At 61.2% G+C, this 115,343-nt stretch carries 93 protein-coding genes and 1 pseudogene (2 of these 94 cut by a window edge); 48 read left to right on the forward strand and 46 right to left on the reverse strand.

The window, feature by feature from the left end; translation table 11 throughout:
- A protein-coding gene (lldD, locus tag ACL2XM_RS12515; RefSeq protein WP_413733065.1) for an FMN-dependent L-lactate dehydrogenase LldD crosses the window boundary here: on the forward strand, positions 1-967 show its 3' portion. The gene continues 179 nt to the left of window position 1, outside the view; 967 of the gene's 1,146 nt are visible here — the last part of the coding sequence; its start codon lies off the left edge, out of view; its stop codon occupies positions 965-967.
- On the opposite strand, the gene ACL2XM_RS12520 is transcribed toward lldD, so the two are convergent.
- From ACL2XM_RS12520 to ACL2XM_RS12555, 8 genes are all read right to left on the reverse strand, one after another.
- Positions 957-1,757 (reverse strand): transporter substrate-binding domain-containing protein, encoded by an 801-nt coding sequence (locus tag ACL2XM_RS12520; protein WP_410015607.1) that lies wholly within the window; start codon positions 1,755-1,757, stop codon positions 957-959. The genes lldD and ACL2XM_RS12520 overlap by 11 nt on opposite strands.
- A gap of 39 nt (positions 1,758-1,796) precedes the next feature.
- The gene (locus ACL2XM_RS12525; protein WP_410015608.1) at positions 1,797-2,522 is read right to left on the reverse strand and encodes an amino acid ABC transporter ATP-binding protein; all 726 of its coding nucleotides are present in this window, start codon (positions 2,520-2,522) and stop codon (positions 1,797-1,799) included.
- An 18-nt stretch (positions 2,523-2,540) separates the two neighbouring features.
- Positions 2,541-3,227: an amino acid ABC transporter permease gene (locus ACL2XM_RS12530; protein ID WP_413722510.1), complete on the reverse strand. Its 687-nt coding sequence runs from the start codon at positions 3,225-3,227 to the stop codon at positions 2,541-2,543.
- Positions 3,228-3,237: 10 nt separating this feature from the next.
- Positions 3,238-3,915, reverse strand: coding sequence for an amino acid ABC transporter permease (locus ACL2XM_RS12535; RefSeq protein WP_410015610.1), 678 nt, complete (start codon positions 3,913-3,915; stop codon positions 3,238-3,240).
- 10 nt (positions 3,916-3,925) lie between these two features.
- The gene (locus ACL2XM_RS12540) at positions 3,926-4,840 is read right to left on the reverse strand and encodes an NAD(P)-dependent oxidoreductase (protein ID WP_413733068.1); all 915 of its coding nucleotides are present in this window, start codon (positions 4,838-4,840) and stop codon (positions 3,926-3,928) included.
- 19 nt (positions 4,841-4,859) lie between these two features.
- Positions 4,860-5,306 carry an RpiB/LacA/LacB family sugar-phosphate isomerase gene (locus ACL2XM_RS12545; protein ID WP_410015612.1) on the reverse strand — a complete coding sequence of 149 codons (447 nt, stop codon included), beginning with the start codon at positions 5,304-5,306 and terminating at the stop codon, positions 4,860-4,862.
- Positions 5,307-5,331: 25 nt separating this feature from the next.
- Complete coding sequence (locus ACL2XM_RS12550) at positions 5,332-6,081, reverse strand: FadR/GntR family transcriptional regulator (RefSeq protein WP_410015613.1); 750 nt, start codon at positions 6,079-6,081, stop codon at positions 5,332-5,334.
- A 188-nt stretch (positions 6,082-6,269) separates the two neighbouring features.
- Positions 6,270-6,569, reverse strand: a complete 300-nt coding sequence (locus tag ACL2XM_RS12555; protein ID WP_410015614.1) for an ArsR/SmtB family transcription factor — start codon at positions 6,567-6,569, stop codon at positions 6,270-6,272.
- 109 nt (positions 6,570-6,678) lie between these two features.
- On the opposite strand from ACL2XM_RS12555, the gene ACL2XM_RS12560 reads away from it, so the two are divergent.
- The 8 genes from ACL2XM_RS12560 (at position 6,679) to ACL2XM_RS12595 (ending at position 15,901) form a co-directional block, all read left to right on the forward strand.
- Positions 6,679-7,767 carry an NADH:flavin oxidoreductase/NADH oxidase gene (locus ACL2XM_RS12560; protein WP_413733070.1) on the forward strand — a complete coding sequence of 363 codons (1,089 nt, stop codon included), beginning with the start codon at positions 6,679-6,681 and terminating at the stop codon, positions 7,765-7,767.
- A 352-nt stretch (positions 7,768-8,119) separates the two neighbouring features.
- The gene (locus tag ACL2XM_RS12565) at positions 8,120-8,824 is read left to right on the forward strand and encodes a FadR/GntR family transcriptional regulator (RefSeq protein ID WP_413733071.1); all 705 of its coding nucleotides are present in this window, start codon (positions 8,120-8,122) and stop codon (positions 8,822-8,824) included.
- Complete coding sequence (locus ACL2XM_RS12570; RefSeq protein WP_413733222.1) at positions 8,821-9,834, forward strand: ABC transporter ATP-binding protein; 1,014 nt, start codon at positions 8,821-8,823, stop codon at positions 9,832-9,834. The genes ACL2XM_RS12565 and ACL2XM_RS12570 overlap by 4 nt, the downstream gene beginning before the upstream one ends.
- The gene (locus tag ACL2XM_RS12575) at positions 9,831-10,895 is read left to right on the forward strand and encodes an ABC transporter ATP-binding protein (RefSeq protein WP_413733072.1); all 1,065 of its coding nucleotides are present in this window, start codon (positions 9,831-9,833) and stop codon (positions 10,893-10,895) included. The genes ACL2XM_RS12570 and ACL2XM_RS12575 overlap by 4 nt, the downstream gene beginning before the upstream one ends.
- 22 nt (positions 10,896-10,917) lie before the next feature.
- Positions 10,918-12,435 (forward strand): ABC transporter substrate-binding protein, encoded by a 1,518-nt coding sequence (locus tag ACL2XM_RS12580; RefSeq protein WP_413733073.1) that lies wholly within the window; start codon positions 10,918-10,920, stop codon positions 12,433-12,435.
- Between the two features lie 24 nt (positions 12,436-12,459).
- The gene (locus ACL2XM_RS12585) at positions 12,460-13,404 is read left to right on the forward strand and encodes an ABC transporter permease (RefSeq protein ID WP_413728805.1); all 945 of its coding nucleotides are present in this window, start codon (positions 12,460-12,462) and stop codon (positions 13,402-13,404) included.
- A gap of 1 nt (position 13,405) precedes the next feature.
- Entirely contained in the window at positions 13,406-14,281 is an 876-nt protein-coding gene (locus ACL2XM_RS12590; protein ID WP_413733074.1) for an ABC transporter permease, read from the forward strand.
- 18 nt (positions 14,282-14,299) lie between these two features.
- Positions 14,300-15,901, forward strand: coding sequence for a gamma-glutamyltransferase family protein (locus ACL2XM_RS12595; protein WP_413733075.1), 1,602 nt, complete (start codon positions 14,300-14,302; stop codon positions 15,899-15,901).
- Between the two features lie 64 nt (positions 15,902-15,965).
- Here the strand turns inward: ACL2XM_RS12595 and ACL2XM_RS12600 are convergent, their stop codons facing one another.
- Positions 15,966-16,955, reverse strand: coding sequence for an aldo/keto reductase (locus ACL2XM_RS12600; RefSeq protein WP_413728622.1), 990 nt, complete (start codon positions 16,953-16,955; stop codon positions 15,966-15,968).
- Positions 16,956-17,321: 366 nt separating this feature from the next.
- On the opposite strand from ACL2XM_RS12600, the gene ACL2XM_RS12605 reads away from it, so the two are divergent.
- The 10 genes from ACL2XM_RS12605 to ACL2XM_RS12650 all read left to right on the forward strand — a co-directional run bounded on the left by ACL2XM_RS12605 (position 17,322) and on the right by ACL2XM_RS12650 (position 28,876).
- The gene (locus tag ACL2XM_RS12605; RefSeq protein ID WP_413728623.1) at positions 17,322-18,215 is read left to right on the forward strand and encodes a LysR substrate-binding domain-containing protein; all 894 of its coding nucleotides are present in this window, start codon (positions 17,322-17,324) and stop codon (positions 18,213-18,215) included.
- 246 nt (positions 18,216-18,461) lie between these two features.
- Positions 18,462-19,397, forward strand: a complete 936-nt coding sequence (locus ACL2XM_RS12610) for a LysR family transcriptional regulator (RefSeq protein WP_410015623.1) — start codon at positions 18,462-18,464, stop codon at positions 19,395-19,397.
- A 290-nt stretch (positions 19,398-19,687) separates the two neighbouring features.
- Complete coding sequence (locus ACL2XM_RS12615; protein ID WP_413728625.1) at positions 19,688-21,130, forward strand: amidohydrolase; 1,443 nt, start codon at positions 19,688-19,690, stop codon at positions 21,128-21,130.
- A gap of 80 nt (positions 21,131-21,210) precedes the next feature.
- Positions 21,211-22,821, forward strand: a complete 1,611-nt coding sequence (locus ACL2XM_RS12620; protein ID WP_410015625.1) for an ABC transporter substrate-binding protein — start codon at positions 21,211-21,213, stop codon at positions 22,819-22,821.
- Positions 22,822-22,859: 38 nt separating this feature from the next.
- Entirely contained in the window at positions 22,860-23,945 is a 1,086-nt protein-coding gene (locus tag ACL2XM_RS12625) for an ABC transporter permease (protein WP_410015626.1), read from the forward strand.
- Positions 23,942-24,877: an ABC transporter permease gene (locus ACL2XM_RS12630; protein WP_410015627.1), complete on the forward strand. Its 936-nt coding sequence runs from the start codon at positions 23,942-23,944 to the stop codon at positions 24,875-24,877. The genes ACL2XM_RS12625 and ACL2XM_RS12630 overlap by 4 nt, the downstream gene beginning before the upstream one ends.
- Positions 24,870-25,736, forward strand: a complete 867-nt coding sequence (locus tag ACL2XM_RS12635; protein ID WP_413733076.1) for an ABC transporter ATP-binding protein — start codon at positions 24,870-24,872, stop codon at positions 25,734-25,736. Before ACL2XM_RS12630 ends, ACL2XM_RS12635 begins: the two co-directional genes overlap by 8 nt.
- An 80-nt stretch (positions 25,737-25,816) precedes the next feature.
- On the forward strand, positions 25,817-26,554 hold the full coding sequence (locus ACL2XM_RS12640) for an ABC transporter ATP-binding protein (RefSeq protein ID WP_410016573.1): 738 nt from the start codon (positions 25,817-25,819) through the stop codon (positions 26,552-26,554).
- A gap of 19 nt (positions 26,555-26,573) precedes the next feature.
- A complete protein-coding gene (locus ACL2XM_RS12645) occupies positions 26,574-27,524 on the forward strand; it encodes a serine hydrolase domain-containing protein (RefSeq protein WP_413733077.1) in 951 nt (316 codons plus the stop codon).
- On the forward strand, positions 27,521-28,876 hold the full coding sequence (locus tag ACL2XM_RS12650) for an MmgE/PrpD family protein (RefSeq protein ID WP_410015630.1): 1,356 nt from the start codon (positions 27,521-27,523) through the stop codon (positions 28,874-28,876). Before ACL2XM_RS12645 ends, ACL2XM_RS12650 begins: the two co-directional genes overlap by 4 nt.
- 56 nt (positions 28,877-28,932) lie before the next feature.
- Here ACL2XM_RS12650 and amyA read toward each other — a convergent pair whose 3' ends face one another.
- The 5 genes from amyA to pqqU form a co-directional block, all read right to left on the reverse strand.
- The gene (gene amyA, locus ACL2XM_RS12655) at positions 28,933-30,414 is read right to left on the reverse strand and encodes an alpha-amylase (protein ID WP_410015631.1); all 1,482 of its coding nucleotides are present in this window, start codon (positions 30,412-30,414) and stop codon (positions 28,933-28,935) included.
- An 80-nt stretch (positions 30,415-30,494) separates the two neighbouring features.
- Positions 30,495-31,757, reverse strand: coding sequence for an MFS transporter (locus tag ACL2XM_RS12660; RefSeq protein ID WP_410015632.1), 1,263 nt, complete (start codon positions 31,755-31,757; stop codon positions 30,495-30,497).
- Between the two features lie 288 nt (positions 31,758-32,045).
- A complete protein-coding gene (locus tag ACL2XM_RS12665) occupies positions 32,046-33,638 on the reverse strand; it encodes a methyl-accepting chemotaxis protein (protein WP_413733078.1) in 1,593 nt (530 codons plus the stop codon).
- Positions 33,639-33,953: 315 nt separating this feature from the next.
- Positions 33,954-36,344, reverse strand: coding sequence for a glucose/quinate/shikimate family membrane-bound PQQ-dependent dehydrogenase (locus tag ACL2XM_RS12670; protein ID WP_413733079.1), 2,391 nt, complete (start codon positions 36,342-36,344; stop codon positions 33,954-33,956).
- 80 nt (positions 36,345-36,424) lie between these two features.
- Positions 36,425-38,611 carry a TonB-dependent receptor PqqU gene (gene pqqU, locus ACL2XM_RS12675; protein WP_413733080.1) on the reverse strand — a complete coding sequence of 729 codons (2,187 nt, stop codon included), beginning with the start codon at positions 38,609-38,611 and terminating at the stop codon, positions 36,425-36,427.
- 533 nt (positions 38,612-39,144) lie between these two features.
- Between pqqU and ACL2XM_RS12680 the strand changes: the two genes are divergently transcribed.
- The 9 genes from ACL2XM_RS12680 to ACL2XM_RS12720 all read left to right on the forward strand — a co-directional run bounded on the left by ACL2XM_RS12680 (position 39,145) and on the right by ACL2XM_RS12720 (position 48,561).
- Positions 39,145-40,389 carry an urea ABC transporter substrate-binding protein gene (locus ACL2XM_RS12680; RefSeq protein WP_410015636.1) on the forward strand — a complete coding sequence of 415 codons (1,245 nt, stop codon included), beginning with the start codon at positions 39,145-39,147 and terminating at the stop codon, positions 40,387-40,389.
- Between the two features lie 78 nt (positions 40,390-40,467).
- The gene (locus ACL2XM_RS12685) at positions 40,468-41,337 is read left to right on the forward strand and encodes an ABC transporter permease subunit (RefSeq protein ID WP_410015637.1); all 870 of its coding nucleotides are present in this window, start codon (positions 40,468-40,470) and stop codon (positions 41,335-41,337) included.
- Between the two features lie 78 nt (positions 41,338-41,415).
- Positions 41,416-42,411, forward strand: a complete 996-nt coding sequence (locus ACL2XM_RS12690; RefSeq protein WP_410016574.1) for an ABC transporter permease subunit — start codon at positions 41,416-41,418, stop codon at positions 42,409-42,411.
- On the forward strand, positions 42,401-43,150 hold the full coding sequence (locus ACL2XM_RS12695) for an ABC transporter ATP-binding protein (protein ID WP_410016575.1): 750 nt from the start codon (positions 42,401-42,403) through the stop codon (positions 43,148-43,150). Before ACL2XM_RS12690 ends, ACL2XM_RS12695 begins: the two co-directional genes overlap by 11 nt.
- The gene (locus ACL2XM_RS12700; RefSeq protein ID WP_410015638.1) at positions 43,147-43,866 is read left to right on the forward strand and encodes an ABC transporter ATP-binding protein; all 720 of its coding nucleotides are present in this window, start codon (positions 43,147-43,149) and stop codon (positions 43,864-43,866) included. The genes ACL2XM_RS12695 and ACL2XM_RS12700 overlap by 4 nt, the downstream gene beginning before the upstream one ends.
- A 49-nt stretch (positions 43,867-43,915) precedes the next feature.
- Complete coding sequence (locus ACL2XM_RS12705; protein ID WP_410015639.1) at positions 43,916-44,902, forward strand: acetamidase/formamidase family protein; 987 nt, start codon at positions 43,916-43,918, stop codon at positions 44,900-44,902.
- An 88-nt stretch (positions 44,903-44,990) separates the two neighbouring features.
- Positions 44,991-46,157 carry a transporter substrate-binding domain-containing protein gene (locus ACL2XM_RS12710; protein ID WP_410015640.1) on the forward strand — a complete coding sequence of 389 codons (1,167 nt, stop codon included), beginning with the start codon at positions 44,991-44,993 and terminating at the stop codon, positions 46,155-46,157.
- The gene (locus tag ACL2XM_RS12715; RefSeq protein WP_410015641.1) at positions 46,147-46,782 is read left to right on the forward strand and encodes an ANTAR domain-containing response regulator; all 636 of its coding nucleotides are present in this window, start codon (positions 46,147-46,149) and stop codon (positions 46,780-46,782) included. Before ACL2XM_RS12710 ends, ACL2XM_RS12715 begins: the two co-directional genes overlap by 11 nt.
- A gap of 45 nt (positions 46,783-46,827) precedes the next feature.
- On the forward strand, positions 46,828-48,561 hold the full coding sequence (locus tag ACL2XM_RS12720) for a nitrilase-related carbon-nitrogen hydrolase (RefSeq protein WP_410015642.1): 1,734 nt from the start codon (positions 46,828-46,830) through the stop codon (positions 48,559-48,561).
- Positions 48,562-48,610: 49 nt separating this feature from the next.
- Here the strand turns inward: ACL2XM_RS12720 and ACL2XM_RS12725 are convergent, their stop codons facing one another.
- Positions 48,611-49,567: an AraC family transcriptional regulator N-terminal domain-containing protein gene (locus tag ACL2XM_RS12725; RefSeq protein WP_410015643.1), complete on the reverse strand. Its 957-nt coding sequence runs from the start codon at positions 49,565-49,567 to the stop codon at positions 48,611-48,613.
- Between the two features lie 216 nt (positions 49,568-49,783).
- Between ACL2XM_RS12725 and ACL2XM_RS12730 the strand changes: the two genes are divergently transcribed.
- Positions 49,784-50,617 carry an oxidoreductase gene (locus ACL2XM_RS12730; protein WP_410015644.1) on the forward strand — a complete coding sequence of 278 codons (834 nt, stop codon included), beginning with the start codon at positions 49,784-49,786 and terminating at the stop codon, positions 50,615-50,617.
- 24 nt (positions 50,618-50,641) lie between these two features.
- On the opposite strand, the gene mltB is transcribed toward ACL2XM_RS12730, so the two are convergent.
- The gene (gene mltB, locus ACL2XM_RS12735; protein ID WP_413722493.1) at positions 50,642-51,748 is read right to left on the reverse strand and encodes a lytic murein transglycosylase B; all 1,107 of its coding nucleotides are present in this window, start codon (positions 51,746-51,748) and stop codon (positions 50,642-50,644) included.
- Positions 51,749-51,959: 211 nt separating this feature from the next.
- Here mltB and ACL2XM_RS12740 point away from each other — a divergent pair, with 211 nt between their 5' ends.
- On the forward strand, positions 51,960-53,423 hold the full coding sequence (locus ACL2XM_RS12740) for an AMP nucleosidase (protein WP_410015646.1): 1,464 nt from the start codon (positions 51,960-51,962) through the stop codon (positions 53,421-53,423).
- Between the two features lie 186 nt (positions 53,424-53,609).
- Positions 53,610-54,101, forward strand: a complete 492-nt coding sequence (locus tag ACL2XM_RS12745) for a DUF1456 family protein (protein WP_410015647.1) — start codon at positions 53,610-53,612, stop codon at positions 54,099-54,101.
- Positions 54,102-54,161: 60 nt separating this feature from the next.
- On the opposite strand, the gene ACL2XM_RS12750 is transcribed toward ACL2XM_RS12745, so the two are convergent.
- Both ACL2XM_RS12750 and rpiB read right to left on the reverse strand, forming a co-directional pair.
- A complete protein-coding gene (locus tag ACL2XM_RS12750; RefSeq protein ID WP_413723421.1) occupies positions 54,162-55,958 on the reverse strand; it encodes a thiamine pyrophosphate-requiring protein in 1,797 nt (598 codons plus the stop codon).
- A gap of 83 nt (positions 55,959-56,041) precedes the next feature.
- Positions 56,042-56,515, reverse strand: coding sequence for a ribose 5-phosphate isomerase B (rpiB, locus tag ACL2XM_RS12755; protein ID WP_410015648.1), 474 nt, complete (start codon positions 56,513-56,515; stop codon positions 56,042-56,044).
- Between the two features lie 337 nt (positions 56,516-56,852).
- Between rpiB and ACL2XM_RS12760 the strand changes: the two genes are divergently transcribed.
- Positions 56,853-57,953 (forward strand): NAD(P)/FAD-dependent oxidoreductase, encoded by a 1,101-nt coding sequence (locus ACL2XM_RS12760; protein WP_413722492.1) that lies wholly within the window; start codon positions 56,853-56,855, stop codon positions 57,951-57,953.
- A gap of 310 nt (positions 57,954-58,263) precedes the next feature.
- Positions 58,264-59,280 (forward strand): 3-dehydro-L-gulonate 2-dehydrogenase, encoded by a 1,017-nt coding sequence (gene yiaK / locus ACL2XM_RS12765; RefSeq protein WP_410015650.1) that lies wholly within the window; start codon positions 58,264-58,266, stop codon positions 59,278-59,280.
- A 117-nt stretch (positions 59,281-59,397) separates the two neighbouring features.
- Here yiaK and ACL2XM_RS12770 read toward each other — a convergent pair whose 3' ends face one another.
- The 5 genes from ACL2XM_RS12770 to ACL2XM_RS12790 form a co-directional block, all read right to left on the reverse strand.
- Positions 59,398-59,934, reverse strand: coding sequence for a macro domain-containing protein (locus ACL2XM_RS12770; protein ID WP_410015651.1), 537 nt, complete (start codon positions 59,932-59,934; stop codon positions 59,398-59,400).
- 144 nt (positions 59,935-60,078) lie between these two features.
- Entirely contained in the window at positions 60,079-60,945 is an 867-nt protein-coding gene (locus tag ACL2XM_RS12775; RefSeq protein ID WP_410015652.1) for a carbohydrate kinase family protein, read from the reverse strand.
- A gap of 1,662 nt (positions 60,946-62,607) precedes the next feature.
- The gene (hcr, locus tag ACL2XM_RS12780) at positions 62,608-63,597 is read right to left on the reverse strand and encodes an NADH oxidoreductase (RefSeq protein ID WP_413722489.1); all 990 of its coding nucleotides are present in this window, start codon (positions 63,595-63,597) and stop codon (positions 62,608-62,610) included.
- A gap of 23 nt (positions 63,598-63,620) precedes the next feature.
- On the reverse strand, positions 63,621-65,273 hold the full coding sequence (gene hcp / locus ACL2XM_RS12785) for a hydroxylamine reductase (protein ID WP_413733081.1): 1,653 nt from the start codon (positions 65,271-65,273) through the stop codon (positions 63,621-63,623).
- 195 nt (positions 65,274-65,468) lie between these two features.
- Positions 65,469-65,900 (reverse strand): Rrf2 family transcriptional regulator, encoded by a 432-nt coding sequence (locus tag ACL2XM_RS12790; RefSeq protein WP_410015655.1) that lies wholly within the window; start codon positions 65,898-65,900, stop codon positions 65,469-65,471.
- Between the two features lie 161 nt (positions 65,901-66,061).
- Here ACL2XM_RS12790 and ACL2XM_RS12795 point away from each other — a divergent pair, with 161 nt between their 5' ends.
- Complete coding sequence (locus tag ACL2XM_RS12795) at positions 66,062-66,628, forward strand: flavin reductase family protein (RefSeq protein WP_413733082.1); 567 nt, start codon at positions 66,062-66,064, stop codon at positions 66,626-66,628.
- 77 nt (positions 66,629-66,705) lie between these two features.
- Here ACL2XM_RS12795 and ACL2XM_RS12800 read toward each other — a convergent pair whose 3' ends face one another.
- The 9 genes from ACL2XM_RS12800 to ACL2XM_RS12840 all read right to left on the reverse strand — a co-directional run bounded on the left by ACL2XM_RS12800 (position 66,706) and on the right by ACL2XM_RS12840 (position 76,744).
- The gene (locus ACL2XM_RS12800; RefSeq protein WP_413733083.1) at positions 66,706-68,076 is read right to left on the reverse strand and encodes a hypothetical protein; all 1,371 of its coding nucleotides are present in this window, start codon (positions 68,074-68,076) and stop codon (positions 66,706-66,708) included.
- A gap of 32 nt (positions 68,077-68,108) precedes the next feature.
- A complete protein-coding gene (locus tag ACL2XM_RS12805) occupies positions 68,109-69,464 on the reverse strand; it encodes a gluconate:H+ symporter (RefSeq protein ID WP_413733085.1) in 1,356 nt (451 codons plus the stop codon).
- A gap of 129 nt (positions 69,465-69,593) precedes the next feature.
- Positions 69,594-70,364 (reverse strand): DeoR/GlpR family DNA-binding transcription regulator, encoded by a 771-nt coding sequence (locus ACL2XM_RS12810; RefSeq protein WP_410015659.1) that lies wholly within the window; start codon positions 70,362-70,364, stop codon positions 69,594-69,596.
- 14 nt (positions 70,365-70,378) lie between these two features.
- Positions 70,379-71,017 (reverse strand): aldolase, encoded by a 639-nt coding sequence (locus ACL2XM_RS12815; protein WP_413733086.1) that lies wholly within the window; start codon positions 71,015-71,017, stop codon positions 70,379-70,381.
- Entirely contained in the window at positions 71,014-72,273 is a 1,260-nt protein-coding gene (gene otnK / locus ACL2XM_RS12820; protein ID WP_413728637.1) for a 3-oxo-tetronate kinase, read from the reverse strand. The genes ACL2XM_RS12815 and otnK overlap by 4 nt, the downstream gene beginning before the upstream one ends.
- Positions 72,274-72,602: 329 nt before the next feature.
- Positions 72,603-73,562 (reverse strand): GTPase, encoded by a 960-nt coding sequence (yjiA, locus tag ACL2XM_RS12825; protein ID WP_413730654.1) that lies wholly within the window; start codon positions 73,560-73,562, stop codon positions 72,603-72,605.
- Between the two features lie 17 nt (positions 73,563-73,579).
- A complete protein-coding gene (locus tag ACL2XM_RS12830; protein ID WP_331120216.1) occupies positions 73,580-73,783 on the reverse strand; it encodes a YbdD/YjiX family protein in 204 nt (67 codons plus the stop codon).
- Positions 73,784-73,851: 68 nt separating this feature from the next.
- Positions 73,852-76,002, reverse strand: coding sequence for a carbon starvation CstA family protein (locus tag ACL2XM_RS12835; protein WP_410015663.1), 2,151 nt, complete (start codon positions 76,000-76,002; stop codon positions 73,852-73,854).
- A 169-nt stretch (positions 76,003-76,171) separates the two neighbouring features.
- Positions 76,172-76,744, reverse strand: coding sequence for a TetR/AcrR family transcriptional regulator (locus ACL2XM_RS12840; protein ID WP_410015664.1), 573 nt, complete (start codon positions 76,742-76,744; stop codon positions 76,172-76,174).
- Between the two features lie 160 nt (positions 76,745-76,904).
- Between ACL2XM_RS12840 and ACL2XM_RS12845 the strand changes: the two genes are divergently transcribed.
- Complete coding sequence (locus ACL2XM_RS12845) at positions 76,905-78,149, forward strand: MFS transporter (RefSeq protein WP_413733087.1); 1,245 nt, start codon at positions 76,905-76,907, stop codon at positions 78,147-78,149.
- 62 nt (positions 78,150-78,211) lie between these two features.
- Here ACL2XM_RS12845 and ACL2XM_RS12850 read toward each other — a convergent pair whose 3' ends face one another.
- Positions 78,212-79,090 carry an NAD(P)-dependent oxidoreductase gene (locus ACL2XM_RS12850; protein WP_413733088.1) on the reverse strand — a complete coding sequence of 293 codons (879 nt, stop codon included), beginning with the start codon at positions 79,088-79,090 and terminating at the stop codon, positions 78,212-78,214.
- Between the two features lie 315 nt (positions 79,091-79,405).
- On the opposite strand from ACL2XM_RS12850, the gene fdnG reads away from it, so the two are divergent.
- The 9 genes from fdnG (at position 79,406) to ACL2XM_RS12895 (ending at position 93,256) form a co-directional block, all read left to right on the forward strand.
- Positions 79,406-82,453, forward strand: a complete 3,048-nt coding sequence (gene fdnG / locus ACL2XM_RS12855; RefSeq protein WP_413722479.1) for a formate dehydrogenase-N subunit alpha — start codon at positions 79,406-79,408, stop codon at positions 82,451-82,453.
- Between the two features lie 10 nt (positions 82,454-82,463).
- On the forward strand, positions 82,464-83,375 hold the full coding sequence (fdxH, locus tag ACL2XM_RS12860; protein ID WP_410015668.1) for a formate dehydrogenase subunit beta: 912 nt from the start codon (positions 82,464-82,466) through the stop codon (positions 83,373-83,375).
- Positions 83,372-84,025: a formate dehydrogenase cytochrome b556 subunit gene (gene fdoI, locus ACL2XM_RS12865; protein WP_413722478.1), complete on the forward strand. Its 654-nt coding sequence runs from the start codon at positions 83,372-83,374 to the stop codon at positions 84,023-84,025. Before fdxH ends, fdoI begins: the two co-directional genes overlap by 4 nt.
- Positions 84,025-84,939, forward strand: a complete 915-nt coding sequence (gene fdhE, locus ACL2XM_RS12870) for a formate dehydrogenase accessory protein FdhE (protein WP_413733089.1) — start codon at positions 84,025-84,027, stop codon at positions 84,937-84,939. The genes fdoI and fdhE overlap by 1 nt, the downstream gene beginning before the upstream one ends.
- Positions 84,940-85,139: 200 nt before the next feature.
- A complete protein-coding gene (locus tag ACL2XM_RS12875) occupies positions 85,140-87,188 on the forward strand; it encodes an NAD(+) synthase (protein WP_413733090.1) in 2,049 nt (682 codons plus the stop codon).
- A gap of 286 nt (positions 87,189-87,474) precedes the next feature.
- Positions 87,475-88,752, forward strand: coding sequence for a citrate synthase (locus ACL2XM_RS12880; protein WP_413733092.1), 1,278 nt, complete (start codon positions 87,475-87,477; stop codon positions 88,750-88,752).
- Positions 88,736-90,916 carry an ATP-dependent helicase gene (locus tag ACL2XM_RS12885; protein WP_413733094.1) on the forward strand — a complete coding sequence of 727 codons (2,181 nt, stop codon included), beginning with the start codon at positions 88,736-88,738 and terminating at the stop codon, positions 90,914-90,916. Before ACL2XM_RS12880 ends, ACL2XM_RS12885 begins: the two co-directional genes overlap by 17 nt.
- Before the next feature lie 75 nt (positions 90,917-90,991).
- On the forward strand, positions 90,992-92,380 hold the full coding sequence (locus ACL2XM_RS12890; RefSeq protein WP_413733096.1) for a D-arabinono-1,4-lactone oxidase: 1,389 nt from the start codon (positions 90,992-90,994) through the stop codon (positions 92,378-92,380).
- A gap of 27 nt (positions 92,381-92,407) precedes the next feature.
- Positions 92,408-93,256 carry a glycosyltransferase family 8 protein gene (locus ACL2XM_RS12895; protein WP_413728648.1) on the forward strand — a complete coding sequence of 283 codons (849 nt, stop codon included), beginning with the start codon at positions 92,408-92,410 and terminating at the stop codon, positions 93,254-93,256.
- Here the strand turns inward: ACL2XM_RS12895 and ACL2XM_RS12900 are convergent.
- From ACL2XM_RS12900 to ACL2XM_RS12920, 5 genes are all read right to left on the reverse strand, one after another.
- Entirely contained in the window at positions 93,223-94,233 is a 1,011-nt protein-coding gene (locus ACL2XM_RS12900) for an ROK family protein (RefSeq protein WP_413733098.1), read from the reverse strand. The genes ACL2XM_RS12895 and ACL2XM_RS12900 overlap by 34 nt on opposite strands.
- Before the next feature lie 152 nt (positions 94,234-94,385).
- On the reverse strand, positions 94,386-95,213 hold the full coding sequence (locus tag ACL2XM_RS12905; protein ID WP_413730667.1) for an amino acid ABC transporter ATP-binding protein: 828 nt from the start codon (positions 95,211-95,213) through the stop codon (positions 94,386-94,388).
- A complete protein-coding gene (locus ACL2XM_RS12910; RefSeq protein WP_413722471.1) occupies positions 95,191-95,859 on the reverse strand; it encodes an amino acid ABC transporter permease in 669 nt (222 codons plus the stop codon). The genes ACL2XM_RS12905 and ACL2XM_RS12910 overlap by 23 nt, the downstream gene beginning before the upstream one ends.
- Positions 95,856-96,524, reverse strand: coding sequence for an amino acid ABC transporter permease (locus ACL2XM_RS12915; RefSeq protein ID WP_413733099.1), 669 nt, complete (start codon positions 96,522-96,524; stop codon positions 95,856-95,858). The genes ACL2XM_RS12910 and ACL2XM_RS12915 overlap by 4 nt, the downstream gene beginning before the upstream one ends.
- Before the next feature lie 13 nt (positions 96,525-96,537).
- A complete protein-coding gene (locus ACL2XM_RS12920; RefSeq protein WP_410015680.1) occupies positions 96,538-97,395 on the reverse strand; it encodes a transporter substrate-binding domain-containing protein in 858 nt (285 codons plus the stop codon).
- Between the two features lie 259 nt (positions 97,396-97,654).
- Between ACL2XM_RS12920 and ACL2XM_RS12925 the strand changes: the two genes are divergently transcribed.
- Complete coding sequence (locus ACL2XM_RS12925; RefSeq protein WP_413733101.1) at positions 97,655-98,839, forward strand: sugar transporter; 1,185 nt, start codon at positions 97,655-97,657, stop codon at positions 98,837-98,839.
- A gap of 208 nt (positions 98,840-99,047) precedes the next feature.
- Entirely contained in the window at positions 99,048-99,968 is a 921-nt protein-coding gene (gene srsR, locus ACL2XM_RS12930) for a LysR family transcriptional regulator SrsR (RefSeq protein WP_413730670.1), read from the forward strand.
- Here srsR and ACL2XM_RS12935 read toward each other — a convergent pair.
- The 6 genes from ACL2XM_RS12935 to ACL2XM_RS12960 all read right to left on the reverse strand — a co-directional run bounded on the left by ACL2XM_RS12935 (position 99,960) and on the right by ACL2XM_RS12960 (position 109,019).
- Positions 99,960-101,438 carry a succinate CoA transferase gene (locus ACL2XM_RS12935; protein ID WP_410015683.1) on the reverse strand — a complete coding sequence of 493 codons (1,479 nt, stop codon included), beginning with the start codon at positions 101,436-101,438 and terminating at the stop codon, positions 99,960-99,962. The genes srsR and ACL2XM_RS12935 overlap by 9 nt on opposite strands.
- A 34-nt stretch (positions 101,439-101,472) precedes the next feature.
- Positions 101,473-102,258 carry a methylmalonyl-CoA decarboxylase gene (gene scpB, locus ACL2XM_RS12940; protein WP_410015684.1) on the reverse strand — a complete coding sequence of 262 codons (786 nt, stop codon included), beginning with the start codon at positions 102,256-102,258 and terminating at the stop codon, positions 101,473-101,475.
- A gap of 12 nt (positions 102,259-102,270) precedes the next feature.
- On the reverse strand, positions 102,271-103,266 hold the full coding sequence (gene meaB, locus ACL2XM_RS12945) for a methylmalonyl Co-A mutase-associated GTPase MeaB (protein ID WP_413733223.1): 996 nt from the start codon (positions 103,264-103,266) through the stop codon (positions 102,271-102,273).
- The gene (scpA, locus tag ACL2XM_RS12950) at positions 103,259-105,403 is read right to left on the reverse strand and encodes a methylmalonyl-CoA mutase (RefSeq protein ID WP_413733102.1); all 2,145 of its coding nucleotides are present in this window, start codon (positions 105,401-105,403) and stop codon (positions 103,259-103,261) included. Before scpA ends, meaB begins: the two co-directional genes overlap by 8 nt.
- 2,175 nt (positions 105,404-107,578) lie before the next feature.
- A complete protein-coding gene (locus tag ACL2XM_RS12955) occupies positions 107,579-108,688 on the reverse strand; it encodes an S-(hydroxymethyl)glutathione dehydrogenase/class III alcohol dehydrogenase (protein WP_413733104.1) in 1,110 nt (369 codons plus the stop codon).
- 55 nt (positions 108,689-108,743) lie between these two features.
- Positions 108,744-109,019: a metal/formaldehyde-sensitive transcriptional repressor gene (locus tag ACL2XM_RS12960; RefSeq protein ID WP_410015687.1), complete on the reverse strand. Its 276-nt coding sequence runs from the start codon at positions 109,017-109,019 to the stop codon at positions 108,744-108,746.
- Between the two features lie 277 nt (positions 109,020-109,296).
- Between ACL2XM_RS12960 and ACL2XM_RS12965 the strand changes: the two genes are divergently transcribed.
- Entirely contained in the window at positions 109,297-110,703 is a 1,407-nt protein-coding gene (locus ACL2XM_RS12965) for an NAD-dependent succinate-semialdehyde dehydrogenase (protein ID WP_413733105.1), read from the forward strand.
- A 708-nt stretch (positions 110,704-111,411) separates the two neighbouring features.
- Positions 111,412-112,746 (forward strand): MFS transporter, encoded by a 1,335-nt coding sequence (locus ACL2XM_RS12970; protein ID WP_410015689.1) that lies wholly within the window; start codon positions 111,412-111,414, stop codon positions 112,744-112,746.
- 115 nt (positions 112,747-112,861) lie between these two features.
- On the opposite strand, the gene ACL2XM_RS12975 is transcribed toward ACL2XM_RS12970, so the two are convergent.
- Positions 112,862-115,006, reverse strand: coding sequence for a TonB-dependent siderophore receptor (locus ACL2XM_RS12975; protein WP_413730676.1), 2,145 nt, complete (start codon positions 115,004-115,006; stop codon positions 112,862-112,864).
- 309 nt (positions 115,007-115,315) lie between these two features.
- Positions 115,316-115,343 (reverse strand): annotated as a pseudogene (locus ACL2XM_RS12980) (helix-turn-helix transcriptional regulator) (its annotated part continues 218 nt past the right edge of the window); the annotation flags it as partial.

The raw sequence follows: 115,343 nt of genomic DNA on the forward strand, positions 1-115,343 counted from the left end.
GGAGACGACGCTGTTCGGCCAGCGGCTCGCCATGCCGGTCGCCCTCGCCCCGGTCGGACTTTGCGGCATGTATGCCCGGCGCGGCGAGGTCCAGGCCGCCAGGGCCGCCGCAAGCAAGGGCATCCCCTTTACGCTGTCCACCGTCTCGGTCGGCACCATCGAGGAGGTCTCTTCCGCCATAAAACAGCCGATGTGGTTCCAGCTCTATGTGCTCAAGGACCGCGGCTTTATGCGCAACGCGCTGGAGCGCGCCAAGGCCGCGGGTTGCTCGACGCTGGTGTTCACGGTGGACATGCCGGTTCCCGGCGCCCGCTACCGCGATGCCCACTCGGGCATGAGCGGGCCGAACGCGGCGCTGCGCCGCTATCTGCAGGCGATAACCCATCCCGCCTGGGCCTGGGATGTCGGGGTGCGCGGACGTCCCCACGTGCTCGGCAATATCTCCGCGTATGTGGGCAAACCCACCGGCCTGGAAGACTATATCGGCTGGCTGGCGAAAAACTTCGATCCGTCCATCTCCTGGAGCGACCTGGAATGGATCCGGGAATTCTGGCAGGGCCCCATGATCATCAAAGGCATACTTGACCCGGAGGATGCCCGGGACGCGGTACGCTTCGGCGCGGACGGCATCGTGGTGTCCAACCACGGAGGACGCCAGCTCGACGGCGTGCTCTCCTCCACCCGCGCGTTGCCCGCCATCGCCGACGCGGTCAAAGGCGATATCGCTATCCTCGCCGACAGCGGCATTCGCAACGGCCTCGACGTGGTGCGCATGATTGCGCTGGGCGCCGACACCGTGCTGCTGGGGCGCGCGTATATCTATGCCCTGGCAACGGCAGGGGAACAGGGGGTGGCCAACCTGCTCACGCTTATCGACAAGGAAATGCGCGTGGCCATGACCCTCACCGGCGCCCGCGCCATCGCCGAGATCACGCGCGAGTCGCTGGTCCGGCATTCTATCGATTAATGATTTCCGGCGGGATCGGCTCGCCATGGTATTTTTGATAAATAGCGTTCAGTTTGCCGTTTTTCAGATTGGCGGCAATCCACTCGTCCAGTTTGGCTTTCAGCTCCGGCTGCCCTTTCGGCACCCCGATCGCCAAATCGAACACCTGCAGGGTCATTTTCGGCTCAAACGCCAGCTTCGGGTTCTGTTTTTTTATCTGGTTAACCAAGGTGGCCGAAGTCGCCACCGCAAAAGCCTGCCCGCTCACCGCGGCAGTCACAAGCGTCGCGTCGTCGTCATAACGCTGCACGGTAAAACCCCGTTTTGCCGCTTCCGTACTCAGCTGCGTATCCTGGGTGGTACCGCGCGTCACGGTAATCGCTTTACCTTTCAGGTCGTCCCAGCCGCCGATTTTCGTCGCCGCGGGCGCGCCGATAACCGACCGCAATCCGGCATAAGCGCGTGTAAAATCGATTACCTGCGCCCGCTGCGGCGTTACCGACAGGGTTGATATGACGATATCCGCCTTACCCGTTTGCAGATTGGGGATCCGCGTCGGACCGGTGGTCTCGATAAACTGCAGTTTCAACCCCCAATCCTGCGCCAGCAACTGCGCGGTTTCCACATCCGACCCTATCGGCTTCAGGCTGGCGTCCAGCATCCCGGAAGGGGGAATGGACAAATCAGTCGCCACCCGTAGCGTGCCCCGCTCCTTGATCTCCTGCCAGGCGTTGGTCGCCGCCGCGGCGGGATTAAACGCCAGCCACAAAAACAGGGTGCCCAACAAAGCCAATCGTTTCATATATCGCATAGTTTTCTCCAGGGTTACCTGACGGGCCAACGCCGCCGGCTACAGCTCGTTGGCGATAAAATCCTGCAGCGCCGGGGTGGCGGGCTGTTTTAAAATGGCGGCGCCGCCGCTTTCATGCACGGCGCCCTGGTGCATAAACACCACTTTGTCGGCGATGCGCCGGGCAAAATTCATTTCGTGCGTCACCATGATCATGGTCATCCCGCTGCCCGCCAACCGTTCGATAACACGCAGCACTTCTCCGGTCAGCTTGGGATCGAGCGCGGAGGTCACCTCGTCGAACAGCATCACCTTCGGCTTCATGGCCAGCGAACGGGCGATGGCCGCGCGCTGCTGCTGTCCGCCGGAAAGCTGCTCCGGATAGCTATCCGCCTTATCAGCCAGACCCACCTGCTCCAGCACCGAATGCGCCAGGCGCCGCGCGTCGGCTTTCGATTGTTTTTTAACCGACATCGGCCCCAGCGTGATATTTTGCTCAATGGTGAGATGGGGAAACAGGTTATAACTCTGGAACACAATGCCGACATCCTGACGCAGCTTACGCAGGTCAAGATGGGGATCCTCGACGCGATGGCCGCACACCTCGATGCTGCCGCCGTTAATCTTCTCCAGCCGATCGATACAGCGCAGCGCGGTGCTTTTCCCCGACCCGCTGGCGCCAATCAACGCCACCACCTGCCCCCGATCCACGGAAAAAGACACATCGTTAAGCACCGGCACCGCGCCAAAGCTTTTTTGCACCTTATCAAGCACGATAATCGACATAATGATTTCCTTTAACGCTTAGGCCATTCTGGTCAGCGCCGCGTTTTGCCGCGCCGTTTTTTTAACCATGGCGCGGCGTTCAAGCCTGCGGCTTAATACCGACACCGGAAAACACAGGCAAAAATAGAGCAAAGAGACAATCAGATAGGTAATAAACGGCTCGAAGATCGAGTTATTGATAAGCTGACCGGCCCGCGCCAGCTCGACAAAACCCACCACCGACGCCAGGGACGTATTTTTGATGATCTGCACCGAAAATCCCACGGTGGGCGGCGTCGCCAGCCGCACGGCCTGCGGCAGTATCACCTTGAACAGGCGCTGGGCGCGGGACAGCGCCAGGCATTCCGCCGCTTCCCACTGCGCGCGCGGCACCGCCTGCAGGCAGCCGCGCCAGATTTCCCCCAGGTAAGCGCTGGCGTACAGGGTCAGCGACACCCCGGCGGCAAACAACGGGGAAATACTGAAACCCAGCGACGGCAGGCCGAAATAAATCATAAACATAATGATAAGCAGCGGCGTGCCCTGGATAAGCTGGACATAGGCGCTCACCAGAAAACGCACGCCGCGCAGCGGCGCGATACGCCCCAGGGCCACCAGGAAACCGACCAGGCCGCCGCCGCCGAAGGCCATCAGCGACAGGATCAGGGTCCAGAAGGCGCCCTGCAGCAGGAACTGGATATGCGCGGGATTAAGGGAAGAATTCATGTCTCGCTCCTCAAAGCGGGGTGCCAAGGCGGCGGCGGCGGGGAAAAGCCGCCAGCCCCACCAGCCAGAACGCAAATCGCATCAGGAACGACAGGGCCAGGTAAATACCGGCGACGACAAAAAAGGTTTCAAACGGCCGGTAGGTCTCCGACTGGATAAAATTGGCCGTGGCGGTCAGTTCCTCCGTCGAAATCTGCGACGTCACCGACGAGGCGAGCATCAACAGAATAAACTGGCTGGTCAGCGACGGATAAACCCGTTCTATCGCCGGACGCAGCGCCACATGCCAATATTGCTGCCAGGTGGATAACCCCAGCGTTTCCGCCGCTTCCCATTGCCCCGGATGGATGGACTCAAAGCCGGCGCGCATGATCTCCGCCGTATAGGCGCCGACGTTTATCGTCAGCGCGATCACCGAGACGGTGAACGCCGTAAACGAAAAACCCAGGCTGGACAACCCGAAATACACCAGGAAGATCTGCACCAGAAACGGCGTATTGCGAATGGCTTCGATATACACCCCCGCGATACGGGAACACCAGGCACACTCGGAACGGCGCGCCACCGCGCATAAGGTGCCTATCAGAAAACCGAAAACGGTGGTGATGACCGCCAGCTCGGCGGTGAGCAGCGCGCCGTCCCTCAGCATCTGCCATTGCGTGAATATCGCCGTGAAATCAAGCTTCATAACCCGCTACCTATTTTGTCGCCGCCGCCGTTTCCCGCCCGGTGATCCGGTCGTAAACCCTGAACAGCGCCTGGTTGCCGTTAGATCCCTCGCCGTGGGCCTGCGCGTCCTGGTATTGCGTCGCCACCAGCGCGGTGGCCGGCAGCGGCACCGGACGCTCTCGCGCCGCGTCCAGCACCAGACGCAAATCCTTCATCATCAAATCGATGCGAAAGCCGGCGGAGGTATCGCCCCCGATCATGGCCGTGCCCAGTTTGTCGAGCATCCAGGACGCCGCCGACCCCCCCAGCAGCACCTCGCGCATCTGGCCAAGATCGATACCATAGGCGCGCCCCAGCGCCAGCGCCTCGCAAATGGCCTGGATATTGATGGCGCATATCAGCTGGTTGCACAGTTTCACCGTTTGACCGGCGCCGGATTGCCCGACATGGTTAATGGTGGTGCCCATTGCCCGCAGAAAGGGTACGGCGCGGGCGAATCCCGCGGCGTCGCCGCCGACCATAATGCTCAGGGCGGCGTTTTTCGCCCCCGCCGGCCCGCCGGATACCGGCGCGTCCAGCATGATCACGCCCTGCGCCGCCAGCGCCCGGCTCATGGCGCGCGTCGCCTCCGGCGCGATAGTACTCATATCCACGTAGAGGCCGCCGCGCGGAGGGCACGCCAACAGTCCCCCGTCGCCCCGCACCACGTCTTCCACCTGCGGCGTGTCGGGCAGCATGGAGATCACGATATCGGCGTCGGCGGTGGCGTGCGCCATATCCCGCGCCGGCTGTACCCCATACGCCGCCAGCGCCGCAACGGCCGCCGGCAGCACATCATAGGCGCGCACGCTAAAGCCGGCCTGGGCGAGGTTACGCGCCATCTCGCGTCCCATGACGCCCAGGCCGAGGAAACCGACGTTGCCTTTTGGTGTTAAATCATTCATGTGATTGCCTCCCCCAGGATCAGTCCTGCTGTTCAAGACGGTTAAGTTTGTCGACCCGGCGGACAAAGTCCTCATCACGGACAAACCGGGCCTGCAAAAACGCGTCGACCAAATCGCGCGCCAGCCACGATCCGACGATTTGCGCGCCCATGCACATCACATTGACATCATCGTGCTCCACCCCCTGGTGCGCTGAATGGATGTCGTGGCACACGGCGGCGCGGATGCCGTTGATTTTGTTGGCGGCGATCACCGCGCCCACGCCGGTGCCGCACACCAGGAGGCCTCGGCGCCCGGCGTCCTGGCGCACCTTAGCGCACAAGGCATGGGCGATATCGGGAAAGTCGACCGGGTCGGGCGTGTGGCTGCCGATGTCGTCCACCTCATGGCCGGCGGCACGCAGCCAGTCGGCCAGTTCCAGCTTCAGCCGGAAGCCGGCGTGATCGCTGCCAATAACGATATTCATTCGGGTTTCCTTCTGCGGTCGTGGTTTAGTCGGTAAAAGGCGCCGCGCCTGCCATGCGGATGGTGGCGCGGCGGCGAAAGTCCGCGCCGATCTCGAAATGGCGGGCCAGCAGTTCGTCGGCGCGCGCTTCGTCGCGCCCGACGATGGCGGCAAAAATAAGCCGGTGGTGATCGATCAGGAACTCCTCGATGCCGTCCACCTGGATAATCTGTTCACGCCGGTCCAGGTGCGAACGCATCATCAGCGCGCTGATGGACTGGTAAATACTGATAAGCGTCGCCGAGCCGGACGCCAGCACGATAGCTTCATGAAAGTGGAAATCCGCCAGGCCGCCGACTTCCGGGGTATGGATAGTGTCGATGATGGCGCGCAGGCATTCGGCCAGCCGATCGTAATCCCCTTGCGTGGCCCGGCGGCATGCCAGGCGCACCGCCTGCCGTTCAATGGCAATACGCGCCTGCATCACGTCGTCAATCACATCCGCCTGATGGGCCAGTACAAAGGTGAAAAATTCACCCAGAATCGACACGCTGGGTTTTTTCACCACCGTGCCGATACCATGGCGGATCTCCACCGCGCCAATCATCGCCAGGGCGCGCAAGGCCTCGCGCAGCACCGGCCGGCTTACGCCGAGCCGGGCGGAAAGCTCACGCTCCGGCAGCAGGCAGTCCCCCGCCTTGAGCTCCCCCGACAGCAGTTGCTCGCGCAGAAATCCGACGACCCGATCGTAGCCGTTGCCGGTGTCCTGTTTCCCGTTCCCGCGTTTAATCGTCATCTGTCATTCATCAGCCTTAACCAGTGGTAATACCAATGGTAGATATGTTAATGAAAGATTAATGTGATGTTATTCACAGTTGCTTTTTGGTCAATAAGATGGCGATCACAGATTTGCCGCGAAAACGGAAAAGGGGAAATTCAGGCCGTGGTGCGGCGTATTAGGCGATATTGGCGAAGCGGGGGCGGTTAATGCTGCGCCAGGATCGTCGTCAGCAGGCCGGGGAAGCGGTCCTGCATATCATCGCTGCGCAGCGTATTGATGTGCGTGGTGCCGACATTATGGGTATAGACCAGCCCGGCATCGCGCAGCACGCGGAAATGATGGGAAACGCTGGATTTGGGGCGGCCGCCGTCCAGTTCGCCGCAGCTGGCCTCGCCCAACTGAGCCAGGCGGCGCACGATGTCCAGGCGCAACGGGTCGCTCAAGGCGTAAAGCACGCGTTCGAGAGCGAATTCATTTATCGACGGATGTTTAAAGGGGCGCATGGGGCGACTATAGCAAACGGCTTGTCAAAAAGCCATAATTCGAATATTATCGAATTACAGAATAAGGCTACAGTAAATCATCGCGCCAACAAATACAGGAACCCGAACCATGTCAGCACTCTTTCAACCCTTTAAACTCAAGGATGTTACGCTGCGCAACCGCATCGCGGTGCCGCCCATGTGCATGTATTCCGCCGATGAAGGCCTGATCAACGACTGGCACCAGGTCCATCTGGCCGCCCTCGCCCGCGGCGGCGCCGGGCTGGTGATCGTCGAGGCCACCGCGGTCTCCCCCGAGGGGCGTATCACCCCAGGCTGCGCCGGCATCTGGAACGATACCCTGGCCCAGGCCTTTGTGCCGGTGGTGCGGGCCATCAAAGCGGCGGGCGCGGTGCCCGGCATCCAGATCGGCCATGCCGGCCGCAAGGCCAGCGCTAACCGGCCCTGGGAGGGCGATGACCATATCGCCGAGAGCGACCCGCGCGGCTGGCAGACCATTGCGCCGTCCGCCATCGCTTTTGGCGCCAATTTGCCGAAAGTGCCCAAGGCCATGACGCTTGACGATATCGCCCGGGTGCGTGATGATTTCGTGGCCGCCGCCCGCCGGGCGCGCGACGCCGGATTCGAATGGCTGGAGCTGCATTTCGCCCACGGCTACCTGGCCCAGAGCTTCTTCTCGACCCATTCCAACCAGCGCGACGACCAGTACGGCGGCAGCGCCGTTAACCGCGGCCGTTTCCTGCTGGAAACCCTGGCGGCGGTACGCGAAGTCTGGCCGGAACATTTGCCGCTGACCGCCCGGTTCGGCGTGCTGGAGTTCGACGGGCGCGACGAGCAGACTCTGACTGAATCCATTGATCTGATCAAGCGCTTTAAACAGGCCGGCCTGGATATGCTCAGCGTCAGCATCGGGTTCTCCACCCCCGACGCCACTATTCCCTGGGGACCGGCTTTTATGGGCCCGATCGCCAAGCGGGTGCGCGGGGACGCGGATATCCCGGTCGCCTCCGCCTGGGGATTCGGTACGCCGGACCTGGCCGAAAAAGCCGTTCAGGACCAGCAATTGGATCTGGTCATGGTGGGCAAGGCCCATCTGGCCAATCCCCACTGGAGTTATTACGCCGCCCGTGAACTGAAGATTGAACGTCCCTCCTGGACGCTGCCCGCCCCCTACGCCCACTGGCTGGAAAGATACTGACGCCGGCGCTAACCGTCGTCCCGGCATCAGGGCGGCGGTTAGCCTGAGAGCGGCAATTCCTGATGCAGCGCGGTGCGTGGTGTGCCCACCCGTGGTGCATCCTCTCCCTCCATGGCGGTTGCCTTAATGATATCCCCGGCATTGACGGCCGGGCACTTCGCACGCCCGCAACAAATCCCCTGAAATTCCAGTCATCTGCAACGTTCGATTAAAAAAAGAGCGAACCAATAAAAAATTGGTTCGATTTGTGCTTGATGGTGATGAAAGGTAATGAGTGATGGCGTGCGTTCCGGCGGAACAGCGCGCCATCAGGGCGTTATCGACACGATTATGGCAAATCAGGGTGTGAGTCATGACAAAACAGCCGTCGTCCTTCTCCGCGCTGGAACAGCTGCGCGCGCTGATCCTGCTACACCCCGCGCCTGAGCTGCCGCTGCCCACTGAGCGGGAGCTGGCGCAACGCTATCAGGTCGGGCGCCGGGAGATCCGCCGCGCGCTGGACGTACTGGAGATGGAAGGCAGGGTGTGGCGCAAACAGGGCAAGGGCACCTTCCTGGGTCCCGATGCCCCATCGCAACCGCTGGTGCTGCAGGGCTTGCCGCGCCAATCGACGCTGCTGGAGGTGATGGAAGCCCGTCTGCAGCTGGAGCCGGGGCTGGCGCGCCTGGCCGCCATGCGCGCCACGCCGGAACAGCTGGCGCTGATGGCGCGCCTCCAGGAGCGGATGCAGGTGCTGGCAACCGATGACAGCGATCAGCACGAACTGTGGGACAGCGCCTTCCACCGGACGCTGGCCGAAGCAGCAGGCAACCGGCTGCTGCTCGGCCTGTTTGACGCGCTGGACGCCATACGCCGCGACGACAGCTGGCGCCATCAGCGCGAGAAGGCGCGCAACCCGGCGCGGCTGGACAACTATAACCGGCAGCACCAGCGCCTGATCCGCTATCTCCAGGCCCGCCGGCCCGAGGAGGCCGCCGCCGTCATGACCGAACATCTTCTGGCGCTGCAACAGGCGCTGATCACTGTCCTGTCCATCGACAAGGAGCCTCAAGCCTGATGACGATCCCCATATCCCCCGCGCCGCCGGTGCTGAATATCGCCCATCTGCGGGTGCGCTTCCACGGCTCGCCGGCCAGCGTGCTCGACGATATCTCGCTACATATCCAGCCGGGGGAGACCCTGGCGCTGGTGGGCGAATCCGGCTGCGGCAAAAGCGTCACCTCGCTGGCGTTAATGGGCTTATTGCCCGACAGCGCCCGTATCGACCAGGGGGAACTGTATTTTAACCAACACGACCTGCGCGCCCTGTCGCCGCGGCAATACGCCAACCTGCGCGGCAATCAGCTGGCCATGATTTTCCAGGAGCCGATGACGTCCCTTAATCCGGCGTTTACCCTGGGCGACCAATTGGCGGAGGCGGTGATGCGGCACCAGGGCGGCAGCTATCGCCAGGCCATGGCGCGCGCCGGGGAGATGCTGGCTTTGGTGCAGATTCCGGCGCCGGAGCTGCGCCTGAAGTCGTATCCGCACCAGCTTTCAGGCGGCATGCGCCAGCGGGTGATGATCGCCATGGCGCTGATCAACCGGCCGCAATTGCTGATTGCCGACGAACCCACCACCGCCCTGGATGTCACTATCCAGGCCGGTATCCTCAGCCTGCTTAACCAAATCAAGCAGGACACCGGCACCGCCATTTTACTGATTACCCACGATCTCGGCGTGGTGGCGGAAGTGGCGCAGCAGGTGGCGGTCATGTACGCCGGCCAAATTGTCGAAACCGGCAGCGTGGACGACATTTTCAGCGACCCGCAGCATCCCTACACCATCGGACTGATGGCCTCGATGCCCAGCCTGTCGGCCCGCATCGGCAAGTTGGCCACCATTCCGGGGTCGGTGCCCACCGCGGATGCCATGCCCGCCGGCTGCCGCTTCGCTACCCGCTGTCCGTTCGCCGACGAACGCTGCCACCGTTCCCGGCCCGATCTGCGTCCGGTCGCCGCAGGCCATGAGGCCGCGTGTTTTTACGCGCCGCTTGAACACCATTTCGCGCCGGGAGCCAGAGCATGAGCCAGCCGATCCTTGAAAGCGTGGCATTGACGAAAATTTTTCAGGGCCCTAAAGGCCTGTTTACCCGCCAGCGCCAGGTGCACGCGGTGGATCGGGTATCACTGAAGGTCTGGCCGGGCGAAACCCTGGCCATCGTCGGCGAATCCGGCTCCGGCAAATCCACCCTCGGCCGGCTGCTGCTGCGCCTGCTGACGGCCACCGAAGGGCGGGTTTTCTACCAGGGCAATGATATCGGCATGCTGCCCGCCGGGCAGTTGAACCAGCTGCGGCGCGAGCTGCAAATCATTTTCCAGGATCCGTTCGCCTCCCTCAATCCGCGCATGACGGTGGAGGAGATTGTCGGCGAGCCCATCTGGCTGCATGAGCGGATTTCCCGGGCGCAGCGGCGGGAACGGGTGGCCGAACTGCTGCGCATCGTCGGGCTGCCGGCCCTGTACGCCCGGCGCTTTCCCCATGAATTTTCCGGCGGGCAGCGCCAGCGCATCGGCATCGCCCGCGCCCTGGCGTCCAAACCCACGCTGCTGCTGGGGGATGAGCCGGTTTCCGCGCTGGACGTGTCGGTACAGGCGCAGGTGGTCAACCTGCTTGAGAGCCTGAAAGAACAGTTCGGCCTGACCCTGATCGTGGTGGCGCACGGACTGGCGGTGATCCGCCATATGAGCGATCGCGTCGCGGTGATGTACCTGGGGCAAATCGTCGAAATCGCCGCCGCCGATGATATTTTCGATCAACCGCTGCACCCCTATACCCGGGCGCTGATTGCTTCAGCGCCCCAGTTAACCCCAGGCGGCCGGCACCCCGGACCGCTGCTGACGGGGGATTTGCCCAACCCGTCGCAGCCGCCGTCGGGATGCCGTTTCCATACCCGTTGTCCCCACGTCAGGGACGTCTGCCGGCAGCATGAACCGCCGCTGGAACCCGCCGGCGATCGGCGCCAGGTGGCGTGTCACCGCTGGCGGGAACTGAACAGCGATCGCAGCGTTATCGTCATGGCGCCGCCGTCGGCGGCTTTCCTGCGGCGGCGCGCGCTGTTTGTCGACGCCGCGGCCCGTAAACCCTAACTGCCACAAGGAATCTATGCTCATGAACTCCCGTCACAAGCTTTATACCGCGCTGAGTGGTTTGGTGTTGCTTGGCGTCAGCGGCCAGCCGTATGCCGAAAGCATTTTACGTATCGGTCTGGGCAGCGACCCCGACATGCTCGATCCCCACCTGGCCCGGACCTATTATGGCCGATTTGTCTTCGCCGCCATGTGCGACCGGCTGGTGGATGTGGATGAAAAGCTGCAGGTGGTGCCCGGCCTCGCCACCGACTGGCAGTACAGCGATGACGGCAAAACCCTGACCATGAACCTGCGCCAGGGCGTGACGTTTCAGGATGGCGAAGCCTTTAACGCGCAGGCGGTGAAATTTAATATCGATCGTGCGCTGACCCTGCCGGGATCGCTGCGCAAAAGCGAACTGTCCTCGGTGGCGTCCGTCGAGGCCACCGGCCCCTATAGCGTGACGTTTCACCTGAAGAACGCCGACGCCGCGCTGCTCTCCCAGCTCACCGACCGGGCGGGCACCATGCTGGCGCCCCAGGCCGCCGCAAAGGAGAACTTCGCCGCGCACCCGGTATGCTCCGGTCCCTACCAGTTCGACAGCCGGGTGCAGCAGGACCGCATTGTGCTGACGCGCTATGGTAATTACTGGAATAAACAGGCCTACCACTTCGATAAAGTGATTTTTATGCCCATTCCCGACTCCTCGGTGCGCCTGGCCAACCTGCGCGCCGGCGATCTGGATCTGACCGAAGGCATTGCCGCCAGCGATGTGAAAACCGTCGAGGCCAATCCCAGACTCGCCCTGGCCAAGGTGACTGGGCTTGGGTATATGGGGCTGACCTTTAATATCGCCAACGGCAAGGCCAATCCCAGCGATCCGTTTGCCAAGGATGCGCGGGTACGCGAAGCGTTCTCCTTGTCTCTGGATCGCGACGCCATTAACCAGGTGGCCTTCGAGGGGCAATACACCCCGGCTAACCAGCCGTTCTCCACCGTCAGCCCTTACCATGTGGATTTGCCGGTGCCGGCGCGGGATGTGGAGAAAGCCAAATCCCTGCTGGCCGCCGCCGGGGTCGCCACGCCGGTGGAAACCACCCTCCTGGTGGCCAACAGACCGGATGCCCAGCAGGTGGGCCAGGTCATCCAGGCCATGGCCGGCGAAGCCGGGTTTAATGTCCATTTGCAAACCTCTGAATTCGCCACGCTGCTGGATCGCCAGCAGCGGGGAGATTTCCAGGTCAGCATGTCGGGCTGGTCCGGCCGTCCGGATCCGGACGGCAGCATCTATTCGTTTATCCACAGCAAAGGCAACCTGAACGACGGGCGCTACAGCAACCCGCAGGTGGACGATTGGCTGCAACAAGCCCGCGCCACCTCCGACCAGGCCAAACGCAAAGTCCTTTATAGCCAGGTGGTGGCGCAGTTGCAGCAGGATATGCCGCTGGCCTATCTGTATTTCGAGCCGCGCATTTTCGGCATGACGAAAAAAATAACGGGATTCAAACCCTATCCCGACGGGTTGATCCGCCTGGCGGGTATGCAACTGGCGCCGTAGCGCGTCGAGAATCCGGGAGCGATGATGTTAGAACTGATTGGCAAGCGCGTATTGCTGGCGATACCCACCCTGTTTTTGGTCAGTATTATGGTGTTTTCGCTGCAAAAACTGCTGCCGGGCGACCCGGTGGTGGCCATGGCCGGCGAAGAGCGCGACCCGGCGGTAATCGCCATGTTGCGCGCTAAATACCGCCTGGACGACCCCATTCCCGCCCAGTATTTTTACTGGCTGCGCGACGCGCTGCAGGGCAACCTGGGCATTTCGCTGCGCACCCAGGAACCGGTGACCACGCTTATCGCCAGCAAGCTGCCCGTGACCGTCGAACTGACGCTGCTGTCGATGATCATCGCCATGGCGCTCGGCATCACCACCGGTATTATCGCGGCGGTGCGCCGGGGAACCTGGGTGGATTACAGCGCCAACTTTATCGCCTTGTCCGGCATCTCCATCCCCAACTTCTGGCTGGGGGTGCTGCTGATCCTGCTGTTTTCCGTCAAGCTGCAGTGGCTGCCGGCCTCGGGGTTCGTGCCGCTGACCGAAGACCTGGCGCAAAACCTGCGCACCCTGCTGCTGCCGGCGTTGGTGCTCGGCACCGGGCTGGCGGCGACGCTGATGCGCCATACCCGGGCGGCGATGATCGCCGTGCTGAAAGCGGACTATATCCGCACCGCCAAGGCCAAGGGCCTGCTGCCCGGGCGGGTGATCCTCAAACACGCGCTGCGCAATGCGCTGGTGCCCATCGTCACTCTCACCACCCTGCTGTTTGGCGAGCTGCTTGGCGGCGCGGTGCTTACCGAGCAGGTCTTCACCATACCGGGATTCGGCAAGATGATTGTCGATTCGGTGTTCAACCGCGATTACGCGGTGGTGCAGGGGGTGGTGCTGGTGGTGGCGATGGCTTTCCTGCTGCTTAACCTGGTGGCCGACGTGCTATACGTGCTGATCAATCCGCGCATGAGAGGAGAATAATATGTCGCAGGTGCTCACCGGCGCGGCCGCGCCGGCTACGCCCAGGGCGGGCAGCCGGGCGATAAAGAAATTCATCGCCAATAAAAGCGCCGTGATCGGGGCGGCCATCGTGCTGATCTTTGTCATCATCGCCCTGCTGGCGCCGTGGCTGGCGCCCTTCGACCCGATCAAGGCCAACTTTCTGGCGGTGCGCAAACCGCCGTCGGCGCTCTACTGGCTCGGCACCGACGAACTGGGCCGCGATATTCTGTCCCGCCTTATCTGGGGCGCCCGCACTTCGCTGACGGCCGGCTGTATTTCAGTGATTATCGCCATATTTATCGGCGTGCCGCTGGGGCTGGTCGCCGGCTATTGGCAGGGAATATGGGATGGGATTATCTCGCGCGTTATCGAGGCGTTGCTGTCCTGTCCGTTTTTGATCCTGGCCATCGCGCTGGGGGCGTTTCTCGGCCCGAGCCTTATCAATGCGATGATCGCCATCGGCCTGTCGGTGATGCCGATTTTCGCCCGCCTGACGCGCGGGCAGGTGATGAGCATCCGCAACGAGGAGTATATCGAGGGCGCCCGGGCCATCGGCTTGCCCGACCGCTGGATCGTACTGCGTTATGTGCTGCCCAACGTGTTGTCGCCGATTATGGTGCAGGCGACGCTGGCCATCGCCTCGGCCATCATTACCGAAGCCAGCCTGTCGTTTTTGGGACTGGGGCAACAGCCGCCCTCTCCCTCCTGGGGCGCCATGCTCAATACCGCGAAAAATTACCTTGAACAAGCGCCATGGATGTCGATTTTTCCCGGACTGGCGATCTTTTTTACCGTCCAGGGTTTCAACCTGCTGGGTGACGGGCTGCGCGATGCGCTGGATCCGCGCGACAATTAACCAACACAGGATTACACGATGACATCACCACTGGATTTCCAGGTAGCCTACCCCTCCCTGCGGCCGCCGATGATGGGTCGCAACGCGGTCTGCGCCTCCCAGCCGCTGGCGGCCCAGGCGGGGTTGCGCATGCTGCTGCTGGGCGGCAACGCCGTGGACGCCGCCGTCGCCACCGCCATGGCCCTGACGGTGGTGGAACCCACCGGCTGCGGCATCGGCAGCGATGCGTTCGCCATCGTCTGGGACGGCAAACAACTGCATGGCTTAAACGCCTCCGGCCGTTCTCCCGCCGCCTGGAAATATGAAGATTACGCCCATCTGCCGGCCGTGCCGGAACTGGGCTGGGACGCGGTCACCCTACCCGGCGCGGTGTCCGGCTGGGTGGAACTCGCCCGCCGCTTCGGCTCCCTGCCGCTGACGACGCTGGCGCAGCCGGCGATTGATTATGCCCGCGACGGTTTTCCGGTATCGCCCCTGATCGGCGCATTATGGCAGCGCGGCGTCGAGCGCCTTGGCGATCAGCCGGGATTTATGGCGTGCTTTGCGCCCGGCGGACGCGCGCCGGCCATCGGCGAGCTATTCCGCAACCCGGCCCAGGCCAGGACATTGGAACTGATCGCGCAAACCGAGGGCGAGGCGTTTTATCGCGGCGAATTGGCGGCGAAAATTGCCGCTTTCGCCCGGCAGCATAACGCCGGCCTAACGCTTGAGGATCTGAACAATCACCGGCCGGAATGGGTCGAACCGCTGTCCCGTCCTTTTGCCGGCGGATCGGTGCATGAACTCCCGCCCAACGGCCAGGGCATCGCCACCCTGATAGCCCTGGGCATCCTGGAGCACTGCGGGATCGGCCGTTATCATCCCGACTCGGCGGCGGCGCTGCATCTGTCCATCGAGGCGATGAAGCTGGCGCTGGCCGACCTGGAACGTTATGTGGCCGATAGCGATCATATGGAATTCGAGGCCAGGCATTTATTAAGCGATGCATACCTGCAACAGCGCGCCGCGTTAATCGATCCCGAGCGGGCGGGGGATTTTGTCTTCGGCGCGCCGCGGCAAAACGGCACGGTCTATCTGTCCGCCGCCGATGCCGGCGGCATGATGGTATCCTTTATCCAGTCTAATTATATGGGGTTCGGGTCCGGCGTGGTGGTGCCGGACACCGGCATCAGCCTGCAAAACCGCGGCGCCAGTTTTGTGCTGGAGCCGGGACATCCCAACTGCCTCGCCGGCAACAAGCGCACCTTCCACACCATTATCCCGGCGTTTGCCCTGGACGGCGCCGGACAGCCGCTGATGTCGTTCGGCGTCATGGGGGGATCCATGCAGGCGCAGGGCCATGTCCAGATGGCGCTGCGCATCATGCAGCACCGGCAAAACCCGCAGGCGGCCATTGACGCGCCGCGCTGGCGGGTGGTGCAAGGACGCGAGGTGATGGTGGAACCGGCGCTTGACCGCAATGTTCTCGCCGCCCTGCGCGCCATGGGACACCAGATAAGCGTCGAGGACCCGATGCAGATCCACAGCTTCGGCGGCGCCCAGGCCATTATGCGCGACGCGCAGGGCGTGTATATCGCCGCCACTGAAAGCCGCAAGGACGGGCAGGCGCTGGTATATTAACCCACAGCCCGCCCCTCCGGCGGGGATGTCGACATTGCGCAGCCGTTGCGGCGCCGGCCCGCATTCAGCGACCGACGTTCTTTTGCATGTCGGCCGGATAACGCTCGCCCTGTACGTTGATATTGGCCACGGCGCTTTCGATGGCGCGCAAATCATCGGGGGTGAGAATCACCTCGACGGCGCCCAGGTTTTCCTCCAGGCGGTGCAGTTTTGTGGTGCCCGGGATGGGCACAATCCAGGGTTTGCGCGCCAGCAGCCAGGCGATGGCTATCTGCGCGCGCGTGGCCTGCTTGCCCGCCGCCAGCTCGCCGAGCACGTCCACCAGCGCCTGGTTGGCAGCACGCGCCTCGGGTGTAAAGCGTGGCACGATATTACGGAAGTCGTTGCTGTCGAAGGCGGTATCCTTGCTTATGGCGCCGGTGAGAAACCCCTTGCCGAGCGGGCTGAAGGGCACAAAACCGATGCCGAGCTCCTCAAGCGTCGGTAAAATCTCCTGCTCCGGCTCCCGCCACCATAAGGAGTACTCGCTTTGCAGGGCGGTAACCGGCTGGACCGCGTGCGCCCGGCGGATAGTCTGCGCGCCCGCCTCGGACAGGCCGAAATGCTTCACCTTGCCTTCCTGGATCAACTGTTTCACCGTGCCGGCGACATCCTCGATGGGGACGTCCGGATCGACGCGATGTTGGTAAAGCAGGTCAATCACCTCGGTCCGCAGGCGCTTTAGCGACGCCTCGACCACCTGCCGGATATGCTCCGGCCGGCTGTTGAGGTGCTGTTTGCCGTCCGGACTCGGCAGGTCGAAACCGAATTTGGTGGCAATCACCACCCGATGGCGAAACGGCGCCAGCGCTTCCCCCACCACGTCTTCATTGGTAAAGGGACCGTACACTTCCGCGGTATCGAAAAAGGTCACGCCGCGCTCAACCGCGGCGCGGATAAGCGCGATGGCCTCAGGCCGGTCTTTCGCCGGGCCATAGCCATGGCTCAGGCCCATGCAGCCCAGGCCCAGCGCCGAGACTTCCAGATTGCTGTTGCCGAGTTTTCTCTTTTGCATTTTTTACTCCTTAAAGTTCCTGGCTGGTCGGACGGAACAGGATTTCGTTAAGATCCCCGTCTGGCGGATGGCAAACGCCACGACGCTGGCGAACGAGACCGTGGGGATGGCGTGCTGTTCATGAAAAGCCCTGGTATAGGTTATTTTCAATACCTTAAGGCGGGGCGGCTTTGCGCCGGGTGATCTTCAATCGCCCGTTAACGTTAGCAGAAGGACGGTGGCGGGGTTAGCGGCGCGAAGGAAATGAGCTTATGAAATGGATTCATAAATGTTGTTGCAATCTCCCGGACTGAGGTCTGAACGCAGCCAGGCATATATGTATAGAATAAGGGCAATGCAAATGATGCGCACAACGCAGGCGGCGTAATGTTACGAGAAAACTTCAATGACCTCATTTCTTTCCTGGTGGTGGCAAAGGAACGCAGCTTCACAAAAGCGGCGGCGAAACTGGGGGTTTCCCAGTCGGCGCTAAGCCACGCCATGCGCAGCCTGGAAGAACGCCTGGGGCTCAGGCTGTTAACGCGCACCACGCGCAGCGTGGCGCCGACCGAAGCGGGCGAACGCTTGCTCCATTCGCTGGGTCCGCGCTTCGCCGACATCGAGAGCGAGCTGGATGCCCTGGGTGAAATGCGTGACCAGCCGGCGGGCAATATCAGGATAAGCGCCGGGGAACATGCGATGGATTATGTCCTGTGGCCGGTCCTGAAACGCTTCCTGGCGGGGTATCCGGATATCAATGTGGAAATTACCGTGGATAACAGCCTGACGGATATCGTCAGCGGGCGTTATGACGCCGGCATACGCCTGGGTGAACAGGTCGCCAAGGATATGGTCGCCGTGCGTATCGGGCCGATGATGCGAATGGCGGTGGTCGGCGCGGGCGCGTATTTGGACCGGTATGGCATACCGGCGACGCCGCAGGAATTACAGCATCACCGCTGCATTAATATGCGCCTGCCCACACTCGGGGGCAAATATGCCTGGGAATTTGAAAAAGCGGGCCATGAGCTCAAGGTCCGGGTCGACGGCCAGTTAACCTTTAACTGCCTGCGCCAGCGGATTGATGCCGCCATCGCGGGATTCGGTCTGGCATTCGTACCGGATGATACGGTGCAAGAACCCCTGGCGAGCGGACAGCTGATCCGGGTGCTGGAAGACTGGTGCCCCGCGTTCCCGGGATATTACCTGTATTATCCCAGCCGTAAACAGCATACCACCGCCTTTGCCCTGTTTATCGACGCGATACGCTTTCAGCAATAACCGCGCGCGCGCTGCCCCTTGACGGTGCAGCGCGCGACAACCCGTCCGCCGCCAAGCCGGGCCATGACAAGCATTACGCCGGCCTGTTCGCGTAATCCCCTGAAAAACAAAGACACTCATTCTTTTTTGCCGTTGGCGTGGATCTTGCTGCAGGTTAAGTCGCCATATGGCTTCTCAAGCAACGACCCGGGCGCAATGCGCTTTCTCCCATAGATAGGGTGATCATAACTAGCCAGGGGTTATCCGATGGAACTGAAATGGTTGGAAGATTTTCTCAGCGTTTCTCAGTGCTATAGCTTTACGCGGGCGGCTAATGAGAGAAACATTACCCAGTCCGCGCTAAGCCGCCGGATCAAGCAGCTCGAAGAGTGGCTCGGCGTGCCGCTGTTTGATCGCAAGGCCTACCCGATCCGCCTGACGGCCGAGGGGCAGGATTTTCTGCAAACCGCGGCGGAAATGGTGTTTTCCATGACCCGGCTACGCAACGATATCCGCGAGCGTCATATGCATAAGCACGCCATCGTGCATTTCGCCACGCTGAATACGTTGTCGCTGACGTTTTTTCCGTCCTGGATTAACGCCGTCGAACCCTCCCACCAATACGGCTATATCCGTTTATGCGATCAGCAACCTTCCTTCAGCGGCAATATCTCCCTCCTGCTCGACGGTGAAACCGATTTTTTGCTGACCTACGCGCACGACTCCGTGCCGTTGATGAAACAGTTGCAACGTTTTCCTTATCTCGAACTGGGCGAGGAACGGGCCATCGCCGTCTGCGCGCCGGACAGCGGCGGCAAGCCGCTTTATCCCATTGATGAGAGCCGGGCCGCCGACGGCGTCCCGGCGCCTATCCCCTATCTTAGCTATGGCAAACGCTCATTTTTCGCCCATGCGCTGAGCGCGCTGTTCGCCACGCGCCCGCTGCCGCTGAAGACCATTTATGAAAATTCAATCTCCAGCGGCCTGAAGGCCATGACGATTTCCGGCTGCGGCACCGCCTGGTTGCCGTCAAGTTTGATCGATGAAGAACTCGCCGCCGGTACCCTGATCCGCGCGGGCGACCGCAGTTGGGATATCCAGGCCGGCATTCGCCTTTACCGGCTGGAAAAATTCCGCAACATCCAGGCCGAGCGCCTGTGGAACCGGGCCGCCCTGCTGCACCGGACCCACGCGGCAGCCTGAGCCGCGCCCACGCGCCGGGCGGTTTAATCAGCCTGGTGATCCACTGTTTCCCTGCCTTTCAACGGCCGGGGCGGGCGATTATTTCCGTGATAAAAACACTATATATCAAATAAATAATTTCCCCTGACGCCACAAAACCATGCCGCGGCACGCTATGCAATTTTGGAATAGGCCAGTTGAAAGTCTCATTGGATCTTTGCCGCCGATATCCACATCCTGAACGGGTTCCCATTATTTTTCCGGCCCGACACATCAACAACAACCCCATCCACCGGCACGAGGATATTCAGGTGAATAACGCAACAGCGCAGCAGAAAGCATTGGTCTGGAACCTGGTCGATGTAAAGAAAAACCTGTTCACCGCCCTGAGCGATCGTATCTGGGGCATGCCTGAAATCGCCTATACCGAATACCGTTCGGTGGCCGAACATACCGACATGCTCAAGACCCAGGGTTTTCGCGTCACGGAAAATGTCGCCGGCATTCCCACCGCCGTCATGGGGGAAGCCGGCCAGGACGGTCCGATCATCGCCATACTGGGTGAATACGACGCGCTGCCGGGACTGAGCCAGGTCGCCGGCATCGCGCGTCCGGAACCGATTCCCGGCAACGGCCACGGCCATGGCTGCGGTCACAACCTGCTCGGCTCCGCCGCCATGCTCGCCGCTACGGCGATTAAGGACTGGCTGGCGCAAACCGGCGCGCCGGGCCGTGTACGTTACTATGGCTGCCCGGCGGAGGAAGGCGGCGCGGCAAAATCCTTTATGGCCCGCGCCGGCGCGTTTGACGACGTGGATATCGCCATTACCTGGCATCCGTCAGCCTTCAGCGAAGTGGCGCGCGCCGAATCCCTGGCCAATACCCGTATGGACTTTGTTTTCCACGGCCGCGCCTCCCATGCCGCCGCGTCGCCGCATCTGGGCCGCAGCGCGCTGGACGCGGTCGAACTGATGAACGTCGGCGTCAACTACCTGCGTGAACATGTGCCCTCTGATTCGCGCATTCACTACGCCATGCTCGACGCCGGCGGCATCGCGCCGAACGTGGTGCAGGCGCGCGCGGCGGTACGTTACGCTATCCGCTCCCGTGACGTCCATGCCATGTTCGCCCTTAATGAACGGGTGAAAAAAGTGGCGGCGGGCGCGGCGATGATGACCGAGACCACGGTGGATATCAGCATCATGAGCGCCGTCGCCAACCTGCTGGGCAACGAACCGCTGGAAGAAGCCATGCAGCACAATTTCGACCTGCTGGGTCCGCCCGCCTTCGACGATGCCGACAAAGCCTTTGCCGCCGACATCCAGGCCACCCTGTCCCCGGAGGATATACAGAGCGCCTATCGCCGCATCGGCATGAAAACACCGCCCCAGGCCGCCGCGCTGTGCGAATTTATCGTGCCCCTGGACGCGGCCGGCGAACTGATGCTCGGCTCCACCGACGTTGGCGACATCAGTTGGGTGCTGCCGACCGTACAGGCCCACGTCCCCACCTACGCCATCGGCACGCCGGGCCATTCTTGGCAACTGACCGCGCAGGGCATGATGCCCGCCGCGCATAAGGGGCTGGCCTACGCCGCCAAGGTGATGGCCGCCACCGCCATCGATACCCTGACCGATAAGGTCCTGCTGGCGCAGGCGAAAACCGCGCACTACGAACTCACCGCGCAAACGCCTTATGTCTGCCCTATTCCCGCCGACGTGCAACCGCCGCTGCAACCGCGCCCGGCCGAATGACGGTTTTTGTCTGTCCCGTCGCCGTCATGCCGCGGCGCATTTTCGGCGATTCGCCATTTCTCTTCACAGGAGCGGAATTTATGCGCACTACCCGCAGACGTACCCTGAACACCCTGATCGCGCTGACGCTGGGATACGCCCTGCCGCCCCCGGCGGCGCACGCGCAAACGCCGCCGGATTCACTGGTGATGGCATGGAATATCGATGCCATCAGTACCTTTGACCCGGCGCAGATCGGGGAGGTGGTCACCAATGAAATCATTAAGAACACCTGCGATACGCTGGTCGATTTCGACCCCAAAGATGAAGCCAACGTGATACCCCGCTTGGCGAAAAGCTGGGACATTGCGGCGGACCACAGGCAAATCACCTTCCATCTCAACAGCGGGCTGGCGTTTCCGTCAGGCAATAAAGCGACGGCGCGGGATGTCGCCTGGTCGCTGCAGCGGGTGGTGCTGCTGGGCTTCGGCAATTCAGCCACCCTGACCGAATTCGGCTTTAACAAAGACAACGTTACCCAGCGTATCACGGCACCGGACGACAATACGCTGGTGATGACCTTCGACCGGTCGTATCCGGCCAACCTGGTGCTGCAGGCGATTGCGGCCAATAACGTCTCCACCACTCTTGATCGCGCGCTGGTCGAGCAAAACGCCGTTAACGGCGATATGGGCAATAAATACCTGACCACCCATACCGCCTGCGTCGGTCCCTACCAGCTGATGCGCTGGAACGCCGGTGAAGGCGTCATGCTGCAGGCGAATAAGCCCTATTGGGGCGCCGCCCCCAAACTGCAGCGCATCCTGATCCGCCACGTGGCGGAAACCGGCACCCAGCGTTTGCTGCTGACCCAGGGCGACGTGGATATCGCGCGCGATCTTGCGCCGGACGATCTGCGTGATTTGGACCAGGGCGGCCAGGTGAACATCGATAAGGTGCTCAAGCCGCAGCTGTTTTTCTGGACCTTTAACAATGAGGATCCCATTTTCAAAAATCCCCAGGTGCGCCTGGCGATGCGTTACCTGATTGATTACCAGGGGCTGGCGTCCACCGTGATGCCGTACCTCGGCGTGCCCCGCGCCAGCTTCGCCCAGCTCGGCGCCTACGGCGCGCTGGATAAAGACGCCGGACAGCCGTTCAGGCTCGATCTCGATAAAGCCAGGCAGCTGTTAACCGCAGCCGGTTATCCCAACGGCTTTACCGCCAAACTGATTATCGGCACCCTGCCGCACTCCGCCCCCATCGCGCAAAGCACCCAGGAAAACGCCTCGAAAATCGGCGTGAAACTCACGATTGAAAGCATGGCCAATGCCCAATTGTTCAGCCGCGTGCGCGGACGTGAGTTCCAGAGCGCCATGATGGCGTGGCAGACCTCGGTACCGGACGCCTATGGCAACGCCTCGCGCCTGGTTTTCAATCCGGACAACGGCAAGGAGGCCAAAAATACGCAATATCCCAGCTGGCGCGCGGCCTATTTTGACCCGGCGATGAACCAGCAGGTCACCGACGCCCTGCTGGAGCCGGACGATCAAAAACGTATCGCGCGCTATCACCAGTTGCAGGAAGAGCAGATGCAGCAGGGCCCGATGGCGATCATGTTCCAGATGTACAACACCGCCGGGCTGACCAAACAGGTGAAGGACTGGACCTGGAACGGTTTTCGCGTGTATTACGCCATGGCGGCTAAATAACCACGACGATAGGGTCGTTTTCACGCAAGGAGTCACCGATGTCGCTAATCGATCCGGCCGCCACGGCCGAACACCCGGCCGACCCGCTCTGGCTCAGGCTGGGCGGGCACGGCGCGCGGCTGGGCAAGCTGCTGGTTTCCGTGCTTTGCACGCTGTTGGGACTGGCGGCGCTGACTTTCTTTATCGGCCGTCTGCTGCCCATTGATCCGGTGGTGGCGGTGCTGGGCGATAACGCCAGTCAGGAAGCCTACCAAAAAATGTATCGCCTGCTGGGGCTGGATAAACCGCTGTGGCAGCAATTTTTACTGTATCTGCAACACGTCGCCAGGCTGGATTTCGGCAACGCCCTGACCACCGGACGCCCGGTCATCGAGGATATCGGCCGGGTATTTCCCGCCACCCTGGAGCTGGCGAGCCTGGGGGCGATCATCGGCACCTGCCTGGGTATTCCGGCCGGCGTGTTCAGCGCCATGTACCGCAATACCTGGTTTGATCACTGCATCCGTTTTATCGGCCTGCTCGGCCATTCCGCGCCGAATTTCTGGCTGGGGCTGATGGGACTGGTGCTGTTCTACGCCACGCTCGGCTGGATCGGCGGGCCGGGGCGCATCGACTTTATCTATGAATTCGACGTGAAGAGCGTGACCGGGTTCTATCTGGTGGACACCCTGCTTGCCGGCAACTGGGCGGCGCTGGGCAACGTATTCAGTCATCTGATCCTGCCGGCGTCGATCCTCGGCCTCAGCGGCCTGTCCTACATCAGCCGCATGACCCGCAGCTTTATGATTGAACAACTGTCGCAGGAATATGTCATCACCGCCCGCGTCAAGGGGCTGTCATGGGCGCGCAGCGTATGGGTCCATGCGTTTCGCAACGTGGCGGTGCAGGTGGTGACGGTGGTGGCGCTCTCCTACGCCTTTTTGCTCGAAGGCGCGGTGCTGACCGAAACCGTCTTCGCCTGGCCCGGTTTCGGCCGGTATCTGACCAACGCCATGCTGGCCGGCGATATGAACGCGGTGGTCGGCTGTTCACTGTTGATCGGCAGTATCTTCGTGGGGATTAACCTGCTTTGCGATCTGCTTTACCGCATTTTCGACCCGCGCACCCGTCAGGAGCAATCATGACCGATTCGGCTAAACCCCGGCTGACCCGGCAGTCGCGCCGCGCGCTGCGCGCCTGGCTGGACGCCCCCGTCCCCGCGACGCCCTGGCAGGCGCGTATGCAGCAGAGCCTCAATCAATGGCGCCGTTTTTGCCGCAATACCCCGGCGCTGTTCGGCCTGGCGGTGATGATGATCATTACCGTCGCCGCGCTGTTCGCCCCCTGGCTGGCGACCCATAATATCTACGCGCAAAACCTGCAGCTGCGCCTTGCCGCGCCCGGCGCCGGCTACTGGCTCGGCACTGACGAACTCGGGCGCGATATCTACAGCCGCCTGATCTACGGCGCGCGCATTACGCTGTACATCACCTTCCTGTCGGCGCTGATCGTCGGACCGATAGGCCTGCTGGTCGGCACCATCGCCGGCACCCTCGGCGGCTGGGCCGATACCCTCTTGATGCGCATCGTGGATATCTTCCTGGCCTTCCCGAGCCTTATCCTGGCGCTGGGGTTTGTCGCCGCGCTCGGACCCGGCATCGAAAACGCCATCATCGCCATTTCGCTCTCCGCCTGGCCGCCCATCGCCCGGCTGGCGCGCGCGGAAGCGCTGTCGATCCGCAAAATGGATTACGTCGCCGCCGTGCGCCTGCAGGGCGCATCTCAGATGCGCATTATCCTGCGCCATATCATCCCCATGTGCCTGCCGTCGGTAGTGGTACGCCTGACGCTGAACATGGCGGGGATTATCCTCACTGCCGCCAGCCTTGGTTTTCTGGGGCTAGGCGCGCAGGCGCCCAGTCCCGAGTGGGGGGCGATGCTGTCTTCGGGGCGACAGTTCATGATGACCAACTGGACGATTGCCGCCATTCCCGGCCTGTCGATTCTTCTCACCAGCCTGGCCTTTAACCTCTTCGGCGACGGCCTGCGCGACGTTCTGGATCTGCGCCATGACTGATACCCTGCTGGAAGTGCGCCACCTCAACGTGGTGTTTAAAGACCCTCATCGGGAACACCACGCCGTACGCGATATTTCGTTCGCCATCGGCCGCGAAAAAGTGGCCCTGGTCGGTGAATCCGGCTCCGGTAAATCGCTGACCGGGCGCGCACTGCTGAAACTCACGCCGCGGGGCGCCCGCGTCAGCGCCGAAAAAATGCGGCTGGGCGATATCGACCTCCTGCTTACCGGCGAGCGTGGGATGCGCAAAATCCGCGGTAAACGCATTGCGATGATAATGCAGGATCCTAAATTTTCACTTAATCCGCTGATGCGCGTCGGGCAGCAGATCAACGAGGCCTACCGTACCCACTTTAACGTCGGCGAACACGAGGCGCGGGCCAAGACGCTGCTGATGCTGGACGCGGTGAACATCCGCGATCCGCAGCGGGTTTTCAGGCTTTATCCGCATGAGATTTCCGGCGGCATGGGCCAGCGCATCATGATTGCCATGATGCTGATACCCGAACCGGATCTGATCATCGCCGACGAGCCGACATCGGCGCTGGACGTCACCGTGCGCCAGCAGGTGCTGGGGGTGCTTGACGCCCTGCTGGAGCGGCGTAAAACCGGCCTGTTGTTTATTACCCACGACCTGGGCCTGGTGGAAAAGTTCTGTGACCGGGCGCTGGTCATGTACGGCGGGCGCATTCTGGAGGAAATCGCCGCCGATCAATTGCATAACGCCCGGCACCCCTATACCCGGGCGCTGCTTGCTAGCCAGCCCGATCTGCGCCATCCGGTGGATATGCTGGCGATCCCGGCGCGCGATCCGGCATGGCTGACCGGCCCGGTGTATCGCTATGGAGAACAATGCTGATGACCTGCGCGATAAACGACCCTTCCCGCCCGGCGCCGGCCCAGGCGCAGGACTATACCCCGCCGCCTGCCGCCGAGCGGATGATCGAAACCGTCGATTTAGGCATCGCCTTCGGCAAGGGGCGCCTGCGCAAGCAGGTGGTGGACGGCGTTTCCTTCAGCATCGCGCGCGGCGAAAGCTACGGCCTGATCGGTGAATCCGGCTGCGGCAAATCCACCCTGTTGCGCGCACTGACCGGCCAGAACGCCCATTATACCGGCGCCATCCTCTACCAGAACCGCGAGCAGCATCCGGTGCGCGACAAGGCGTTTTACCGCCGGATCCAGATGGTATTCCAGGATCCCTACGCGTCTTTGCACCCACGCAAGATGGTGTATCACACCCTGCTGGAGCCGCTGGTGATTCACGGCATGGATCGGCGCGAGGCGCGTATCTCCGACGTGCTCCATGCCCTGGGCCTCGGCGACGCCTTTCGCTATCGCTATCCGCACCAGCTCTCAGGCGGCCAGCGGCAGCGCGTGGCGCTGGCCCGGGCGCTGATTATCGAGCCGCAGGTGTTATTGCTGGACGAGCCGACATCGGCGCTGGATGTGTCGGTGCAGGCGGAAATCCTCAACCTGCTGAAAACCCTGCGCCGCGAGCGCAACCTGACCTATTTGATGGTCACGCATAATCTGGCGGTGGTGGCCCATTTATGCGATCGGGTGGCCATCATGCACCAGGGCAAACTGATCGAGGAGATGACCGCCGACGATATCCGGGGCGCCAAGGCGACCGAGCCCTACACCCGGCAGTTTCTCGCCGCCAGCAGCCTTTAGCGCCCAGGAGCCGGTTATTATGACGACGACTCACGCAAATCAGGCCAGGGACGCCCTGCTGCTGCGCTGCGACAGCCTGGACAGCGACGCGCTGCTGATCCTGCGCGGCGGCGTTAGCCTGCTGGAATATGGCGACATGCGGCGGCGCTTTCTTTGCCATTCCATGCGCAAAAGCTTTCTCAGCGCGCTTATCGGCATCCAGGTAGCGCGCGGCGGCTTCGACGTATCGCTGACGCTGGCCGCCCTCGATATCGACGATATCAATGCCCTGAGCGACGTTGAGCGCAGCGCCACGCTTTATGACCTGCTGACGGCGCGATCGGGTATCTACCACCCGGCCAACTATGAAACACCGTGGATGACGCGGATCAAACCCCCGCGCCACAGCCAGCCGCCGGGCTGCCGGTGGAGTTATAACAATTGGGATTTCAACGCCCTGGGCAGCGCTTACCGACAGCTGGCCGGCATGGATATCCACCGGGCGTTTTTCGAGCAGATAGCCCAACCGATCGGTATGGCCGACTTCAGGCCGCAGGACGGCTGGATGGAACCGGGAGCGTATTCGCGACACGCGGCCTATCCGTTTCGCCTGTCGACCCGCGATCTGGCCCGTTTCGGCCAATTGTTTCTGCAACAGGGCCACTGGCGGGGCAAACAGATTATCCCGGCGCAATGGGTGCGCCAGAGCCTGCTGCCCTATTCCCACGCCGGCGATCGCGGTGCCTACGGCTATATGTGGTGGCTGGCCCGTGACGGCGTGGCATTGCCCGGATGCCTACTCCCAAGCGGCAGCTATTTCGCCTACGGCGCGGGGGGACATTACTGCCTGATACTGCCCGCCCTGGACGCCGTAGTGGTCCACCGTGTGAATACCGACATCGCGGGGCGCGAGGTCAACCGTTTCCAATTCGGCCAGTTAATCAATGCGGTGCTGGTGTTCCTGGCCGCACTTTCGGGAGAACAAACATGAACGTGATTGAAGCCATTGCCGCCTGGAGCCGCGCCCAGACCGGGTTCAGCGACACGGCGCGGGAGCGGGCGCGCCTGGCGATTGTCGACACGCTGGCCTGTCTTTATGCCGGGCGGCGCGATTTTTCCGCGCTCGCCGTGCGGGCGGCGGGCGAGATGTACCTGCGCCACGGCGGCCGGGCGCGCGTGATCGGCGGCGGCCGCGCCCCGGCGGCGATTGCCGCGTTTATCAACGGCACGTCGGCACACGCCATCGACTATGACGACAACTTCGGGCCGGGCATGAGTCACGCCTCGGCGGTACTGGTGCCGGCGCTGCTGGCGGTGGCGGATGAACTCGACGCCGGCGGCGGGCAACTGATCGACGCCTATCTGATCGGCCTGCAGGCGCAGGCGTTTATCGGCGCGGGAGTGGGGCCTGCGCACTACACCGCCGGCTGGCACGGCACGTCGACGGTCGGCTGCATCGGCACGGCGGCGGGCGTCGCCTGGCTGATGGGCCTGGACCAGGACGGCATTGCCCGCGCCTTAAGCAACGCCGTCAGTTTTGCGTCGGGCATCAAAGGCCAGTTCGGCACGCCCATCAAACCGCTGCATGCGGGCTGGGCGGCCCGCAACGCGGTGGACGCGGCCGTATTGGCGCAACAGGGCATGCGCGGCAGAATCGATATCCTCGAGGCGCCGCAGGGATTTGGTGAAATGTTCGGCGGCGCCGCGCCCGCCGGCTGGGACATCCCGGCCATCCTCGGCACCCGGCTGCACAGTATTGACGGCGTGGGGGTAATGCCCAAGCGCCATCCCTGCTGCGGCTCGACGCATATGATTGTCGATACGCTGTCCGACCTGCGGGAGGCCCATGATTTTACCGACGCCGACGTGGTCTCGGTAGAAACGCTGGTCGGCATCGCCAACCGGCGCAACCTGGCCTATACCGTACCGGAAAATGAGATGCAGGCGCGTTTCTCAATGCACTATTGCGTCGATACCTGGCTGCGCCACGGCGCGCTGAGCGTACAGGATTTTACCCCCGCACGGGTAGCGCGGCAAAGCGATCCGGCGCGCCTGGCCCGCGTCAGCATGCGCGCCTACAGCGCGCAGCAAGAGGCCGCTGTCCCGGCCGGCGACAAGCTGCCGCACCGCGTTACCCTCACCCTGCGCGACGGACGCCGCCTGGAAGCTGAGCGCCGCCTGGCGAAAGGCAGCAACGCGGAACCTTTTAGCGAAGGCGAGCGCAGGCAAAAATTTATCGACTGCTGCACGGACCTGGATCACGCGGCCGCCCTGTTCGACGGGCTGAAAAACCTGGGGAACGCCAGGGATCTCGGCGCGCTGGAGGCGCTGATGATGGGATAACGATGCGGCGCCATGCGCCCTATGACAGCGCGGTTTTCCGCGGACCCGATAGCCGCTTAGCCCGCATCAACCCAAACGCTGACGCCGGCGGCGCGGCATCTGAAGATACCGGCGCCGGTCTCATCCAGCGTCACCGTCGCCTCATGCTGCCCGAGGTAATCCCGCAGGCGCCCATGGGCAAAATCAGCGCCAAGCCGCAGGCGTTTTTCGCCCTCGCCGCTGTTGGACATGATCACCACGCAGCCCGGCCGCTCGCCGGTGCCGTGGCGGTGAAAGGCCACGCAGTGCGCATCGTCGAAATAGTCGGTCTGCCGGCCGTGCGCGTACAACTGCCGCGCGCGGATTAACGCCTCCAGCCCCGGGATCGCCGGCAGCTCGATGGCGCGGACATTGCCCTCCTGGTCTTTATCCTCATAGGACGCGCCGAACAGATCGGGATAAAACACCGTCGGCACGCCCTGCTCGCGCAGCAGTATCAGCGCATAGGCCAGCGGTTTGAACCAGGGCGCCACCGGCGCCTCCAGCGCTTGCAGCGGCTGGGTATCGTGATTGTCCACCAGGGTGACGGCATGGGCCGGGTCGGCGGCCACCAGGGTATCGCTGAACACCTGCCGCAAATCAAATTCCGCGCCCTGCGTCGAGGCATGATGGAAGTTCATTTGCAGCGGCGCGTCGAACAGCATGGTTTTCCCCGCCACCTGCTCCAGATACTGCAGCAAGATCGCCGTTTTATGCGACCAGTACTCGGCGATAACCAGCATTGGCTGCGCGGCATCGGCCTGGATTTGGTCGATCCAGTCGCGGTAAAACCAGGCGGGGATATGTTTGACCGCATCCAGGCGAAAACCGTCGCAATGGGTTTCATTCATCACCCACCGGCCCCAGTGGGCCAGTTCGGCCGTGACGGCCGGATTGCGGAATTCGATATTGGCGCCCATCAGATAATCGTAATTACCCAGTTCGTCGTCCACCTCTTCGTTCCAGCCGTCGCGGGTATAGTCATTGACGATTTTGAAAATGCCTTTTTCCGCGGGATCCTCTATCAGGTCGATGCCGCTAAAGCACTTATGATCCCAAACGAACTGAGAATATTGGCCCTGCCGGGCGGGAAAGGTGAAACGGGTCCAGGCGGTGGCATCTATCGCCTGGTCTTCTATTTCTTCCCGGTCCTCGATTTCCACGCGATTGACCTGAATGCGTTCCTGCTCGTCGGCGCCCATTTTATGGTTCAGCACCACGTCAAGCAATACGCCGATATGATGGGATTTCAGCGCCGCGATGGCCGCCAGCAGCGCCGCTTTGTCGCCATATTTGGTGGCCCGCCCGCCCTTTTGATCGAACTCGCCCAGATCAAACAAATCATAGGTATCGTAACCGACGGACTGCGCGCCGGTATCCGCTTTATAGGCCGGGGGCAGCCATACCAGGCTGATGCCGATGTCCGCCAGCCAGCCCGCCCGTTCGGCGGCTTCATGCCACAGGGTACCGCCGGCGGGATAATACCAATGAAAAAACTGCATCAGCGTCGGGTTGTGCATCCGGGACTCCATCATTAACAGGATAAAGACAGTATGGAAGAAACCCGGGCGACCACCGCACTTATTTTTCCGCCCGCCCGCTACAGGGTATCGGCGGCCCCTTCCTGCATCCTTTCCTCGTTATGCAGCCGCTGGCGCCGGCGCAGATTGGGGAACCAGGCCATCCACAGTCCCACCACCACCAGGGTGCCGATACCGCCCAGGGCCGCGGCCGGCACCGCGCCCAGCCATGCCGCCAACAGGCCGGACTCGAATTCGCCCAGTTGGTTGGAGGTATTGATAAATATCGAATTGACCGCGCTGACCCGGCCGCGCATGGCGTCGGGGGTATCCAGCTGGACCAGCGCGCCGCGAATCACCATGCTCACCATATCGAAGCCGCCGAGGGCGAACAAGGCCAGCAGCGACAGCCAGAGCGCGGTGGACAGCGCAAACACCAGGGTCGCGATACCGAACCCGGCCACCGACAGGAACATGATCATGCCCACGTTCCGCTCAAGCGCCCGGCGGCTCAGCCAGAAACCGACCAGCAGCGCGCCCAGCGCCGGCGCGCCGCGCAGCAGCCCCAGGCCCCAGGGGCCGGTATGCAGGATATCCTTGGCGAAAATCGGCAGCAGCGCGGTGGCGCCGCCCAGCAGCACGGCGAACAGGTCCAGCGAGATCACCCCCAGCACATCGGGGCGGGCTCGGATAAAGCGCACCCCGGCGAAAAGGGTGGCGAAACTGGCCGGTACGCGTTTGGGCGGCGCCTGCTCGTAGCGCAGGCGGGCGACCATCCAGATCGACACCAGGTACAGCGCGCCGATGGCGATATACACCGTACCGGCCCCGGCGACATAAAGAAAACCGCCCAGCGCCGGACCCACCATCATCGCGGCCTCGCCGGAGGCGGCATTGGCGGCCATGGCGCGCGCCAGCATCGACGGCGGCACCAGCGCCGGCAGCATCGACTGCAGCGCCGGCGCCTCCATGGTTTTGGCCACGGCGATAAAAAACACCAGGCCCAGGATAGCCAGCTCATTGGCATAATGCATCAGGGTCAGCGCCGCCAGCGCGGCAATGGCCAGCCATTCGGTTATCTGGCCGAATAATACGATGCGCCGGCGATCGAACTGGTCGGCAGCATGGCCGGCGGGCAGCGCCAGCAGCACCGACGGCAGGAACTGCGCCAGGCCAATCAGGCCGAGGTCAAACGCACGTCCGGTCATGGTATAGATTTGCCAGCTCACCACGATGGACAGCATCTGGAAACCGAAGGCGGAGCCGGTGCGGGCCAGCCAGAATGCGACAAAAGACGGATGCCGCAGCAGCGAGTCCGAGCTGGCGGAAGCGGAAGAATGCATGGCCAATCCTGTTATCCGGTAATGAACAGACTGATCCGGCCGAAGGACATGCCCCCGGCCGGGCCGGTTAATGCGGGGAGTTTAATAAGCGATTGTTTGCTAAAACAGCGTTATAAATTTGCCCGGCGCAATAGCGACGCTACCGAAAGCGGCAACGCCAAACGTGGCGGCGGCGGGAAGACCCGCCGCCACCGCTAACAATATCGCTGGCGGCGGCGAATTAATCAAGCGGTTAGCAACAGCGCCGGTGGCCCGGCCGCCGCCGCGCCGGCGCGGAAAACGGCGGCGTCAGGACCCGCCGCGCGCAAGGGAAGGCGACGCCGCGCGCGGTTCCTGATGGGGGCGATAGACGTTTACCGCCGCCGCCAGGCGTACCGTGCTATGGGACAATTCTTCAGCGGATTGGGCATATTGCTCCACCATGGCCGCGTTTTGCTGCGTGGTCTGGTCCAATTGGCCGATGGACTGGCTTATCAGGGTCAGGGCCATGGTCTGTTCTTGCGAGGAGGTGCTGATCTCGCCGATAAGGCTCGCCACCTGGCCCGCCTGCTGGACGATATTATCCATGGTGTCGCCGGCGTTTTGCACTAGTTTGCTCCCGTCCGTTATCCGCTCCACGCTGGTTTCAATCAGATCCTTGATTTCCCTGGCCGCCATGGACGATCGCTGCGCCAGCAGGCGGACCTCGCCGGCCACCACCGCAAACCCGCGGCCCTGCTCGCCGGCGCGGGCCGCTTCCACCGCGGCGTTAAGCGCCAGGATATTGGTCTGGAACGCAATCCCTTCGATAACGGCGATAATATCCACGATGCGGCGGCTGGAATCGCTGATGGCGCCCATGGTACTGATGACCTCGGTCATCCTTTCCCGGCCCTCTTCGGCGGCGCTGCTGCTCATTGCCGCCAGCGACCGGGTTTCATTAACGCTGTCGGCGCTGTTGCCGACGCTCGCCATCAGCTGCTCGGTGGCGCTGATAATCTGCTGCAGATTATCGCCCGCCTGCTCCGTACGCACTTTCAGCTGGCGGTTCCCCGCGGCGATTTCACCGCTGGCGTTGCTGATATCCTTGATCTGGCCGCTGACATCGTCCGTCAGGGAGCGCAGGTTCAGGCCCATCTGGTTAACGCTGCGCAGCAGGTAGCCGATTTCATCAACCCGGTTGAAATAGACATATTCCCCTCTCTGGCAGGACGACAGTCTTTGCGCCTGCGCCAGGATGACGGCAATGGGTTTTCCCACCTGCCGGTGCAGCCAGCCGGAGGTCACCGCCAATCCGCCCAGGGTGACGGCGCCAAGCGCCGCCGGTCCGAGCGCGAACACGCCGGCGCCCACCGCGGGCAGCGCGGCGGCCATCAACAGCGCAAGGCGCAAACGCCAGCGCAAGGGCATTTTTTGCAGCAGCGACAGCGGCGCGAGCCAACCGGTGCGCACCAACAGTCCCCGGTACAGCGCCAGGCGGCGGCGACCGGCCTTGCCGGAATTCATATCCTGATATAAGGCCGACGCCTGTCTGACCTCCTCGGCGGTCGGGGCGATGCGCACCGAGAGATACCCCGTGGTCTGGCCGTTATGGCCCGTCGGCGTCGCATTGGCGCGTACCCAATAAAAGTCGCCGTTCTTACGGCGGTTTTTGACCAGCGCCGACCAGGAATGCCCCGCCCGCAGCGTATGCCACATATCGGCAAACGCCGCAGGCGGCATATCGGGGTGGCGGACAATATTATGAGGCTGATTAACTAAATCCTGATAGTGGTATCCAGACGCGCTGACAAACGCCGCATTGGCATAAAAAATAGTACCCTGGAGATCGGTTGCGGATTGTAATGTTGTTTCACTGTCAATCTTATACTCACTGAGAGTAACGGGATTGTTAATTCTCATCTGCACCTCATTAATAGGCGGATAAATAGACGCGGGGGCTTCAGCTCAATCGGCCCGAGGTGCAAAAACTTTATTATTATTTCAGCCGATGGGCTTATTTATCCTTAACGCGGCATTAAATAATGGTTTTAATATTTATTATTACAAATCAATAACATTGCGGCAATAAATAATAGCCTTGCGCTGGCGCGAAATAATGAAAGCGGCGGCGGGGTTTATTAAGAATATACTCAGGGGTCCACCATTATTTAGCGATGACGGGCCATTGCGGCGCGGGGGCCGGCTATTAATATAATAGCCGGCCCCCGGAGGATATTATTTCGCGTCCGGCAAGGCATAGGCGATAAGATAATCGCCAAGCTTGGTGCCGAATGAACCGTGGCCGCCGGCGGCTATCACCACGTACTGCCTGCCGTTGACCTCATAGGTCATCGGCGTGGCCTGGCCGCCCGCCGGCAGGCGCGCTTCCCATAGCGCCTGGCCATTGGCCACGTTAAACGCGCGCAGGTAGTTATCCGCCGTGGCGGCGATAAAGGCGACATTGCCGGCGGTGGAAATAGGGCCGCCCAGCATCGGCATGCCCATTTTGAACGGCAGCGGCAGCGGCGAGCTGTCGCGTACGGTGCCGATGCGTTTTTTCCAGACAACCTCATTGGTCTTCAGGTCCAGGGCGGAGATATATCCCCACGCCGGCTGTTTGCAGGGGAAACCCAGCGGCGAGAGGAAGGGGTTCAGCGTCACGCCGTAAGGAACGCCGTATTGCGGCTGGATGCCGACTTCGGAACCCGTCCCCCCCTTGGCCTCATCCGGCTCCATCGGATTGCCCGGACCGCGCGGGATAAGCTTCGAGACGAAGGGCAGCGCCATCGGGTTGGCGACGGCAATCTGACGGTCGGTATCAACCGAAATACCGCCCCATTCAAACATGCCGAGGTTGCCGGGGAACACCAGGGTGCCCTGCTCGGAAGGCGGCGTAAACGGCCCCTCATAGCGCAGCTGGTGAAACATCACGCGGCAGATCAGCTGATCGTAGATAGTGGCGCCCCACATATCCTTGCCGCTCAGGTTTTGCTTGGGACGGTACGTCAGTTCCGAGAACGGCTGGGTGGGCGACAGGCGATCGCCTTTGGCCGGGCCCTGCGGCACCGGGGTTTCCGGCGCCGGCACCACCGTTTTGCCGGTACGGCGATCCAGCACAAAAATATTGCCGGTTTTCGCCGGCACATAAATTACCGGTATCTTATTGCCGCCTTCATCGGTGATATCCGCCAGGGTCGGCTGCGCCGGCACGTCCATATCCCACAGATCGTGATGCACGGTCTGGTAGAACCAGGCCAGTTTGCCGGTGGTGGCGTTCAGCGCCAGCAGGCCGCTGGCAAACCGCTCCATTTCCGGCGTACGGTTGCCGCCCCAGATATCGGGCGTGGCGACGCCAATCGGCAGATAGACTAAATCCAGCTTGGCGTCATAGGCGGCCGGGGCCCAGGAATTGGGCGAGTTCGGGGTATAGAGCTGCGCGCCTTCCGGAATGATGTTGGGGTCCTTGCTGCCGGGATCGAACGCCCACAGCAGCTTGCCGCTGTTAACGTCAAAACCGCGGATCACCCCTGACGGCTCGCGGGTGGAATAGTTATCGGTCACCGCGCCGGCAATCACGATCACATTACCGGTGACGATCGGCGGCGAGGTAGGCTCGTAGCCGCCGGCTTTGGGAAACGGCATATTGTTTTGCAGGTTCAGCTTGCCGTTGTCGGCGAAATCCGGACAGAGTTTGCCGCTCTGGGCATCCAGCGCATACAGATGGCCGTCGTTGACCGGCAGCAAGATGCGGCGGGCGCAAAGCGTCGGCGGCTGGCCCGCGGCGTTGGCCTGCGCCGCATCCGGCGTTTCATGGTAGGACACGCCGCGGCAGGTGACATGCTGGAACGACGGATCGGTTTTCAGCTGCGGGTCGAAGCGCCATCTCTCTTTGCCGGTGGCGGCGTCCAGGGCAAACAGCTTCTGGTGCGGCGTACACAGGTAAAGCAGATCGCCGATTTTAATCGGCGTCACTTCATCGGTCAGCTCCGCCGGATCGGCGGCGGTTTTCATATCCCCGGTGCGAAACGTCCAGGCCTCCTTCAGCTGGCCGACGTTTTTATCATTGATCTGGTTGAGCGGCGAATAGCGCGTCCCTTCCTGGGTGCGGCCATAGGCGGGCCAGTCGCCGTTGGCGATACCGTTGGCGCTTTGGGCGGAGGACGCCGTCTGGTCGGCGCTCAGGGTACCGTTGATTTCCTGCGGGTCGTTAAAGACCGCGTAGACCAGCACCAGCACGGTAATCAGCAGCGAGGCCAGCAGGGAGCCGCGCGCCAGCGCGTCCCTGGCCGCCAGGCGGCGGTAGATAAAGGGCAGCGCGATCCACAGGCCGAAAAAGAACGTCACGTCCAGGCGCGGCGTCAGCGCCCAGAAATCGGTGCCGACCTCCCAGAGCGCCCAAACCGTGGTGCCGAGCAGGAAAATGGCGTACAGCAACAGCGCCGCGGGGCGGCGCCGGTACAGCAGCCAGGCGGTAAGCAGCATCGCCAGGCCGGCGATGATGTAATACGGCGAGCCGTGAAGCGTGGCCAGCCAAACGCCGCCGATCAGCAGGTAGAGGCCGCTCAGCGCGGCGAATAATGCCGTCAGTATGACGAGTGTCCGTGATAACACTGTCTGTTTTTGCATAGGATGCACCTTACCAAAATGTCATGTCGATGATGTAAAGATTAAGCTAGATAGGTCAAATAGCTCTTGTTATGCCATGATTATTCAAAAACGTAGCTTAGGGTCGCGCCGCCGCCCCAGTTGCGGCCCTCGGCCGGCTCGAAATAGCGCCCGTTGCCTTCATTGACGATCACCGAGCCGATGTAGCGGCGATCGAACAGGTTATCCACCCGGCCAAACACATCCAGCGACCATTTACGCCAGTTCACCCGGTAGCCGGTATTCAGGCTGGCGACCGTATAGGACGGCGCCTGGGCGCTGTTCTGGTCATCGGCCTGGATAGCGCTCATATAACGCACCTCGGCCCCCGCATGCCACCCCGCCTCGGGCCGCCATTCCAGCGCGGCATAACCCATATTGCGGGCGATGCCCGGCAGGCGATTGCCCGCCGGCACCCGTTCATCCGGCGTGCAGCCGTCGGACGCGCAGGTGGCGTTGCGGTAGGTGGCGTCCAGCAGCGTCCATGCCATTTTCAGCCGCCAGTCCAGCGCAAACTGCTGATCCAGCGCCAGCTCCAGGCCGCGGCGGCGGGTTTTGCCGGCATTGGCGTAGCTGGTGCGCCCGCCGGTGCTCTCGGCGACCACCAGTTCGTGGTCGGTATTGGTCTGGAACACGGCGGCGGTCAGCAAGCCGTAGCCGATACGCGTCTTACTGCCCAGTTCAAACGTATCGCTGGTGGCGGGCTTTAGCGCGGTGTTCAGGCCCGGCTGGCCGTCGGGGCGGTAGGAGAGTTCATTAATGGTGGGCGTTTCAAAACCGCGCCCGGCAGAGAAATACAGGTTCCAGGCGGGGTTGACGGCATAATTCAGCGAGCCCATCGGCAGCAGGCGATGATAGCGGGCGCTGCCGCTGTCGTCGCCGTTGGCGCCGGTGATGTAGTAATCGCGGGAATCAAAGCTGACCGTGCTGTAGCGCAGCCCGGCATCCAGCGTCCAGCGCGGGGTCAGGTTCCAGGTGGTTTGCAGGTAGGGATCGAGATTCCACATACGGTTTTTCTCGTTGCGCCGCAGGGCGCCCTTTTCCCCGTAGGTGATGCCGTCGTCCCGGGCAAGATAGTTTTCGAACCCCTGGCGCCGCTCGGTCATGGTTTCATAATCCAGCCCGCCGGTAAGCGTGACCGGTACCGGCCCCAGGTTATCCTGGTGGCGCCAGCGCGTATCTATGCCCTGGTATTTACGCTCCAGCACGATAACGCCGCCGGCATGGTTGGGGTTGAGCTGCGCCGACAGGGGAATGGACTGGTACTGGGTGGTATGGCGCTCGCCATGGTACGCCAGCATGGTCAATTGGTCATTGGCGCCCATCTCGCGCTGATAGCGCAGCCCCGCCTGGGTCTGGTCCAGGGTCTTGCGGGTGTTGTACTGGTCCGCGCGCGGCGACTGGCGCGGGTTGTCATGCCATTCGTCCGCCGTCAGGCCGCCCGGATCGCCGGCGTCCACGGACACGCTGTTAAACATCAGCGTCAGCGTGCTGACGTCATCCAGGCGCACGCCCACCTTGGCGTTGCCCAGGTTTTTCTGCGTGGCGCTGTGATCGCGAAAGCCGTGGGTGGTAAAGCGCGAGGCGGATACCGCGTAGTTCACGTCCCCGGCCTGGGTGCCGTCGCCGGTGGCGCCGGTGGCCTTGACGCTGTTGCGCCAGGTGCCGTAGCTGCCGTAGTAGGTGCCGGCCTCAAGCGTCGCCGGCTGGGCGCCGGTCTGGGTATCGATATTCAGCACGCCGCCAGATGCGTTGCCATACAGCGCCGAATACGGGCCGCGCAGCACCTCCACCTTATCCACCGAGTTAAGATCGATATTCGAGGTCTGTCCCTGCCCGTCCGGCATGGTGGCCGGAATGCCGTCCACATAAATCCGCACCCCGCGCACGCCGTACATCGAACGGCTGCCGAAGCCGCGCACCGACAGCTGCAGATCCTGCGCATAGTTTTGCCGGTTCTGGATTTGCAGGCCAGGCACGCTGCCCAGTCCTTCCGACAGGTTCACCTGAGGGCTGCCGTTGCGCAAATCCTGGCCGTCGACGACGCTGACCGCCGCCGGGGTATACAGCTCGGACAGGCCGCTGCGCGGTTTCACCACCATCAGCGTCGAGGACGGCGGATCGGCGGTCGCGCCGCCGTTCGGGGCGCCAGCCGGTGTCCCGGTGCCGGCGGCTTGCGCAAAACATACCGCCGCCGGCGGTAACAGAAACAATGGTGTCAGGAGCAGCGCGGATGTTTTCGTGTTCAATGGCGTGATTCGGTAAGAAAAGTTTATAGGTCAAAAGTATAGAGCGACTTTACCATTTTGCCTTACTGTCAAGCTATGTAAAGATGTTGAGGAAATGTTAATGCTTGCCGCCTGTGGCCGGCTTAAGCCGGCGGCGGGCCGGCGTCCGGGAGCAAAAATCGCCATAACGGTGCAAGGTATTAACATCCCCGCCCGCGCCCGCGGCGATCGCGGCGCGCCGTCCTGGCGGCGGCGGCGGGTTTTACCTGTGGCGCCAGTAGGTTAGGCGCGCCGGGACATAGGGAGAAAAATGCGCGGTTTCCGTGCAGCGCCATCCCTGTCGCGGTGCAGTGAGAAATAATTTTACCCCTTGTTTTTTATTGAAAAAACGGCGTTGACAACGCCATATTTTCCTTCTTATAGTGAGCCTGACTTATCCGCAAGAACGCCAACGATGTCGGCTTGTGGTTATGGCAATAGAGCCCTGCAATGTCATGTGACGTTGCTGGGTTTTTTTTTGCTTTTTTTTCAGACCTTCAACGCCCGGGGTAACTATGTCCAGAATGAAATGTCACTACGCTACGCTTTCACTCGCCTTGGCGGCCGCATTGGCCATAACCTGCCCGGGTGTGGCGGGCGCCGCGGAAAAAGCGATTAAAATCGGCTTGCTGGAAGACGCGTCGGGCAACTTCGCCCTGCCCGTTATTCCTAAGATCCACGCCACGGAGCTGGCGGTGGAAGAAATCAACGCCAAGGGCGGTATCATGGGACGCCCGGTTGAACTGGTGAAATATGACACCCAATCGGACAATACGCGCTTTCAGCAAATGGCGCGCCGCCTGATTAAAAACGACAAGGTGGATGTGATTTTCGGCGCGTTCTCCAGCGCCTCGCGTGAAGCCATCAGGCCGATCATGGACCGCGAAAAACAGCTCTACTGGTACAACAACCAGTACGAGGGCGGCGTATGCGACAGCAACGTCTTCGTCACCGGCGCGGTGCCTGAACAGCAGTTCTCGACCCTGATCCCCTGGATGATGGAGAAGTACGGCAAAAAAGTGTACACCATCGCGGCGGATTATAATTTCGGGCAGATCTCCGCCGAATGGGTGCGCAAGATCGTTAAGGAAAACGGCGGCACCATGGTGGGCGAAGAGTTTATTCCGCTGAGCGTATCGCAGTTCGGCCAGACCATCCAGAACATCCAGAAAGCCAAGCCGGACTTTGTGATGACGCTGCTGGTCGGCGCCAACCAATCCTCCTATTACGAGCAGGCGGCGGCGGCCAAACTCAACCTGCCGATGGGCAGCTCGGTGAACGTCGGCCAGGCTTACGAACACAAGAGGTTTAAAGCGCCGGCGCTGAAGGATATGTATGTCACCGCCAACTATATCGAGGAAGTCGACAGCCCCGCCAGTAACGATTTCAAAAAACGCTTCCACGCCAAATACCCGAACGAGCCTTATATCAATCAGGAGGCCGCCAACGCCTACGATGCCGTTTACCTCTACAAGGCCGCGGTGGAAAAAGCCGGCGGCACCGATATGACGGCGGTGCGCAAGGCGCTGGAAAGCGGCGATATTTGTACCGACGGTCCTTCCGGCAAAGTCTGCATCGATCCAAAGAGCCACCATCTGAGCCATACCATCTACCTGGCGCATGTGAAGGCCGATCACTCCATCGAAATCCCGAAGGTATGGAACGATATCAAGCCTTACTGGCTGGGGGACGCGGGCTGCAACCTGCCGGTGAAACCCGACGCCAGCCAGTACACCCCGTCCAATCCGCCCAAGGCGTAACGCGGGACTGTAACGGGGAAATCGCCGCGGGACGCGGCCTTCCCCGACGTTATTCCTATTGATGAGGATGGCCAGCGGATGTTCACGCTCTCGTTTATCTATTCAATGATTTATCAGTTCGGCGATAACTTTGCTTATCTGGTGCTGGCGGCGCTGGGGCTGGCGGTGATTTTCGGCATGATGGGGGTGATTAACCTCGCGCATGGCGAGTTCATCATGTGCGGGGCCTATGTCACCATCTTGATGACCAAGGCCGGTCTGCCCCTGCCGGTATCGATGCTGCTCGGCACGCTGGCGGCCGCGTTTGCCGGCGGCGTAATAGAGCGCCTGGTGGTGCGCCATCTTTACGGCCGGCTGCATGATTCGGTGGTGGCGACCTGGGCCATCAGCCTGATCGTGCAGCAGGCCATGCTGCTGATCGCCGGCCCGTCCCTCGAGGGGCTGTCCACCCCGCTCGGCTCCTTTACGCTCGGCGACTATTCCTTTGCCACCTACCGCGCCATTTTGCCGCTGATCGCCATCGCGGTGCTGCTGTTGCTTTATGCCCTGTTCTTCCATACCAATTACGGCGTCTGCGCCCGGGCCACGATCCAGAATGCCCGCATGGCCTCCTGCCTGGGACTGGAAACCGACCGCATCTATACGCTGACCTTTGCCCTGGGCGCGGGGCTGGCCGGTCTGGCCGGGGCGATTTACGCGCCGACGCTGACCGCCGTCCCGACCATGGGCAGCAGTTTTATCGTGCAGGCGTTCGTGTCGGTGGTGGTGGGCGGGGCCAATGTGCTGGTTGGCACCATTCCTGCAGCGGTGGCGCTGGGGGCCATTCAAACCGGCCTGAATTCATGGTACGGGCAGCTCGCCGGGCAAATCGGCCTGCTGGTTACCGCCGTACTGGTTATCCGCCTGCTGCCCAACGGCGTCGGCAGCCTGTTTACCCGCAACCGATAGGAGCTGACCTTGACCTTATTATCCCGCTCCCCCGCGGCCGACGCCGCGACAAGACCGGCTTGCGGCCGGCGCGCAACGATTGCCCTGCTGGTGCTGGCGGCGGCATTAGCGCTGCCGCTGGTGGTCGACGGCGCCACCGTCGGTGACTTTTCCTATTTCCTGCTGTGGACATTCTGCGCCATTGGCCTTGCCGCCATGTGGGGCCACGCGGGCATCCTCTCCTTCGGCCAGACGGCGTTCTTCGGACTGGCCGGCTATACCTACGGCGTCATGACGCTAAATTTCGGCGACGGCGCCCTCTCCACCTGGGCGGGGCTGGCGGTGGCGCTGGCGGTGGCCGCCGCCGTCGCGGCGGCGCTGGGCTACCTGATGTTTTACGGCGGCGTGACCGGCATTTTTATCGGCATCGTCACCCTGTCGTTTACGCTGGTCATGGAAACCTTTATGTCGCAGACCGCGGGGCCGCAATGGGCTATCGGCACCGCGCGGCTCAACGGCTTCAACGGCATGTCCGGCATGCCGCCGCTGGCGCTGCCGTGGTTTGACGGCGCGTCGTTCCCGCTGGAGGACAATGCCTTTTATTATCTGGTGGTCCTGTTGCTGGCCGCGGTGTATGCCGCGGTGCGCGGGCTGCTGCGCTCAAACTTCGGCCTGACGCTGGCGTCGATCCGCGAGAATCCGCGGCGGGCGGAAATGCTGGGGATAGACATCCGCCGCTATCAGCTGCTGGTGTTTGTGCTGGGCGGCGTGTTGTCGGGGCTGTCCGGCGCGCTTTATACCTTGTGGGGGTCGTATATCACCCCCTCTTCGATGGGTCTGACCGCGGCCGCCATGCCGGTTATCTGGGTGGCGACCGCCGGGCGCAGGAATATTTTCGGCACCGTGGTGATAACCGCCCTGTTGGTATGGCTGTCCCAATGGCTGGCCATCTACGGCAGCGAATACGCGATGATTTTGCTGGGCGCCATTCTGCTGTTTGTGGTCCTGGCGGCGCCAAACGGCCTGCTGCCCTGGCTGGGCGGGAAAATCACGCGCGCCGCCGGCAGAGATAAGGAGACGCATGATGAGTCTTGATAGGGCGGACCAAACGGATCGGGAACCCATCCTGGAAAGCCGGGGATTAAGCAAACGCTTCGGCGGCATCCGGGTCATCGACGGCGTGGATATGCAAATCCGCCAGGGCGAGGTGCGCTGTGTTATCGGGCCGAACGGCGCCGGTAAAAGCACCTTTTTTAAACTGCTGACCGGCGAGCACGCCCCAAGCGACGGCGAGATTCATTTTCTCCGGCGGCGCCTGGATAAGCTGGCCCCCTTCCAGCGCATACGCATGGGAATGAGTATTAAGTTCCAGATTCCCGGCATCTTCGCCGACCTTACCGTGGCGCAGCATCTGCAATTGTCGCTAAGCCATCTGCGCCCGGAGGCGCGCCCGAATGCCGCCGGCGTTGACGAACTGCTGGAGCGGTTCAAGCTGACCGCCGAAGTCCGCCAGACGGCGGGTAATCTTTCCCACGGCAAAAAGCAGTGGCTGGAAATCGCCATGGCGGTGTCGCTGCAACCGCGCCTGCTGATGCTGGATGAACCGGTGGCCGGTCTCTCGATCGAGGAGACCTATCTTACCGGCGAACTGATCAAGCAGATGCAGCGGGACGGGCTGACGCTGATGGTGGTGGAACATGATATGACCTTTGTGCGCCAGATTGCCTCGCGGGTGACCGTGCTGCACGGCGGCAGGGTGTTCGCCGACGGCGACGCCGCGGCGGTGCTGGCGCGCGACGATGTCGCGGATATCTATTTGGGGAAAGCCGGATGAATGACGTCCTTTTGCAAGTCAACCAGGTCAGCGGCGGCTACGGCGGCAGCCTGGTGTTGAACGGTGCGAGTTTATCGCTTTACCCGGCGGAGGTGCTGGGCATTATCGGGCGCAATGGCGTGGGTAAAACGACGCTGATGCGCGCGCTGATAGGGCTGATGCCGCTCAGCCAGGGCAGCATATTCCTGGGGGAAACGGATATCACCGCCGCCGCCCCCCAGCGTCGGGCCAGGCTGGGCATCGGCTATGTGCCGCAGGGGCGCGAGGTTTTCGCCGGCCTGACGGTGGCGGAAAATCTGCGCGTCGGCATGCAGTTCGTGCGCGAGCACCGCGAGCTGGCCGATGGCCTGCTGGAGCAGGTGCTGGATTACTTTCCGATCCTGCGCCAGCGGCTGCGGCAGAAAGCGGGCACCATGAGCGGCGGCGAGCAGCAGCAGTTGGCGATTGCGCGCGCCCTGGTCGGCGCGCCGAAAGTGCTGCTGCTCGACGAGCCTTCCGAGGGCGTACAGCCCTCGATTGTCCATATCATCGCCGACACGCTGCTGCGCATCGCGCAGGAGCTGCGGGTGGCGGTGATCCTGGTGGAACAGGATATCGCCATGATCCAGCGGGCGGCCCGGCGCTGTTGCGTGATGGATAAAGGCCGGGTGGTCGACACGCTGGATAAAGCCCAGCTCTGCGATGACCAGATCATGCGGCGCCACCTGGCGCTTTAACCCCGACGGCCCGCGCCGGGCCCATTATGATTGAGAAGAGGACGACCTGATGAAATGGCTTGACGATTCAATTATGTACCAACGCGGCGTCGGTTCCGGCCGCACGCCCGTCACGCATCATCTGACGGAAGAGATGCAGAAAGAATTTCACTACACTATCGGACCTTATTCCACGCCGGTGCTGACCATAGAACCGGGCGATCGGGTGATTGTCGATACGCGCGATGCCTTTGAGGGCGCCATCAGCTCGGAGCAGGATATCCCCAGCCAGCTGCTGAAGATGCCGTTTCTGAATCCGCAAAACGGCCCGATCATGGTCAGCGGGGCGGAGAAAGGCGATGTGCTGGCGGTGCATATCGAATCCATGCTGCCGCGCGGCGCCAACCCGTATGGCATCTGCGCCATGATCCCGCATTTCGGCGGGCTGACCGGCACCGATCTTACCGCCATGCTCAACGATCCCCTGCCGGAAAAAGTGCGCATGATTAAGCTCGACGGGGAAAAAGTCTACTGGAGCCAACGCCACACCCTGCCCTATAAACCGCATATCGGCACGCTGAGCGTTTCGCCTGAAATCGACTCCATCAACTCGCTGACGCCGGATAATCATGGCGGCAATATGGATGTGCCGGATATCGGTCCGGGCAGCATTACCTATCTGCCGGTACGCTCGCCGGGCGGACGCCTGTTTATCGGCGATGCCCACGCCTGTCAGGGCGACGGCGAAATCTGCGGCACCGCGGTGGAATACGCCTCGGTAACCACCATCCGGGTCGATCTTATCAAAGGCTGGCGGCTGGCGTGGCCGCGCATGGAAAATGCCACCTCGATCATGAGCATCGGCAGCGCCCGCCCGCTGGAAGACGCCACCCGCATCGCCTATCGCGACCTTATCTATTGGCTGGTGGAAGATTTCGGCTTCGAGCAGTGGGACGCCTATATGCTGCTCAGCCAGTGCGGCAAAGTCCGCCTGGGCAATATGGTGGATCCGAAATACACCGTGGGCGCCATGCTCGATAAACATCTGCTGGCGTAGTTTCTTTACGTCCCGGCGCGGGCGCGTGCCGGGATACGGCTTCCGACCCTTTCCACCGGGTTCCGTCCCGGCCAACAAGCAGGTGCACATGGGTTCAGCAACACCGATTAATATTGGCTTACTCTACTCCACCCTCGGGGTGACGGCGGCGCAGGAGCAGTCGCAAATGCGCGGCGCCACGCTTGCCATCGAAGAAGTCAACCAGCAGGGGGGGATCCACGGCCGGATGCTGAATGCCATCCATCTCGATCCCCACTCGCAGGACAGCCGGTTCCGCCAGCTGGCCGAGCAGCTGATTGTCGAACACAACGTCAACGTGATTTTCGGCGGCTACACATCCAGCAGCCGTAAAGCCATGTCGCCGGTCGTGGAGAAATACCAGCGTCTGCTGTTCTATCCGCAGTTCTATGAGGGGTTCGAATTTTCCGAGAATATCATTTACGGCGGGGCCGCCCCCAACCAGAACTGCGTGCAGCTGGCGGACTACCTGGCCAGCCGTTTTGGCGCGCGGGTTTATATGATTGGCTCGCGTTATGTCTACCCCTACGAATGCAACCGCAATATGCAGGAGCTGATATTGCAGCGGCCGGACGGCGCGGTGGTGGGCGAGCGCTATCTGCCGATGGACGCCAGTTACGACGCCTTTCCGCCCATCATGGCGGAGATAAAACACAAGCGGCCGGATTTTATCTTCAGTACCGTGGTCGGCCAGACGGTGCCTTTTCTTTACCAGGCTTATCATGCCGCGGGCATCGACCCCGAACGCATGCCCATCGGCAGCCTGAACACCTCTGAAACTGAAATCGCCATCATGGGCGCGGCGCTCGGCGTCGGCCATTTTACCTCGGCCACCTATTTCCAAAGCGTGGAGAGCGCGGCGAATACCGCGGCGCTGCGCCGTTTCCACGCCAAGTTCGGAGAGGATATTCCCACCGATATGAACTGGGAAGCGTCCTACAGCCAGGTCCATCTTTTCGCGCGCGCGGCCAGGGAATGCCGCAGCGATCGGCTGTCGCGCCTGATGCCGGCGCTGCGCGGCTGCGAATACGACGCGCCCCAGGGACGCGTGCGCATCGATCCGCTCAACCAGCACACCAGCCTTTACCCGCGTATCGGCCAGGCGAACGCGGCCGGCCAGTTCACCATTCTCCAGGAGTCGCGTCGCCGGGTGGCGCCCGACCCGTATATGACGCATCAGATCCAGGGCGACTGGATCACCAAACAGACGAAAATGGAGCCGCCCAATGCGCCTTAATACGTCGCGCACCAGCGCGGACGCCTTGTTATTAAGCCGCGGCATCCGCTGTACGGTGCTGCATCCGGATAACGAGGACGGCGAAACCCTGACCAATCACCTGCGCCGCATGGGTTTCAAGGTGCGCGCCTTCTGGCCGGTGCCGGAACACCTGCCTGCGGATACCGATCTGATTTTCCTGGCGCTGCGATCCGATCTGCCGGAGCCGGAAGTGCCGTGGCTGGACCTGGGCAAACACGCGCTGATATCGGTGATCGAGTACGAAAACCCCACTTTTATCGATACCGCGCTGCGGCTGGGCGCCGGCACCACGCTCACCACGCCGGTGCGCGCCACCGGCCTGCTCTCGGCCATGGTGTTCGCGCTGCATCACGCCCATCGGCGGCGGCAGATGTCCGACCGTATCGAGCGCCTGGAGAAAAAAGTGCTGGGCCTGCGCCAGGTCGGCGAGGCCAAGGCTATTTTGATGCGCATGCACGGCATCGGCGAGGAGCAGGCGTATGAGATCCTGCGCCATCAGGCCATGGATAAACGCATCACCGTGGAGGAGATGGCCCGCGCCCTGATCCAGGCCAACGATATCTTTTCCTGGACGACGCCCGGCACGCCCGGCGGCCGGAAATAACACGCCGTCATGACGGCGACACACTGACTGATGAAGAGGATAACCATGCCTGCACACCCTTATCTTGCCGCCGCCGTTCAGTTTGAGCCGACGCTTGCGTGCAAAGAAGACAATATCCAACGCCTGCTCGCACTGGTGGAAGAGGCCGCGCAACGGGGCGCCCGGCTGATTACCACGCCGGAAATGGCCACGACCGGCTACTGCTGGTATGACCGGCGGGAGATAGCGCCGCTGGTGGAATCCGTACCAGGCGCCACGACGGCGCGGTTCGCCGCGCTGGCGGCGCGCTACCGGTGTTATATCGTGCTGGGCATGCCGGAGGAGGATGAGGAAACCACGCTTTATTACAACAGCGCGGTGCTTATCGGCCCGGACGGGATCGTCGGCACCCACCGTAAAAGCCATCCCTATATTTCCGAACCGAAGTGGGCGGCGGCGGGCGATCGCGGGCATCAGGTCTTCGATACGCCTATTGGCCGCATCGGCATGCTGGTGTGCATGGATATTCATTTTCCCGAAACCGCGCGCCTGCTGGCCCTGGACGGCGCCGATATTATCTGCCATATCAGCAACTGGCTGGCGGAGCGCGCCCCGGCCCCTTACTGGATCAGCCGCGCCATGGAAAACAGCTGCTATCTGCTGGAGAGCAACCGCTGGGGACTGGAGCGCGGCGTGCAGTTCAGCGGCGGCAGCTGCCTTATCGAACCGGACGGGCGCATTGCGGCGGTGGTGGATTACGGCGACGGCATCGCGCTGGGGGAAATAGACCTGGCGCGCAGCCGTGAGCGCCGGGTGCTGGGCGAGCCGGTGTTCAGCCAGCGCCGCCCCGATTGTTATCATCAATTGCTCAGCGACAGCTTCCTGTGGAATCCGCAGGATTTTTTCGGGCTGTACGGCCACCGCCCCCTGCCTGCCGGTAAGACCAGCCGCATCAGCGTGGCCCAGTTCTCACCGGGCGCCCGGGTGGCCGACAACCTGGCTTGCATCAGCGCCATGGCGCGGGAGGCGGCGGAGCGGCATGGCAGCGAACTGGTGGTCTTCCCGCAGCGTGCGCTGACCGGGCCGCTCGCGGGCGGCGCCGGCGCGCTGCCGCTTGACGATGCGGCGGTCGGCGCGCTGATCCGCCTGGCGATGACCCTGCGGGTACATCTGGTGATCGGCATGGCGGAGCGGGACGACAACGGCTGCTACAACACCCAGCTTCTGCTCGGTCCCGCGGGCATGGTGGGCAGCTATCGCCAGATGCATCTGTCCGCCGAGGACCGCGCATGGGCCAACGCCGGCGATGACTGGCGGGCGTTCGACACCCCCCTGGGCCGTATCGGCCTGATGTTGGGCAATGATGCGCTGCTGCCGGAGCCGGGCAGGATCCTGGCGCTGATGGGCTGTGATATCCTCGCCTGCTCGGCCGCGCTGAAAGACGGCTTTACCGGCGCGCATCCCGGCAGCCGGGTACGGCAAAATTACCCGATCCCTACCGGCGCCGATCCGCTCCACTGGCATCTGCTGCGTACCCGCGCCGGTGAAAATAATGTCTATCTCGCGTTTGCCAACAGCATTAACGAAGCCGGCGACGCGGGAGGCTTCAGCGGCGTATTCCAACCCGAAACCTTCGTCTTTCCCAGGCAGGAGCGCGTGATGTGGCGGGAACAGGGAACGGCGACGCAAACCATCGATACCGCGTCGGCCGCCGGCGGCGCTTATCCCACCAACGTCACGCGCCGCAAGGACCTGGTGGCGATGCGCCAACCCCACCATTATCTGGGGTTGATCAAGTAACCCCGTGGGGAAAAATCCTGCGCCGCCGGCAGGATGTCAGCCCTTACTATTAATGGGACGAGATATAGAGTCCGGCGGGCTGCGCCGGCGGCACGGCAAAATGCGTTTTCATGCGCCGGACCTCGTCCACCGGACTCAGGCCGAACAGCCGTTTGAATTCCCGGCTGAACTGCGATGCGCTTTCGTAGCCTACCTCGACACATGCCGCCGCCGCGGTCATATTGTTGCGCACCATCAGCAGGCGGGCCTGATGGAGGCGCAAGGATTTCTGGTATTGCTTCGGCGAGGTATGGGTCACCGCCCTGAAGTGGGAAAAAAACCCCGGCACGCTCATGCCCGCTTCATTCGCCAACTGCTCAACCGTTAACTGCCGGTTAAAGGTGGCGTGAATGCGGCGGATCGCCCGGGCAATCTTGCCGAACTGTCCGCGCATCGCCAGCGCCGATCGCAGCGCCCCGCCCTGCGGCCCGCTCAACACCCGGAAATAGATTTCCCGCATCAGCGCCGGACCGAGGATTTCCGCCTCCATCCGATCGTCCATGGCTTCCAGCAGGCGCAGCACGGCGTCGCGCAGTTTGCCGTCCATCGGCGTCGACATCAGGCTTTCCGGTTTGGCCGGGGGTCCGGCGTCCGTCTTCAGCTGGTCAATCTGCAGCATCAGGTCGGCGGCGACGGTAAAATTCAGGTGCATATAGATGGCCAGCAGCGGCTCCTGCGCGCTGGCGTCCGTTTCCATGGTAAACGGCACCGGCACCGCCACCGCCAGGTAGTGCCGGGCGTCATAGCAGTAGATCCTGTCGCCAAGGTAGCCCCGCTTTCTGCCCTGGCAGACGATAACAATACCCGGATCGTACAGCACCGGTACCCGGCTAAGCGGCCGGTCGGAACGCAGGAAGCGCACATCCGGCAACGGCGACTGCGTATAGCCCTCCGCGGGCGCAAGTTTAGCCAGTAACGCCACGATGCGATCCTGGCGGTCATTCGCGGCAAAATGGTCAATTGTCATGGGCGCCGTCCGCTCTGCGCTGATTGAATACCCTAGCCTGAGAAAATAGCATATTTATAGTTTCAGGCAACATATGCCGACTAAAGGGCATCTCCATTCGCTGCCAATCCTATTACTATGCAAATCACCGGCGGCGCCGGTTAAGACCTCTCCCGGTTCGGGACGATGATCCTTGCCGCGCCGGCCGGATTGAATATCCAATCAGGGGAGCAGGCTATGAGTGATGTAAAAACAATTTTTATTACCGGCGTCAGCAGCGGCTTCGGTCATGCCTTGGCCGGGCGGGCCATGGCGGCGGGTCATCGCGTCGTCGGGACCGTGCGCGGTGACGCGGCCAGGCGGGAATTTATCGCGCGGGATCCGGCGCATGCCGTGGGCCGCATCCTGGATGTCACGGATGTTGCCGCGGTTAACCGCGTGGTGGATGACATTGAATCCGCCGTCGGCCCCATCGACGTGCTGGTCAACAACGCGGGTTACGGCCATGAAGGCATCCTGGAGGAATCGCCGCTGGAGGAAATGCGCCGCCAGTTCGACGTAAACGTGTTCGGCGCCGTCGCCATGATCAAGGCGGTGCTGCCGTATATGCGTAAACGGCGCGCCGGGCACCTTATCAATATCACCTCCATGGGCGGTTTTATCACCATGCCGGGCATTGCCTACTATTGCGGCAGCAAGTTTGCGCTGGAAGGGATTTCAGAGACGCTCGGCAAAGAACTGGCGCCGTTTTCCATCGCGGTCACCGCCGTGGCGCCCGGTTCGTTCCGTACCGATTGGGCCGGCCGCTCCATGGTGCGTTCGCCCAGGAGCATTGCCGATTACGATGGCCTGTTCGATCCCATGCGCAAGGCGCGGGAAGAGAAAAGCGGGCGCCAGTTGGGGGACCCGCTGAAAGCGGCCGATGCCATCCTGGCGCTGATCGCCAGCGCCAGGCCGCCGGCGCATCTGCTGCTGGGCAGCGACGCGCTGGCCCTGGTGCGCGCCAAGCTTAAGGATTATGCGGCGCAGATCGACGACTGGGAAAACGTGACGCGGTCGACGGACGGCTAGCGCATCCCCTGGCCAACGCGGTGGTTATCTGGACGACAGGGTGACCAGAGGGCCCGCGCCGCCCTGGCGCGCCCGCCCGACCGCCTCGCCTAGTTGCCATACCGCCATGGCGTAATGGGTGCTGTGGTTGTAGCGGGTAATGGTGTAAAAATTGGGCAGTCCATACCAGTATTGATATTGGGTACCGAAATCCAGGCGCAGCAGGCTGGCTTCCTGATAACCGCCGAGGGATCCCTGCGGGCTCAGGCCGGTGGCCGCCAGGGTGGCTACCGGATAACGGGTCTGGAAACCCTGGTCGAGGAACGGCGCCTGGCCGCTGGCGGGCACCGCCACCGCGCCGCCCTCGACCCAGCCGTGGGCCTTGAAATAGTTGGCGACGCTGCCGATGGCGTCCACGGGATCCCACAGGTTGATATGGCCGTCGCCGTCAAAATCAACCGCATAGCTTTTAAACGACGAGGGCATAAACTGCCCGTAGCCCATGGCGCCCGCATAGGACCCGCGCAGCGCCAGCGGGTCGTCCCCTTCGCTGCGGGACATCAGCAGAAACGTTTCCAGCTCGGAGGCAAAATAATCGGCGCGGCGCGGATAGGCAAAGGCCAGGGTGGCCAGGGCGTCGATAATGCGCGTCTTGCCCATGACCCGGCCCCAGCGGGTCTCCACGCCGATGATGCCGACGATAATTTCCGGCGGCACGCCGTAGACCTGGCGGGCACGCTCCAGGGCATCGCTATACTGGTTCCAGAACGCCACGCCGTTTTGCACATTGTCGGGGGTAATGAACTTACTGCGGTAGCGCAGCCAGGCGCCGTTCGGGCCCGACGGCGGCAGGCCGACCGGCGCCTGGCGATCCATCAGCCGCAGCACCCAGTCAAGGCGCTGGGTCTGAGCCAGGACATCATGCAACTGCTGGCGATCGAAGCCGTGCTCGCGCACCATTTTATCGATAAAAGCCTCGGTGGCCGGGTTAGACGCAAAATCCCCGGCCAGGAGCGGGCCGGTATGCTCCGGCCGCAGCAGGAATCCGCCTTGGGCGGGGCTGCCGATAGGAAGATTTTCCGCCGGCTTCGGCTTGCTGCTACAGGCGGAAAGTAAAGCGAGCAGGGGAAGCAGTGTCGCCAGGTAACGCATCGGAGATCCATAAACCACGCTAATTAAGTTGGTGTCTATGGTAAGCCATTGCCTGGCGCGAACAAACAGAAAAATAATCCCGGGCGTATGAAAGGGGCAAATGCGTTTTCCGTTACGTTTTTCTTCCTGCCGCGACGGTCTGCAATAATGCCATGCGATGCTATGATGGACAATATTGCTCCCGAGCGGGCATTTGGAAACTAAAGGAGTCATGGTGAACAATAACGATGCAGGAAAAAACCTCACTGCCTCCCAGGCGCTTGATAAACTCGATGAACTGTATGACGGCGCGGTGACGGCGCTGCGCGAGGCCATCAAGGCCTATATCGCCCAGGGCCGATTGCCCGACGCCCAGGCGCGCGCCGGGGGGGCGTTCAGCTATCCCGAACTGCGCGTCACCTGGGACGGCGTGACGCCCGGCAATCCTAAGGCCCGGGCCTTCGGCCGCTTTACCCATCCCGGCTGCTACAGCACCACCATTACCCGTCCCGCGCTGTTTCGTCGCTATCTGGCGGAGCAACTGGCGCTGCTGGCGGGGGAATATGCCGCCACCATCGATGTGGTGCCGTCGCGGCTGGAAATTCCCTTTCCGTATGTTATCGACGGATCGGACCTGGCCCTGGACCGCTCGATGAGCGCCGGAATAGCGCAGCATTTCCCCACCACCGAGCTGGCGCAAATCGGCGATGAAACCGCCGATGGGCTGTTCACCTCCGGCAATGTCTATCCGCTGTCCCACTTCGACGCGCTGCGCACCGATTTTTCCCTGGCGCGCCTGCGGCACTATACCGGCACGCCGGTGGAGCATTTCCAGCCCTTTGTGCTGTTTACCAATTACACGCGTTATGTCGATGAGTTCGTGCGCTGGGGCTGCAGCCAGATTGCCGATCCGGACAGCCCCTACGAGGCGCTGTCCTGCGCCGGCGGCACCTTTGTCACCGCCGATACGGCCAACCCCGAGCAGGCGGTATCGGACCTGGCCTGGAAAAACCATCAAATGCCGGCGTATCATCTGATCTCGCGCCAGGGCCGGGGGATTACGCTTGTCAATATCGGCGTCGGCCCGTCCAACGCCAAAACCATCTGCGATCACCTGGCGGTGCTACGCCCGCATGCCTGGCTGATGATCGGCCACTGCGGCGGCCTGCGCGAAAGCCAGACCATCGGCGATTACGTCTTGGCCCACGCGTACCTGCGCGACGATCATGTGCTGGACGCGGTGCTGCCCCCCGATATTCCCATCCCCAGCATCGCCGAAGTGCAGCGCGCGCTCTACGACGCCACCAAGATGGTCAGCGGCATGCCGGGCGAAGAAGTGAAGCAGCGTTTGCGCACCGGCACGGTGGTGACTACCGATGACCGCAACTGGGAACTGCGCTATTCCGCCTCGGCGCTGCGCTTTAATCTCAGCCGGGCGGTGGCGGTGGATATGGAAAGCGCCACCATCGCCGCCCAGGGCTATCGCTTCCGGGTGCCCTACGGCACCTTACTGTGCGTGTCCGACAAACCCCTGCACGGCGAAATCAAGCTGCCGGGGCAGGCGAACCGCTTCTATGAGGGCGCCATATCCGAGCATCTGCAAATCGGCATTTGCGCCATCGAACAGCTGCGCGCCGAGGGCGATCGCCTGCACTCACGCAAGCTGCGCACCTTTAACGAACCGCCGTTTCGCTAGTAGTGACGGTGTAACAATCACCCCGCCCGGCGCCCCACCTCGCCCGCCGCTTAAGTGACATTGTCACACACGTCGCGGTGGGCGCTTTCCCGGCGTCCGGCATGCCGGACGCAACAATTTCGCGTTCGCCGGCGGATACCTTTATACTGCCGGCCATACACCTTGGAGCGCGGGAAAAATCCGGTAATGATGAACAACGATGTGCTGCGCAGCGTGCGCTATATGCTGAACCTGCATAATGACCACTTATTGGCCATTCTGGCCCTGGCGGACACAGTGATTACGCCGCAGGAAATCGCGGCGTTTGTGAAAAAAGAAGACGAACCGGGCTACCTGCCCTGTCCGGATGTGGTGATGGGGTATTTTCTCCATGGCCTGATTATCCATAAACGCGGCAAGGACGACAGCCGGCCGGCGCCGAAAATTGAACGGAAAATCAATAATAATATTATCCTGAAAAAGCTGCGCGTCGCCTTTGCGCTGAAGACCGACGATATCCGGGATATCCTGCAGTCACAGGATTTTAAGGTTTCCCAACCGGAGCTGACCGCCATGCTGCGCGCGCCGGATCATAAAAATTTCCGTTTGTGCGGCGACCAGTTCCTGCGCTATTTCCTAAAAGGACTGGCCGCCCGGCTGCGTAAAAGCGGAGCGGCCGCGCCGGGCGCCGGCACCTAGCGGCAACGCTGCCTGCCGGACCCTTGACGGCGGCGTTGCCGCAGCGCCACGCCACCGGCGCTAGGCTTTTTTACCCGGCAGGATGCCGTCGAAGATTTGATGCGCCGTATCGGCAATCACCTGCCCCGCGCCGCGATCGCCCTTTGCCAGCGAGGACATAAAGGCCTTGGCCTGCTGCCAGGTGATATGCGGCGGCAGCGGCGCCACCTCGGGGTCGGTTTTCACTTCCAGCACCACCGGCCGGTCGGCGGCCAGTGCCGCCGCCCAGGCCGGCGCCAGGGCGTCGGGATCGTCGACATACAGGCCTTTCAGTCCCAGCGACTCGGCGAACTGCGCATAACCGACGTTGGGCACCGACTGCGTGGCCGGATAGCGTGGATTGCCCTCCATCACCCGTTGTTCCCAGGTCACCTGGTTTAAATCCTCATTATTGAAGACGCAAATCACCAGCCGGGGATCCTGCCAGCCCTGCCAATATTTCTGGATGGTAATCAGCTCGGCCATATTGTTCATCTGCATCGCGCCATCCCCGATCAGGGCCACCACCGGTCGCGCCGGATGGGCGAATTTCGCCGCGATGGCATAAGGCACCGCGGCGCCCATGCAGGCAAGGCCCCCGGACAGCGAGGAGCGCTGTCCCTGCTTGACCCGATAATCGCGGGCATACCAGTTGGCGCAGGAGCCCGAGTCGGAGGTGACGATGGCGTTATCGGGTAATAAAGGCGACATTTCCCACACCACGCGCTGGGGATTGACGGGGTTAGCCTTGGCCATGGCGCGTTCTTCCAGGGTCTGCCACCATTGTTTGATATTACGGGCAATATCTTCCTGCCAGCCGCGATCCGCTTTGTGCGTCAATAGCGGCAGCAGGGCGTGCAACGTTTCCACCGCATCGCCGTGCAGGTTTACCTCCACGGGATAACGCAGCCCAAGCATGGACGGGTCGATATCAATTTGCACCGCGCGCGCCTGGCCGTCACCGGGCAGGAACTCCGCCCAGGGGAAACCGGTGCCTATCATCAGCAGCGTATCGCACTGCTGCATCATATCCCATGACGGTTTGGTGCCAAGCAGCCCAATCGCGCCGGTGACGAAGGGCGCATCGTCCGGCAGCACGTCCTTGCCGAGCAGGGCTTTCGCCACCCCGGCGCCCAGAAGATTAGCGGCCTGTACCACCTCCACGGCGGCGGCGCGCGCGCCGGCGCCAATCAGGATCGCCACTTTTTTGCCCGCGTTCAGCACGTCGGCCGCGCGCTGTAAATCAGCCGGATAAGGCACGACGCGCGGGCGCTGGTAGCCGGGGCCGGAACGGGTAAAACCGTGCGCCTGCCGCGGCTCCTGCCAGGGTTCGTCCTGTACGTCTTTCGGTAAAATCAGCACCGTAACACCGTTCTGGGCCACGGCGATGCGCACGCCGCGATCGACCAGGTGGCGCAGTTGAGCGGAGGTAGCGGCTTCCTGCACAAAATTGCCCACATCGGCAAAAACACGATCGAGGTTCAGCTCCTGCTGATAATTTGCACCCCGGGCGGTGGCTTCCGCCTGGCCGGAAATGGCCAGCACCGGCATATGATCCATTTTGGCGTCGTACAGCCCGGTAAGCAGATGGGTGGCGCCGGGGCCGCCGGTGGACAGGCACACGCCAAGCTCCCCGGTAAACTTGGCATGGGCGCAGGCCATAAAGGCGGCCATCTCCTCATGGCGCACCTGGATAAATTCGATGCCCCGGCCGTTTTTCCCGGCGCGCTGCAATGCGCCGAGCACACCGTTGATACCGTCGCCAGGGTAGCCATAAATACGCGTCACGCCCCATGCCTGCAGGCGTTCGACAAAAAAATCGCTGGTTAACTGGGTCATCATAATCCTCGCGTTCAGAATGTGCCGCTGAACTGTTAAGGATAGACGACCCTGCCGTGAGTGATTAAGCGCCGCTGTTTTTCCTAACCGTCGTGGCGGTCATTTTTATCCAGCGATGCGCCCCGCTCCAGGCTCTTAATCAAATCAATCCGCCGTTGATGGCGCCCGCCCTCAAATTCCGCCGCCAGCCATTGCCCGACGATCATCTTCGCCAGCTCGCTGCCAACGACACGCGAGCCGAAAGCCAGGATATTGGTATTGTTATGTTCACGCGACAGTTTGGCGGAATACGGTTCGCTGCATGCCACCGCGCGGATGCCGTCGATTTTATTCGCCGCGATGGAAATGCCGATGCCCGTGCCGCAGATCAGGATGCCCAGGTCCGCCTCGTTTGACAGCACGGCGCCGGCGACCCGTTCGGCATATAAGGGGTAATCGGTGCGATCGGAGGAATGCGTTCCTTTATCAATCACTTCAATCGATGCCGATTGCAGGAATTCAATGATATCCGGCTTGAGAATCAGCCCGACGTGATCACAGCCAATCGCTATTTTCATTTTTCGCCTCTGGGTTAAAACGATGTTCGCGGCCGCGCTGCGCTGGAGGAAGGCACAGCCGGAAAACTTTACAAAAATTGTAATTTATGTGATATTTTTATTTTGTGAGAACAGTCAAATAAGCAATATAATTATTATATTCATATAAATCAGCCATTTTAAAAAACTCCCTTGGCGATACCGTTATCATTCTTTTCAAAATAAACTATTCCGTGAATTTAACCCGTCATTTTTCCCAGCGTTGCCTCCGGGATAAGTTTAGGTTATTACCGGCGCGCGGTTTTTTACGGCTATGGTTAAGGGGAATGCATAGTGGCTCATCCAGAGGGAGGTAAGAATGAAAATAGCCGTTATCGGTGGCGGAGTGATCGGGATGTCATGCGCGCTGCACCTGGCGCGCGCCGGGATGCAGGTCAGCTTATTGACGGAAAAAAAGCTGGCTTCCGGCGCTTCGGGCCGTTCACTTTCCTGGTTAAACGCCGCGGGCCCCTGGCCTGACCATTATTACCGGCTCAGGATGGCGGGCATCGATCGCTACCGCACCCTGTACCGCAGCAATCCCGCGGTAGACTGGCTAAAATTCGATGGCGGGATATTCTGGTCTGATGAAGATGAAGTGCTGGCATGGCATGCGATTGAGCAACGGCGCGGCTATGATTCCGTGCTTATTCAGGCTGATGATCTTAACCGGCTCGATGCCGCCATCGTCCCCGGCGCGGTCAAAACCCATGGCATTTATAATGCCGGGGAAGGCTGGGTCAGCCTGCCCGATCTGATTGCCCATATGGCGGCGGAATTTAGCGAACGTGGTGGCGCCATTATCGAAGATGCGGGCAAAACCGTGCCGCTGATCGATGCGCGGGGGGTGGCAAACGGCGTCACCTCAGCGCGCAAAGGCGACTATGCGTGCGACAAAGTCTTGCTGGCCTGCGGCCCCTCCACCGTCCAGGTGTTGGCCGGTATGGGCATCTCTCTGCCGGATGGGTCGGTGTTATCGATGCTTGCCATTACCCAGCCTGCGGACAGTCGCCCCGCCGTGGTGCTGAATACCCCCAGGGTGGCCATGCGGCCCAATCCCGGCAATACGCTGGCGGTGGAACACGGCTGGTGTACCGATGATATCAAAGAAGATGAGCATGGGGTTTGCACCGTGCCGGACGATGTCCTGCAACAGCTGTTAGCCGAGGGTGATCACGTGCTGAATACCGGTTCACCGCTTAAGCTTGCCGGTTATAAAGCCGGCTGGAAACCTGTTCCCGCCGATGGTTTCCCGGTACTCGGCGAGCTTGAGCAAGCCCCGGGGTGCTATGTCGCCTTTACCCATTCAGGCGCCACGCTGGCATTGATTATCGGCGAACTGCTCGGCCGGGAAATCGCCACCGGTGAATTGCACCCCATGCTGGCGCCGTTCCGGCCCGGCAGATTCCAGTCCCCGTAGCCCTTGCTGGCCCTCACGCTGAGCTGAAATGATAAAGCAGGCCGCCATATTTGTCGCTTATCGACAGCGCCGGCGCTTTCTGCCTGATGGGCCGTCCTGTTGTTTTCGCTACAGACGTTATGAGAAATAAGGCTATCAATCCCCGGTAGGGTCACGTCTGCAATCCATGCAATAGACGATTAATTTTGTGATGCCATGCTGATTTTTACTTTCACATACTTGTATGGTAGTACCGGCGCACGTAATTTGAGCTTTACGGGCAGCCCTCAGGCATGCCTTGGAAACCGATTCGTTGTTAACAGGAGATGCTATGCCACTGGTGACATTTGACGAAATGAAACACACCGTTAAACAGGCGTTCCTGAATGCCGGTTTAAATGAAGTACAGGCGGATACCTGCGCTCAGGTTCATACGCAAGCCAGCTGTGACGGTATTTTTTCGCATGGCCTTAACCGCGTCGCGCGTTTTATCGATTATGTCAACAAGGGGTGGGTTGATATCCACGCCGCGCCTGAAAAAGTCAAATCCCTCGGCAGTATCGAAATTTACGACGGACAGCGCGGTATCGGCATCACCAACGCCCTGTTTGCAGTTGAACGAGCGATGGCGCTGGCCGCCGAGCATGGCGCCGGCATTGTGGGCCTACGCAACACGACGCACTGGATGCGCGGCGGCACCTATGGCTGGAAAGCCGCTGAGAATGGGTATGCGGCAATGTGCTGGACCAATACCGAATCCTGCATGCCCGCGTGGGGGGCGAAAAAACCACGTCTCGGCAATAATCCCTTCGTCATGGCGGTGCCGATGAAAGAAGGCGCCCTGGTCCTTGATATGGCGATGTCGCAGTATTCCTATGGCAAGCTGCAGGTGACGCGCCTGAAAGGGGAAAAACTGCCTTTTCCGGGGGGATTTGATAAAGACGGCAATCTCACCGATGAACCGGGGCCGGTGGAAGAGTCAATGCGTATTCTGCCCACCGGTTACTGGAAAGGCTCCGGTATGGCGGTGCTGCTGGACACAATGGCGGCTTTCCTGACGGCGGGCGCGCCAACGAATGAGATCGATAACATTCAGCAAGGGAGTTGCACCGGCGCGAGCCAGGTCTTTATGGTATTCGATCCCACCCATTTCGGCGGCAAAGAATTCAGCGAAAATATGGCTGCAAGCGTCGCCCAGTACGTCAAGACGTCGGAACCGGCGGAAAATCAGCGTGAGGTGTTCTTTCCAGGGGAAACGTCGATGAAAAACCGGGCGTATTTCACCGCCAACGGCATCCCCGCGGATGACAGCGTATGGGCTGAGGTGCAGCAACTGGCGCAACGGTAACCGTCATGATGACGGGTCATATTACGCCTTAAAAAATCCGGCGTTGCGCTACCGTCCGCGGTCGACGAGAGGCTGGACATGAGCAGCGCCAAGGACAACCAGCCGCTTATAAAATGATTAATTATCAGTATATTTATTTTTTAGTAAATCACTGTAGAGGGTGAAATTTTCCGGGTCAAAACACACGAGATGAATAGCTTCGATCACCGGATAAGTATCTAACCAGGCGGCGATAGCCTCTAACGAAATCTCAGCGGCTAACCGCTTGGGGAAGTGATAGACGCCGGTGCTGATATTGGGGAATGAAACGGTTTTGATCGGGTATTGTTCGATAAGTGCAAAACAGCTCAGGTAGGTATGTTTCAATAATTCCGCTTCCTGGTGTTTACCATCGCTCCAGTGTGGGCCAACCGCGTGGATCACATACGTTGCCGGCAGATTACCCGCGCCGGTAATCACGGCGCAGCCGGTCTTACAACCGCCCTGCCGGTTTCTGATGTCGCGGCATTCGTCCAGGATCGCGGGCCCGCCGGCGCGGTGTATGGCGCCATCCACGCCGCCACCGCCGAGCAGGGAAGAATTGGCGGCGTTAACAATGGCGTCCGCGGGGATTGTGGTGATATCGCCTTGCAACAGGTGAATTTTATTTATCATGGTTGGATCCTTACAATAGCGCCGGCGGCTTATTTCGCCCAAGCCAATAGCCTGCACGCCCTTAACTACGCTGCTATTTTAACTGATTCCAACGGGATCTCGGCTTTTCATGCGCATAACCGCCATAACACTGCGGCGCGCGCCCTACCCGCCGGAATGGGCGGGCATCGTCGGCATGGCGCCCGGTCTGGTGCAGACATATGCCGCCACTGTGTTGGCCGCCTGGTTAATGTCCGCCAGCGGCGCGCCGCGCAGCGCCATGACGGCGGCAACGGCGGTAAAGGCATCGCCGGCGCCGACCGTGTCCACCGGCGTGACTTTCAGGCCGGGATGACGGTGGCTGTCATCGCCGCGCAGCAGCAGGCTGCCCTTATCGCCGCGGGTATATATCAGCATCTCGAGCTGTTCATGGCGCCGCAAATGCTGATAGAACCCCTCGGGGTCGCGCGGCAGGCCGAACAGGGCGGCAATGACCGGCAGTTCCTCGTCATTAAGCTTTAGCAGGTGGGCGTGACGCAGGCAAAAACCGAGGGTGGGCGGCTGGTAATGGCCGGCGCGCAGGTTGATGTCCACCAGGATTTTCGCCTGCGGCGACAGCAGACCCAGCAACTGGCGCAGCAGCCGCTGGTTGGGGCCGTAGCGCTGCACCAGGCTGCCGAAATACAATACATCCGCGGTGCGCAGATGGTTGAAGAGCGTGACGTCCGATTGGATATCGTCCCAGGCCACCGGGCCGATAATGTCGTAGTGCGGCACGCCGCGCCTGTCCAGCGTCACCTCCACCGTGCCGGTGGGATAACGGGCGCTGCGCTGTATATGGCCGGGAACGCCGCGCGCCGCCAGTTCGCTCACCAGCGCATCGCCCGCCTTGTCCCGCCCCACGGCGGAAATCAGCCGGGCGTCGGCGCCTGCCTGTGTGGCGTGATAGACAAAGTTTCCCGCGGCGCCGCCGATTTCGCGGCCGCCGGGAAAACAATCCCACAGCAATTCTCCCAGGGCGATTATTTTCATGTTCTGTTCCGTTGCGGTTGTCAATCCATAGCGAATTTTCACCTAAGCATAGCCGCTGAAGCCGGTCGGTTAGGCGATGTGCCTCGCAAACTGATAACTTTCCGCAACATGATGGCAACAAAACCGTTTACGATCGCCGGCGCGCCCCTGCCTATCCGGGCCGGTAATTTTAACCATCATGGCGCGATGCCATGCCGTAAAGCGGAATGGCGGTTCCTGGGGCGGGCGACATTGCCGCGGCGGGGGTGTCGTTTGCGGTTTGCGGGGAGGCTTATGTTGCCTCGGGGAAGGTTTCGCTTGCTGTGCGTGAGGGTGCCATGCGTTAGGATGCTCCAGGGCATATGTCGCCTCGGCGAAGGTTTCGCTTGCCGTGCGTGAGGTGTTCATATGTATTGCCGGGCGCCGGCAAGCGACAATGAGGCCGTACCGCGACGGCCTCCTTGACCTCCGCGCGCCCGGCAGGTCGCGCGTCGCTGCGCGATGCCTTCCGCCGCCAATGCCCCCGTAATGCACCGGCCCGGTTAGCGCTCCCGGCGCAACCGGGCCTTTCGCCGCTCCCGGCGGCTCATGCCGGGGGCACAGGCGCCGTCAGCGCGCTTTATGCCGGGACATAGGTCGCGGTCAGCGATGTGATGTATAGGGCATCGGCGCCGCTGTGGGCTAAGTGAAAGGCGAAGGTGTAGTAGACAAAGAAGCGAAAGGCACAGCGACAGGCAAGTCATACATACCATTTTACATGCCGTCAGCATTCATATGGTAATGCAATGCAGACGGCATTCGCACAGCCAGCAGTCATTAAGTCATTAAGTCATTAAGTCATTAAGTCATTAAGTCATTAAGTCATTGAGTCAGGAAGTCAGGAAGTCGGTATTTCATGCTGCCGGCAATTATAGTCATACCACCCTGTAGACAGGCGTCAGGCATAAACGTGCGGCAGTGAGCTATAGCTAGCAGGCTGCGAGACTTATACCAAATTGGCCAAATTTATAGCGCTGTTTTTCCCGGTGAGTGCATACCGCTAAGTACCTTACACCGCTGTTTTGCTCACAGGCGATGGTGTTGACGTGGTGCCGGCATAGAGTGCGCCGGCGGCGCCCATCGCGGCTGGATGAGCCGCCGGGAGCGGCGAAAGCTAAGGGCCGCGCCGGGAGCGCGTCCCGTGCGGTCCAAAAGCCGGGATGGGTGATGCCGGGAACCGCGCAGCGGCGCACGATCTGCCGGACGCGCGGAGGTCAAGGAGGCCGTCGCGGTACGGCCTCATTGTCGCTTGCCGGCGCCCGGCAATACCTATGAACACCTCACGCACGGCAAGCGAAACCTTCCCCCGAGGCAACATAAGCCGCCCCGCAAGCCGCAAGCGAAACCTTCCCCGAGGCAACATAAGCCTCCCCGCAAACCGCAAGCGAAATCTTCCCCAAGGCGACATATGCCCTGGCGCACCCTAACGCATGGCACCCTCACGCACGGCAAGCGAAACCTTCCCCACGACAATATAAGCCCCACGCAAGCCGCCGGCGCCCCCCGCCAAGTCAGCCGCTTTACATGTAAATGCAGGAGTCAATGCCTGGCCATTTGCCCATGGCACGCTGCCCGCGCCGCAGCCCTAAAACAAAAATAATGGGGCCATGACCGGACAAAACCGTGGCCCGGCAAGACGGTTACTCAGGCAATAACGATATCGCCCCGCGGATAGCAGCTGCACGCCAGGACATAGCCGGCGGCGATGTCCTGTTCGCTGAGCGTCATGGTGCTGGTGGTACGGTAGTCCCCCTGCGCGATATGGGTTTTGCAGCAGCCGCACACCCCGGCGCGGCAGGCGGCGTTTACCCTAATGCCGTTGGACTCCAGCGCCGCCAGCAGCGACACGCCCACCGGCGCGTCCACCGTTTGCAGGGGGCGGGGATGAGTGATCTTCAGCCGGGCTCCACCGCCCGCGCCGGCGTCGGCAGGCGACGTATGAAAACGCTCCTGCAGGAAGCGGCCTGCGCCCAGCGCCAGCGCGACCGCCTCCTGCTGCGCCATCCAGGGCGCGGGGCCGCAGGCCATTACCGTACGCGCGGCGATATCCGGCGCCAGTTCGCGCAGCGCGTCGCGCGCCAGCCGGCCGGGCAGGATATCTCCGGCGGCGCCCTGCTCGGCGAACACCGTCAGCCGCAGCCATTTCCCTAACGCCGTCCAGGTGGACGCGGCGATGATATCCCGCGGCGAACGGACGCAGTAGATAACCCGCACATCCGCTTGCGGGCGATTGGCCGCCAGCCAGCGGCACATGGACAGGATTGGGGTGACGCCACAGCCCGCCGCCAGGAACAGGTAGCGGTTATCGACATGGCGCAGGCAGCTGAAATCGCCCTGCGCCGCCGACAGCCACAGGTTATCGCCGGGCTTGACGTCCTGCGTCAGCCAGCCTGAACCCGCGCCGTCCGCCAGCCTGCGCACGGTCAGGGTGATAAACCGGCTGGCGCCGGGCGCGGAGGACAGCGTGTAGGCGCGCACTTCCTCGCTGTCGTTGATGGCGACCAGGGCGTACTGTCCCGGCTGGTAGGGATAAAAATCGTGGTTTATCAGCGCCAGCGTCCAGACATCGGGCGTTTCCTGGATGATATGATGTACCTGCATGCGGTACGGGCACAGCGATGACGGCGTCGTCATGAAAGCCTCTCCTTATGTCCGGCTCAGGCGGCCAGGATAGTGTGCAGATCCTGGGTCGCGGTGGTAATCGAGCGCATGCCGAACTGCTCGTTAAGCACCGCCATCAGGTTTTCCGTCAGGAAACCGGGCGCCGTCGGTCCGGTATAGATATTTTTGACGCCCAGCGAAAGCAGGGTCAGCAGGATAACGATCGCCTTTTGCTCGAACCAGGACAGCACCAGGCTCAGCGGCAGATCGTTCACTCCGCAGCCCAGTTTTTCCGCCAGTTTTACCGCCAGCATAATGGCGGCGTAGGCGTCGTTGCACTGGCCGACGTCCAGCAGGCGCGGCAGGCCCTCAAGGGTGCCGAAATCCAGCTTATTGAAGCGGTACTTGCCGCAGGCCAGCGTCATGATCAGGCAGTCATCGGGAACGTCGCGCGCAAAATCGGTATAGTAGCTGCGCTCATCGCGGCTGCCGTCGCATCCGCCGACCAGGAACACATGGCGCAGTTTTTTGCGCGCCACCAGGTCGATAACGGTATCGGCCGCATCCAGCAGCGTCTGGCGGCCAAAGCCGACGGTAATCAGGTGTTCGATTTCATCATAGGGAAAACCGGCCATCTGTTGGGCCTGGGCGATCACCGGGGCGAAATCCTCGCCGTCCAGATGTTTAACGCCCGGCCAGCCGACAATGCTGCGCGTCCAGATGCGGTCGTTATAGTGGCCGACGCTCGGATCGATAATACAATTGGACGTCATCACCACCGGCCCCGGGAAACGGGCGAATTCCGTTTGCTGGTTTTGCCACCCGCTGCCGTAATTGCCGGCCAGGTGGGCGAACTTTTTCAATTCCGGATAGCCGTGGGCGGGCAGCATTTCCCCGTGGGTGTAAATATTGATGCCCTGCCCCGCGGTTTGCTCCAGCAGCAGGCGCAAATCCTTCAGGTCATGGCCTGAAATCAGGATGGCTTTACCCGCCACAGGGCGCACGTTAACGCTGGTGGGTACGGGGTTGCCGTAGGCCTGGGTCTCGCCGCGATCGAGAATGGCCATTACGGCAAAGTTCATTTTGCCGATCTGCATCGACTGCGCCAGCAGCTCGCCCATATCGGCCGGCCGGGTACCCAGCCACGCCATGATGTCATGATACTGGCGGTAAATATCCTCATCGTACTGGCCCAGCACATGGGCGTGTTCCATATAGGCCGCCGCGCCTTTCAGCCCGTAGAGGCACAGCAAACGCAGGCCGTGAATATCCTCGCCTACCGCGTCCTTATCCGTATTCAGGGCGAAACGCTGCGCCTGCGCCTGCAAATCGGCAAGCGTCAGCGAGGGGCATTGCAGTTCCGCCAGCGGATGCCCGGGGTTAACCGTCGGTTCAACCCGCAGGCAGCGGGCTTTCAGCTCATCACGCAGCGCCAGGGTTTGCTGGATATAGGCCACGATGCGCGGCGAGTCGAAATTGACATTGGTCAGCGTGGAAAAAAAGGCGCGCGGCGCAAAACTGTCTATGCGATGGTCGATAATCCCCAGCCCGCGCGCGGCGACCGCCCAGGCGGACAGGCCCTGCAGCGCGGCCACCAGCAGATCCTGCAGATCCGAGGTTTCCGCCGTTTTGCCGCACATACCCTGGCTATAGGAGCAGCCGTTGCCGGCCGGGGTACGGATGGTTTGTTCACATTGCACACAAAACATGATCGCTTCCTTATATTATTCATTTTAAATGCATGTTTAAGGTTAAACGCGGAGGGACGGGAATGACAGGGCTTTTGCCGCTATCCACCACTTGTTTGATATAACGCAATATTTGGCGGCGCGGGAAAAAGACGATACGGCGCAGGGATGAAGCAACCGCTTGTTTTAACGGTAAATAAGATTATGGCAGCGTGTTTAGCCTTCGATATCGATCAGGGTGAACAGTTCTTCGATTTGCCCCCGCCGGCTTAATAAGTCCGCCAGGGTATAGCCGTCCAGCACGGCGTAAAAGGCATTGGTGGCCCGGGCCAGCACCCCCGGCAGGCCGCAAGCCGGCGCGACAACGCAGTTGGCGCAGTCGATAAGGGCGTCGCCTTTCTCCGTGTGGCGGATCAGCGCGCCGATATTGATATCCTGCGGCGCGCGGCCCAGCCGGATGCCGCCGTTGCGCCCGCGCAGGGTGTCGATATAACCCAGCCGGGCCAGATCCTGCACCACTTTCATCAGGTTATTATGCGAAATCGCGTATTGGCGCGAAATTTCGGCAATGGACGACAACTGGCCCTGATGGGCGCCAAGATAAATAATCACCCTGACGGCATAATCGGTATAACGCGTGAGTTTCATAACGGTACCTGCGATGTAATGGATAAAAGGGTATCACATCGGCACGCCGGATCGCCTCCTTTTATGCCCTGTCCCGTGAGCGGCGGTACAGTATCTCTTCCTCCCGCCCATCAGCTGTTACCCTTAGAGCAGGCGCAAACAAAACTGCTACAGGAGCTGACATGACCGCATTTCCCCGTAAAAGCGATTTCCCGGTCAGCCGGGCGCGATATTATCTGGAACCAGGGCCCATTGTCCTGATTACCTCCGCCTGGCAGGGCAAAACCAATATCATGACCCTGGGCTGGCACGTGGTGCTGGAATTCTCCCCCTCGCTGGTCGGCTGTATGATTTCCGGCGGCAATCATAGCTTTGACCTGATCCGCCAAAGCGGCGAGTGCGTGATCAACCTGCCCACCACCGCCCTGACCGATACCGTCGTGGGCATCGGCAATACCAGCGGGGCGGATATGGATAAATTCAGCCATTTCGGCCTGACGGCGGCGCCCGCGCGCCGGGTGAAGGCACCGCTTATCCGCGAATGCCACGCGCATTTTGAATGCCGCCTGCATGACGGCGCCATGGTGGACCGGTATCATTTTTTTATTTTCGAGATAGTCAAAGCGCACGCCGCGGCGACGCCAAAGCACCCGGAAACCCTGCACTATACCGGCGACGGCGTATTTATGGTGGCCGGCAAGGTTATCAGCCGGCGCGGGCTGTTCCGTCCTGGGATGTTATACCCCTGAGGGCCGCCGGGTCGGGTGTACGCCATAAAAAAAAGCCCGGTTTCCCGGGCGTGCATGCTTGTCTGCCGGCCGCTGAATCACAGACCGGTTTGCTGCCAGGCCTGGTATAGCAGCGAATCATCCGCCGGCAGCGCGGACAGCGGGATAAGCTCCCCCTGGGCCACATCCGCCGTCAGGGTTTTATTGGCCAGCAGGTAGAACGGCGCGACGCCTTTGGCATCCGCCCTGGCCAGCAGGCGGGCGCTGACATGCTCAATGGAGTGATGGTGGCCGCCCATACTCAGGGTTTCACCTTTTTTCAGCGGACGCTCGGCGAAGCCCGCCATTACCGCATGGACCTGCTGGTTAACGCCGCCGGACGCCCGGCGGTGCAGAACGGCCGAAAACAGGCTGTGCGGCGACTCCAGCCCCATAATATGGTACGGCAGGTAAATACAGGCGTACTTCAGATTCTTGCTGACCACATGACCTTTATCCGCCAGCATGCGCCAGGTCTCCGTGTCCTGGCAGCGCACGATGATAAACACCCCGCCGCCAAAGCTGACCTCGTCATCACGCCGCAGACAGTTGAATACATCCACCACGCCGGTCCGGGTCAAAATACCGCCGTCTTCCTCGGGGATAAAGATATCGGCCAGCTCGCCCATATGGCAAAGGGGATAATTCAGTGCCGGCGTAGCGGGCACGAACCCGATGGAATTGGCCACCACGTTCATTTCGCAATAGTCGGGGGTGGCGCTTTGCGGCAGCATCGACAAGGCTTCGGCCCGCCGGCGCAGCGTGCCTTTGATATCCTGTTCATCCAACTGCCACAGATCGGCCAGCGCGGCGGCGTCCACCTGGGTGCTGGTATAATCCAGCCTGCCGGTGGCCGGATGGTAGATATAGTCATATTCGCTGGACTTGCCGGCGGCGATAATCTCAAGCCCCAGCACCCTGGCCCAGGTGACCAGGCCAATCAGGTTGCTGGGCTGATCGCCGTCCACCGTGGTATAGACCGCGTGGTGTTTAAGCGCCAGTTGATTAAGCCAGGGGCCGGCGACCGAATCGGTTTCCTTGCTGACCATACCCACGTGGACGCCGCGTTTTAACGCGCTGACGGCGATGCTGACGCTGATATCCGGTTTACCGGTGGATTCGACCACCATGTCCAGATCCAGGGCGTCCAGCAGCGCGAAGTCGCTGATAATGGCGGTTTCCCCGGCGGCCTGGGCCGCCGCGGCTTCAGCCGGCGTGCCGCACAGCCGGTTTTTATCATGGCGGTAGCGCAGATCGCCGAGCAGATCCCGCGTGCCCTGGGTATTGATATCGCACAGCGCCACGATATCGATGGCCGGAATATTGCGGCACTGGACCAGCAGCGAGCGGCCGAAACCGCCGCAGGCGCCGGTAATGGCCAGCCGGATACGGCGCCCTTTCAGTTCGTCAAATAACAGTTCGTAGTTCATTACGCTTACCTCGGATTAAATGTAGGGCGGCGTTAGCCGACAATCAGGTTAAGCAGCAGGACAAACGCCAGTCCCAGCGCCGATTGGAAGGAAACCAGCAACGTCCAGCTTTTCAGCGTCTCGCCCACGGTGAGATGAAAATATTCTTTAAACAACCAGAAACCAGAGTCGTTAACGTGCGACAGCATCAGGCCGCCGGTGCTGGTGGCCAAGACCAGCAGTTCCAGGTTGACGCCGCTGTTGGCGGCCAGCGGCGCGATAATCCCGGCGGTGGTGACCACCGCAACCGTCGCGGAGCCGATGGCGATGCGGATGAGCGCCGCCACCAGCCAGGCCAGGATCAGCGGCGAAATATTCCAGTGTACCGCCCAATCGGCGATCAGGGTGCTGACATGGGTGGCCAGCAGCATCTCTTTCAGGCCGCCGCCGGCGCCCAGGATAAGTATAATCACCGCGCAGGGGCCGAGGCACTTGCCGAGCATCTTCTGCAGTTGCGCCATGGTGAAACCGCTGCGTATCCCCAGGGCGTAGAGGGCGAACAGCACTGCGATCAACAGCGAAACAATCGGGTCGCCGATGGCGTTAACCGCTTCATACAGCGGATTCTCCTTGCTGATAAAGCCGATGCACAGCGAGCGCGTCATCATTAACAGCGGCGGCAGCAGAATGGTCAGCATCGCCAGCCAGAACGACGGGCTGCGGGTGGTTTTGCCGGCCTGCTGTTCTTCCTGCGCGTCCCCGGCGCCGAAGCTCTGGCGCCCCAGCTCCGGAAAGTATTTCATGGCGAAATGGGTGAATACCGGGCCGGACAAGGCCGCCATGGGCACCGCGATAATCAGGCCGAAAAACATCGCCATGCCCGCATCGGCATGATAGGTGGTCATGGCCAGCGTCGGCGCCGGGTGCGGCAACAACAGACCGTGCGCCACGTACAAACCGGCGGCCATGGGAATGCCGATGCGCAGCAGCTGGCTATGGGTGCGACGGGCAATGGCGTACACCAGCGGCACCAGCATCACGAAACTGACGTCGAACAGATGAGGCAGGCCGATGATTAACGCCGCGACGCAGATAGTGGCCGGTATGGCGCGCACCGGCCCCAGGCGGATAAAGGTATTGGCGATGTTGTCCGCCCCGCCCGATTCCAGCAATAATCCGCCCAGCATGGTGCCGAGCCCGACCACCAGCCCGGTGGATCCCAATACGCCGCCGAAGCCTTTTTCGAAGCTTTTGATCGTGGCCGTCGGGCTAAGGCCCGCCGCCAGTCCTAAAAATCCGGCGGTGATTATCAGGGCTAAAAAAGGATGAAATTTAAAATAGGTAATAAGTACAATTAACAAGGCAATGGCGCTGATTAAAGCAAAAAATTGCGAAATATCGAATTGCATATCCCCTCCGGACAGATAGAGTACAGATCATTATTATTTTTTAATCGCCCAAGAATGATTGGCGCGGTGTGTTATAAATTATTGGCTTAACGGTATATGACTTTTTCCCATAGGCTTTCCGGCATGCTCCTAACTAATGGCTTTATGTAACCGGATCGGCAGCTGCCGTAATCGGTTTTCAATGTCATCGGGCAGCTGATCGTCATAAATAATATCGGTCAGCTGCGCCAGTGGGCATATATGGAACATGCCATATTTGCCGTATTTACTGCTGTCGGTCACCAGGATATTGCGCCTGGCGGAGGCCAGCACCGCCTGCTTGACCTGGGCTTTGCCTTCGTCGGGCGTGGACAGGCCGTGTTCAATATCCCAGGAACTGGTGCTGATAAACGCAATATCGATATTCAGGCCGCGAATAAACTGCGCGGCGCTATTGCCGACGCAGGATCGATTGCGCATATCCACCTGGCCGCCGGTATGAAATAAATTGACGTGCGGCATTTTCATTAAAAAATCACTAATTGTGAAATCATTAGTAATAATGGTTATCTTTTTTAATTTCGCCGCGATACAGCGGGCAATTTCAAAGGTGGTGGTACCCGCGTCCAGATATATAACCTGCCCCGACTCAACCAGTATTTCCGCCACCGCGCCAATATGGCGTTTGCTGCGGTGATGCAATAACGCTTTTTCCACATAGGGCAGTTCCTGTTTCAGCGCCTCGTTGAGTTTAACCCCGCCGCTTATCACCGTAACCTTGCCCTCGTTCTCCATAAACTGCACGTCGCGGCGAATGGTCATATGGGACACATCCAGCAATTTAGCCAGATCGCCGATGGTCACCCTGGCATATTGATGCAGGTGGCTGTAGATAAAATTACGGCGTTCATCGGGCAACATCGCGACGCCCCGCGTTAGGCTTTTTTAAAGGTCCGTTCCAGCTCTGCAACTTGTTCACCTGTTAATGTCACCATGCCATAAGGTAGCAGTGTAATATACAGACGCGCCGTGTCCTCTAGTTCTTCCGCGTTGAACACCGCTTCCAGCAGGCCGGCGCCGCCGATTACCGGCCCGTGGTTAGCCAGCAGCATGGCGTTATGCGTCGGGGCGAGATCGCCAATCGCCTCGGCAAGGCCGGGATGCCCGGGGCGGAAATACGGCACCAGCGGCAGCTTGCCGACGCGCATGACGTAATAGGGCGTTATCGGCGGCAGGCAGTTCTCGGCGTTCAGGCTGGGCATACAGGACAGCGCGGTCAGCGCGGGCGAATGCAGATGCACCACGCCGCCGATATCGGGACGTCGCCGGTAAAAATTCAGGTGCATTACCGATTCCTTGGACGGCCTGGCGCCCGCGATATGTTCTCCCGCGGCGTTGAGTTTGCTGAGCGTCGCCGGGTCCAGGGCGCCGAAGCTGGAGTTGGTGGGCGTCACCAGGAAACCGCCGTCGGGCAGGCGGCAGCTGAGATTTCCCGCCCCGCCGCTACTGTAGCCGCGCATAAACATGGAATGGGCCAGCGTCGCCATTAGTTCGCGTAATTCGGCTTCCGTCATTGATAAAGCTCCTGTGCCTGGTTAAAAAAATCTGTCTCGCCAAAATTGCCGGACTTCAGCGCCAGCCATAAAGGCCGCTCGATATCCCTGACCCAGGGCACGCCGGGGGCGATAGTCCGGCCAATGGCAAAGCCGCTCACGCCGAGCCGTTGCGTGATAAGGCTGGAGGTCTCGCCGCCGGCAATGATAAATTTACCAAAACCCTGCTGAAACAGGGACAGCGCGATATCGGCAAACAATCGTTCGATGGCGGCGCCGGTGGCGGCGACGCCGTAGCGGGCCTGTACCGCCCTGACCACGTCGGCGGCCTGGGTGGCGAACAGCATGGGCGCCGGCCGGGGGGGTTGATCCATCACCCATTGCGCCAGCTCCCGCGCATACAGCGCGCCGTTCTCCAGGCAGCGTGTGACGTCGATCGCCCGGGCGGGCGCCTGGCGGCGATAGTGATCAACCTGCGTATTGGTCATGCGCGAGCAACTGCCCGACAGCACCACGGCGCGACCCGTGGCCGGCGGCACGGCCTGCGCCGCCGCGCTGTCGCCGTCGCGGGGCGAAAGCGCGGCCAATGCGCCGGCCAGGCCCGAACCGCCGGTCAGCAGCAGGTCGTCCGGCAGGCTTTGCGCCAGAAGCGTTAAATCAGCGTCGTCGAGCACATCGGCAACGAGATAGCGCCGCCCCTCGCGCCGCAGTTCCTCCAGGCGCTCCCGCACGGCCCGGGTCCCCCGGCGCAGCGTCGCGAGCGGGAGCAGCCCGGTTTTACCCGCGGCCTGGGCGTCCATCACCCTTAACAGATTAGCGTCGGTCATCGGCGTGAGGGGATGGTTTTGCATGCCAGATTCGTTCAGCAGCCGCCCGTTGACAAACAGATAGCCGTGGATCACGGTGCGGCCGTTGACCGGCAGCGCCGGGCACAGGATGGCAAGCGCAGCCCCGGTCTCGGCCAGCAGGGAATCGGTAACCGGGCCGATATTGCCGTGCGGCGTGGAATCGAAGGTGGAGCAATATTTAAAGTAGATCTTCCGGCAATCCTGTACCCGCAACCACCGGCACGCCGCCAGCGACTGGCTTATGGCTTCCGGCGCCGGGCAGGAGCGGGTCTTCAGGGAAATCACCACCGCGTCAACGTCTTCCAGCGGCAGCGGCTGCTGCGGGATACCGTTAAGCTGGACCACGCGCCAACCGGCCAGCGCGATAAAACTCGCGATGTCGGTGGCGCCGGTAAAATCATCAGCAATAACGCCTAACGATAACGTCATTTCCTGTCATCCGGGTTGTTGTGAACATGTGTGAAATTTTGTACGTATTGGCTTCACATTGAGATGATGGCCATCACAAAAGCGTAACGGAATTATAGCGCTTAATTGGAATTAACTAATTGATAATAGTATATTTAATCATTTATCCGCTTTTCACAACAATGTGTGAATCTTCGCATCAGCCGGAACAGCGCCTTTTATCCCCCTGCCGTGCGGCGCCCCAGCTGTCCAGGCCTGGTCCTTAAAACAATCAGGCCCGCCCGGTTCACGGGCGGGCCTGAGGCGATGGCCAGGCGGCAATACTCTTACCCTGCACGTTAAACGCCGGCTTACCTGTACGCGGCGAAAGCGTCCCGGATCTCGGACTCCGGCAGTCCGACGCCGATAAACACCAGCACGCTGGCCGGCTGCTCGTCATCGCGCCATTCCCGGTCCCAATCGGCGTTATACAGGCGTTGCACCCCCTGGAACAGCAGGCGCCGGGGGTCGCCTTCGATGGCTAAAATGCCTTTATAGCGTAATAGATTATCGGCATAAGTCGCCAGAAGGCCTTCCATAATGTCCGATACCGTCTGCAGCGCCAGCGGCCGCGCCAGGTTCACCACGATGGAGCGGATGGCGTTTTGCGGCTCGATAAGCGGCCGGTAACGCGGCCGGGCCACGGTCAGGTTATCATTCAGGATAAAACCCTCGACGTTAAACAGCCGGTCCAGCCCTATCTCGCCATTGACCACCCGGTACACGGGCGCGCGGGCGTTGATATGCTGCAGGCGCGCGATCAAATCGCCGCTCTCGCCGGCGATATCGGTTTTGGTGAGCAGGATACGATCGGCAAATCCCACCTGGGCCTGGGCCAGGGCGAACTCATTTAGCTGTCCGTCGGCGTGCACCGCGTCCACCAGGGCGATCACGCCGTCAAGCAGGAAACGCTCGCTGATAACCGGATGGGAAAAAAAGGTCTGGATCACCGGTCCCGGGTCGGCCATGCCGGTACATTCAATCACCAGGCGGGTAAAATCAACCTCGCCGCGATCGATGCCCGCCAGTAAATCCAGCAGGGCATCCGCCAGCTCGTTGGCGCTGGAGCAGCAAATACAGCCGTTGCTTAAGGTGGTAATGCGGGTGGCGCGATCGCCCAGGAGGGTATTGTCGATGGGGACTTCGCCGAATTCATTTTCTATCACGGCGATCTTTTCGCCATGGTCGGCATGCAGTATATGGCGCAGCAGGGTGGTTTTCCCCGCGCCGAAAAAGCCGGTCAGGATGGTGGCCGGCAGCGGCTGGTCCATGCTCGAATCCTCGTGTGTCAACAGCAGCGAAAACCGCCCTTGCCGTTACCGCCGTAGCGCGCTTCCTGACGATCGCGGAAAAACGCTTCGTAGTCCATGACCGGCTGATCGGGATGATTGGTCTTCATATGCTGGACATAATAATCATAATCCGGAATACCGACCAACATCCGGGCAGCCTGTCCCAAATACTTACCTGCCTGACCCAAATTTCCAAACATGCGGTATCTCCAGTGTAAAAACGCCCGCATAACCACCGGTTATGCGGGACAGGGCTTATGATGCCGTATCAGTGGCTGCTTGAGGTGATGATACCCCCTTCCGGCACGGCGACATACGCCGTTTCCTTATCCGTGCGCGCGGCGTTGCCGCGGGCTTTCAGCGCCGTTTTAATACCATAGAAGATTATGCTGTAGACAACAATCAGGAACAGGACGCTTAAGCCGGCATTGGTGTAGTTATTGACGACTATGTGATGCATGTTGCTAATCTGTTGTTCCGTTAGCCCGGCGCCCTGCTCGGCGATGCGGCGCTTGTACAGGCTGGCCTGGTACAGGAACCCTTCGAGCTGCGGATTCTGGCTGAACAGCTTAAGCCCCAGCGCCCAGGTGGTGCAGATCAGCAACCAAACCGCCGGCACCACCGTTACCCAGATATAGCGGGTGCGTTTCATCTTGATAAGCACCACGGTGCCCAATACCAGCGCGACGGCGGCCAGCATCTGGTTGGAGATGCCGAACAGCGGCCACAGGCTTTTTACCCCGCCCAGCGGATCGACCACGCCCTGGTACAGCAGATAGCCCCACAGGCCCACGCAGCCCGCGGTGCCCACCATGCCGGCCAGCAGCGAGTCGGTTTTTTTCAGGAACGGGACAAAATTGCCCAGCAGGTCCTGCAGCATAAAGCGGCCGGAACGCGTGCCGGCATCCAGCGCCGTCAGGATAAACAGGGCCTCGAACAGAATGCCGAAATGATACCAGAAGCCCATATCGGCGCCCGGGATGATCTTATTAAAGACATGGGCAATGCCCACCGCCAGCGTCGGGGCGCCGCCTGCGCGGTTAAGCACCGAAGGCTCGCCGATATCCTGCGCGGTTTGCATGATTTGCTCTGGGGAGATAACAAAACCCCAGGAGCTGACGGTGGCGGCCGCATGGGTGGTTACATCGCGCAGCGAGGACAGGATCAGCGGCGCGTCCGAGGTGCCGAGGCGATGCAGGTCGGGCATGGTGATGCCCAGCGCCGCCGGCGGGGTGTTCATGGCGAAGTACAGGCCGGGTTCGATAATCGACGCGGCCACCAGCGCCATGATGGCGACAAATGATTCCATCAACATCGCGCCATAGCCGATAAAACGGGTATCGCTTTCGCTGGCCAGCAACTTGGGCGTGGTACCTGAGGCAATCAGGGCATGGAAACCGGATACGGCGCCGCAGGCGATGGTAATAAACAGGAAGGGGAACAGCGCGCCTTTCCATACCGGGCCGGTGCCGTCGATAAACTGGGTCATCGCCGGCATCTTCAGGTCGGGATTGATGATGACAATCCCCACCGCCAGGCCGATAATCACGCCGATTTTCAGGAAGGTGGCCAGGTAGTCGCGCGGCGCCAGGATAAGCCATACCGGCAGCAGGGCGGAAACAAAGGCATAGCCAATCAGGGTGTAGGTAATGGTGGTGTCTTTAAAGGTCAGCGCCGGTCCCCAGTACGGGTCGTGGGCAATCACGCCGCCAAACCAAATGGCCAGCAGCAGCCCCACCACGCCGATAACCGACACTTCGCCCACCCGTCCGGGGCGCAGGAAGCGCATATAAATGCCCATGAACAGGGCGATGGGCACCGTCGAGCAGACGGTAAACACGCCCCACGGGCTTTCGGCCAGCGCTTTCACCACGATCAGGGCCAGCACCGCCAGGATAATAATCATAATCAGGAAACAGCCGAACAGGGCGATGGTGCCCGGAACCGGGCCCATTTCCTCCTTGATCATCTCGCCCAGCGACACGCCGTTGCGGCGCGAAGACATAAACAGCACCATAAAGTCCTGCACGGCGCCGGCGATAACCACCCCGGCCAGCAGCCACATGGTGCCCGGCAGGTAGCCCACCTGGGCGGCCAGTACCGGTCCGACCAGCGGACCGGCGCCGGCAATGGCGGCGAAATGATGGCCGAACAGGACGTTCCTGTTGGTCGGCACGTAGTTCAGGCCGTCGTTATTGACCACCGCCGGCGTCGAACGGGTGGGATCCAGCCCCATCACCCGGGTGGCGATATACAGGCTGTAGTAGCGGTAAGCCACCAGATAAACGGCCACGGACGACACCACGATCCACAGGGCGCTGACATGCTCGCCCCGGCGCAACGCCACGACGGCCAGGCAGCAGGCCCCGATAATGCCGATGATAAGCCAGGGGATATGCTTGAGGATATTATTTTTCATCTCGATGCGGTCTTCTGTTATAGGGTACATGTGCGCGTACTCTAGGCCAGAATGGATGAAAAAAGAGGCAAATTATTATTAAGCGGTCATATACGCGGGCGAACGGTTAAATAGCCCGGCGAACGGTCGGGCTTAGCCCCCGGCGCGGTCGCCCGGAGCCGGCGAAAAGTCACCCGACGCGCCTGGGGGCGGCGCCCAGCGTATGGTCCAGCAGCGCCAGGGCATGTTCAACGGAAGGCGCTGATAGCGAAAACAGCAGGCGATAAACCACCGGCGCCACCACCAGGTCAATCAAGGTATCGCTATCCACAATCGCCTCGCCGCGCGCCAGGGCGCGGTCGCGGATAACATCGAGCTGCTGGCGGATAAATTCCGCGCATTTCCCGGCGTTGCCCGGCGCGGCGCAGCCGAGGATATCGCGCATCATGGCCCGGCCGGTCTCGGAGGCCAATTCATCGATGTATTGTTCCAGCCACGCGCGCAGATCTCCCCGATACGACCCCGTATCACGCGGCTCGCCATCGGGACGCACCCGCGCCAGCGCGACATCGGATAATAATTGCGCCAGATCGCCCCAACGCCGGTAGAGGGTGGACGGCGTCACGCCGGCGCGGGCGGCGATGGCCGGCACCGTCAGTTCGCCTGGCCCTTCCTGTTGCTGTAATTCCCGTACCGCCCGGTGCACCGCCGCCTGTATGCGGGCGCTGCGGCCGCCGGGACGGACACCGCTTTTGTCAGCCATGGCTGATGACTCCTGTTCCTGCCAGAGGATGACCGCCGGCGTCCCAGGCGCGCCGCAGGGTACTGCCGCCCGGCACTAACGCAAAATATTTGCGTTAGTGCCGAGTATCCTCTAGGATGTATAAAAGCTAATAATTTGCGTTTATTATACGAGCACCGCCATGCCCAAATCAACCGTTACCGCGTCAAACCACACCGTCCCGGGCCGTTTCCAGCCTGATGTAGCCGCGGCGGTACATACCGCCACGCTGATAACCTTTTACGCCGCGTCCAGCGCCCCTACCCCGCTCTACCGGCTTTACCAGGTCTCGTGGGCATTCTCGCCGATGCTGCTGACCACTATCTACAGCGCCTATGCCCTGGCCCTGCTGGCGTCGCTGCTGAGCGCCGGCGCCCTGTCCGACTATATCGGCCGGCGTCCGGTCATCAGCCTGGCGCTGCTGCTGGAGCTGTCGGCCATGGGGGTGTTCCTCGGCGCCGCCGGCCCCGTCTGGCTTATCGTCGCGCGGGCGTTGCAGGGATTGGCCACCGGACTGGCGTCGGCGGCCCTGGGCGCGGCGCTGCTGGACCTGCATCATGAGCGCGGCGCGTTGACCAATAGCATTGCGCCGATGACCGGCATGGCCCTGGGGGCGCTGGGCGCCTGCGCGCTGCTTCAGTTCGCGCCCGCGCCGCTGCATCTGGTCTATGCCCTGCTGCTGCTGGTCTTCGCGGCCGAAGCGGCGCTGACCTGGGGCACGCCTGAAACCGCCGTGCGCCGTCATGGGGCCTGGGCCTCGCTGCGGCCCAGCGTGGTTATTCCCGCGCAGGCGCGCGGCGCCCTGCTGGCGGTAACGCCGGTCAATGTCGCCATCTGGATGCTGGGCGGTTTTTATCTGTCGCTGATGCCGTCTCTGATCGCCAAGGTTACCCACTCTACGTCGGTCTGGTTGGGCGGACTGGCGGTGGCGGCGCTGACGCTCAGCGGCGCCGCGGCGATTATGGCGGCCCGTGGCCGTACCCCTTTCGCCTCGTTGCTGGCGGGCGCCGTGATGCTGGTGGCGGGCGTGCTGGCGATCCTGCTGGGGGCCAACCATGGCATGGCATCGGTGCTGCTGGCCGGATCGGTTATCGCCGGCGTGGGGTTCGGCGCGGGTTTTCTCGGCGCGCTGCGCACGGTGATGGCGCAGGCCGCCCCCGCCGAGCGGGCCGGACTGATGGCCGCGTTTTATGTGGAATGCTATCTCGCCAACAGCCTGCCGGCCATTGCCGCCGGCTTCCTGGTGCGCCGCGCCGGCCTGCTGGCGACGGCCAATATTTACGGGACGGTCATCATCGCCTTATCGCTGGCGGCGATGGCGCTGGCGCTGGCCATCCGGCGGCGCAGCCGGATCATGCCGCGGCCGTCGTGCCCCGCAAACAGCTGATTGCGCCCGCGTCCACCGGCGCGCCCTTGTCCCGGCGCCTGCCGGCGGCAGGACGGCAAGGGCTATTTTTTCGTGCCCAGATAACGGTACACCACCGCGATATCCTGGGCGCCAAGACCCGCGTCCACCGCCTGGCGCCATACGCCGGCGATAGTGCGCAGGCCTGGCATGGCGCGGTTCCCCGCGGCGTCAAGGGCCAGATTGGCGTCCTTGAGCGCCAGCGACAGCTGCATTTGCGGCGTATAGTCGTCGGCCTTGATCATCGCGAGTTTGTTTTTAACATAGGGGGCCGCCAGCGGGCCGCCTTCCAGCGCATCCCAGAAATTATCCGGTGAAAATCCCAGCGCCTGCGCCAGATCGACGCTCTCCGCCACGCCCTGCATCATGGCAATCAGCCAGGCGTTGACCACCAGTTTCATGCGCGCGCCGGCGCCGGCGGCCCCCAGCCATTGCGTGCCCCTGGCGATGGCGGCGAATACCGGCTCGACGGCGGCGGCGCGCGCGCGATCGCCGCCGGCCAGCACGGTGATCTGCGCGTTTTCGGCCGGGGCCTTGGTGCCGGATACCGGCGCGTCGATAAACACCACGTCCGGACGCGCCGCGGTGACGGCCCGGTAAAGCTGGTCGGTGGACTCGACGCCGATGGTGCCCATCTGCGCCAGTACCGCGCCCGCTTTCAGAGCGGCGAGTATCCCGTCCCCGCCGGTGATCACCGCTTCGGTGGCCGCCGCGTCCGTGAGCATCACGATAACCACGTCGGCGTTCCCGGCCGCCTCCCGCGCGCAATCGCACAGCGTCATGCCCGCTGCCGCCAGATCCTCGCCGCGCCCGGGGGTGCGGTTCCAGCCGCGGACGGTAAAGTTTTTCTTAACCAGATTGGCCGCAAAAGCATGGCCCATGGCGCCCAGGCCGAGCACGGCAACGACGGGAAGCGTGTTCATGTTAACGATCCTTTTGTCTGCGATTTAGCATAACTTTACCAAGGTTAGCGCTTATCGGCAAAAACGGCGGCGCCGCGACGGTCATGGCGGGAGGACCGGCGCGGTGGTTATTTTCCCGCCAATAACAATTTAATATTTCCTTTAACAACCGTGAAAAGCATTTGCAACCCCGATAATTTGAATGATAATACCCACACAAAAAATAAGGCGTAAAGCACTCTCTCTAAGCGCAGCGCATAACCCGGCCCGTCACTGTAAATCCGGGTTTTGTTTCACGGAATTATAATGTGATACATGTCGTATTCAGGAGCGTTCATGCAATTCAGCAGACGGCAATTCTTTAAAATCTGCGCGGGCGGAATGGCGGGCACCACCGCCGCCGCATTGGGTTTTGCGCCGGATATCGCGCTGGCGGAGACCCGTCAATATAAGTTATTGCGCGCGCACGAGACCCGGAATAACTGCACCTACTGTTCCGTGGGCTGCGGTATATTAATGTATAGCCTGGGCGACGGCGCCAAAAACGCCAAAGCCGCGATTTTCCATATCGAGGGCGACCCGGACCATCCCGTGAGCCGGGGATCGCTGTGCCCCAAGGGCGCCGGCCTGGTGGATTTTATCCACAGCGACCAGCGGCTGAAATATCCCGAATACCGCGCGCCCGGTTCGAATACCTGGCAGCGCATCAGCTGGGAGGACGCCTACGAGCGCATCGCCCGCCTGATGAAGGCCGATCGGGACGCCAACTTCGTCGAGAAAAACGCCGCCGGGGTGACGGTGAACCGCTGGGTGACCACCGGCATGCTGTGCTCGTCCGCCGCCAGCAATGAAACCGGCATGCTTGACCAGCGCATCACCCGCGCGCTCGGCATGCTGGCCATTGATACCCAGGCCCGGCTGTGCCATGCCCCTACCGTCTCCGCCCTGTCGCCGACCTTCGGCCGGGGGGCCATGACCAATAACTGGGTGGATATTAAAAACGCCGACGTGGTGCTGGTGATGGGCGGCAACCCGGCCGAGGCCCATCCGGTCGGCTTTAAATGGGTGATGGAAGCCAAAACCAAGAACCATGCCCAGGTGGTTGTGGTCGATCCGCGCTTTAACCGCACCGCCTCGGTGGCCGATTTTTACGCGCCCATCCGCGCCGGCGCCGATATCGCCTTCCTGCTGGGGGTAATCAACTATCTGCTGAGCAATAATAAAGTGCAGATGGAGTATGTGAAAGCCTATACCAACGCCAGCCTGCTGGTGGGCGAAGCGTACCGTTTTGACGACGGCCTGTTCAGCGGCTACGACGCCGACAAGCACCGCTATGATAAATCCTCCTGGCAGTACCAGCTGGATGACAACGGCTTTGCCCGGCGCGACGCCACCTTAACCGATCCGCGTTGCGTCTGGAATATGCTTAAAGAGCACGTCAGCCGCTACACCCCCGCAATGGTAGCGCGCATCTGCGGCACTCCGCAGGCGGATTTCCTGAAGATTTGCCACATCCTGGGTGAAACCAGCGCGCCGGACAAAACCGCCACCATCCTGTACGCGCTGGGCTGGACCCAACACACCACCGGCGCGCAGATTATCCGCACCGCCGGCATGATTCAACTGCTGCTGGGCAATATCGGCATGGCCGGCGGCGGCGTCAACGCGCTGCGCGGCCATTCCAATATCCAGGGGTATACCGATCTCGGCCTGCTGTCCCTGCGCCTGCCCGGTTATATGGACCTGCCCTCGGAAAAACAGACCACCCTCGCCGACTACCTGGCGCAGGCGACGCCCAAGGCCCTGCTGCCGGATCAGGTGAATTACTGGAAAAACACGCCGAAGTTTTTTGTCAGCCTGATGAAAAGCTTTTACGGCGCCAACGCCACCAAAGACAACGACTGGGGTTTCGACTGGCTGCCGAAATGGGATCAAAGCTACGACGCCCTTAACTTTACGCAGATGATGAGCGAGGGCAAGGTCAACGGTTATATCGCCCAGGGCTTTAATCCGGTGGCGGCGTTTGCCGATAAAAATAAAGCCTCCGGCGCGCTGTCGAAACTGAAATACCTGGTCATCATCGATCCCCTGGCGACGGAAACCTCCAGTTTCTGGCAGCACCACGGCGAATTTAACGACGTCGATCCGGCCGCCATCCAGACCGAGGTGTTCCGGCTTCCCTCCAGCTGTTTTGCCGAGGAGAACGGCACCATCGTCAACTCCGGGCGCTGGCTGCAATGGCATTTCAAAGGCGCCGAGCCGCCGGGAGAAGCCCGTAACGACGGGGTGATCCTGGCGGGGATTTTCCTGCGCCTGCGCGCGATGTACGCCCGCGAGGGCGGAGCCAATCCGGCGCCACTGATGAATATGGCCTGGGATTATCACGATCCCGCTGACCCGACGCCGGAGGAATTGGCCCGCGAAAGCAACGGCCGCGCGCTGGCGGATCTGAAGGACGACCAGGGTACGGTTATCCTGAAAAAAGGCCAGCAGCTGGCCGATTTCTCGCAGCTGCGCGATGACGGATCCACCGCCAGTTTCTGCTGGATTTTCGCCGGCAGCTGGACCGAGCAGGGCAACCAGATGGCGCGGCGCGATAACAGCGATCCGTCGGGGCTGGGCTGCACGCCCGGCTGGGCCTGGGCATGGCCGCAAAATCGCCGCATTTTGTATAACCGCGCCTCGGCCGATGCCCAGGGCAAGCCGTGGGATCCGAAACGGGAACTGATCCACTGGGACGGCGCCCGCTGGACCGGGATTGATATTCCCGACTACGGCAACGCCGCGCCGGGCAGCGGCGTGGGTCCTTTTATCATGCAGGCCGAAGGCATGGGCCGTCTGTACGCCATCGATAAGCTGGTGGACGGCCCCTTCCCGGAACACTATGAACCGGCGGAATCGCCCATCGGCACCAATCCGCTGCACGCCGCGGTGATAATGAACCCGGCGGCGCGCCTGTTCGCCGCCGATCGCCTGCGCCTGGGCGTAGCCGCCGATTTTCCGTATGTCGCCACCACCTATTCCATTACCGAGCTGTTCCGCCACTGGACCAAGCATGCGCGCCTCAACGCCATCGTCCAGCCGGAGCAATTTATCGAAATCGGCGAGAAGCTGGCGGCAAGCAAGGGCATCAAGGCCGGCGACAGCGTCAAGATCACCTCCAAGCGCGGTTTTATCAAGGCCAAGGCGGTGGTGACCAAACGGATCCGCACCCTGCTGGTGGACGGCCGGGAAATCGATACCATCGGCATCCCCTGTCACTGGGGCTATGAGGGCACCACCAAAAAGGGATTCCTTGCCAATACCCTAACGCCCCACGTCGGCGAAGCCAATTCGCAGACGCCGGAATATAAGGCCTTTCTGGTCAATGTGGAAAAGGTATAGGGGATAGGACATGGCAATGCAATCACAGGATATTATCCGTAAATCCGCCACCAACGGTTTAACCCCCGCGCCGCGCGCGCGGGATTTCCAGGATCCGGTGGCCAAGCTTATCGACGTCACCACCTGCATCGGCTGCAAAGCCTGCCAGGTGGCCTGTTCGGAATGGAACGATCTGCGCGACGAGGTGGGCATCAACGTCGGCGTCTACGACAATCCCCTCGACCTGAGCGCAAAATCCTGGACGGTGATGCGCTTTTCCGAGGTGGAACAGGACGGCCGGCTGGAATGGCTGATCCGCAAGGACGGCTGCATGCACTGCGCCGACCCGGGCTGCCTGAAGGCCTGCCCGGCGGAAGGGGCTATCATCCAGTACGCCAACGGCATCGTGGATTTCCAGTCCGAGCACTGCATCGGCTGCGGCTACTGTATCGCCGGCTGTCCGTTCAACGTACCGCGTATCAATCAGCAGGACAACCGCGCCTACAAATGCACGCTGTGCGTTGACCGCGTGGCGGTGGGCCAGGAGCCGGCCTGCGTCAAGACCTGCCCCACCGGCGCCATCCATTTCGGCAGCAAAGAGGATATGACCACCCTGGCGGCGGAACGGGTGGCCGAGCTGAATACCCGCGGTTTTCATCATGCCGGCCTGTATGATCCGGCCGGGGTCGGCGGCACCCACGTCATGTATGTGCTGCATCACGCGGACCGGCCGCAGCTTTACCACGGCCTGCCGGACAACCCGGCCATCAGTCCCGCGGTCACCTTCTGGAAAGGGGTATGGAAACCGCTGGCCGCCGTCGGCTTCGCCGCCATTTTCGCCGCCACGGTATTCCATTATGTCGGGGTGGGGCCGAACCGCGCCGAAGATGACGATAACCATCAGCATGACGAACCTGATCACGAACAGGAGCCACGAAAATGAAACAGCAACAGCGGATTGTGCGCTACAGCGCGCCGGAGCGGATCAATCACTGGATCGTGGCGTTCTGCTTTGTCCTGGTCTCGCTCAGCGGCCTGGGCTTTTTTTTCCCCTCGTTCAATTGGCTGATGAATATCTTCGGCACGCCGCAGTTGGCCAGGATCCTGCATCCGTTTGCCGGGGTGGTGATGTTTTGCGCCTTTATGCTGATGTTCCTGCGTTACTGGCGGCATAACCTGATCAATCGCGATGATATCTACTGGGCAAAGAACATTCATAAAATCGCCCTTAACCAGGAAGTCGGCGACACCGGGCGGTATAATTTCGGCCAGAAATGCGTGTTTTGGGCGGCGATTATCAGCCTGGCGCTGTTGCTGGTAAGCGGCGTGATGATCTGGCGGCCCTGGTTTGCCGGGTATTTCCCCATCCCGCTTATCCGCGCCGCCCTGCTGGTGCATTCGCTGGCGGCGGTGGGATTGATTATGGTGATTATGGTGCATATCTATGCCGCCCTGTGGGTCAAGGGCACCATTACCGCTATGGTGGAAGGTTGGGTGCCGGCGGCCTGGGCGAAAAAACACCATCCGCGCTGGTATCGCGAGCTGCAGGAAAAAAACGCCCTGGCGGCGGCCAGCCGCAAGGAGGGGCGCTGATGGCAATCCATATCGTGCCCGAACACCGCTTATCCGCCCGCCAGATAGCCGCCACATCGGCGATCAGGCCGCTGCTGGCGGCCGACCTGCCGCGTCTGTATCAACAGCGCGCCGATCGGCTGCTGCAGTTGGCGGCGGATCACCCGTTCGGTGATTACCTGCGTTTTGCCGCCGGCGTGGCGCGGGCGCAGCGCCGCGTGCTCGAGACCCGGCCGCTGGCGGACGGGGTTAATCCGCCCGCTGCGGCTGAAGGCGCGCTTGCGCTGGATGCGGCGACGTTTGCGCGCACGCCGCAGTGGCGCGACATGCTGCGGGCGCTCATCGCGCTGCTGCTGCCCGACGCCGCGCCCGCCGTGCGCCAGGCGCTGGACACTCTGTCGTCGCTGCCCGACAGCATGCTGGAGGCCGAGGCGCAGGCACTGCTGAGCGGGGATTTTGCCCGGGCGGACAGCGCCCGCGCGCCATTCGTATGGGCGGCCCTGTCGCTGTACTGGGCGCAGATGGCCGGGCGGATCGGCGGCCAGGCCGTGGCCGACGGCGGCCGGCGGCAATATTGCCCGCTCTGCGGCACCGCACCGGCGGCAAGCGTCATCCACGGCAAAGGCGGCGTACCCGGCCTGCGCTACCTGCACTGCGCATTGTGCGAAAGCGAATGGCATCTGGTGCGGGCGGTGTGCAGCAGCTGCGAGCAGACCGACGACCTGGCCTACTGGTCGCTGGACACTACCCAGGCGGCGGTAACCGCGGAAAGCTGCGGTCATTGCCGCAGCTACCTGAAAGTGATCCGCCAGGATAAGGAGGCCTGCGCCGAAAGCCTGGCCGACGATCTGGCCTCGGTTATCCTGGATGCCAAACTGGAAGAAAAAGGCTTTAGCCGCAGCGGCATTAATCCGTTTTTATTCCCCGCCGGCTAAAACGCCTCCCGTCCCGCGTGTTGCTTTAGCGCCGCGCGCGCGGGGTGTCTGTTCTTTACGGGACGGACGCCTTGATACCGCATGACGACGATAATTGGCGCGCCGGGGCAATCAGCCGGGTGTTGCCGAACCGGCGTCTCCTTCTGCTATAGTGGATTTATTCTGCGATGACCGTCAGTCCAACGTGAGAAGAGCCGCTTATGTCAAACAACTTCCATTCCCTCTACCAGCATGGTTTTGCCCGCGTGGCGGCCTGCACCCTGCCCTGCGCCCTTACCGAGCCGTCGGTCAACGCCCGCGCCATAGCCGAGACCGCCAATGGGCTTGACGCCCGGGGCGTGGCGCTGGCCATTTTCCCCGAATTATCACTGTGCGGTTATTCCATTGAAGACCTGCTGTTGCAGGATGTGTTGCTGGACGCAGTGGAGCGTGCGGTGGCGGAACTGCTCGCGGCTACCGCCGGCCTGACGCCGGTGCTGGTGGTGGGCGCGCCGCTGCGCCACGCCGGGCGCGTCTATAACACCGCGCTGGTGCTGCACCGCGGCCGCCTGCTGGGGGTGGTGCCTAAATCCTACCTGCCCACCTACCGGGAATTTTATGAACGGCGGCAGTGCGCGCCGGGGGATATGGCGCGCGGCACCCTGTCATTGGCCGGCCAGGAAGCGCCTTTCGGTCCCGATCTGCTATTCAGCGCGCGGGATGTGCCCGGCTTCGTGCTGCACGTGGAGATTTGCGAGGATTTCTGGGTGCCGATCCCGCCGAGCGCCGAAGCGGCGCTGGCCGGCGCCACCGTGCTGGCCAACCTGTCCGGCAGCCCGATCACCATCGGGCGCGCGGATACCCGCCGCCAGCTGTGCCGTTCACAATCCATGCGCTGTCTCGCCGCCTATTTGTATGCCGCGGCGGGCACCGGCGAATCCACCACCGAAGTGGCGTGGGACGGCCAGTGCGTGATCTATGAAAACGGCAGCCTGCTGGCGGAAACCGAACGCTTCGCCGTGGCAGGGCAGAGCGCGGTGGCGGATATCGATCTGGACTTGCTGCGCCAGGAACGAATGCGCATGGGCACCTTTGACGATAACCGCCGTACCCACGAAGCGCGGGTCGGCGCGTTCCGGCGGATTTCATTCGACCTGGCGCCCGTCGCCCGCGATATCGGCTTCGAACGAAGGGTGGAGCGTTTTCCCTTTGTGCCCGCCGACCGGGAACGGCTGGCCCAGGACTGTTACGAGGCCTATAACATCCAGGTCGCCGCCCTGGCGCAGCGCATCACCGCCACCGGCATTAAACGGCTGGTGATCGGCGTCTCCGGCGGTCTGGATTCCACCCAGGCGCTGATTGTGATCGCCAGGGCGGCGGACCGGCTCGGGCTGCCGCGCGAAAATATCATCGCCTGCGCCCTGCCCGGCTTCGGTACCAGCGCCGGCACGCATAACAACGCCGCAAGCCTTATCAACGCGCTCGGCGTCACCCACCGTGAAATCGATATCCGCCCCGCCGCGCAGCGCATGCTTGAGGATCTGGGCCATCCCTTTGCCCGGGGCGAAAAGGTCTATGATGTGACATTTGAGAACGTACAGGCGGGTTTGCGCACCGATTACCTGTTCCGCCTGGCCAATCACGAAAACGGCATGGTGGTGGGCACCGGCGACCTGTCCGAAATGGCGCTCGGCTGGTGCACCTACGGCGTCGGCGACCAGATGTCCCATTACCATGTCAACGCCGGCGTGCCCAAAACCCTGATCCAGCATCTGATTCGCTGGGTTATCTCGTCCGGCCAGTTCGAGGCGCCGGTCATGGCCACGCTTGAGGCCATTCTGGCGACGGAAATCTCGCCGGAGCTGGTGCCCGCCGACGACGCCGGCGAGTTGCAAAGCACTGAATCCCTTATCGGCCCTTACGATCTGCAGGATTTCAGCCTGTTTTATACCCTGCGCTACGGCTTCCGGCCGTCAAAAATCGCCTTTCTGGCGCTGCACGCCTGGGGGGATGCCGCCGCCGGCGATTGGCCGCCGGGTTTCCCGCAGGAGAAACGCCGCGCCTATCCGCTGGCGGAAATACGGCGCTGGCTGAAAGTGTTCCTGGTGCGCTTTTTCACCCTGAGCCAGTTTAAGCGCTCGGCCTCGCCCAACGGACCGAAAGTCACCGCCGGGGGCAGCCTGTCGCCGCGCGGCGACTGGCGCGCGCCGTCGGACGGCAACGCCCGAATCTGGATTGAGGAGCTGGAGGCGCAAGTGCCGGAGCAATAAGACGACCAGAAGATTTGGCTCAACTGACGGCCGGCAATCTTCCGCCATGTCAGCGACGGGGATCCGCCTGAACACGATGCCGGCTTATGCCGGCATAAAAACATGTCGGCGCCGGTTTGCGCCGTCCTTCTCATTCACGCGACGCCATGCGTTAATTCAGCTACGCTTATCTCCGCTCTGGTCAAGTCCGCGCCACGCGAGTAATGTGAAATCATTAGACCCTGCTGGTATACGGGCGCGCATCGCATTTATTTTTTTCCATTAGATCCAGGCTGGAGATTTAAACATGACCGAGAACAAAGCCACCCTCGCGCTTGACGCGCAACGTTCCATCGAACTGGATTTCAATGCCGGTTCGTATGGCCCCGCGGCCCTGGATATCAGCCCGTTTCGCCAGGAAGATCTCTACACCTACGACCCGGGTTTCGTGAATACCGCCGGCTGCGAGTCGGCCATCACCTATATCGATGCGCGCAACAGCATCCTGCTGCACCGGGGTTTTCCGGTCGACCAGTTGGCCGAGCACTGCACGTTTCCCGAGGTCTGTTATATCCTGCTGCACGGCCAGGCGCCGTCCAGGGACGAATATGACCGCTTTACCGAGTCCATCACGCGCCATACCATGATTCATCAGCAGATGACCCGTATGCTGAGCGGCTTTCGCCGCGATTCGCATCCCATGGCGCTGATGTGCGCGGTGGTGGGCGCGCTGGCGGCGTTCTATCACGATGCGCTGGATGTGGGCAAGCCCGAGGACCGGGAACTGGCGGCGCTGCGGCTGCTGTCGAAAATGCCCACCGTGGCGGCCATGTGTTATAAATATTCCATCGAGCAGCCGTCGGTCTATCCGCGCAACACGCTGTCGTACACCGGTAACTTCCTGCATATGCTGTTCGCCATCCCGGCGGAAAAGTACGAGGTGAATCCCGTGCTTGAGCGGGCCATGAACCGCATCCTGATTTTGCATGCCGACCATGGCCAGTGCCCGTCCACCACCACGGTCAGGACGGCGGGATCCTCCGGCGCCAATCCTTTCGCCTGCATCGCCGCGGCCCTGGCGTCCATGTGGGGACCGCTGCACGGCGGCGCGAACGAAGCCTGTATGCGCATGCTCGAGGAGATAAGCACCGTCGACCGCATCCCGGCGTTTGTCAACCGGGCGAAAGATCGCCACGACTCCTTTCGCCTGATGGGCTTCGGCAATTCCATCTATCACCATTTCGATCCCCGGGCCGCCATCCTGCGCAAAACCTGCCATGAAGTGCTCAATGCGCTGGGCATGGAGGACAACCTGCTGCAGGTAGCCATGGAGCTGGAGCACATCGCGCTGACCGATGCCTTTTTCCTGGAAAACAAACTTTACCCCAGCGCGGATTTCTACACCGCCCTGATCCTCAAGGCCATGGGGCTGCCGTCGTCCATGTTTACGGTGATTACCGCCGTAGGACGCACCACCGGCTGGATTGCCCATTGGAATGAAATGCACAGCCAACCGCTGAAAACCTGCCGGCCGCGCCAGGTCTATACCGGTGAGGAACGCCGTGATTTTGTCTCCAAACTCTGACGCCGGCGACGCGCCGTCCGTGGCCGGCGCCCTCGCTACCCTGAATCCAGAACAGCGCCAGGCGGTGGTCACCACCGAAGGCGCGTTGCGGGTCATCGCCGGCGCCGGCACCGGCAAAACCCGCACCCTGACGGAACGTTACTGCTACCTGGTCTCGACGCTTGGTATCGCGCCCAGGAATATCATGTGCGTGACCTTCACCAACCGGGCGGCCAATGAGATGAAGCGGCGGGTGCGCGCCGTGCTGGGCGATCGGGATCTCGGCACTATCTGCACCTTCCACGCCTTCTGCGTACAGTTGCTGAAAGAAGATATCCATCTGCTCAACTATCCGCGCAACTTTATTATCCTCGACATGGAAGACCTGAAGCAGATCCTGCTGAAGATTTTCGCCGATATGGGACTGACGCTGCGCGACACCACCGTGAAACGCACCCTGGACGAGGTGCTGGAAGCCAAAAAACTGTATGCCACCACCTATATCGACGATATTTATCAGCTCGACAACGAACAGCTGAAGGCGCGCTTTGCCGATGCCCGGGATCGCGACGAGGAAATCTTCCTGCGCTACCTGTATGAGCAGAAGAAATGCTTTGGCTGCGATTTTAACGATCTGATTAATTTCGCCACCTGGATCCTGGAGACATTTCCCGCCGTGCGGCAAAAATGGCAAAACCGGATGCAGTACGTCATGGTGGACGAGTTCCAGGATGTCAGTAAACGGCAGTACAAGCTGGCCAGGCTGCTGGCGGGCAGGCACGGCAACCTGTTTATCGTCGGCGATCCCGACCAGACCATCTATTCCTGGCGCGGTTCCCATCTGCGCCTGTTCCTGGATTTCGACAAGGCGTATCCGGGGGCGGAAACCATCGCGCTCGGCACCAACTATCGCTCCACCCCGGAAATCCTGGCCGCCTCCAACTGCCTGATTGAAAAGAATGAGGTCAGGTTTCCCAAGACGCTGCACGCGGTGAAGCCCGGCGGCTGGCGGCCGCGCTATTTTCACGCCAAAAGCGATAAGCTCGAAGCGGAATGGATCGCCGGCGAAATTACCCGGCTGCGCAATACCGGCGTGCCGCCAAATCATATCGCCGTTCTGTACCGCGCCCATTACCTGACGCGCGCCCTGGAGGAACGGTTTATCGACCGCGGCCTGCCCTACAAAATATTCAGCGGTATCGAGTTTTATGGCCGGCGTGAAATCAAGGATGTGATCTGCTATCTGCGCATGGTGACCGCCGGCGACGACGTGGCCTTTCTGCGCACCGTAAACGTGCCGGCGCGCAAATTCGGTAAAAAACGACTGGAAACGCTGGCCGCCTATGCCGAGGCCCGCAGCCTGTCCCTGTACCAGGCGCTGAAGGAAAACCTGGACGCGGCGCTGTTGACGGGCACCGGGGTCAGGCAATATGTGGCCGCCATCGAACAGGTACGGGCGCAGCGCGCGGGGTGGTCGCTGGGCAATACCCTGCAGACGCTGCTGGATTTGAGCGGCTATGAGGCTTTCCTGCGCCTGCAGGGCGATCAGGAGCGGCTGGATAACGTGGCGGAGCTTAAACGCGCGGTGCAGGCCGCAGGCGAAGACGAAGAGGCGACGCTCGAGGACTTCCTGGCGCGGATTGCGCTGTTTACCAGTCTGGATAATGAAAGCAAGACCGACACGGTAAAGCTGATGACCATTCACGGCGCCAAGGGTATGGAATTCCCGTATGTGTTTGTCTGCGGCCTGAACGAAGGGGTATTTCCCGGGCGCAAGATAAGCTCCGCGCAAGAGATGGAGGAGGAGCGCCGCCTGGCCTATGTCGCCATGACCCGCGCCATGGACGGGCTGTATCTGAGCGACTCGGAAGGGGTGGCCAATGACGGTATTTTCAAATATCCGTCGCGGTTTATCTTTGATGCCGGCAGCGAGAACGTGGCGTTTGATGTTCCGCTGGATCAGGCGCTGATGAGCGGCGGACACAATGTGATGACCGCGGACGCGGCGTTGCCCGCCGCCGGCGCGTCCCGCTTTCGGGCGGGTGATCGGGTGTCCCATGGCGTCTTTGGCTGCGGCACTGTTATCGCGGTGGACGGGTATGAAAGCGCCTATTCCATTAAATTCGACGGACTGCCCACCGAGCGCAGCATCCAGTTCGGCGCGCCGCTGATCCGGCTGGAATAACGCCGGCGCAAGCCGGGCCAGAGGGTCTGGGCTACACTGAATAATGAAATAGATTTTTATTGCAAAAGGAGTGCAATGTTGGACTACGCCGAAGAACAATTTCCCCCAAGACACACCCAACTGGTAGCGAGCGATCGGCAGGTCTGGAACTGGGCGCAAAACGCCACGCTAGGCCCGCGCGCGAACGTACGCCGGCCGGGGAGCGAAGCGGAACTGCAGACGCTGGTCGCCGATGCGCGCGGTAAAATCAGGATCATGGGCAGCCGGCTGTCCACCGGCAGCCTGCTGCGCGCCGACGGGCCGCAGGATATGCTGCTGGATGCCGGCCAAATGCAGGGGCTTATCCACTCGACCGCGGATACGGTCACTTTCGCCGCGGCCACCACGCTGCAGCAGGTTTATCAAACCCTGACGGCGATGGGCCGCATGCTGCCCTCCTCCCCCGGCGTTATTGCCCTGCAAACCCTGGCCGGCGCCATGGCCACCGGCACCCATGGGCAAGGACTGGGGCAAAGCTCCATCGCCGATGAGGCGCTGCATATCCGCATGGTGCTGGCCGACGGCAGCATCGCCGGCTTTGATCGCGATCACCCTTATTTCGGCGCCGCGCAACTGGCGCTTGGCGCCCTGGGCGTGGTGACCGAAGTCACGCTGCGCACGATACCGGCGACGCTGTTCACCTGTTTCAAAAGCGCCTGCGGCGCCGGCGAGCTTGAATCCCTGCTGTACGATTGGAATGAAGGCTATCCGCTCAGCAAGGCGTGGTGGTTTCCCGAGGAGGACAAAGTCCACGTCTGGTCCGCCCGCGAGGCCAATGACGCCGAGGGAAAACGCTACCGGGAAAACGGCTGCCGCACCCTGTCGCTCTCCGCCGGCGATCAATCGATGAACGCCACGGTGGAGCGCACGCTGGGCCATATGCGTACCGATACCAAAATCCGCGGCCGGGATGGCACGCCGTTTAAAACCGTGGCGCGTTTCAAGGATTTTTCCGACATTACCGGCGACGTCTACCAGCTGTTTTGTCGCGGTATCGCTACACCGCAAATCAATATTGAAATCGGCATCCCGTTTCGCCGCGCGGGCGAGGTGATCCAGAAGATAAAACGCTGGTACCGGCAAACGCACCCCCATATGCATTACCCGGTGATCCTGCGCTGTACCGGTCCCTCGAGCGCATGGCTCAGTCCCGCACATGGCGAAGCCACCTGCTTTTTTGGTTTTGTGGTGTATTACGCCGAGGACGGCACCCTGTCGCGGGACGGCGTGCATTTTCTCAATGAAGTGGAGAAATTGCTGGCAAACGAAGGGGGACGGCCGCATTGGGGAAAATATTACCATCCCGCCCTTTATCAGTGGCGCGAGCGCTATCCGCGCTGGGAACAGTTCCGCCAGGTGAAAGCCGCCCTCGATCCGCACGGGAAATTCACTAACGCGCTTATCGCGGATCTCTTCACGTCATGACCGCGTGATATGGCCCGAGGAACGACGATGAAAGCCTGGATAACCTTATTGACCGATCCCGCTTACCTGGCCGGGGTCAGGACGCTGCATCAATCATTACAGGACACGCATACGCGTTATCCGCTGGTGGTCATGGTGACCGCCGGGATTGGCCAACAGATCCGTGACGACCTGGCGGCCGAGGGCTGCGATGTGCGCGCCGTTACCCCGCTCCGCCCGCGGGACGGGGTGGCCGGCGGCTACGCCTACGCCCGTTTCGCCGAGGTATGGAGCAAGCTGTGCGCCTGGCGCCTGACCGGGTTCAGCCGGCTGGTGCTGCTCGACGCCGATATGCTGGCGCTGAAAAACATGGACGAGCTGTTCGATATCCCCCTGCCGGCGGGCGGGATCGCCGCCTGCCACGCCTGCCGCTGCAATCCCAACCATATTGCCACCTATCCCAAAAGCTGGGTGCCCGCAAACTGTTATTATACCTACAGCGCCAACCCCGCCGCGCTGCCCGCTGATTTTACGCCGTATTTTAATTCGGGTATTATCGTATTGACGCCTGGGGAAAAAACCTATGACGAACTGGCCGGCCAGGTGGCCGCCATTACCGATCTCGCCGCGTATCCCTTTCCCGAGCAGGATTTGCTCAACGCGTATTTCCAGGGCCGCTGGCTGGCGCTGCCGTACGGCTATAACGCCCTGAAAACGCTATCGGTTCACCACGCGGCCATGTGGCGGATGCCGCAGGTCAAAAACCTGCATTTTATCTTGGACAAACCCTGGCAATACGCCCCGGATCAGCCTGACGCCCGGCACGATCCGTATTATCCCCTTATCGAGCGTTGGTGGATGACCTATCGCCGGCTTGCGCCGAACAGTCGCTGGTAATTGGCGCTTTCCAGGGTCATTTCGGCGATGCCCCGGAGATAGTCGTCATCCATGCTTTCGCGGTAGATGATGTCCGGCACATGCTGCCTGGGGATGGTTTTCTGGCACAGGCGAAAAATATCGGCCGTCATCTGCGGCCCGAGTCCCGCGCCGGTCACGGCGATGGTGCCGGGGTTAATAATGGAAATCAGTGAAATAACCGTATCGGCCACGGTGCGCGCCAGTGCCCGCCCGGCGCCGGGGCGGTTGAGGCAGGGCAAATGGGCAATTTCGCCGGCAAACTGCGTGGCGCCTTCGAGCGCCTTGCCGCCGACGATAATGCCGCAGCCGGGGCAGTGTTTTTCCGGAAACATCAGGTACGCGAGGGGCTGGTCTTTGCTCAGGCGCCGGTTTTTATAAAAACCGTAGGCGGTAAAATTCATATCGTTGCCGATGCGGATAAAGGCGGCGAACCTGGCCGCCAGGATATCGCGCAGCGCCACGTCCTCGAAGGCGGAGATATCGCAGGTCAGCACCCGCCCGTCCACTATCACGCCGGGCAGGCCGATACCTATGGCGCGCACGTTGTATTGCGCCGTTTTGCCGTGGATAAAGGCGATAACGCTGGCGGTATCGGCGCTGGGCAGCGTTTCACGGCCGCCGGCGACGAGGGTGCCGATAGCCGTGGTCAGCGTATAGCCGTAGACGTAATGACCATGCTCCCCCGCCACCGCGAGGCTGAACACATAAAAAAAATGCTCATTATAGATAAAACGCTGCGCAGGTCGTCCGCCGCTGGACGCCTCAAGCGCCTCGTGCAATATTTCACCGCTGGCGCATAAGCTGTTCAATATCGTCCCGCAGGTCGCCAAGCTCAGGCCCGTCGCCTGGGCCACGGTCGCTTTGGTGCCGCGCCGAAGCGCTTTCATCGTTTCAATGACATGGGCAACGTTAATCAGCTTCAGTTGCTGGGTGTTGCTGGTCAGCGGATAATCCATAAGCCCTCGTCGCTATCATTCACGCATACCGTGACAATATACCTTCCTGCGGCGCATAAACCTCCTTTTATCCGGCGTCGCCGTCAGGCCGCGCCACTATGTTACCGTGATTTGATCCGCCCTAAAGCGGGCCGCGGTAAAAAAAAACCGCGTCACCCGCGCGGCGCCCTAGGTTCTGCGTCGTCGGGGCCGCCAAATTGCAGCGGGCGCCGCAGCCAGGGCGCCAGGAACGATGTCAGGCGCCCGGTCGCCGGGTGGCGGAACAACCGCCCCGGCTCGCCGCTTTCCACGATGGCGCCTTCGGCCATAAACACCACCCGGGTGGATACCTGGGCGGCAAAGGACATTTCATGGGTCGCCATGATCATGGTGATGCCCTGGCGCGCCAGCCCGCCGATAACCTCCAGTACCTCCTCCACCCGTTCCGGGTCCAGGGCGGAGGTGGGCTCATCCAGCAGCAGCAGCTCGGGTTCCAGCGCCAGCGCGCGGGCAATGCCGACACGCTGCTGCTGGCCGCCCGACAGCCGGGCCGGCCAGGCGCCGGCATGCTCCGCCATGCCTACCTGCGCCAGCGCGGCGGCGGCAGCGCGGCGCGCCTCGGCGCGCGGCCGCCTTTTTCCCAGGATCAGCGGCGCGGCGACATTCTCCAGCGCCGTCATATGCGGCCACAGGTTGAATTGCTGGAACACCATGGCCAACGGACGCCGCACCCGCGCGATACCCGCGGCGCCGTCCCGATCCCCTGCCGCCCGGCCCGGGCCGCGATAGCCCAGCAGGCGGCCTTTGATCAAAATTTCCCCCCGGTCATAGGCCTCCAGGAAGTTCATGCAGCGCAGCGCGGTGGTCTTGCCCGATCCCGACGGCCCGATCAGGGTTATCACCTCACCGGCGTGCACCTGCAGCGTGATATCGTTCAGTATCCTCCGGGCGCCGAAAGACTTGCCGACGCCGCGTAGTTCAAGGATGGGTTGCCCGGTCATAGGGGTATCCTCCGGAAAATAAGTGGCGGCCAAGCCAGCCGACGGCCAGGCTTATCCCCTGCGCCAGCAGCCAGTAACCGGCGATAAGCAGGGCATAGGGCAAAAAATAGCTATAGGTGCTGGCGGCAATGCGTCCGGCGGCCATGGTCAGCTCGGGCAGGGTGATAATCGATGCCACCGCGCTTTCCTTCACGGTTAAAATCACCTGGTTGCACAGCAGCGGCAGGCTGAAACGCAGCGCCTGCGGGGTCTCGATATGCCAGAAACTTTGCCATGGGGAGATGGCGTGGGCCCGGGCGGCGTCCAGTTGCCCGCGGCCGATGCTTAACCAGGCGCCACGGAAAATTTCGCCGAAATAGGCGGCGCTGTAGAGCGTCAGCGAAAGAATGGCGGCGGGCAGCGCGCCGAGCATCACCCCCAGCGCCGGCAGGCCAAAATAGATCACCGATAGCTGGGCTACAAAGGGCGTGCCGCGTATCAGCCACACATAAACGCGCCACGGCGGGTATAGCAGCCGGCAGCGGCTGCACAGCGCCTGCAGCGTAAAACCGCCCAGGGCGCCGGCCGTCGCCGCGCTCAGGCTGAGGGCCAGGGTCATGGCCATGGCCTGCGCAAAATCAGGCAGGTACAGCAGGATATCGCTCACGAAGGCTCCTTGCGCCAGCGCTGTTCCAGATGGCGGCCCGCCAGGGCCAGCAGGCTGGTCATCACCAGGTAGACCAGGGCGACGGCGAGATAGGCCGGCAGCATCCGGTAGCTTGCGGACGCCAGTTGCTGCCCGACCCGCATAACATCGGTGATGGCGATGACCGAGACCACCGCCGACGCTTTGATCACATCAATCATCTCCGAAATAAACGCCGGCAGCGTCGGCCGCAGCGCCTGTGGCAGGCGAATATGCCAGAACGCCTGCCAGGGTCCCAGGCCGCAGGCCAGGGCGGCATCCTGTTGCCCGGCGGGAACGGCCGCAAAACCGCCGCGCAGGATTTGCGCTTGATAGGCCGCGCTGTTAAGGGTGAGCGCCACGGCGGCGGCGGCCCAGGCGCCGGCCTCAACGCCCAGTTCGCCGGGCAGGTAATAGCACAGCAGCACCAGGACCAGCACCGGCGTACTGCGAAACACGCTGACATAAGCGCGGGCCAGGCCGCGGCAAGCAGGCCAACGCGCGCGCTGCAAACAATAAATGCCGGTGCCGGCGAAAAAGCCGCATAGCATGGCGGCAGCGCTGAGGGAGGCAGTGGTTGCCGCCCCGCCGGCAAGCATCGGCAGCCAGGAGGCGAGCAGGTGGCAAAACTCGGTTAAGTCGTCCATGCCGCGCGCCTTGTCACACATCGGGTACCGGCATTTTATCGTGCGGCAGCGGCGTTTCCACGCCGAACCATTTCAGTTGCAGGTGCTTGAGGGTACCGTCGCGGTTGGCCTCGGCGATGCCGTCGCTAAACAGTTTCACCAGGCTGGCGCTGTCGGCGTCCTTGCGTCCCGCCCAGGCGAAATAGGTGGTGGGCCCCAGCATCGGCCGCATGACGGCGAACACGCCGGGGCGGCTCTTGATAAGCGGCCCGAGATTGGCAAGGGATTGCGCCACGCCATCGAGACGTTGATTGGCCAGGTCGGCATAGGCCTCGTCAAAGGCGATGTATTGCCTGATCTCTTTAACGCCCGTCATGCCCTGTTCCCGCAGCCGCTGGTCGACCGCCTGCAGCACCCGCAGGTGGCTCGAGCCGGCCACGGTGCCCACCACCTTACCGTTCAGATCCGCAAGCGTCGTCAGCGCGGCGTCGTTTTCGCGCTTTAGCAGCGCCACCGTGGATTCGCCCACCGGCACGGTAAACGCGAAACGCGCCATCCGCGGCCGGTCCACCATCATCGCCGTGATCATGAAATCGAATTTTTTGGCATCAAGCCCGGGCAGGATGCCCTGAAAGGGCAAATCCAGTTGCCTGACGCGCACGCCCGGCAAATGTTTTTGCAGGATATGATGCATCAGATCCACGTCGAAGCCGATAATGTTGCCGTCGCGCACCATTTCGAAAGGCGCGTAGCGGGCCTCGGTGGCCACGGTCAGGACTTTTTCCGCTTTAACGCGCGCCAGCAAATCCGCGCCGATGGCCGGCGGGATCAGCGTGCCGGCGACGCAGAGCGCGGCGGCGCAAAAGGTCATGATGTATTTTCGCAAGATCATATCCACTCCCGTCAGGACAAATGGCGCGCGGCGCGGCCGAAGAGGATAGATTAACTTTCTGTAATTGAATGGTTAATGAATTGAAAGCGTAAAAAAGACTTTTTCGGCCTGGCGGCAACTAACGTTAGGCATTTGGCAGCCGTTCATTTTATTATCATTACCGCGCCAGCACGTCGTCTTGCAGATAGCACCGCCGGACCTCGTCTAACCTTGATTGAACGTTAACCAATCGATCGTAAAAAATAGCCTGCTGATTTCAATGAATACTCCAGATGTTTCCCGTTCGACCGCCTGGCTAAGAGTCATTACCCTCGCGTTTGCCGCCTTTATTTTCAACACGTCCGAGTTCGTGCCGGTCGGCCTGCTGACCGATATCGCCCAGAGTTTTCAGATGGAGACCGCCCAGGTCGGGCTGATGCTGACCATCTACGCCTGGGTGGTGGCGCTGATGTCGCTGCCCTTTATGCTGCTGACCAGCCATATTGAACGGCGCGGCCTGCTGGTGATGATCTTTGCCCTGTTTATCGCCAGCCATATCCTCTCGTTCGTGGCCTGGAACTTCACGGTACTGGTGCTATCCAGAATCGGCATCGCCCTGGCGCATGCGGTATTCTGGTCTATTACGGCATCGCTTGCGATCCGCGTCGCGCCGATGGGTAAAAAAACCCAGGCGCTGAGCATGCTGTCCACCGGCACCGCCCTTGCCATGGTGCTGGGACTGCCGCTGGGCCGCATTGTCGGCCAGTTGCTGGGCTGGCGCATCACCTTCCTGGTGATTGGCATTTTCGCCCTGGCGACCCTGGTCTTTATTATCAAACTGCTGCCCAAGCTGCCCAGCGAGCACTCCGGTTCGCTGAAAAGCGTGCCCATGCTGCTAAAACGCCCGGCGCTGATGTCGCTTTACCTGCTGGCGGTGCTGATCGTCACCTCGCATTACACCGTCTACAGCTATATCGAGCCGTTTATCCGCCATGCGGCGGCGCTGGGCGATGATTACACCACCTTACTGCTGTTGATTTTCGGCGGTTCGGGCATTATCGGCAGCGTGGTGTTCGGCGTATGCAGCAATAAATATCCCACCGCCCTGCTGGTCACGTCTATCGTGCTGGTGGTCGTCTGCCTGCTGGTTCTGCAGCCCGCCGCCGGGTATAAAATCAGTTTTGCCGGCCTGAGCGTGATTTGGGGCATGGCGTTTATGGCCATCGGCCTGAGCATGCAGGTGAAGGTTTTAGGGCTGGCGTCGGACGCCACCGATGTGGCCATGTCGTTGTTCTCGGGCATCTTCAATCTGGGCATCGGCGCCGGCGCGCTGTTGGGCAACCAGTTTATCCTGCGCGCGGATCTGGCGTATATCGGCTATCTCGGCGCCCTGCTGGCTATCGTGTCCCTGGCATGGTGCCTGTTTATCTTCCGCCGCTACGCCGCGGAGCTGCGCCGGGCCTGACCGTTCGGTTCGCCGGCGGCGCGGGCATGGCCGATAGCAAAAAATCGTCAAGGACGGCAATGTGTGATGGCTTTCTCGTTTCGCACGCCGGGATTTTGTTACTTCTAAACCAGGCATGGCGTGGCGGCCGTTTTGTCGTGGGCTTTTTCCGGCCATGGCGGCGCGGCGGCGGGACAGACGTATCGGCGGCAGGGCGTGAAAAGCACTTATGAGTATTTTTGTTTCCAAGAAGCTGGTGAATTTTATCGTGTTGGCCCAGACCAACAATATCGCCAAAGCCGCCGAAAAACTGCATATGACCGCCTCGCCCTTCGGTAAAAGCATCGCCGCGCTGGAGGAGATGGTCGGTTATGAGCTGTTCTCGCGCACCGATAACAGCATCAGCCTGAACAAGGCCGGGCAGGAGCTGTACCAGATGCTTTATCCCATCTACCAGCGTCTGGCAAGCATCGACGCGGATATCATGCTGGCCGCCAGCCACCATCAGAAACACTGCGTTATCGGCATCGACACCGCTTACCCGACGATGATCTTCGATCAGCTTATCAGCCTGGGCGACAAGTTTGACGGCTTCACCACCAAACCCTTCGATTTTAATGAAAACGATCTGGTTTCCGGCCTGCTGGACCATGACGTGGACATGATTATTTCGCCGCAGCAGGCCTCGACGCGCATCGCCGAAATGTCCAGCATGCTGATAACGCCGCTTGAACCGCTGCGGCTGGGATTTCTGGTATCGCGCATCCATGACAATGTGCAGGCCAGCGTGCTGCTGCATACCCTGCCCTGGCTGCAGATGCGGTTCCAGCACCGGGCCAATTTCGAGTCGCTTATCGACTCGCATTTCCGTTATGCCGGCATTACCCCCACCATTATCTATCGTCCCTACAGCTTCCTGGCCAAGATCAGCGCCGTCAGCCGCGGGCAATTCCTGACAGTGGTGCCCCATTTCGCCTACCGGTTTGTCAATCCCGCCAGCCTGAAATACTTTGACGCGCCCAATAAGCCGATGTACATGCCGGAATATCTCTATTCGCTGCGCAACTGTAAAACCCTCGGCCGGCTGGTGGATGCCATTGAGCATGACCGCAACGGCACCACCGCCGATGAGCCGCCGTCCTCACACTAGCATGCTGCCGTACTGTTCCAGGTTCTGGTACAAATCGAAGGCATGGGCCAGATCGTGATGGATATGGCCGCTTTTACCCCGCGCCAGGTAGGTATACAGATAGTCCCGGTACATCGGATGGGCGCAGTTGCCGATAATGGCCTCGGCGCGCTGGATGGGCGACAGCCCGCGCAGGTCGGCCACGCCGTGTTCGGTGATAATCACTTTCACGCTGTGTTCGCTGTGATCCACATGGGAGCACATCGGCACGATGGTGGAGATCTTGCCGCCCTTGGCAATGGACGGCGCCATAAAGATGGATAGATAGGCATTGCGCTCAAAATCGCCGCTGCCGCCGATGCCGTTCATTAAATTGACGCCGGCCACATGGGTGGAATTGGCATGGCCGTAGATGTCGAACTCCAGGCCGACATTCAGGGCAATGACCCCCAGACGGCGGATGATTTCCGGATTATTGGAAATTTCCTGCGGCCGCAGCACGATGCGCTCGCTGAAAAAGTCCATATTCTGATAAATCCGCTCCAGCACCGAGGGCGGCACGGTGAGGCTCGAGGCGCTGGCGCCGATAATCCGCTCCTGCTCGAGCAGTTCGATGACCGAGGTCTGCAGCACCTCTGAATACATCATAAACGGCGGAATATCCGGATTCCGGCCCAACACCTTCAGCACCGCGTTGTTGATATTGCCGACGCCGCTCTGCAACGGCAGGAACCCGTCGGGAATGCGTTTGGCGTGCAGTTCCTTCAGCAGAAACTGCTCGACGTTGCGGGCGATTTGCAGGCACAGCGGATTCTCGTTGCCGAACTCGGTAATCTGGTCCGCCAGATGGGTGGGCACCACGGCGATGATTTTTTGCGGGTCGATTTGCACATAATTTTCCCCAACCCGATCCAGGGTATGGAAAATCGGCACCATGGTGCGCAACGGTGGCGCGCCGAGGGAAACGATATCGCTCATCTCGCGGATGCGCGGGGAATGATAGTCGTTAAGCTCAATAATGACCCGCCGCGCCTGCTGCAGGTAGACCGGCGCGTTGCCGATGCCGCTGGTCAGGTACACCCGACCTTCCCTGGTCACCGCCGAGGCTTCGATAACCGCGATATCAATCGGGCCGAAAAAGCCGTAATTGACCATTTGCGCCACTTCGCTCAGATGCAGGTCGACAAAATTCACCGCGCCCTGGTTTATCTTATCGCGCAGCGCAGGCGCGGTCTGGTACGGCGCGCGCCACTCCACGGCGTCGGCTTCCGCGAGCTGGTTGTCCGCCAGCGCGCCGATGGACGCCCCGGTGAGCAGTTTGATGCGATAAGGCTGTTCCCGCAGGTGCAGCGCTATCGCCCGCCGGGCCATGGCCGCGGGCAGGGCTTTGGGGGCGCCGGCCGGGGTAAAGCCGCTAAAGGCCACCATATCGCCATGGGAGATTAATTGCGCGGCTTCATCCGCCGTCATTACCGTAAAATCCTGGTTCATCCTGATCACTCCTTGCGCCGGTTCACCGCGCGGCTTAGTGGCCGATAAAATTCGCCTTGCGTTTTTCCATAAAGGCCGCCATCCCTTCCTGGTAATCCTGGCTGTCGTACACCACCCTGCGCAGCCCCTGAATACGTTCGAACTCATCGGAATTGAGGGTATGGGCTTCGCCGAGCACCCGGAGTTCTTCCTTGATCACCGCCACCGCCAGCGGCGCCTTTTCAGCAATCACGCAGGCCATGCGCATCGTGAAGGACTCCAGCTCGGATGGATCGACGATATGGTTAAGAATGCCGACGTTTAGCGCCCGTTCGGCGGAGATCGGCGCGGCGGTAAAGATAAGCTCCTTGACGATATGAAAACCGGCGTCGCGGATCAGGTTATGGATGCCCACCAGGTTGTAGGGCACGCCCAGGTTGACCGGGGTCATGGAGAAGGTGGACAGGTTGCTGGAAATAATGATATCGGAACTCATGATCAGTTCAAACGCCCCGCCCCAGACGCTGCCTTCCACCATGGAGATAATCGGCTTGGGAAATTTCTGGATGGCGCGGGTGATCTGGCGCAGCGGGTCGTCGTAGGCCAGCGGGTCGCGCCGGGTTTTCGGCAACTCATAGATATCATGGCCGGCGGAGAAAACCTTGGAGCCTTTCGGCGCACGCAGGATAACGCAGCGGATATCGATATTATTCAGATCTTCCAGCGCCTGCAGGATATCGCGGATAAACACCGCGCTCAGCGCATTAAGCTTTTTGGCATAGTTAAACTCAATAATACCCACCCGGTTTTCGATCAGCACTTTGACAAATTCGTACGCCATAATTCATTTCCCTTAATGGTTTAATTTTTCAACAATAAAGTGGGTGACGCTGTCCACGCCGGCGCGCGGCGATACGCGGTGGTTTTCCACCTGCTCCAGCGCCTGCCGGTACCGGTCCTGGATATCGCCGCGGGCGAACAGGGCCGCCAGGGTGTTTTCCTCGATCTGCCTGCGCATGGCATCCAGCTGCTGGCGTTTGCGCAGCGCCATCAGTCCGTTATCCACCGCCATCCGATCATAAAAATCGCCGACGGCGCGCCAGAGCTCGGCGATGCCCCGCGGTTCCAGGGCGCTGCAGGTCAGCACCGGCGGCGTCCAGGCCGGATATTTGCGCCGCATGATGGCGAGCGAGGCCCGGTACATGTGCGCCGTGAGCGCCACCCGGGCGCGGTTATCGCCGTCATCTTTGTTGATAACGATAATATCGGCCATTTCCATAATGCCTTTTTTGATGCCCTGCAGTTCATCGCCGGCGCCGGCCAGCTGCAGCGAGAGAAAACAGTCCACCAGTTGGGCGATATCCACTTCGCTTTGCCCGACCCCCACGGTTTCCACGATCACCAGGTCATAGCCCGCCGCCTCGCACAGCAGCATCAGTTCGCGGGTACGGCGGCTGGTCCCCCCCAGGTAGCCGCCGGTGGGCACCGGGCGGATAAACGCCCGCTGCGCGCGGGAAAGCAGCGACATGCGGGTTTTATCGCCGAGGATGCTGCCGCCGCTGAGCGGGCTGCTGGGGTCGATGGCGATAACCGCCACTTTCAGGCCCAGCGTCAGCACGTAACCGCCCAGGGCCTCGAGAAACGTGCTTTTGCCGGCGCCCGGTACGCCGGTAATACCCAGCCGTTTCGCCCGGCCGGTATGGGGCATGATGCGGTCGAGCAGTTGCGTGGCCAGCGCCTGATGCGCGGGGTGGACGCTTTCGATAAGCGTCATCCCCTGCGCCAGGGCCACCCGATCGCCCGCCAGCAATTGCCCGACGGCCTGATCCAACTGGCCGGCGCTAAGCATGGCAAAGCCCGATTTTATCCAGCACATCGTGCACGCTGGCCAGCATCGGCGTGCCCGGCCCGTAGATGGCGGCCACGCCCCGGCGGTAGAGGAAATCATAATCCTGCGGCGGTATCACCCCGCCCGCCACCACCTTGATATCCTGACGGCCGTAGCCGGCCAGCGCAGCCACCAGCGCCGGAATTAGCGTCTTATGGCCGGCGGCAAGCGAAGAGGCGCCGATCACGTGCACGTCATTTTCCACCGCCAGCTTGGCGATTTCCTCCGGCGTGGAAAACATCGGACTGAGATCGACGTCAAACCCGAGGTCGGAGTAGGCGCTGGCAATCACCTTGGCCCCGCGGTCGTGGCCGTCCTGGCCCATTTTAGCCACCAGAATGCGCGGGCGGCGCCCCTGTTCGGCCAGGAAGCGGTCGGTGGCGGCCTTGATCTGATCAAATTCCGCCGCGCCCTCCGCGCTCTGGTGGTAACTGTTGGCGATAACGCCGGTCACGCAGTTGGTCTGCACCAGGTAGCGGCCGAAGGCGTCCTCGATGGCGGTTGAAATTTCGCCGAGCGTGGCGCGGCTCCGCGCGGCGTGGATCGCCGCTTCCAACAGGTTGCCCCCGTCGCGCGCCGCCCGGCTGATCATGCCGAGCGCGTCGGCAACGGCGCCGCCGTCGCGGGCGGCGCGGATTTGCCGCAGGCGTTCGACCTGTTCCTGGCGCACCTTGACGTTATCGATTTCCAGCACCGAGGTGGCGTCTTCCTGCGCCAGCTTGTATTTGTTCACCCCGACAATCACCCGTTTGCCCTGGTCGATAAGCGACTGCTGGCGGGCGGAGGCTTCTTCAATCATGCGCTTGGGCAGGCCGGCCTCAATGGCTTTGGCCATGCCGCCCACCTCGCCTATCTGGCAGATAATTTCCCGCGCCGCCTTGACGACCTGGTCGGTGAGATTTTCCACATAATACGAACCGGCAAGGGGATCGACGGTACGGCACACCGCCGATTCTTCCTGCAGGATAATTTGGGTGTTGCGGGCGATGCGGGCGGAGAAATCGGTGGGCAGCCCCAGCGCCTCGTCAAAGGCGTTGGTATGCAGCGACTGCGTGCCGCCCAGTACCGCCGCCAGCGCTTCGACGGTGGTGCGGATGACATTATTGTAGGGGTCTTGTTCCGTCAGGCTCCAGCCCGAGGTTTGGCAATGGGTGCGCAGCGCCTGGGATTTGGGGTTGGTGGAACCAAAACCGCTTACCGCCTCGCTCCATAAATAACGGGCGGCGCGCAGCATGGCGACATTCATAAACAGGTCCATGCCGATGCCGAAGAAAAACGACAGGCGCGGCGCGAAGTCATCTATATCCAGGCCGGCGGCCAGCGCCGCCTGGATATATTCAATGCCGTCGGCGATGGTAAACGCCACCTGCTGTACGCAGTTGGCCCCGGCTTCGCCCATATGGTAGCCGCTGATGCTGATGGTGTTGAATTTGGGCATATTGCCGGAACAGTAGGCAATAATATCGGAAATAATGCGCATCGAGGGTTTGGGCGGATAAATATAGGTATTGCGGCAAAGGTATTCTTTTAAAATATCATTTTGGATGGTACCGGTCAGCGCTGCCGGCGGCACGCCCTGCTCTTCGGCGGCCACGATATAAAACGCCATGATGGGGATGACCGCACCGTTCATGGTCATGGACACCGACATTTTATCCAGCGGGATTTGGTCGAACAGTATTTTCATGTCTTCGACGCTGTCGATAGCCACGCCGGCTTTGCCGACGTCGCCGGCCACGCGTTCATTATCCGAGTCGTAACCGCGATGGGTGGGCAAATCGAAGGCGACGGAGAGTCCCTTTTGGCCGGCCGCCAGGTTGCGGCGGTAAAAGGCGTTGGATTCAGTGGCGGTGGAAAACCCGGCATACTGGCGAATGGTCCAGGGCTGGGCGGCGTACATCGTTGCGCGGGGACCGCGCACAAAGGGCGCCATGCCCGGCAGCGAACCGGTGACCTCCAGGTCGGACAGGTCGTCGGCGGTGTAAAGCGGCTTGATGCTGATTTCTTCCGCGGTGAGGGTAGTTAAATCGTCGACGCTTTTGCCCAGCCGTCCCAATTCTTTATTGGCAAGTTTTTCCCATGCCTCTGTTTGCGACATTATATTTCTCCGGATGGAATAGAATTATGTTTATTTCATCGGTCTGCCAGTGCCGGGCAATAGTCCGCCTTGGCGGATAATCCCCATCCAGCCTTGTGAGGTTAAATACAATAAGGCGTTGCTATCTTCGTGATTTAAAACCAATGCGATTAAAACGCCCTGCGTTAATTCGTCATGATGGCCCGCATAACTTTCGATGAAATACCTGGGATTATAAATAGCACCGCCGGGCGAGTTTTACAGCCTCAAAAAATGCATGCTGAGCAATCATTATTTGCCGTATGGGAAATAGCGGGATTTGGCGGGTTCGCTCACTCTTTAACGCGTCTGCGTTGCGGGCGGGGGTTGCGGGGCTTATTTTTTGATTGCAAGCGCGCCATGGGGCTGGTGCGGTCTGGCAATAGGGGATGCCCGCTGGGGTGAATGTCGCCGTGGCCGGGGGGCTTATGTTGCCACGGCGGGGAGGCTGATGGCGCCGTAGCCGGGAGGTTTATGTTGCCGTGGCGGGGGGCTTATGGCGCCGTAGCCGGGAGGTTTATGTTGCCACGGCCGGGGGATTTTTATCGCCGTAGCTGGGAGGTTTATGTTGCCACGGCCGGGGTTTCGCTTGCCGTGCTTTCGGTGGTTATATGCAGTGCCGGGCGCCGGCAAGCGACAAAGAGGCCGTACCGCGACGGCCTCCTTGACCTCCGCGCGCCCGGCAGGTCGCGCGTCGCTGCGCGATGCCTTCCGCCGCCAGTTCCCCCGTTATGCACCGGCCCGGTTAGCGCTCCCGGCGCAACCGGGCCTTTCGCCGCTCCCGGCGGCTCATGCCGGGGGCACTGGCGCCGTCAGCGCGCTTTATGCCGGTCCACATGTCGCTGTTGGCCAAGCGTTTTATGAAGTGACTGCGGCGCTGCTGCTTAGGATAGGGACTGGCGTCGGCATAGGATTGACCATTAGGGATGCAATGGCGATGGAATGCCGTCGGCACAGCAAAATGCAGTCAGGCAGTAAGACATTCATTATTCTGTTTTGCATATTGAGTTTTGAGTTTTAGCAGTAGCGTCAGCTTTTAGCTTTTAGCTTTTATCTCTTAGCTCTTATCCCAAAATGGGTGCTGATATTTTTCCCGGTAAGTGCATGCCGCAAGAAACCTAAAAACGCTGTTTTACTCACAGACGATGGTGTTGACGTGGTGCCGGCATAGAGTGCGCCGGCAGCGCCCATCATGGCGGGATGAGCCGCCGCGAGCGGCGAAAGTCCGGGCTGCGCCGGGAGCGCATCCCGGACGGTCCCAAAGCCGGGATGGGTGATGCCGGGAACCGCGCAGCGGCGCACGACCTGCCGGACGCGCGGAGGTCAAGGAGGCCGTCGCGGTACGGCCTCTTTGTCGCTTGCCGGCACCGGACACGCCATATAACCACCGAACGCACGGCAAGCGAAACCTTCGCCGAGGCAGCATAAGCCTTGCCTCCCGCTAACGCACGGCAAACGAACCCTCGCCGAGGCGGCATAAGCCTTGCCTCCCGCTAACGCACGGCAAACGAACCTTCGCCGAGGCGGCATAAGCCTTGCCTCCCGCTAACGCACGGCAAACGAACCCTCGCCGAGGCGGCATAAGCCTTGCCTCCCGCTAACGCACGGCAAACGAACCTTCGCCGAGGCGGCATAAGCCTTGCCTCCCGCTAACGCACGGCAAACGAACCTTCGCCGAGGCGGCATAAGCCTTGCCTCCCGCTAACGCACGGCAAACGAACCCTCGCCGAGGCGGCATAAGCCTTGCCTCCCGCTAACGCACGGCAAGCGAAACCTTCGCCGAGGCAGCATAAGCCTTGCCTCCCGCTAACGCACGGCAAACGAACCCTCGCCGAGGCGGCATAAGCCTTGCCTCCCGCTAACGCACGGCAAACGAACACTCGCCGAGGCGGCATAAGCCTTGCCTCCCGCTAACGCACGGCAAACGAACCCTCGCCGAGGCGGCATAAGCCTTGCCTCCCGCTAACGCACGGCAAACGGACCCTCGCCGAGGCGGCATAAGCCTTGCCTCCCGCTAACGCACGGCAAACGAACCTTCGCCGAGGCGGCATAAGCCTTGCCTCCCGCTAACGCACGGCAAACGAACCCTCGCCGCGGGGGCTATAAGCCTCCCCCGAGCCGCCGGCGTTACATCCAGCGACGGCGCGTGGGACGGCGTCAGAAGTGGATTACGGTGCGAATGGATTTACCTTCATGCATTAAATCGAACGCGTCGTTAATCCGCTCCAGCGGCAGGGTATGGGTGATAAAGGGATCGAGATTGATTTCACCGGCCATGGCCTGCTCCACCATGCCCGGCAACTGCGTGCGCCCCTTGACGCCGCCGAAGGCGGACCCGCGCCATACCCGGCCGGTAACCAGTTGGAACGGACGGGTGCGGATCTCCTTGCCGGCGCCGGCTACGCCGATAATGATGCTTTCGCCCCAGCCCTTGTGACAACACTCAAGCGCCGCGCGCATAACATCGACGTTGCCGATGCATTCAAAACTGAAATCCACGCCGCCGTCGGTGAGTTCGACAATCACCTCCTGGATCGGCCGCGCATGATCCTTGGGATTGATGCAATCGGTGGCGCCCATCGAGCGGGCCAGATCAAATTTACCCGGATTGGTGTCGACGGCGATAATCCGCCCGGCCTTGGCCTGCACCGCGCCCTGGATCGCTGCAAGGCCTATGCCGCCCAGGCCGAAAATGGCGACGGTGTCGCCGGCCTTGACCTTGGCGGTGTTATGCACCGCGCCGATGCCGGTGGTGACGCCGCAGCCGAGCAGGCAGACCTTTTCCAGCTGCGCCTGGGGATTTATCACCGCCAGGGAAATCTCGGCCACCACGGTATATTCGCTGAAGGTACTGGTGCCCATATAGTGATAAAGGGGCTGACCGTTATAGGAAAAACGGGTGGTGCCGTCCGGCATCAGGCCCTTACCCTGCGTAACGCGTACCGCCTGGCACAGGTTGGTCTTGCCGGAGGTGCAGAATTTGCAGACGCCGCATTCGGCGGTATAAAGGGGAATGACATGATCGCCGGGCTTTACGCTGGTTACGCCTTCGCCCACTTCCATTACAATGCCGCCGCCCTCATGGCCCAGCACGGCGGGAAACAGCCCTTCGGGGTCGTCTCCCGACAGGGTGAAAGCGTCGGTGTGGCAGACGCCGGTGTGGGTAATCCTCACCAGCACCTCGCCCTTTTGCGGCGGCGCAACGTCAATCTCAACGATTTTGAGAGGCTGGCCCGGCCCGAAGGCAACGGCTGCACGAGATTTCATAAAGGTTCTCCAATCATAAACAGCACCGGTCAACATCTTACCGTCGACGGCGTCATTACTTCAAATAGGAACGCACCAGGCTGGCGACATCGTTAAGCCGGGCCGCCTTCTGCGCCGGCGTCAGGTCTTCCTCGCCCAGTTCGTCGCGGATATGAATTTCCATAATTTCAGACATCAGGCCGTGGGAAGCGCCGCGGATGGCGGCGATCTGCTGCAGCAGCGCGCCGCAGTCGACGCCCGTTTCCAGGCCGCGCTCCAGCGCCTCCACCTGCCCTTTGATGCGCCGGACCCGCAGCAGGACGCGTTTTTTATCTTCAGCTGAACGAGGCATTTCCCGACCCGTATGAAAATATAGTATAGGGGGGTATAGTATAGATAAAGAAAAAAAGATCAAGCCATTCGCGCGCGGCGCGCAACATAAGCGCTCGTTGCCCCCGCCCGATCCGGACAACGATCGGAGATGAAAACACGCGTGCGGGCGTCAATCGGCCGATGGCTTCGATAGGGTAATACATTGAGGAATAATTCCGCGGGGGACTATACTGCATGCACAGGATGTCGCGTTAGATCCTTCATATTACCAGTCGTTTCATAAGGACAGCATTATCATGAGCGTACAGACAGCCGCACCGTCGTCGATCAAAACGGTTAATCCCGCCACCAATAAAATCGAAAAACAATTCGACGTTATGTCCGACCAGCAGATCGAACAGATCCTGGCCGCCGCCGACGCCGCCTTCCAGCAATGGAAAAAAACCCCGTTCGCCGAACGGGCCAAACTGCTGCATAACGTGGCCGCCATCCTGCACGATCGCCAGGATGAGCTGGGCAAGCTGTGTACCATTGAAATGGGCAAGCTGCACGCCGAAGGCGTGGGCGAAGTGCAGCTGTGCGCTGATATATTTGATTATTATGCCGATCACGGCGAACGGTTCCTGGCCGACAAGCCCCTGGAAACCGGAATTGGCAGCGCATTTCTCAGCTATGACCCCCTCGGCGTGCTGCTGAGCGTGCAGCCATGGAATTTCCCGTTCTACCAGATCACCCGTTCGGCGGCGCCGAATATCATGGCCGGGAATACCATGGTGTTGAAACACGCCTCCAACGTACCGCAGTGCGCGGCCATGATGGAGCGTATCTTTATCGATGCCGGCGCGCCCGTGGGCGTTTACACTAACCTGTTCGTGCCCGGCGCCAAGGTATCGCAATTAATAGGCGATAAGCGCATCAAGGGCGTGTCCCTGACCGGCAGCGAGGCGGCGGGATCAAGCTTTGCCGCCGAGGCCGGCAAACATGTCAAGAAATCGACCCTGGAGCTGGGCGGCAGCGACGCCTTTGTGGTGCTGGCGGATGCCGATCTTGATCTGGCGGTAAAAACCGCCGCCATGGGACGTTTATGGAACGCCGGCCAGGTCTGTGTGTCGCCCAAGCGTATTATCGTGCTGGAAGACGTCGCCGAGGCATTTATCGCCAAGGCGCGGGCCATTTATGAAAAGATCAGGATCGGCGACCCGCTGGATCCGTCCACGCAGCTCGCCCCGCTCAGCAGTGAAAAAGCGGCCGGGGAGATCGTTGAGCAGGTGGCAACCGCAGTGAAGGAAGGCGCCAAACTGATCTACGGCGGCCACCGCGTGGACCGGCCGGGCGCGTATATGGAACCGACCATCCTCACCGGCATCAAACCCGGCATGGCGGCCTACGCCGAGGAAATCTTCGGACCGGTGCTGTGCGTGTATGCCGTCAAGGACGAGGCGCAGGCGATTGCGCTGGCCAACGACTCCATCTTCGGCCTGGGGGGCACCGTCTTCGGCACCGATACCGCCAGGGCCGTGGCGGTGGCGCGGCAAATCGATTCCGGTATGGTCTATATCAACCATACCACAGGTATTGCCCCGGAGCTGCCGTTTGGCGGCACCAAAAACTCCGGCTATGGCCGCGAACAATCCCCGGCGGGGATTCATGAATTCGTCAATGAAAAGCTGATCCGCATCACCACGCCCGACGCGCCTTATTGATCCTACCCGGGGCCGGCATGGCCCGTAAATCACGCCTGTTTCCTGCGGCTAACGCGCCGGGGGAAACAGGCTGCCCGGTTCATTCCCCCCGCGGATTCACCGTGCGCCGACCGTTGACCGCGCCTGCGCTTATTGCCGATATCAGCGTGATAATTACCGGTGTTTTTAAATTAAAACGGCATTTCATTATTATGAATATGAATAATGCCGTGCTTTGCCGCACGGAGAATATCCACGCCATTACAAATTTAGTTTAATTTATCAACTAATCGTGGAATACTAACCCGGCCGAAAAATGGGATGCCGCAGTTGGGCAAAAACATCTCTCTCCATAATTTTTTAATTTATTATGCGGCGAAATACCTATAAATTGTGATCACCATCGCAATATTAAAATTAAAAATTATCTAAAACCCATATTTATGATCCACCGCACAGACTCCATGTTCCCACAAAAATAGTCCTGATCCCGGCTCTAATATTGGTCATTTGCATAATGACTTACCCTGGCGCCATTTTTATACTGCCTGCTCAAATTACGGATGGCGATTGATACCTCTTCTTTTTTACGTATCGCGCCGATACCCATTCAACGTATACCCAGTCCCCTACCGACAGACAGTATTTTAATTATGAGGCCTATGGCGGCGGCGACAATTCGCCGGGAATAAATGCCTTAGGCGCGCAGCGTTAACGCGGAGACATCGTATGGCAATCGAGTCCACTTTGGACCAAAAAGGCAGGACCCACGTACGTTATGTGGTGCTGTTATTTATATTTATTATTACGGCGGTTAACTATGCCGACCGGGTTACCCTGTCGATAGCCGGCACAGCGGTGTCCCACGATTTGGGGCTGGATGTGGTCAACCTGGGCATGATTTTTTCATCGTTCGGCATCGCCTATCTGTTGATGCAAATCCCCGGCGGCTGGCTGCTTGACCGGTTCGGGTCGATTAAAGTCTATAGCTACAGTTTGTTTTTCTGGTCATTGTTCACACTGCTGCAAGGATTCGTCGGGGTGCTGTCGGTGCCGATGGCGGTCTTTTCGCTGTTTATGCTGCAGTTCCTGCTGGGCTTCGCCGAAGCCCCGGCTTTCCCGGCCAATGCCCGTATTGTCGCCGCGTGGTTCCCGGCCAAGGAGCGCGCCACGGCGTCGTCGATTTTCAACGCCGCGCAGTATTTTTCCCTGGCGATTTTTTCGCCTTTCCTGGGCTGGCTGGTCTATGCGTGGAGCTGGAAACACGTCTTTACCGTCATGGGCGTCATCGGTTTTATCCTGACGTTTCTGTGGATAAAATTTGTCCATAACCCGTTTGAATCCCCCTACGCGTCGCGCGCCGAGCTGGATTATATCGAGCAGGGCGGCGGCGTGGTCAATATGGACAGCAAAAAGGCGAAGGATAACGGACCGAAATGGAACTACGTTAAGCAACTGCTCACCAGCCGTATGATGCTGGGCATCTTTTTCGGCCAGTATTTCCTCAACACCATTACCTGGTTCTTCCTGACCTGGTTCCCCATCTATCTGGTGCAGGAAAAAGGGATGAGCATCCTTAAGGTAGGCATCATCGCCTCCATTCCGGCGTTATGCGGTTTTGTCGGCGGTATTTCGGGCGGCGTGGTGTCGGATTTCCTGCTTAAGCGCGGCTGTTCGCTTACCTTTGCCCGCAAGGCGCCGATCGTGTTCGGCATGCTGCTCGCATCCAGCATGATCCTTTGCAACTACACCGATAATACGGTGCTGGTGGTGGCGCTGATGGCGCTGGCATTCTTCGGTAAAGGCTTCGGCGCGCTGGGCTGGCCGGTGATTGCGGATACCGCGCCGAAAGAGGTGATCGGCCTGTGCGGCGCCATCTTCAACGTGTTCGGCAATGTCGCCTCCATCGTCACCCCGTTGCTGATTGGTTTTCTGGTCAAGAATCTGCACTCGTTTAACAGCGCGCTGATTTTTGTCGGCTGCTCGGCCATTATGTCGATGCTGTGCTATTTGCTGGTGGTGGGTAAAATCCAGCGGCTGGTGCTGAAAAACGTTCCGGCGTAATCCTGTATAGGGGCGGGCGGGAAACCCGCCCCCCCTCATCTGCCTATTTTCCCTCTCCCCTCCCCCTTGACGCGCCTGGACATCCTTTCCCCGGCCCGTGCCTTTTGCCTGTTGATCAGAAATCGTAGCCCACGGTGGCCACCAGCGAGCGCTCCGCGCCCCAATAGCAATAGCCGGTGCCATAACAGGCCGCCACGTATTTCCGATCGGTGAGGTTATTGGCGTTAAGCTGCACATAGGCCCCCTTCCACTGCGGGTTCCAGGCGGCAAGATCGGCGCGTAGCGAAACATCCAGCAGGGTCACCGACGGCACGCGCCGCGTGTTTTCATTATCTGCCCACTGCCGGCCGATATAACGCACCCCGCCGCCCAGGTTGATGCCGTAATCCGCCTGGTACTGCGCCCAGAGCGACGCCATCTGATCCGGCGTGACATAAGGCGTGTTGCCGTCGTTGCCGTCCACGGCGTCCCTGAAGCGTACCCGGTTATAGGTATAGCCGGCTATGCCGGCCAGACGCTCGGTGAGCTGCGTGCGGGCCTCCAGTTCAATCCCCTGGGAATGTACCTTGCCCGCCGGGACATAATAGCTGCCCTGCACGATACGGTTGGCCACATCTTTTTGCGTCAGGTCGTAAATCGCCAGGGTATACAGCGACGAAGTACCGGGGGGCTGGTATTTTATCCCGGCTTCGTACTGCTCGCTGGTGGTCGGTTTCAACAGGTTGCCGTCGGCGCCGGACAAGGCCTGCGGCGTGACGGCCTGGCTAAAGCTGACATAAGGCGAAATGCCGCTGTCAAAGGCATACAGCAGCGACCCGCGGCCGCTGATATGATCGTCCTGGCGCCGGTAGGTGGTGTCGGTATTGAACGTGGTATTTTTGGCCACGATGCGATCGTAGCGCCCGGACAGATCCAGGTGCCATTTATCCAGCGTCATCTCATCTTGCAGATAGACCCCGCTTTGTGAGTAGCGGCGTTTGGCATCGACGCGCGTGACGCCCGGCACGGTCAGGCCGTAGTCGGTGAACAGCCCCGGGCCGCCGCTGACGCCGGTGAGCGCATTGAGCGGGGTGGCGTAGGCGCTGTCGTCCCACAGGTCGTTGGTATATTCATGGTATTCACCGCCCAGCACCACTTTATGCTGTAGGTCGCCGGTGCTGAAATCGGCCACCAGCTGGTTATCCATGGCGTAAGCGGCAAGCGAGGACGATTCGCCGGAATAATAGCGGTTAAGCAATGTACGATCGCTGTTCCAGCCAATCTGGTAAACCTGCTGCTGGTCGACGTTGGCATGGGTATAACTGCCGTTGGAGCGGATTGACCAGACGTCGTCGATGCTATGGTCGAATTCATAGCCGTAGATTTGCTGGCGGCGCTTAAAGGTATTCAGGCTGCTTTCGCCGTCAAAAAACCCGCGGTCCAGCTTGGCGCCGCTGCTGGCGTACAGGCTGCCGTCCGCCGGCACCGCGCTGTGATAACCGCCCGACGGATCTTTTTGCAGATAGGCTTTTAACAGCAGCGACGTGTTGCCGTCCGGCTGCCATAACAGCGACGGCGCGATGGCATAGCGTTCCTCGCGCTGGTGATCGTACTGGGTATCGCTATGGCGCGTGATGCCCGTCAGGCGGAACGCCCATTGATCGCTGACGGCGCCGGTATAGTCGAACGCCGCGCCGGTGGTGGCGTTATTGCCGGCCATCAGCTTGATATGCCCTTCGCTGGCAAAACGGGGGCGTCTGGACGTCATCATCACCAGGCCGCCGGGAATGGTCTGGCCGTAAAGCGCCGACGACGGACCGCGAATCACATCGACGCGCTCCAGGAACCAGGGATCGATTTGCAGGTTGTTATAGCTGCCGCCGTCGCTCATCAACCGCAGGCCGTCCAGGAAGGTATTATTGGTATCGCCGCCGTGGAATCCGCGCAGGGAAACGGTCTCGTAGCGGGTCGCGCCGCCGGCGAAGTTGGTAAATACCCCCGGCGTATAATTCAACGCGCTGTTCACCGTCAGGGCGGCCTGATCGTCCATTTGCCGGCGCGTCACCACCGACACCGACTGGCCGGTGGTAATCAGCGGCTGATCGGTTTTGGTCGCCCCGCGGCTGGTGTTGGCGGTGTAGCCCCGGGTCGGCGCATCGGCGCTGTCGGCCGTCTGGGCCGCGGTAACCACCAGGGTATCCTCGGCATAGGTGAATAACGGCGCCGCGAAAGCGAGTGAACACAGCAGAGTGGAACGTGTTAAGCGCAAGACCCTTCTCATTATATCTTTCCATTGACAGGTGAATGAAATTGAAACTAAATGATAATTATTATCTTTCTTATTTATTGATTCAAGAAATAATTTAACACATTTAAGGAATTGGCCGGAACGGCAAGGCTTACGCGGGGCGGGATGGCGGCTGCGAGACGTTGCTACGCCTCGATACGGCAATGGAAAGGGTTAGTCTAAGATGGCCTGGCGGCGGTAGGCTTAACCCCGTTTTTGCCAGTCGGCAGCGTCTTTTTCTTCTTTTTCTTCTTTTTCTTCTTCTCCTTCATTCGACGCCAGACGCATATTGGCCGATGCCGCGTGCGAGACATACAGCGCCAGCAGCGCG

The organism is Sodalis sp. RH20, assembly GCF_047324205.1.
Lineage (GTDB): Bacteria > Pseudomonadota > Gammaproteobacteria > Enterobacterales > Enterobacteriaceae > Acerihabitans.

Coding starts and splice junctions, on each gene's coding strand:
- yiaK (WP_410015650.1), top strand. CDS start 58,264: ATGCCACTGGTGACATTTGACGAAATGAAACACACCGTTAAACAGGCG.
- ACL2XM_RS12630 (WP_410015627.1), top strand. CDS start 23,942: ATGACCGATTCGGCTAAACCCCGGCTGACCCGGCAGTCGCGCCGCGCG.
- ACL2XM_RS12890 (WP_413733096.1), top strand. CDS start 90,992: ATGTTGGACTACGCCGAAGAACAATTTCCCCCAAGACACACCCAACTG.
- ACL2XM_RS12535 (WP_410015610.1), bottom strand. CDS start 3,915: ATGAAGCTTGATTTCACGGCGATATTCACGCAATGGCAGATGCTGAGG.
- ACL2XM_RS12955 (WP_413733104.1), bottom strand. CDS start 108,688: ATGAAATCTCGTGCAGCCGTTGCCTTCGGGCCGGGCCAGCCTCTCAAA.
- mltB (WP_413722493.1), bottom strand. CDS start 51,748: ATGCGTTACCTGGCGACACTGCTTCCCCTGCTCGCTTTACTTTCCGCC.
- ACL2XM_RS12580 (WP_413733073.1), top strand. CDS start 10,918: ATGAACTCCCGTCACAAGCTTTATACCGCGCTGAGTGGTTTGGTGTTG.
- scpA (WP_413733102.1), bottom strand. CDS start 105,403: ATGTCGCAAACAGAGGCATGGGAAAAACTTGCCAATAAAGAATTGGGA.
- ACL2XM_RS12575 (WP_413733072.1), top strand. CDS start 9,831: ATGAGCCAGCCGATCCTTGAAAGCGTGGCATTGACGAAAATTTTTCAG.
- ACL2XM_RS12760 (WP_413722492.1), top strand. CDS start 56,853: ATGAAAATAGCCGTTATCGGTGGCGGAGTGATCGGGATGTCATGCGCG.
- ACL2XM_RS12680 (WP_410015636.1), top strand. CDS start 39,145: ATGTCCAGAATGAAATGTCACTACGCTACGCTTTCACTCGCCTTGGCG.
- ACL2XM_RS12770 (WP_410015651.1), bottom strand. CDS start 59,934: ATGATAAATAAAATTCACCTGTTGCAAGGCGATATCACCACAATCCCC.
- ACL2XM_RS12935 (WP_410015683.1), bottom strand. CDS start 101,438: ATGAACCAGGATTTTACGGTAATGACGGCGGATGAAGCCGCGCAATTA.
- ACL2XM_RS12925 (WP_413733101.1), top strand. CDS start 97,655: ATGAATACTCCAGATGTTTCCCGTTCGACCGCCTGGCTAAGAGTCATT.
- rpiB (WP_410015648.1), bottom strand. CDS start 56,515: ATGAAAATAGCGATTGGCTGTGATCACGTCGGGCTGATTCTCAAGCCG.
- ACL2XM_RS12610 (WP_410015623.1), top strand. CDS start 18,462: ATGGAACTGAAATGGTTGGAAGATTTTCTCAGCGTTTCTCAGTGCTAT.
- ACL2XM_RS12830 (WP_331120216.1), bottom strand. CDS start 73,783: ATGTTTGGAAATTTGGGTCAGGCAGGTAAGTATTTGGGACAGGCTGCC.
- ACL2XM_RS12560 (WP_413733070.1), top strand. CDS start 6,679: ATGTCAGCACTCTTTCAACCCTTTAAACTCAAGGATGTTACGCTGCGC.
- ACL2XM_RS12795 (WP_413733082.1), top strand. CDS start 66,062: ATGACCGCATTTCCCCGTAAAAGCGATTTCCCGGTCAGCCGGGCGCGA.
- ACL2XM_RS12665 (WP_413733078.1), bottom strand. CDS start 33,638: ATGAGAATTAACAATCCCGTTACTCTCAGTGAGTATAAGATTGACAGT.
- ACL2XM_RS12970 (WP_410015689.1), top strand. CDS start 111,412: ATGGCAATCGAGTCCACTTTGGACCAAAAAGGCAGGACCCACGTACGT.
- scpB (WP_410015684.1), bottom strand. CDS start 102,258: ATGGCGTACGAATTTGTCAAAGTGCTGATCGAAAACCGGGTGGGTATT.
- ACL2XM_RS12595 (WP_413733075.1), top strand. CDS start 14,300: ATGACATCACCACTGGATTTCCAGGTAGCCTACCCCTCCCTGCGGCCG.
- ACL2XM_RS12805 (WP_413733085.1), bottom strand. CDS start 69,464: ATGCAATTCGATATTTCGCAATTTTTTGCTTTAATCAGCGCCATTGCC.
- ACL2XM_RS12620 (WP_410015625.1), top strand. CDS start 21,211: ATGCGCACTACCCGCAGACGTACCCTGAACACCCTGATCGCGCTGACG.
- ACL2XM_RS12545 (WP_410015612.1), bottom strand. CDS start 5,306: ATGAATATCGTTATTGGCAGCGATCACGCCGGCTTCCGGCTGAAGCTG.
- ACL2XM_RS12650 (WP_410015630.1), top strand. CDS start 27,521: ATGAACGTGATTGAAGCCATTGCCGCCTGGAGCCGCGCCCAGACCGGG.
- fdxH (WP_410015668.1), top strand. CDS start 82,464: ATGGCAATGCAATCACAGGATATTATCCGTAAATCCGCCACCAACGGT.
- ACL2XM_RS12600 (WP_413728622.1), bottom strand. CDS start 16,955: ATGCAAAAGAGAAAACTCGGCAACAGCAATCTGGAAGTCTCGGCGCTG.
- ACL2XM_RS12605 (WP_413728623.1), top strand. CDS start 17,322: ATGTTACGAGAAAACTTCAATGACCTCATTTCTTTCCTGGTGGTGGCA.
- ACL2XM_RS12920 (WP_410015680.1), bottom strand. CDS start 97,395: ATGATCTTGCGAAAATACATCATGACCTTTTGCGCCGCCGCGCTCTGC.
- ACL2XM_RS12625 (WP_410015626.1), top strand. CDS start 22,860: ATGTCGCTAATCGATCCGGCCGCCACGGCCGAACACCCGGCCGACCCG.
- ACL2XM_RS12525 (WP_410015608.1), bottom strand. CDS start 2,522: ATGTCGATTATCGTGCTTGATAAGGTGCAAAAAAGCTTTGGCGCGGTG.
- fdnG (WP_413722479.1), top strand. CDS start 79,406: ATGCAATTCAGCAGACGGCAATTCTTTAAAATCTGCGCGGGCGGAATG.
- srsR (WP_413730670.1), top strand. CDS start 99,048: ATGAGTATTTTTGTTTCCAAGAAGCTGGTGAATTTTATCGTGTTGGCC.
- meaB (WP_413733223.1), bottom strand. CDS start 103,266: ATGCTTAGCGCCGGCCAGTTGGATCAGGCCGTCGGGCAATTGCTGGCG.
- hcp (WP_413733081.1), bottom strand. CDS start 65,273: ATGTTTTGTGTGCAATGTGAACAAACCATCCGTACCCCGGCCGGCAAC.
- ACL2XM_RS12640 (WP_410016573.1), top strand. CDS start 25,817: ATGATCGAAACCGTCGATTTAGGCATCGCCTTCGGCAAGGGGCGCCTG.
- ACL2XM_RS12790 (WP_410015655.1), bottom strand. CDS start 65,900: ATGAAACTCACGCGTTATACCGATTATGCCGTCAGGGTGATTATTTAT.
- ACL2XM_RS12880 (WP_413733092.1), top strand. CDS start 87,475: ATGACCGAGAACAAAGCCACCCTCGCGCTTGACGCGCAACGTTCCATC.
- ACL2XM_RS12810 (WP_410015659.1), bottom strand. CDS start 70,364: ATGTTGCCCGATGAACGCCGTAATTTTATCTACAGCCACCTGCATCAA.
- ACL2XM_RS12905 (WP_413730667.1), bottom strand. CDS start 95,213: ATGACCGGGCAACCCATCCTTGAACTACGCGGCGTCGGCAAGTCTTTC.
- ACL2XM_RS12660 (WP_410015632.1), bottom strand. CDS start 31,757: ATGCATTCTTCCGCTTCCGCCAGCTCGGACTCGCTGCTGCGGCATCCG.
- ACL2XM_RS12585 (WP_413728805.1), top strand. CDS start 12,460: ATGTTAGAACTGATTGGCAAGCGCGTATTGCTGGCGATACCCACCCTG.
- ACL2XM_RS12840 (WP_410015664.1), bottom strand. CDS start 76,744: ATGGCTGACAAAAGCGGTGTCCGTCCCGGCGGCCGCAGCGCCCGCATA.
- ACL2XM_RS12775 (WP_410015652.1), bottom strand. CDS start 60,945: ATGAAAATAATCGCCCTGGGAGAATTGCTGTGGGATTGTTTTCCCGGC.
- otnK (WP_413728637.1), bottom strand. CDS start 72,273: ATGACGTTATCGTTAGGCGTTATTGCTGATGATTTTACCGGCGCCACC.
- amyA (WP_410015631.1), bottom strand. CDS start 30,414: ATGCACAACCCGACGCTGATGCAGTTTTTTCATTGGTATTATCCCGCC.
- ACL2XM_RS12800 (WP_413733083.1), bottom strand. CDS start 68,076: ATGAACTACGAACTGTTATTTGACGAACTGAAAGGGCGCCGTATCCGG.
- ACL2XM_RS12875 (WP_413733090.1), top strand. CDS start 85,140: ATGTCAAACAACTTCCATTCCCTCTACCAGCATGGTTTTGCCCGCGTG.
- ACL2XM_RS12730 (WP_410015644.1), top strand. CDS start 49,784: ATGAGTGATGTAAAAACAATTTTTATTACCGGCGTCAGCAGCGGCTTC.
- ACL2XM_RS12565 (WP_413733071.1), top strand. CDS start 8,120: ATGACAAAACAGCCGTCGTCCTTCTCCGCGCTGGAACAGCTGCGCGCG.
- ACL2XM_RS12540 (WP_413733068.1), bottom strand. CDS start 4,840: ATGAATGATTTAACACCAAAAGGCAACGTCGGTTTCCTCGGCCTGGGC.
- ACL2XM_RS12975 (WP_413730676.1), bottom strand. CDS start 115,006: ATGAGAAGGGTCTTGCGCTTAACACGTTCCACTCTGCTGTGTTCACTC.
- ACL2XM_RS12555 (WP_410015614.1), bottom strand. CDS start 6,569: ATGCGCCCCTTTAAACATCCGTCGATAAATGAATTCGCTCTCGAACGC.
- ACL2XM_RS12590 (WP_413733074.1), top strand. CDS start 13,406: ATGTCGCAGGTGCTCACCGGCGCGGCCGCGCCGGCTACGCCCAGGGCG.
- fdoI (WP_413722478.1), top strand. CDS start 83,372: ATGAAACAGCAACAGCGGATTGTGCGCTACAGCGCGCCGGAGCGGATC.
- ACL2XM_RS12900 (WP_413733098.1), bottom strand. CDS start 94,233: ATGGATTATCCGCTGACCAGCAACACCCAGCAACTGAAGCTGATTAAC.
- ACL2XM_RS12710 (WP_410015640.1), top strand. CDS start 44,991: ATGGGTTCAGCAACACCGATTAATATTGGCTTACTCTACTCCACCCTC.
- ACL2XM_RS12635 (WP_413733076.1), top strand. CDS start 24,870: ATGACTGATACCCTGCTGGAAGTGCGCCACCTCAACGTGGTGTTTAAA.
- ACL2XM_RS12715 (WP_410015641.1), top strand. CDS start 46,147: ATGCGCCTTAATACGTCGCGCACCAGCGCGGACGCCTTGTTATTAAGC.
- ACL2XM_RS12850 (WP_413733088.1), bottom strand. CDS start 79,090: ATGAACACGCTTCCCGTCGTTGCCGTGCTCGGCCTGGGCGCCATGGGC.
- ACL2XM_RS12700 (WP_410015638.1), top strand. CDS start 43,147: ATGAATGACGTCCTTTTGCAAGTCAACCAGGTCAGCGGCGGCTACGGC.
- ACL2XM_RS12720 (WP_410015642.1), top strand. CDS start 46,828: ATGCCTGCACACCCTTATCTTGCCGCCGCCGTTCAGTTTGAGCCGACG.
- yjiA (WP_413730654.1), bottom strand. CDS start 73,562: ATGGACCAGCCGCTGCCGGCCACCATCCTGACCGGCTTTTTCGGCGCG.
- ACL2XM_RS12695 (WP_410016575.1), top strand. CDS start 42,401: ATGAGTCTTGATAGGGCGGACCAAACGGATCGGGAACCCATCCTGGAA.
- ACL2XM_RS12530 (WP_413722510.1), bottom strand. CDS start 3,227: ATGAATTCTTCCCTTAATCCCGCGCATATCCAGTTCCTGCTGCAGGGC.
- ACL2XM_RS12835 (WP_410015663.1), bottom strand. CDS start 76,002: ATGAAAAATAATATCCTCAAGCATATCCCCTGGCTTATCATCGGCATT.
- hcr (WP_413722489.1), bottom strand. CDS start 63,597: ATGACGACGCCGTCATCGCTGTGCCCGTACCGCATGCAGGTACATCAT.
- ACL2XM_RS12705 (WP_410015639.1), top strand. CDS start 43,916: ATGAAATGGCTTGACGATTCAATTATGTACCAACGCGGCGTCGGTTCC.
- ACL2XM_RS12645 (WP_413733077.1), top strand. CDS start 26,574: ATGACGACGACTCACGCAAATCAGGCCAGGGACGCCCTGCTGCTGCGC.
- ACL2XM_RS12550 (WP_410015613.1), bottom strand. CDS start 6,081: ATGACGATTAAACGCGGGAACGGGAAACAGGACACCGGCAACGGCTAC.
- ACL2XM_RS12895 (WP_413728648.1), top strand. CDS start 92,408: ATGAAAGCCTGGATAACCTTATTGACCGATCCCGCTTACCTGGCCGGG.
- ACL2XM_RS12670 (WP_413733079.1), bottom strand. CDS start 36,344: ATGCAAAAACAGACAGTGTTATCACGGACACTCGTCATACTGACGGCA.
- ACL2XM_RS12815 (WP_413733086.1), bottom strand. CDS start 71,017: ATGACGGAAGCCGAATTACGCGAACTAATGGCGACGCTGGCCCATTCC.
- ACL2XM_RS12965 (WP_413733105.1), top strand. CDS start 109,297: ATGAGCGTACAGACAGCCGCACCGTCGTCGATCAAAACGGTTAATCCC.
- ACL2XM_RS12960 (WP_410015687.1), bottom strand. CDS start 109,019: ATGCCTCGTTCAGCTGAAGATAAAAAACGCGTCCTGCTGCGGGTCCGG.
- fdhE (WP_413733089.1), top strand. CDS start 84,025: ATGGCAATCCATATCGTGCCCGAACACCGCTTATCCGCCCGCCAGATA.
- ACL2XM_RS12750 (WP_413723421.1), bottom strand. CDS start 55,958: ATGACCCAGTTAACCAGCGATTTTTTTGTCGAACGCCTGCAGGCATGG.
- ACL2XM_RS12685 (WP_410015637.1), top strand. CDS start 40,468: ATGTTCACGCTCTCGTTTATCTATTCAATGATTTATCAGTTCGGCGAT.
- ACL2XM_RS12740 (WP_410015646.1), top strand. CDS start 51,960: ATGGTGAACAATAACGATGCAGGAAAAAACCTCACTGCCTCCCAGGCG.
- ACL2XM_RS12845 (WP_413733087.1), top strand. CDS start 76,905: ATGCCCAAATCAACCGTTACCGCGTCAAACCACACCGTCCCGGGCCGT.
- ACL2XM_RS12915 (WP_413733099.1), bottom strand. CDS start 96,524: ATGGACGACTTAACCGAGTTTTGCCACCTGCTCGCCTCCTGGCTGCCG.
- ACL2XM_RS12725 (WP_410015643.1), bottom strand. CDS start 49,567: ATGACAATTGACCATTTTGCCGCGAATGACCGCCAGGATCGCATCGTG.
- ACL2XM_RS12520 (WP_410015607.1), bottom strand. CDS start 1,757: ATGCGATATATGAAACGATTGGCTTTGTTGGGCACCCTGTTTTTGTGG.
- ACL2XM_RS12745 (WP_410015647.1), top strand. CDS start 53,610: ATGATGAACAACGATGTGCTGCGCAGCGTGCGCTATATGCTGAACCTG.